Genomic DNA, 115,343 nt, shown 5'->3' with positions numbered 1-115,343 from the left:
CCAGCAGCAGAAGTGCTTGGCGGAGCTGCTCGTCCAGCGGATATTCGGCCAGCTCTGAGAGCATCTCCTGGTTCTCCAGCTTGGATATCTTGAGGATGTTACCGGACAGATTGGACAGCTGCCGTGAGCTCTCGATAATCATTCCGGTGTATTCGTCGTGCTCCGCCTTGCTCAGATTCTCCTCCTGCAGCAGCATGGCGTACCCTTCAATCGCCGCAATAGGCGTCTTGAACTCGTGAGACACATTCACCACGAAGTCATTGCGCAGGGTCTCGATGCTGCGCAGCTCCTGAACCATAAGGTTGAAGTGATGCGCCACTTCACTGATCTCATCCACACGGTGCGACTCATTCAAGTAGATGTCGAAGTTGCCCCTGGCAATCTCTTTGGCGGCGCGGCTGAAGTCTGTGATCGGGGCCAGGATTTTTTTGCCGACCATAATACTGATCGTAGTCCCGATGACCACGCTGAACAGCATCACCATGAGCACGGGCGGGAACATATTACGGTGCCCAATGGTATTATTCCCTACCCGGAAATACAGGTACGCCAGCACAGACAGAATCAATACAAAGAACAGAATAATCACGAACACCATCGAGACGAAATACCACCATAGCCCTCGGTTTCTCCCCCGGATCATCCCCGTTTCACCACCTTATAGCCCAGCCCTCTGACCGTGACAATTTCAAAATCCGGGTTGTCCCGGAAGCGCTCCCGCAGCCGGTTAATGTGGACCACCACCGTATGCTCATCCGATTCGGAGTCCATCCCCCAGATTTCATCCATGAGCTGCTGCTTGGTGAAGATTTTATTCGGGTAAGAGACCATTTTATAGAGGAGATAGAATTCCTTCTGCGGCAGCACGATGCTCTCAGGCCCCTGAATCACGGTTAGTGTATCATAGTCCAGCACCGTTTCTGCCCATTCGATTTTGCGTTCACTGATGATTTTGGCCCTGCGCAGCAGCGCCCCGACACGCAGAATCATCTCATTCACATTGACCGGCTTGACCATATAATCATCGATGCCAACGAGAAAGCCCTGCTGCTTATCGGCAAAAGTCTCCCGCGCCGTCACCATCAGGACCGGAAGCTGGCTGTTGTTGTCCCGGATCATCCGTGTCAGCTCAAAGCCGTCCATCACGGGCATCATAATATCGCAGATCATCAGATCGATATATTCCTTATCCAGCATCTCCAGCGCATCCTCGCCATTCATGGCCGGAACCGCGCGGTAGCCGTGCCTGGTCAGTACAGTGCAGAAGAGCTGCCGCAGCTTGGCGTCGTCCTCGACTACAAGAATAGTAAACATAGATTCTCCTCCTGGAACGGTTCCATGTAATAGAACGTATAGCTTGTATAGATGTTTTGCGGATTCTTCCAGTATACCTCATGAAGATCAACTTAATCTCAACCGGGAGTTTAGGTTTAGTTTATATTGGACGATTATACTGGGGAACAGCAGGACACGAAGCACATAGCACATACAGAGAATAAGAGTACAGGAATGGAAAGGGAGACTGGACAATGCTGCAATTAAAAAACATCACCAAGAGCTATAAGACCGGCGAATTCACTCAAGTCGCACTGGATAAAGTAAATCTCAATTTCAGAGAAAGTGAGTTCGTTGCGATTCTGGGCCAGAGCGGCTCAGGCAAGACCACGCTGCTCAACATCGTCGGCGGACTGGATCAGTATGACAGCGGAGAGCTGATCATTAACGGCCAATCGACGGAGCGCTTCAAGGACAGCGAGTGGGATGCGTACCGGAATAACAGTGTCGGCTTTATTTTTCAGAGCTATAATCTGATCTCACACTTAAGCATCACGGACAACGTGGAGATGGGGATGACGCTCAGCGGGGTATCTTCAGCCGAGAAGCACCGTAAGGCGCTGGAGGTACTGGAGAAGGTTGGCCTTAAGGATCATGTGCACAAAAAGCCGAACCAGCTCTCCGGCGGACAGATGCAGCGTGTAGCCATCGCCCGGGCGCTCGCGAACAATCCCGATATTATCCTGGCCGATGAGCCTACCGGGGCCTTGGATTCGGAGACGAGTGAGCAGATCATGGAGCTGATCAAGTCGATTGCCGAGGATAAGCTCGTCATTATGGTTACCCATAACCCGGAGCTGGCAGAGAATTATGCAGACCGCATCATCCGCTTCTCAGACGGTCATGCGATCTCGGACAGCAATCCGCTGGCAGCGCAGAAGACCTCAAGTGCGTACAAGCTGAAGCAGACAAGCATGAGCTTTTTCACTGCCCTGAAATTATCCGGCAAAAATATTTCCACCAAGAAATGGCGCACGGGGTTAACCGCTTTTGCCTCCAGTATCGGAATTATCGGTATTGCTCTGATTCTGTCCCTGTCTAATGGCTTCGACAAACAGATCAGCTCCTATGAGACCGGGGCCTTATCCAACTTCCCGGTCTCCATCAACCAGACAGCGATCAACTTGCAGAATGCGGGCCCTCCCGGCAAAGAAGCCACGGAGCTTACCTCATACCCGACAGAGAAAAAGCTCTACCCGTATGACCCTACTGTCAACTCCGCTATGCATGTGAATGTGCTGACCAAGGAGTATATGCAGTATCTGGACGGGATTGATCCTAAGCTGCTGGACGGCGTGGCGTACACCCGCAGTGTGAAGATGAACATGCTGGTCAAGGATGGGGATAAGGCAGTGGCCCTGGATACCAGCAAAATCACCGTGGCTCCGTATCCCAGCAAACAGGATAGTGCTTCGGGAAGCTACCTGGAGCAGTACTATGACCTGCTGGAAGGAACCTTCCCTGCAGAGAAGACAGATCTGGTGCTTATCGTGGATCAATACAACCGTATGACCAAGGCGGAAGTGGATGCGCTCGGGCTGGACTATGAAGCCAAGAGCATCAATCTTAGCGATCTGGTCGGCAAGCCGGTGAAGCTGATCATGAACAACGATTATTATAAAAAGAACGGCGAACAGTTCGTGGTCAATGCTCCAGGCGGGAATATGAATGATCTTTACGACAGCCCTAAGGCGGTTACGCTTAAAATCGCTGGTGTGCTGCGCGCACAGGAAGGGTCGAGAATCTCAACGCTGTCGCCCGGTCTGGTCTACTCCGACGAGCTGGCGGCCTCCTTCATTGCTGATGCGAAGGAATCCGAGATTGTCCTGGCCCAAGAGAAGGCAGATATCAATGTGTTAACGGGACAGGGGCTGTCGGATGGCCTTACAGGCTCGGGTTCAACCGGCCCGATGGGCGGGTCTGCTATGATGAACGCGGGACAGGCTGCTGCTGCCGGTATGGCTTCTCCCACGAAGGAGAATGCGCTTGCCGCTCTGGGAGCTACCGATATCCCGACAGCAGTCTCACTGTATCCGATTGATTTCAGTGCGAAGGAATCCGTAAATGCTTATCTGGACAAATGGAATGAAGGCAAAGCGGCGGAGGATCAGGTGCAATATACTGACCTTGCAGCGATTGTGACGAATATTTCCGGCGGAATTATGGACGGGATTACGATGGTGCTGATTGCTTTTGCGGCGATTTCTCTGGTGGTATCCCTGATCATGATTGCGATCATTACTTATATTTCCGTGATGGAACGTACGAAGGAGATCGGCGTATTGCGTGCACTGGGTGCCCGTAAGAAGGATATCACGCGGGTGTTCAATGCCGAGACCTTTATTATCGGGGCTTGCTCGGGGATTCTGGGCATCGGCATCACTTATCTGCTGACCATCCCGGTCAATGCGGTCCTCTACAACCTGACGGAGCTGAAAAATGTGGCCCAGCTGAATCCGCTCCACGCGCTCATTCTGGGTATCATCAGCGTGCTGCTGACCATGCTCGGCGGTGCTATCCCGGCCAAGATGGCGGCGAAGAAGGACCCGGTGGCTGCTCTGCGCAGTGAATAACGGGCCATAGTCCAAATCAGCCGGACTGGAATAATTAATTGACTAAGAACCAAGGGAATCCGTTCCTTTGGTTCTTTCTGCATTTTATTATTGCAAGATATATTGCCATAGATCACAGACAAATAGGAAGATAGTGGGATAAAATAACAGGAAATAGAGATTTAATCATGTACCCAGGAGGGATCAAATGAAGACCAGAGGCAAGTTGCAGGTCATTGCGGGTTTTCTTATGCTGGCGTTAATTATTACCTTGCACGATATGATAGAGAATCAGAATGTGAGAATCGTATTATCGATCACTGTAGCGGTAGCCGCTGCTTATTTTCTGTCCAAAATCAGTCTTCCGCAGCAGGTATCCGGCAGAACGATGACGGTAGGGTTAGTGTCACTGCTGGGATTCACTTGCGTGTACCATGTTCTACTATCCCTAGCGCTGAAGCAGAGTATATTCGCCAACGAATTTTGGATTTTCTTATGCGTCATTTACCTGCTAATTTGGATGCGTGCCCGGCTAAGTCCCTCAAAATAACAGCCGCCGCTTGCATTGGAAGTAGCCGGAGCAGCAGTCTGGGATTAATCCGCAGAAGGCAGCTGGGCGCGCAGCGTTTTCTTTTTGTTAATCTCCTTGGACAGCTCTAACTGCTGCTGGGAGATTTTTTTGAGTTCAGCCTGCAGCTTGGTGATGCGGCTCATTTTACTGCTGAGGGAGCTTGGGGATGAGCTTAGCTTACAGTCTTTTTCCAGCTGGTTGATCTTGAGCTTGGTCTTGCGGGTCTTCTTCTGCAGCTCTGTAATACCGGTCTCCATCTCTGTGATTTCGTGATTGAGACGGTTAAGCATTGATTTCGTGAAGCTGATAGCCATTCGGACACCTCTTACTTTTCTTAAAATATAATAAGCAGTCAGGATATCATTGTACTATAAGCGCCAGGTATATGCGAGATGTGGAAGAAGACCCATGGAGTGCGCTCCGCGGGTCTTCTTCTATATGCAGCCTATGAAATCGCACAGCTGCAGGCGCTCTCCTTAGATTTCTTCGGCAATAATAGCTGGCTGCTTCGGGGCCGGTTCCTTAGCCTGGCCCACCTGTTTAATGAAGAAGGAGAGTAAGAGCCCGATAATTCCGATGCCCACAATAACCAGATAGGAATCGTTGATGCCCTGGATGGAAGCCTCCATCACCATATGCTGCTGAGTATCTCCGGCAGCTCCGCCGCTGGCCATAATATCCTGGAAGTGAGAGGCGGTACGGCTGGTCATCACGGTGACCAGCAGAGAAGTGCCTACTGCGCCGGCGACTTGCCTTACGGTATTGGAGATCGCTGTACCATGTGAATTCAGCCTGGAGGGCAGTTGATTCAGCCCGAGGGTCTGAATAGGCATCAGCAGCAGGGCCATGCCGATCCGGCGGCCGGTGGACATCAGCATCAGATAACCGTAGCTTGTCGAGTCTGTAAGATTCACGAAGCTGAGTGTAGTCAGAATCGTGACCGTCAGGCCGATAATGGCGAGCCATTTCGCTCCGAAGCGGTCGAACAGCTTACCGGTGACTGGCATCAGTGCGCCCATAATGACTGCGCCGGGCAACAGCAGCAGGCCGGATTCCATAGCAGTGAAGCCGCGGGCATTCTGCAGATAGAGCGGCAACAGCATCATATCCGCATACATCACAATCGTAACCGCCACACTGATAACGGTGGTCAAGGAGAACATATTATATTGGAAGGCCCGCAGATCCAGCAGCGGGCTCTCCGAAGTGAGCTGCTTCCATATGAATAATCCGAGCGACACGGCGCCGGCGGCCAGCGACAATAACACCTCTGCGCTGGACCAGCCAGCACTGGCTGCCCGGCTGAAGCCGTAGAGCAGGGTACCGAATCCAATGGTCGACAGGATCACGCTGGTGATGTCGATTTTGGGAAAAGAACGCTCAGCCACATTTTTCAGATAAATAAAACCGCATACGATGACTATAACCGTGAGCGGAAGCATGCCGTAAAACATCATCTCCCAAGAATAACGTTCCATAATATATCCGGCCAGAGTAGGGCCGATGGCTGGGGCAAAGATAATGGCCAGCCCGACCATCCCCATGGCGGCACCTCTTTTCTCACGCGGGAAGAGAGTCAAAATAACCTGGGTTAGCAGCGGCATAATAATGCCGGCACCGGCAGCCTGAATCATCCGTCCGGTAAGCAGCACCGGGAAGCTTCCGGCGAGTGCCGATACAAGGGTACCCGCAAAGAAAATAAACATCGAGGCCTGGAACAGCTCCCGTGTAGTGAAGCGCTACATCAGATAGGCTGTAATGGGAATCAGCACACCGTTGACCAGCATATAGCCGGTAGTGAGCCATTGGGCCGTGGCCGCTGTAATATTGAAGTCATGCATAAGCTCTGGTGTAGCAACGCTCATGATGGTCTGATTCAGCGTAGCCAGAAAGGCACCGAGAATCATTACAAAAAGAATAGGTCCCTTGGAAATGGACGGAACTCCTTGGCTTGCTGTCTTGTTACTCACTATTCTCCATCCTTTCAAACCGCCAACTCATGGACTAAATTTACAATATGTCGTATAGTTTACAATGTATAAAGTAGATTATAAATGAAAATTTCATGTAATCAAGCAACGATTTTCGGGAAAATGTAAATTAGTTTACACTTAGAAGATATGTGTAGTGTATGTGGTGGAAAAACGACACTTTAGACTGAAATTGTAGCCTGCTCTTGGACAGCAGCAGATCGGAGAGAACAGCAATGACTAATTCCGCCGAGCGGACAGATCCGCGTGTCCTTCGTACACGCCAATTCCTCAAAGAGGCTCTGATTGAGCTGATGGAAGAGATGAGCATTGAGAAAATCACCGTCAACCGCCTTGCACAGCGGGCCCAAATTAACCGTGTAACCTTCTATCTGCATTACCGGGATATCCCGGATATGCTGGAGAAAATGGCGGATGATATGGCAGAGGAGGTTCTGGAGGTGGTGAGAGAGGATACGGACTTTACGGAAGCTGCACAAGAAGAGAAGTGGCCCATGCTGGAGCACCTGCTTGTGCATATTGCTGAGAACGCCAAATTCTACAAAATCGTACTTACGTCACGGAAGAGCACGATATTTACTGACCGGCTTTTTAAACTGATGGCAGACATTATTTCTGCACGGGTGGAGAGCAGGGTTACCGCGCATGATGCTTCGGAAGTAACGGTACAGAAGGATATCGCTGTGTGGTACGGCTCGGCGGCCCTCATTGGTACCATCATCGCCTGGCTTCGGGAGGACATGCCGTATACACCGCAGTATCTGGCGAAGCAGATTACTTCACTGCGGGCGAATTAATTGCCCGAAGCATTCCTTTTTGATGGATTCATAGGTCCAAGAGCAGCCAATCCCTCCCGCATATAAATAGTAGTGACTACTATTTATTTTGAAGCTATTTTTGATGGAATGGGGTGGTACGAGATGAGGAGACAGGCAGGACCGGCACGGAAGCGGGTGCTTCGCGCCAAGCGGCAGGCTGTACCCGGAGTGAAGCGCAGAATCAAGGCACAGACGGTTGAATTTGCGGTATTTGGTGACAGTCATGTGGGATACGGTAACAGCTTGAGCATCTTTAAGAGTCTTTTGCCCAAGGCGGTGGGCAGCGGGAACAAACGGTTTATCATCTTCGGGGGAGATAATACCCAGGCGGGAGCGGATCACGGAAATAACGCGAACGTCTACTATAAGGACTTCAAGGATACAGTGACTGCCACCCTGGGAAGCATCCCTTACAAGGCCTCTATAGGGAATTGGGAAGCCAGTACCCGGTCCTTGTTCACGCAGTATTTAGGGGCGGTGGCCGGACAGATGAATTTTCCTGGAACGCAGGGCAAGGTGAGATATATGTGGCTGGATTGCGCTCTGGGCCAGTTCACGCCGGCAAGCCTTAATCTGCTGCGGAATCTGGATGACAGGTACTTCTATATCATCGATTTCCACTGGCCGCTCCGGGTGCAGGGCATTACGGTGGATTCCAGCCATGTGCTCAGCGCAGCCGAGACCTCCAAGTTCTTCACAGCTATTCCTGCAAAAGCAAGAGAGAAGGTGCTGGCGATCTTCACCCATCATGGTCACAAATTCTACCGGAAGCTGAGCAACATCTATCCCGGGTACACCAAAACCAAATTCTTCGTCACTGGCTGCTCCGGGGACTACAAATGCAAGCCCGGCGGGAACATGGGCTACTATAACGCTACATTAACCAGCAGCGGGTCAGGTTATAAAGTTGAGGCTTTTATCGCGCACTGAGGGGCTAAATGAATGAAACATAGCGGAAGGAGAGTGTCGTGGAGACATTCTCTTTACTTTTGGCCAGCGTCCTAGGCGGAGAACTTGACAGCCCTTTCACAGGTTAGTATGGTTGTCTGGTCAGCAGATAAAGGAGGCAGAACAGAATGTCAGGATTACTTGGGAATCACTTCATGACACAGATTGGGATTCTAGTTCATGATATCGAGAAGGTGAGTCAGGCGTATGCAGACTTTTTCGGACTGGACAAGCCTCAGATCAGCATCACGGACACAGCCGATATTGCCCGGACGGAGTATAACGGCAGAGGGACAGGGGCGCGGGCGAAGCTTGCATTTTTTGACATGGGGTCCTTGCAGCTAGAATTGATTGAACCGGATCATGAGCCGAGCACCTGGCGGGATTACCTGAATGAGCACGGGGAAGGGGTTCACCATATTGCGTTCGTGGTAGAAGGTATGAAGGAGAAGATTATGCTGCTTGAAGGCAAGGGATTTCCGCTTCAGCAGAAGGGTGAATATACAGGCGGACGGTATGCTTATATGGATACGTTCAAGGAATTGAAGGTAGTGCTGGAATTGCTGGAGAATGACAAATAGACTTCAGACGGGAGAAATTATAGAATGAATATTCTAATTACAGGGGCGGGACGCGGACTGGGTCTTGAACTGGCAGCTGCTGCGCTGGAACGTGGACATGCTGTTATTGCGGGAGTGAGGGATCTGACGCGCGGGCAGGCAGCATTAGCTGATCTGGCGGCAGTACACGGGGACAAGCTGACTCTTGTGACGCTTGATGTGACGGACGAGGCCGGAATAGCAGCGCTTGCTGCCAGCCTGAGCGAGCAGGCCCGGACACTCGGCGTCATCATCAATAATGCCGCAGTGCTGAATGCCACGGACACCGCACTTGAAGCACTGGATATAGAAGAGATGCAGCATGCCATGGAGATCAATCTGTATGGGCCGATGCGGGTGGTCAAGCACCTCCTGCCGCTGCTGACCGGGCCGGATGCTTCGATCATCAATATCTCATCAGAGGCAGGCAGTATCACCAATGCTTACCCGGGCAGCTATCCGTATACGATCTCCAAGACCGCACTCAATATGTTCACACAGAAGCTGCATGTCACGCTGAAGGACCGCGGCATCCATGTGCTCAGCGTCCATCCCGGCTGGATGCCTACCGATATGGGCGGAGCTAAGGCACCGCTTCACCCGCGCACCAGTGCCGAAGGTATTCTGGACCTGATCGGGCAGAGAGCCGAGCCGTCCGGACATTTCAGATTCGTGGATTACACGGGCAAGGATATGGAGATATAAATATACAGCATTAGGTTTAGAAGTGTAAGGATGAACCTTAGGGGTGTTAAAGTCTGAGCAGGAACATCGAGCTACTATTAGGCTGATACTGTACCCGTTACCGAATTCTGCTCTTACATTCAAGTAACTGATTGTACTTCCTGCAATAGAAAACGCATATCCGACCGCAAAATTAGATTCTATTGTACTTTATACAGTGGAATGTTGTGTTTTGGATGAAAAATAGCCTTTTTCAACATTCAATTGTACCGAATACAATAGATTCTATTTTGAAGCCTTTTTTACAGCATTCTATTGTACAAAATGCAGTTGCTATCATTCCAGCGCCTCATTAAGGTCCGATAATGATCATATTCACAATATTAAATCTAATGCTCTATTACTTTGCACAGCACCTCACATGTTAATTAAGAGGCGAGCGGAGTTGTATTGTCTCATCCGGAGAGCGGCGGGGCCAGAGCAGCAGTCCCAGTGAGCAGACTACCAGAACTACGCAGAGGAGGTAGGAATGGCGGTATCCTAACCACTGGGCTGCGGCTCCTCCCGCCAGGCTTCCGGCCAGTCTGCCGATAGTTGTAGCGTTAGTGTACAGCGTGGAGGCATAGCCGGGAAGGTCAGGCAGCAAATCCTGAATATAGCTGATGCCAATCGCAGAGATTACAGCCACAAAAAAAGCCAGCAGCACCTGTCCGGCGATGAGCTGCCACAGCTCACCTACTCCGATCACCAGCGCATAATAGATTCCTCCCATTACCATTCCCCAGCCAAGCAGCACCTTACTATTGTATTTGGCTGACAGCAGCCCCAGCAACAGCATGAACGGAATTTCCATTAATGCGCAGATACTGGCTACCGAAGCTACATTCTGTGTAGTGCCTCCCAGCGTATTGACAATGAACAGGGAGATATTCAGATTATTGGCCCAGTGTCCGGTATAGAGCAGGGTCAGGATAAGAAAAGGAACCAGTACCCTGACGCTGCGTTGCCGTCCGGCATGCGCTTGGACACGACGCTGTTGAGGCTGCTTAGCAGCTGAAGGCCGTACGAAGCTGAACACCAGCAGGGCATTTATCAGAAAGATCAGTGTCGTCGTTGAGAAAATCCCCTGAAATCCGAAGCGGCTGAGGAGCGCGGCTCCTACCAGCGGACCGCTGATGAAGCCAAGGGAGAACATCGAGCGCAGGGCCGAGTTCGCCAAGGCATGATCAGGAGAGCTGCTGGCGCTCACAGCTTCTCTGGCACTGGCGAATAATTGCGGCATCGCCGGTGCGCCTAATGCGGTAAATATAGTCATATAGGCCAGCAGCGGGTAGTAGTCATGGATGAATATGTATCCGGCAAAAGCAACCGCGTTGAACATCATACAGATCACCATCAGCCTGCGGCGGTTCAGTCCGGCGTCGGAGCGTTTGGCAATGAACATGCTTAAGGCTACCCCGCTAAGGAGGGTCACCGCTGTAAATATTCCGAAGGTTCCGGCACTGACGCCGAGTTCTTCTGTGAAGTAGACCGCCAGGAATGGAGCGCTGATCGAGATGGCCATTCCCTGGAACAGCATGCAGAGCAGGAATATAGGATAGGTTGGAATGAGGAGCAGAGCATAGGTTCTTTTGAGCATAGAGTGTGTGGACTTCCTTTCAGCATCGCTTGTAGTCTTATCTTTGGTTTAATTATAGTATAACGTCAATAGCATATGTTGTGTCTGATTAGCATCTATACCATACGAATCCCTAATAATGAACTGATTTTTGGGCCAATTGTTCAGGTGTTATTGTCAGGGAAGATCCTCTAAGATGGAGGAGCATAAGACAGCCGGGCTATGCGGAAGCAAGAGGACGCTGGGCTTGGCTGGAGATGAAACCGTTATCATGAAGGAAAAAGGAGAGATTACATATGGACGCTGCTGCATATCCTTTTAGACAAATTGAATTGCCATTAGATGAACGTGTTCAGGACCTGCTCTCCCGGCTGACGCTTGCGGAGAAAGTCAGTCTGATGCCGCAGTATCAGGCAGCCATTGAACGGCTCGGTGTAGGCGGTTACAAGCATGGGACGGAGGGTGCGCACGGGATTTCCTGGCTGGGCAAAGCCACCTCGTTCCCGCAGCCAAGCGGGCTCGCCTGTACCTGGAACCCGGCGCTGCTGCAAGAAATCGGTTCGGCAATCGGGGATGAGGCCAGAGCCTTTTACCGCAAGAATCCCACTATTAACGGCTTGACTCTGTGGGCACCGACAGTAGATATGGAACGGGACCCGCGCTGGGGGAGAACAGAGGAGGCGTACGGGGAAGACCCTGAGCTGACAGGCCGGCTGAGTACAGCGCTTGTCCGGGGAATTCAGGGGGATCATCCGGTGTATCTGAAAGCGGTAGCGACCCTGAAGCATTTCCTCGGCAACAATAATGAGATTGACCGGGGCGTGGCTTCGTCCAGCATTGACCCGCGCAATATGCGCGAATATTATCTGGAAGCCTTCAAGCCTGCCTTCAAGGAAGGCGGCGCACAATCCATGATGACCGCCTACAATTCCGTGAACGGCGTGCCGGTTATCCTGCATCCGGCGGTAATGGAGATTGTGAAGGGCGAATGGGGGATGGACGGCTTCATTGTCAGCGATGCCGGGGACCTGTTCGGCATTGTAAAGGACCATAAGTATTATGATTCCTTCGCCCAGTCCATGGCGGAATCCATTAAGAATGGCATTGACAGTGTGACCGAGGAGACGGAGGAGACCATTAAGGTCATTCACGAGGCGCTCCGTGAAGGGCTGCTGACCGAGGCGGATCTGGACCGCGCGCTGGCGAACACCTTCCGCATCCGCTTCCGGCTCGGTGAGTTCGATCCGGAGGAAGGAAATCCGTATACGAAGATAGACGACTCGGCGATTCTCAGCAAAGCGTATGGCGAGCTGTCGCTCGAAGCCGCGAAGGAATCCATCGTGCTGCTGAAGAATGATAACGCAGCCCTTCCGCTGAATGCAGCCGCGCTCTCCAAGGTGGCTGTGATCGGCCCGCTGGGGGACGAAGCGTTCAGAGACTGGTATTCCGGTACGCTGCCGTATGCGGTGACCCCTTTGCAGGGAATTACCAAGAAGCTGACAGGTAAGCAGGTCACCTTCGAGAGCGGGGATGACCGGATCATTCTGACCTCCGCTGCCAGCGGGCAAGCCGTGGGGTTTACGGGGGAAGACGGACGGCTCGCAGTGCTGCATGATCTGCCGGAACGCGGGGAGCTGTTCCGCCATACGGCATGGGGCTGGACTGCTCATACCCTTGAATCTGCCAGCCGGAAACAATATGTTACCCTGACAGATGCCGGCACACTGACTGCTTCCGCAGATGAAATCTATGGCTGGTATGTGAAGGAATCGTTGAACCTGGTTGAGGAAGGCGAAGGCGTTGTCAGCTTGCGTACCTGGAATGATCAGCCGGTTGCAATCAGTGCCGGAGACGGCACCCTCCGCGTCTCGGAAGAGGAGCCCTCTTCCGAAGCACGGATCTTCCATAAGCAACTGGTAGTGAATGGTGTAGAAGCAGCCGTTGAAGCGGCCCGGGCCGCTGAGGTTGCCGTCGTATTCGTCGGTAACCATCCGCTCTTGAACGGCAAGGAGGAGATTGACCGGCCGGATATTGTACTGCCAGCAGAGCAGGAGAATCTGGTCAAGGCCGTCTATGCCGCCAACCCCAATACCGTAGTGGTGATCGTCGGCAGCTACCCGATTTCCTCTGCCTGGATCGACGAGCATATTCCGGCCGTGCTGTACACCTCGCATGGCGGACAGGAGCTGGGCCATGCCGTCGCAGATGTCCTCTTCGGCGATTACAGCCCGTCCGGCAAGCTGAATATGACCTGGTACCGCAGCGTCAGCCAACTGCCTGAATTCATGGACTACGATATTATCAAAGGCAAAAGAACCTACATGTACTTCGACGGTGAGCCGCTCTACCCGTTCGGTCACGGTCTGAGCTACGCGCAGGTGAATTATAATAAGCTGTCGCTGTCAGCGGAGGAAGTACAGCAGGACGGTACAATCAGTCTGACCATAGAGCTTGAGAACAGCGGGAGCGTTGACGGTGACGAGGTAGTCCAGCTGTATGTCCAGTGCTTGTCCAACCGGATCAAGCGGCCGCTTAAGCAGCTGAAGAGGTTCGGCAAAATCCGGATGGCTGCCGGACACAAGCAGACGGTCACCTTCACCTTACCCGCCGCTGAGCTCTCCTTCTGGGACGTCAGCCGCGAACAGTACTGTGTGGAGGATGGAGAATACCGGCTAATGGCAGGCCGTTCCTCAGGAGATATCCGGCTGTCCGCCACCATCAGGGTGCATGGCGAGACCGTTCCGCCGCGTGATTTGTATGCGCCAGTTAAGGCTGAGAATTATGATGATTACGATAGCGTCTTCCTCGATGAATGTAAGGCTGGCGGCGCTGCGGTGCATCCGGTGAAGGAGGGGGCGTGGATCGCGTTCCATAATGTCCGGTTTGCGGAGGGGGCAGCAGGTGTCGAGATGCTGGTATCCTCCGCCTTGGGAGGCGTGGTTGAAGTCCGGACCGGCAGCCCGTCCGGCAAGCTGGCGGCTACACTTGCTGTTCCGTCCGGCGGCGTTCAGCAGTGGCACAGTCTGTCCGCTATAGCGGATATAGACGCCGGAATCACAGATGTGTATTTTGTCTTGCAGGGTGAGGTTCTGCTCAGCCGCGTTCGGTTTACAGTGTAGGTGTTCGTGCGTAGCGGGGCTCTTGTATAGATGTAAAAAAAGCTTCTGGATGGCCCTTAGGGCGGTCCTGAGGCTTTTTTTGTATAGAATGGCTGTGAATCAGTCCCTGAAAACACCATTACTTGTATACAGAATAATCAGGGAGTGACCTTCTATGCCAAGCAAGATTGCAGTGCATAAACCGGCAGAGCCGCAGAGCGTGAACCAGAGCAGACCGGCGCAAGTCCCGCTCGCAGACAAGGCGGCATTGAAGCCGCCGCTGCGAACACCGCTTGAGCTCAACCAGCTGGCCCACCGCCTTCGAACGGCCCCGGAGACTGTAAGCTCCAGAGAGTTCAATCTGCTCAGCGGTGTAATTGGCCTGCGGAGTGCGCTTATGCTGCTGGACCAAGGCAAGCGGACCAAGCCTGAGAAGGCTGAACAGACTCGTGCGAAAGATGACAAACCCGTTGTGCAAAAATCAGGCTCCCCAAAAACGGCTGAGATAAAGTCCCCGCCAATCTTAGAAAAACCGGAAGTGCCTCATGGCATCCATGCCTCCAGGAAAACCTCACAGCCGGAATTCATGCGGGTAGGGGAGCCGGAGGTCAAGCCTGCCGCAGTCAAAGTACAGGCAAAGAAGTCTGTAAAAGCGGAGGCGGTTATACATGCCCGGTCAGAAGGCGGATTGGGGCCTCCGGTGAAAGTGAGCTCCAGTGCGAAGCCGGAGCGCCAACCGGAAGCTAAGACGGAAGGGAATACCTCTTCGAGAATAGATGCAGCAGGTCGTAGGCCGGCAGACAAGCCAGCTGCGCCGGGGCAAAAGTCTGCAGACCATTCAGCTGCGCCAGGGCAGAAGTCTCCAGCAGCAGGTTCACGGACCTCTGCTTCGCCTCTGCAAGCCAGAAAGGCAACAGCCAAAGCCCCGGTGGTTCTTATTAAAGGCAGCAACCCGGGCAGCGTAATCCAGCAGCTAAGCAGCATTGCTCCGGCTGAAATCAGTCAGGCGTACAACCAGGCGGCAGGTGTCTCTGGTGAAGCGCTGGGGCAGCAAAGACAGCAGGCTGAGAAGGCACTTCCAGCTATTCCAACTCCAACCGGCATCGCGCCAGGCCAAGCTGCTGAAGCTTCAAAGCGCACAACGGCAGCTCCGCTGCCAGCCGCCACACTGCCTGCTCTTCAGAGCGGGAAGCAAGGCGGGGATACGTCAGCTGGAATGAACAGCTTTCCTCAAGTCAACGAGGAGACAGATCCGGATCAAATGATGGAGGAAGCAAGCAGGTATGCGGCGAATCCGCCGGAGATGAGCCTCACCGGTGAGGCCGATCCTTCCCAGGTAGAGAGCTTTCAGGCAGAGGCCAAGCAGCATGTGCAGACTGTACAGGCGTCCGAGCTGGAGCAGACCCGGCAGGATTTTGGAGAAAACCGGATTCAGCCTAAGCCGGATAAGAGCATTCTACGTTCGGCGCATACGATCCGCGCGGTGGCGCCGCCAGCTTTTCAGCTGAAATCCACGGGTTCAATTCCGCCCGATGTAGCTGGCTACCTCAACCCGCAGCTGGCGGATCAACTTCAGGTCTATATGGAGAATAGTCAAGCGAAGTACCAGAAAGGAAAGACGCCGTTTGATGCGGGAGTCACAGCTGCTGAGGGCGATACCAAGGCAGAGATAGAACGGCTGAAGGCTGAAACGTCGGGGAAGCAGCAAACTGAGCAGGCTGCGGCTAAAGCGGAGGTCTTAGGGTACCGGACGCAGTGGCAAGAAGAGATTAAGGCTACCAGCGGGGAATTTGACCGCGAAGCGGGGGCAGCTGCAGCAGAGAAGAATCGGGAAATCAAGGGCATCAAGGATGAAAAGGAAGGCGAGGTCAAGCGCAAGTTGTCTGATGCCGAAGCTGAATCCCGGAAGGAATACAAGAATACGAAGACCCAGGCAGAGGAGAAGCAGAAGGAAGGGGAGGCTGAAGGAGAACAAAAGAAAAAGGCCAAAAATCCCTGGGAGTGGCTCAAGCAAAAAGGCAAGCAGCTTGGCGAGGCTATCCAGAAGGGAATGAACTTCCTCTTCACCCAGCTGCGTAAGGCCGTCAAAGCTATTTTCGATAAAGCCAAGCAAGCGGTTGTAGGGCTGATTGAAGCTGGCCGGAAGCTGATAGTCAGTGCAATCAAAGGCTTCGGGAACGTGCTGAAGGGAATTGCGAATACGATTTTTGCCCGCTTCCCGGGCATTGCCAAGAAGATTAACGGCTGGATCGACCGTGCGGTGAACAAGGCAGTTCAAGCTGTGAATACGGCTGCTGCTCTCCTGAAAAAGGGGGTCAGCGCCGCACTGGATTTCATGGGGAAGACAGTGGATAAGCTGTTCGCTGGTGTCCAGTCACTGTATAACGGGATATTATCGGGAATCGGGAAATTCTTGAGCGGTGAATTCAAAATTAATTTCGGCAAGGCTTTGGAGGTTGCGCAGATTGCTGCGGAGGTTGCAGCTGCTTTTGCAACGGGCGGGGGAAGTGTACTGGTGCAAATCGCCACTTGGCTGACCTCGACCCTCCCTAAGCTGCTGCGTCAGGCGAACACGGTTATGACTGTGGTCAATACCCTGCGGAATTTCAAGGTGCAGAATCTGAAGCAGCTTCTGAATCCGGCGGGCTTGGGCGGCTTTCTGGTCAAGGGGCTGTTCGGTGAGCTGAAGCCACTACAGACGGGCCAGGCAGATGACAAGGAGAAGGACAAGGATGGGGGCAAGGCTCCGAAAGGCGGAAGCCAGGAAAAAGGACTGATGAAGGTACTGCAGCTTCTTCAGGGCGTGTTCATAATTCTTCAAAAGACAGTCGGCAAGGTGTCAGGCGCGATTAACAAGGCTCTGCCGGTGATCAACATCTCGGGCAAGTCGTGGTTCAACCCGTTCAGCATGGTGTATGCCGGTATGGTTCAGGGTCTGGAGGTATTGAAGAACCCTGCCCAGGCGCTGAGTGAGGGAGCAGGCAAGCTGAAGGAAGCGGCTGGAGGCCTGTTCAAGGGAATTCGTGAGAAGGTAACCGAAGCCGCCAGCGGCATTAAAGCAAAGGTTCAACTGCTCGGAAAACCTACTCAGCTTATGTCCGTCTTGGCTAACAAAAGCGTCGATATGGTACTTAATTTCATCATCACTAATCCGCCGTCAGCACTGATTAAGGCTGTATTCAAAGGGATTGAAGCTGTGGCGGGCCAATCACTGGTTGACCTGATCCGCCAGCATATTCCGTTCGCAGACAAGCTGATTAACAAAATTGCCGCGTCCAGCCCGGTCCAGAGCCTGCTTCAGCCGCTTCAGGGACCTGTGGACAAGGTAGGCGGATTGATCGACGAAGCCACAGAAGGAGCAACGGGACTGGTGGATGAAGCCCAGGCGCAGACCAATCAGGTCTTCGGCAACGGCACGAAGCTGCTGTCCAATCTGTCCGGGATCACCGGCGTTGCGGGCAAAGACAGTCCAGGCAAAAAAGAAGAGCCCAAAGCCGGTGGAAAAGCGGGTGCTGCAAAAAAAGAAACCAGCGGTGACTTCCTCGGCACTGTCAAGGGAGGCGTGCATACCCGCTTGTTAGCTTTCGGCAAGCAGCTTTTGAAATCAGGAGTGAATCTCGTAGTCGCAGGTGCCGGGAAGCTCAAGAACGCCATTGCCGGCCTGCTGGTTAACTTCAAAATCGGCAAAGAAAGCCACCAGCTCTGGGTTGAGAAGCGCGGCAGCGGGCATGTGGTGATGATGGCTAGTGAGAATAAACGAACCGTACCCAAAATTATAGAGGGATTTAAGATACGAATAGGGAATTTAGACAAGATTAAAGTTGGGAATAAAGATTTTAATATTCACGAGCGAATTAAGCAATTAAAAGAACGTAATACCAAGATAGAAGCCACACCACGGGACAAGTTAGCGAATTCAGATCTTGAAACTCTCGCGCCTGTGATCAGTGAGGTTGAACAGTATCTGGAGAAAAAAGAGGGTGGGGCTGAGGGGACGGATGAAGGTAACTTATCCAAATCAGATTTAGGAAAGAAAATAGGAGAAGGGGGGAACAAAGAAGTCTTTGAATACGGTGATGATAAAGTTGTCGCAATTTTAAAAGATAAGAAACCAATAACTTCAATTGATGACGAGTTAAAAATGCTTGATCTATTAGACGAACAAGGGTTACCAAGTGTACCTAGAAAAAAAATAATTGTTGATGGAAGGCCAGGAATTGTTATGGACAAATATGCTAAAGGTTCAAAAGATATTGTTGCATTAAGCGATAAAAAAGTACAGGTTGTTAATGGCATGGATACAAGACTTCTCAATGAGAATAGTATTAAGGACTTGGAAAATATTAAAAAAACAATGGTAGATAAAAAAATAAAAATTGATGATCTGCAATTTTTAATTAAAGAAGATGGGCACATTGTAATTGCAGATCCACTAAAGGTGCATTTAAAAACGAAACCTTCTAATAATAACCTGAAAATGATTAATTTACTTATTGAAGTAGCTAAAAATAAAAAATAATTGAGGTGTAGTTTATGAAACATGATTTTTTTGAATCATCTATTCCCTCTGCCAAAAGAAACTTGCTGGATCTTTTAATTGGAAAAAGAGTTGAAAATTTAATTCGATATAGCTGGTGGAGCAAAGAAGATTCAGCAACCGAATGTGAGATAGATAAAAAGGATGTATTTTCACTTACAACAGGACCTTTTTGTATCGAGTTTGAACCAAATATATTAATAGGATTTAATAGTGATGTTACAGTTAGCAGTATAATATTATGGGCTGAAACCATAGATGGTAAAGAAACTGAAGACTTAATGAAGAATGACAAAGAACTGTTTCCAATTGAAGCATGTGACCAAGAATATTCGGAGAATTACTTTAAAAATATTGTTGGTCAAAGTCTAATTAAATATGAAATAATTAAAATTGAAACAATGAATTCCTTGCAATGGGATCATCCTAGAGAAGTTGGACTTGTTTTATTCTTTTCCGACAATAGCCATATTGTTTTATCTCATCAATTAACAAATGAAGTATCTGATGATTTTACAGTAATCTGCTGGGATCAAGTTAATAAAGATATATACCCTTTATTATATAAAACGAGTGAATTTTGGGGTTGAAAACATTTAATCAATAACATATCTAACCCATCTAATACCCGGGCGTAAACACCACAGCAATCGAAAGAACGGTCCTTTCGCACAGTATCTACCCAAGTGCACTTCAGTCTTACCTCAAAACAAAGGCTATCCCAACCGCCGCTTTCACGGCTTTTTGGGACAGCCTTCTTTATTACACTTATCTTAATACGAACTCAAAGACGAAGCCCCGCCAGAAGGCCCTTGCGCCTTGCGGAACGCGGAAGGGGACATGCCGCTCTGCTTATTGAAGATGCGGTTGAACTGGGAGAAGCTGTTGAAGCCGCATTGTCCGGCGATGTCGGAAATCTTGTGCCGGGTATGGAGCAGGAGCTGCTGGGCTTTGCGGACGCGGGTCATCTGGATGTATTCGGTCAAGGTGAAGCCGGTGACGGTTCTGAACTGGTGCGATAAATAATAAGGGCTGATATAGAATTCCTTGGAGATGGAGTCCAGGGATAACTCGCTGCCGTAATGGCTGTGAATGTGGGCGGTAATCGAATAGATTTTTTGCATCATGGCATTGCCGATCTCTTCCAGCACGTACGCATTCTTGTCATACTGCTGGGACAGGCTGCACAGAAACTGCTGGAACAGACTGTGAATCAGCACAGGGTTCAGGGGTGAAGTGCTGCGGGAACAGTTGAAAATGGCATTGAGCGGCTCGAACACGGCACTGCGCGGTCCTCCGGTGAACCGGAAGATCGGAACCTCCTCGGAGAACGGCTGCAGCATTGCATTGTAAGCGGTCTCAAATCCGGGCATATTCCTGGGCAGGTTGAAGTTGATAATCAGCCGTTTGTGCGGCGGGCCCGCGGGATACTGGGTCATATGCAGCCGGTACGGGGCGAGCAGAACAATGTCATATTGCTGCAGGGCATGTACATTGCCTTCAATAATATGAGTAGCGCTGGAATCCAGCAGAATATGAATCTCATAAAAGTCATGATCGTGCTGAAACTCCATATTGATGTCGTGAGAGCGCTGATCGTAGTCAAAATAGTAAAAGAGCGGATCAGCCGGAGTATTGATACGTATACTATAACCTTGTTCGTATAACAGGTCGCTGTCGAGCATAGCCTCACTCCTCACCTTTGCCGTTTACTAAAGAAGCCTGAGCCGTTTCCACCTGTATATTATAGGCCGAAAAAAGCAAAATATGCAATGAATAGAGCGGAATACAGCAAGAGTAGGGTAGTTTTTGGAGTGGAAGGTTTGCTATAGTGACCATATGAAAGCGGATACAGGGAGTGATAGGGATGTTATTCACAGAAGAAAAGCTGATCAAACGCCAGGCTGAAGTGGAAAAGTATAGATATCTTAAGGTCCAGGAGCTTACAGAGTTCGCGTTCGCTGAGGATGAGGAAGGGGCTAACGGGGTATACCCGCAGTCGGTGTCCTTTGATGGCATCATCAGGCTTCAGGAGCATTGGCGTGGGCGGGACCGTTACATCTGGCTGCGCACGGAGGTTGTACTGCCGCCAAGTCAGGCAGGCTTCAAAATTGCCGGCAGATTTGATTTTGGCAAAACAGGGGATTTCAATAACTCCGGCTTCGAATCGCTGCTGTTCGTGAACGGCTCGCCTTATCAGGGCGTAGATAACAACCATAGAGAGGTAATCTTCGGTGATGAATGGGGCGGGCAGACGGTAGAGCTGGCCTTCCGGCTGTGGTCGGGACTTGAGGGCGGCGGAGTGCCCAGAATTCAGGAGCACCGGCTCAACGAAGCATTCATCGGCTATTTGGACGAGGGCATAGATGATCTGTTCTACATGTCAAAGGCGGCGCTCGACACCTTCCGTTACCTGGGCAGAGACCAGCCGGAGAAGCAGTGGCTGTTAAGAGCACTGAATGAGGCCTTCCGTCTGATCGACTGGTCAGAGCCGGGTTCGCCAGAGCATACGGCTTCACTCTATCAGGCAGGTGCAAGTCTGAATCAGGCGATAGAGGCAATGCCGCAGACTTTTGACGTAACGCTAACAGCTGTCGGCCATACCCATATTGATGTTGCCTGGCTATGGCGCTTGAAGCATACCCGTGAAAAGACAGCCCGATCCTTCTCCACCGTACTGCGGCTGATGGAGGAGTTCCCGGAGTACCAGTTCCTGCAGACGCAGCCTCAGTTGTACGCTTATCTGGAGCAGGATTATCCGGAGCTGTTCGGTCGGATCAAAGAGAAGGTGAAGGAAGGCCGCTGGGAAGCGGAAGGGGCGATGTGGCTGGAGTCGGATTGTAATATCCCGTCCGGCGAGTCGCTGGTCCGCCAGATTATGCTGGGCAAGCGCTATCTCCGTGAACAATTCGGCGTAGAGAGCAAGTACCTGTGGCTGCCGGATGTCTTCGGATACAGCTGGGCATTGCCGCAGATTCTGCGCAAATCGGGTATCGACACGTTCATGACGACCAAAATCAGCTGGAATCAGTTCAACCGGATGCCGCATGACACCTTCTGGTGGCGGGGGATGGACGGCTCAGAGGTGCTGACGCATTTCATCACGACCTCCGAGAAGGATGGAGCTGAATACACCTATAACGGACGGATGACGGCAGGGCTGCTGCGCGGGATCTGGAATTCCTATCAGGATAAGGAGATCAACGATCACCTGATGTTTGCATACGGCTGGGGTGACGGGGGCGGCGGGCCGACGCGGGAGATGCTGGAGCTCCGCCGGCGCTTTGACAAGCTTCCCGGCATTCCGAAGATTGAGATGGGCAGTGCCGGGGAGTATTTCACCGGACTGCATGAACGGATCGGGAAGACGGAGGCGTTCGTACACACCTGGAACGGCGAGCTGTATTTCGAATGCCACCGGGGCACGTACACCTCACAAGCCCGCAACAAGAAATATAACCGCCGGCTGGAGCTGCTGCTGCGCGATGCCGAGTGGCTGCATACGCTGATGGGTGTAAGACAGGGGAATCTTGAAACCGCTTATCCTGCGGCTGAACTGACCGGGATCTGGGAGATTCTGCTGCGCAACCAGTTCCATGACATCATTCCCGGCTCGTCGATCGCTGAGGTCTACGAGGACAGCGTTGCTGAATATGCAGAAGGCGAAGCGCGCTCACTTGCTCTCATTAACGGTGTGGCTGATGCTAATAGCGGCAATAAGCCGGAGCAGCAAGCATTCACTCTGCTGAACAGCACGAACTGGAACCGTCCTCGTTATGCGCTGCTTCCTATAGATGCCGCGGATTCCGTACAGGTTCATAATGCTGACGGGAACCGGCTGTGGCAGCAGCGGACGGCAGACGGGGAAGTGTTGGTCTATGTTCCGTCTGTGCCTGCACTGGGCACGGCGGTGCTGAAGGTAGTACGCGGACAAGCAGCCGAGGGCTCTCAGGAGGCGCAGATTCAGCCGCTTGCAGCCGTATCCGGCAACACGCTGAGCACACCGCTTGTGGAAGTGGTGTGGAATGAGCAGGGGCATTTCACTTCGATGGTCGACCGCAAGAGCGGCCGTGAGCTGCTGGCGCCAGGGCAGCGCGGGAATGTACTGCAGGTGTTCGAAGATAAGCCGCTGGATTTTGAAGCGTGGGATATCGATATTTTCTACCAGGAAAAGATGAACGAGATCACTCAGCTGACCGGATGTGAGCTGACCGAGAACGGCCCGCTGCGGGCGGTGCTGCGCATGACCTGGACCTATCACCGTACAACGGTAACCCAGGACATCATCTTCTACCGTGATACTGTAAGGATTGATTTCCGCACGGAGCTGGACTGGCATGGGCATAACCAACTGCTGAAGGTGGCCTTCCCGGTGGATATTCATGCGCTGGAGGCTACTTATGATATTCAGTTCGGTAACGTGAAGCGTCCTACTCACTGGAATACGAGCTGGGATTACGCCCGCTTCGAAACGGTGGGCCATCAGTGGGCGGATGTCAGCGAGAAGGGCTATGGGATAGCGCTGCTTAACGACTGCAAATACGGCTATGACATCAAGGACAGCGTGCTCCGGCTGACGCTGCTGAAGTCGGCGGTGCATCCCGATCCGCAGCAGGATCAGGGGCATCATGAATTTACGTATGCCCTGTATCCGCATACCGGTGATTTCGTTGAAGGCGGGGTGGTCCAGGAGGCGTGGGAGCTGAATCATCCGCTGCGCAGTGTGGCAGGTGAGCTGGAAGGGAACCCGTTGCTCTATGTCGACGGCGCACATGTGACAGTGGATGCTATCAAACGTTCGGAGGACGGCAGTGATGTGGTGCTGCGGCTGCATGAATATGCAGGCTCCCGGACGAAGGTCACTATAGACAGCGCTTACGAGATTGCCTCCTGGCAGGAATGCAACCTGATGGAGGAGCCGCTGGGAGACTGGCAGGAAGCAGAGGAGCTGAGCTTCCAAGTGAAGCCGTATGAGATTAGAACGTTCAGAATCAAGCTGCGCGGAACGCATGTAGATGAAGGGGGTTATGGACAGTGGAAGTAACAGAGAAGCAGACGGTGCCGGTAAGCTGTGTGAGCAAGGAAGAGGTTATGCAGAAGCTGGACCTGGTTACGAATAAGCTGCTGAAGCTGGGCCGGCCGGATAATGAAGCGGAATTGCAGAACCTGGGGGAGGATGCGGAGCGCCGGGGGTATTTTGCCAGGGACTTCGGGATGGAAGAGTGGGATTGGCCGCAGGGAGTGGGGCTGTATGGCCTGCAAAAGCTTGACCGGCATTTCGGGGATGGCCGTTATGCGGAATACACCAAGCCGTGGATGGCCCGGCAGATGGAGAAGGGACTGCCCAGCCGGAATATTAATACGACTGCGCCACTGCTCTCGCTGATGGAGCTGGAGGAGGCCGGAGAGCTGAGTCTCGAATGGATAGAATGGCTGATGCACGGCCTGCCCCGGACGCTGGAGCAAGGCTATCAGCATGTGACTACGGGGACTCAGAAGCATGAGATCTCGCTCCATGAGAATGAGATCTGGATTGATACGCTGTTCATGGCGATTCTGTTCACGGCCAAAATGGGTGTGAAGTACGACAACCCGGAGTGGCGCGAGACCTCGCTGCATCAGCTGCTGCTGCATATTAAATATCTGTATGACAAAAAAACCGGCTTCTTCTTCCACGGCTGGCATTTTGAAGAGCGCCACAACTTCAGCGAAGCCTTCTGGTGCCGCGGCAACGGCTGGTTCGCCCTCGGCCTGCCGGAATATCTGGAGCTGATGCGGCCCTATCTGGCAGACGGAGTCTTCAGCTATCTCCAGCAGACGCTACAGGCCCAGGCCGAAGCCTTGCTCGCATGTCAGAGCGGGGACGGACTATGGCATACCCTGCTGGATGACTCTGGGAGCTATACCGAAACCTCCGGTTCGGCTGCGATAGCCGCCGGTATTCTAAACAGTGTGCGCCGTGGGCTGCTCCCGGAGGCTTACAGCGAACCGGCTCTGCGGGCAATCCGCGCCATCCTGGACAGAATTGACAGCGAAGGCACAGTGCTTGGGGTGTCCGGCGGTACTCCCATCGGCGCAGCCAAGGAGGACTACAAAGGGATTATCATTGCCCCTATGGCCTACGGCCAGGCGATGGCTCTGGTCGCGCTGGGCGAAGCGCTGCATTACTGCTGAGTCCGGAGTCTGGGCAGGGGCGAAGCGGGCTGAGTGAAAAGAATTGAACTAGCGGCAGTCATGGACGGAGAATCGTCGCAGACTACCGCTTGTTTATTGTTGGGGGAACGCGCAGGGGATGGGGACCAAATGTAATTGAAAAACCGATCACACTAAGTATCCAACCCATGGTCCTCATCGATGCACCAGCCGAATTCGCCGGCAATGGCCATCACCAACCCGGTTATCGCACGCTCCAATGGCTCATCTATCTTAGTTGCCGGCAGAATGACCTCGACCAGATTCACCGCTTCAATCCCCTCCAGCGTATAGTAAGCGTAGCTGCCATTCGAATTTGCGGAGAGTCCCTTCAGCCCAACATGCGCGCCATAGAGCGCTTTGGAGAATCGCAGCGGCCCGGTCTGCTCAAACCCCAGGGTCTCTACGACAAACTGCTCCAGCACTTCTGTTTTTACGCTTTTGGAGTAATCCATAGAATGAATGCTGATATAGTCATACACTTCACTCACCTCACGTCTGCATGAACTCAATCTTGCTTCTGTACAGATTCAGAATCCGCACCTGATCCTCGCTAAGCTCCCCGAAGTTCCAATACATATGCATCAGGTTGTACTCAAACAGCTCTTTCAGTCTTATAAACAGCGGCAGTTTTCTAGACATCTCAGCAGAGAGGGGATGCTCTTCCTTATATCCGTCTGTGATTGCCTTGGTTATCGTACGCTTATAATCCATAAGGTTCTGTCCACCCGGGAATGAGTACTCCAGTGCAGAATAGATCGGCACAGCTAAATCATAGGCATAATAATGCCGCTCACAATCCTGAAAATCAATCATTGTCAGCGCAGAGTCACTGTCCACCAGGGTATTGTTCAGCCACAGGTCGCCGTGGATTAAGCCGTAGTTCGCCTCATCTTTGGGCAGCATGCGGATCTGCTTGAGCACATCCTTCGCAATATCCCGTATGGCCCGCTCTTCGGCAGGAATATGCTTTAGAAAATCATATTCATCGTTATCATACCAATGCGGAATCGGCCGGGCAGCTTCAGACTGCTGATATTCTTTGCTCACCTGATGCATTCTGCCTATTTGCTGTCCGAGGGTTCTGAGTATGGTTTTGTCCCATTTAGCCCGGGGCAGGTGGATTCCGGCTGCCGCCCGGAACAAGACCACGGACTTCTCCTCTTCACTCAGCAGCAGGGTGCTGACAAGCGAACCCAGTTCAGTAGGTACAACCTCAGGCACCCGTACGCCCCGGTTGAACAGAAAGGTAGTCCAGTTCACTTCAGCTAATTGTTCTTCATAGGTCTTATAGTTCGTAATTCGGGCGAAGAATGTCCCCTTCTCCGAGTGGCAACGGTACATTTCATTGGTGACGGTCTCCATATGGGAGAGTTGAACAGGATAGGTGTTATTGAGAAATTGCAATAGTTGTGCTTGCATAGGTTTGTTAACCTCCTTTTGACTTACAGATCTTGAGACAGGCGGATCATATCCACCACCTGCATCCCGTTCTCATAGATTTCTTCACTATAATGTCTGATGAAAAAGTCCTTGTCGATTCCGGTGATCCGGAAGCCGCATTTCTGATACAGGGCAAGCTGGCCGATACTGGAATTGCCTGTACCGATCTCCAGCGTTTTGAAGCTGAGCCGCCTGGCCTGCTGAATGGCGTGATTCACCATTTGCTTCCCGATCCCCTGGCCCTGGAATGCCTCATCCACTGCAATATTGACCAGCTCGGCGGTCTCCGGCCGGGTAGGCAGCAGGACATAGACACCGACCACACGGTGATCCGCCTCGGCAACGAAGCATTGCCCCCTCGCCACATAATCCTCAACCAGCTTCGATGCAGGGTCGGCCAATAAAAGCAATTCGGTAGGTGCCTGTTCATCCGTATGTAATGCTCTGATCTCCATTTCAGCTTCGCTCCTTGTTCATTAGTAGTTGCAGAGCTAGAGCCTCACGAATGTGATGTAATCCACAGGGGCAGGCTCTGCGCCTTCCATCCGGAGGGCCCGGTTGATCTGCCCCCGGTGATATTGCCCATGTAAAAGCACCTGCAGCAGGATGTCCCGGATAGAGGTCTGGAACGAATGTCCATTCTGGCTGCTGTAGCTGATCATCTGATCCAGAACAGATTCTTCCAGCTTGCCGATATAGCTGCGGTATTCCTTAGCGTTAGCTTCGAACATTCGCCGGATCTCCGGCAGGTCTTCCGCTTCCTTCCATAACCAATACTCTGCGTTGCTCTTGCCCTGCAATCGCGACAGCCAGACTTGCTCTGCAACCGCCACATGCCGCACCAGCTTGAGAAGCTCCGTGTCCTTCGTGTGACTCGCTTCAAGTGCGTCCAAGATCCGCCCGTCTGCCCAGTACAGATGGTCCATCATGCGCATGATAGTCTTCATTTGATTTCCTCCTTTTGAGTTTACTTCATTGCTTGCGAACCAAGACAGCGCCTGTAGTTCCATCGAGCTCTCTTCTCCACCTGGATTATAGCCGCTAAGTCTGATCTTCATACAGAATGCCCTCCCAGGTCAATGGATGTCTGGGCATCAATTCATGTTAGGCTTCTGCAGGATCACCCTCTGAATTGATGGAAATGACGGTTTCGCTGAGCTGTGATGCTGCATTCGGAGGCAGATCGCTCTTATCAAACACCGCCTTCATGAATGCGGTTGCAGCTTCTGCGGTAGCGGCATGAACGGGAACTGCATGCTGATCATTGTAATGAAGCGGAATGTCGGAAAAAGACATGTGCTGAGCCCCTTTTACCCGATAGAAATAGGCGTTGTTCAGAGAGTTGAAGGCATAGCGCTGCCCGTCGATATAATCGGATGCAATGGTCTCATTCATAGAGGCTGCCATCTCCCGGTATGCCGAAGCTTCTTGCCGCAGCAGCAGAACGGGAACAGAGGACTGTCCGTCTTCCCGGCGTATGAGGTGAAAACTGGGATCGAGCAGGACAGCAGCCTTGATCCGGCGATCCTGCTTGGCGGCCTCAAGGGAGGCGGCACCTCCGAGCGAATGTCCCATGACAGCAACCTTATCCAGATCGAACAGCCCGGCTAGCTCAGTATCGGAGCGGTTAAGCACCTTAAGGTGATCCATAACTGCGATTATATATTGAACCCGGTTGTGGAGCAGACGGGACCAGCTGGTGTAGTCACTGCTTGCCAGCTCCGCCATTTCCGGTGCCTGCCTGACATAGCTGCCGTCTGGAAATACGGTGAAGACGGACTCCTGCGGAGCGCTCAGCGTAACTACCACGTGATTTTTGGAGACTAGTTTGGATATCACTCCAAGATACATATCGCGTTCTACACCGAATCCAGGCGAGAAAAGAATGACGGGGTACCCCCCTGATTGTACGGCTAATGCCCCGCCTGTTGTTACACTGGCAATATTCAGGTTGTCCAGATCAACACCCATCTCTGTCAAAAGCTTAGCTGCCTCTGCCTGGCAAGGTGCGTACAGGTCTATACCCTTCAGCGGATCTCCCCCGATTGCCGGATGAAAAATACTAATAACGAGTCTGGGGCTTCCTTCCAGAACCCTTATGAATCTTCCAATCATTATAGCTCACCTTTCTTAATGGATATATATTCCTACTAGATAGACGCCTGCTTGTCTGTTTGGTTGCGGTGATGTTCTCTTAATAGACTCAGTACCGAATCGATCACAGCTTGCGGCTGATAGAGTTGAATGGAATGCCAGCTATCCGTGGCGATGATCTGCTGCGTCTTTCCGGTTAGCTGGAGGAGCTTCTTCTGTGATTGTTGCCAATCTTCATTTTGTCTTCCGGCGGATAATACGATGACTGGTAATTCCGAATCTAAAGGCTCTGACTCTATTAACTGGAGGGCACTTTCTATGGTGCAGAGAGATTCCAGATAAGCCGCTTTATACGCATTATTCCGATATCCCAGAGCAGTCACTTTTTGTTGGACAGGTGGAGGTAACCGTTTTGCACCAATATGTTGTTTTAATAGACGGGGCAACCCTATGGGGGACCAAAGATAACCCATTCGCAGTCGTCTCAGGTGCCGCAGCCGCTCTTCATATCTGATTTGATCAAAAGTGGATTCGATGAATCTTTGCTCATGTGTGGAGTCCACAAGAATAATCCCGGAGACCTCTTCAGGATACTTAGAAGCATACAGCCGCATGATCATTCCGCCATAGGAGTGCCCTACAAGGATGTATGGGGGTTCTAATTCAAGCTGCGTTAGTAATTCCCGCAAATCACGGACATAGCCTTCGCAAGTCGGCTCACTGATAGGTGTAGTGCTCCAACCGAACCCGGCCCGGTCATAGGAGAGGACCTTGGTATGTTTGGCTAATACGGGCTGAACCAGCGACCAATCCAGAGCACAACCGCCCATTCCTGATTCCAATAGAATCGTCGGAAGATTACTCGTGTTGCTGCCGGCAACAATCGCATGGAGACGGTGTGTTCCCACAGAGATTATTTCTCCTGGAGCCTTATATTTATACAGAAGGTATCTGGAAAGAGCCGCTTGAATCCATGTGAATGGAAGTCCGATCAGAGAGATAATTACACGAAGAAGGCTTTCGGTATAATTAATTTTGCTCATGAGACACCTCATTTCCTGTTCTAACTTGCATATTATAGGATTCATTTGATTGTTAAAGAGAAATCTCACAGTATCCATTTCCTATTTTATTTCGGCCTACGCTTATCTGATCTTTTGGAGAAAAGATTTGCTTGAAGCTTTCCCGGGCATGAAGTATACTATTCTCGGGAAGGTTAAGCGCTTACCCTCTGAGGAGGATAAGCGAACATGGTTAAACCGATTGTAGTTGGCATTATCGGTGCGGGGAGAATCGGCCGCCTCCACGCTGACAATCTGCGTGCGATGCCGTCGTTCAAGCTGAAGTCCATAGCTGAAGCTATGATGAGTGAGGAATTGCTGGCCTGGGCAGAGAGCAGGGGGCTTGGCTCTGTTTTTGCTGCGGGTGAAGATATACTGAATGATCCTGAGATTGAAGCGGTGTTCATCTGCACGCCGACCGATTCGCATGCGTCCTGGATTGAGCGGGCTGCGCTTGCGGGTAAACATATTTTCTGTGAGAAGCCCATCAGTCTCTCCTCGGAAGAAACCCAGCGGGCCTTGCAGGCGGCAGAGGACGCTGGTGTGCTGCTGCAAGTGGGCTTCAACCGCCGGATGGACCCCAGCTTCCGCAAGCTGAAGCGGCTGGTTCAATCTGGGGAACTGGGAAATCCGCATATTGTGAAGATCACCTCGCGTGACCCGCAGCCTCCCGGTGAGGCCTATGTACGGTCTTCGGGCGGAATGTTCATGGATATGACGATTCATGATTTCGATATGGCCCGTTATCTGGTAGGCAGTGAAGTGGCCGAGGTCTACACCCGGGGGGCGAATCTGATTGATCCGATGTTCGGCCGTTGCGGGGATGTGGACACCGCCGTCATTACACTGACATTCGTGAACGGGGCGATCTGTGTGATCGACAACAGCCGGAAGGCTGTATACGGCTATGATCAACGGGTCGAGGTCTTCGGGACGCTGGGTTCGGCAACGGCCGACAACTGCCGCCCGACAACAGTGGAGGTATCCACCGCGACTTCGGTTACCCGCGATCAGCCGGAGCATTTCTTCCTGGAGCGCTATAACCAGGCATTTATGGAGGAGATTGTTGCATTTGCCCGTTCGGTAAGGCTCCAGGAGCCTGTCATTTGCAGCGGCCGTGACGGCGAAGCCGCACAGCTCATTGCTGAAGCGGCCAGACAATCGTATCTGAGCGGACTTCCCGTCAAGCTGTCTGTGACTGCTGCGGAAGCAGGGTTTTCTGAACTGCAAGCCTTGTAAGCGGATACAGATATTGAAGACAGAGGAGGATGAACGAAGATGCCTGATTTACTCGTTAAGGCCGGAGCGCCGGATAAGGATGGCTGTATCGCTGCGGTCAGCCCGGAGAGCGCCGGATGGAAATATGTCGGGTTCGAGGTGTACCAATTGCAGGCCGGGGCTACCCTGGAACGTGATAGCGGTGGGAAAGAGATCTGCCTGGTGCTGCTGGCAGGCAAAGCAGATATAGTGGTGGATGGCGAGCGGTTCGCCGACATCGGCGGACGGATGTCGGTCTTTGAAGACAAGGCTCCTTATGCTGTATATGTTCCGGCGGGAGCGCATTATGAGGTTAGCGCATTGACAGAGCTGGAGCTTGGGGTCTGCCTTGCTCCGGGAAGCGGTAAATATCCGGCACGGCTGATTACCCCATCAGATGCGGCAATCGAGGACCGCGGCTATGGCAGCATGACCCGCAAAGTCGTTAATATCCTGCCGGAGCACAGCGTAGCCGAGAGCCTGCTGGTGGTCGAGGTGCGCACGGGCGGCGGCAATTGGTCCAGCTATCCGCCGCACAAGCATGACCAGGATAACCTGCCGGCGGAATCCTACCTAGAGGAGACGTACTATCACAGGGTCAATCCCGCCAAGGGCTTCGTGGTGCAGCGGGTCTACAATGATGACCGAAGTCTCGACGAGACTATTGCTGTCCCGGATAGGAGCATCGTGCTGGTGCCGGAGGGGTATCACCCTGTCTCTGCACCGCCGGGATATGACTCCTATTATCTTAACGTAATGGCCGGACCCGTCCGTACGTGGGTGTTCCACAATGATCCCGACCATGAGTGGCTGTTCAAGCCGAGTGCAGGCGGGCCTGCCAAGGAAGAGTGAACGGGTGACGTAGGCAGTTTCATAGAGTAATCTTAAGGCTTCCGCTGGGCGGAGGCCTTTTCTGCCATTACAACCCCAATGAAACGTTGCGACGTTGTCGATATAGTGATTCGGAGTTGGCTTTTGTGCGAAATGCTGTATGTTTTGCAACAATGAGGAATAGATAGCTGGAAGTTTGGCAGAGATGTTGCAGGGAATGCAACAATATCTCCAGAAGGTTGCCAGAAGGAGGCTGAATCCTGCTAAAAGTACAACAAATCTGCGTTTGGAGACTATGCGGAGAGAGGATGTTGCATTATGTGCAGGATTTGCGGAAAGTAACAGGACTTGCGCGAACTGGCGGAGCTGACCTGTGTTAACCGGTAAACCAATCTGTGGCGGCACACCTGTTGAAATAGACAGCGCTGGAGGACTTCCTTATAATCTAGTTATTAGAAGGCATGAACGCAAAGGCGGGCTTAAACCATGAAACCTACAATCTATGATGTGGCACGGGAAGCAGGCGTCTCTATCGCTACGGTGTCGAAGGTATTGAATAAGAGCGGCCGGATCAGCGACAAGACGCGGGAAAAAGTAGCACGGGTCATGGAGGAGCTGAACTACCAGCCCAGTCTGGTAGCTTCTGCTCTGACCAGCCGCCGGACGGGGACCATCGGGCTGATGATTCCCGATATTGCCAATCCTTTTTTTGCGGAGACAGCCCGCGGCATCGAAGATGTTGCCCAGGAGCAGGGCAGCGACTTAATCGTATGCAGTACTGACCGCAGCGACGAGAAGGCGGCCCGGTACATCTCGCTGCTGCTGCGTAAACGGGTGGATGGCCTGATCATTGCCTCTCATACGGGGAATCCTGAGCTGATTCGCGGAATGGTGGCTGATCATGTGCCGCTCGTGCTGTTCTCAGCCGATATCCGTATGCTGGAGGGCAACAGTGTCACCGTCGATGATTACAAAGGCGGCTATCAGGCCACGGAATATTTGCTGTCCCTCGGTCACCGCAGACTGGGAGTGATCTCTGACAATCTGCCGGGGAGCAGGCTGCGGGTGGAGGGGTTCCTGGATGCGTTGAAGGCGGCAGGGATTTCTTTTGACAATCCGGCGAATCTGATCCACACCTCGGCTACACTGGAGAACGGACGCACGGCAGCGGCAGAAATGCTGAACCAGGCACAAGAGATACGCCCGACCGCCATTTTTGCCTGCAATGACCTGCTGGCGATCGGGGTGCTCAAGGAGGCGCGCAGTGCCGGCCTGTCGATTCCCCGCGACCTGTCCGTAGTGGGCTTCGACAATACGATGCTGGCCGAAATCTGCCATCCCTCGCTGACCAGTATCGCCCAGCCTCTGCGCGAGATGACCGAGCAGGCGATGCTTCTGCTGAATGAAGCGATCAGCAACCCCGCCAGCCCCAAGCGCAAAATCATGCTGATGCCCGAGCTGGTCATCCGCCATTCGACCGGTCCGGTTCCGCACTAACCACACACTATCTACTCAAGACCTGTTCCGGCTGCGGCTGGGAGCAGGTCCTTTTTGTGTGCTGTAGTAGTGTGGAAGAGCGCAGGTGTGTGGGGGACGTGGACCGGATGTATGCGGAAAACGGAATACAATGGGCTAGTGAGCCTATGAGTGGGCGGAGGTATGCGGAAAACCGAATACATTGGGCCGGACGAATGCGCGTGGGCAAGATGTATGCGGAAAACGGAATACAATGTGCCGGACGAGTGCACGTGGGTGAGGATATATGCGAAAAACCGAATACAATGTGCCAGCCGACTCTCCCCGTTAGGCATCAGCGAGTGCTAGGCGGAGAACAAGTGGATTTACTACAACTACTGAGGAACGATTGCCCGCCAGTGGGACAGCAGTTGGAAAAATGGCACTTAAATAATCCCGATATCCACATCGGCGGCAAAATCAATCAGAGTAGGTGCTGTTTTTCCACTTGCTTGCTCCTAATCGCCAAAAATGGAGAAATTAAGCTGCATTTTTCCACCTATTTTTCCGTGGGGGCTCTTCCTCTTCAACTTCTTCCACCTGATTTTTGATACCGCTTTCAAATTGAGGATTGCCAAAAGCGCGCTTCTAAACTATACTAAAGTAGAAAACTAGGTTAAGCGCTTACCCTCCCCCCAAGAGATGAAATGAAACATTCTGTTCTTACGATTATGCGATTTATAACTTCATTATGCGATGTACAGCTCCACTGTACGATTCACAGCTTCACTGTCCAATTGACGACGATTTACAGCCATTCGTATTGCCGAATGAACTATCTTTTCCCTAGCTTGATTAAGGAGGCATCACTATGAAGGGTTTACAGTTCGACCCTGACCGGCGGCTGGATGTAGTTGCTGTTGGCCGGTTGTGTATAGATTTGAACGCCAATGAGACCGGGCGGCCGATGGAAGAGACGATGACCTTCACCAAATATGTCGGCGGCTCTCCGGCCAATATTATCATCGGTGCAGCGCGGCTCGGTATGCGTACCGGCTTCATCGGCAAGCTGGCCGACGACCAGATGGGCAGGTTCATCCGCAGCTATCTGCAAAAGGATGGCATCGACGACAGCCAGGTCTGCGTGGACCGGACGGGTGCGGTGACGGGGCTGGCTTTTACAGAAATTAAGAGCCCGCAGGAATGCAGCATTCTGATGTACCGCGACCATGTGGCCGATCTGCTGCTGAACACGGAGGAGATCTCAGAAGAGTACATCGCCAGCTCCAAGGCGCTGCTCATCTCCGGCACGGCGCTGGCGCAGAGTCCTTCCCGCGAAGCGGTGTTCCTGGCGCTGGAATTCGCCCGCAAGCATAACGTGACCGTGTTCTTTGATCTCGATTACCGCCCTTATACCTGGACATCAGCCGCTGAAACGGCGGTCTACTATAACCTTGCTGCCGAGAAAAGCCACTGCATCATCGGCACGCGCGAAGAATTCGACATGATGGAGAATCTGTACAATCTGGCAGGCGCGGATGATCAGGCGACGGCAGCCCGCTGGTTCTCGCATCAGGCAGAGCTGGTGGTCATCAAGCACGGCGGCAGCGGCTCGATCGGCTATACAGCGGATGGGCAGAGCCACCGGAGCGGGATTTTCCCGGCTAAGGTCCTCAAGACGTTCGGTGCAGGCGATTCCTATGCGTCAGCCTTCATCCACGCTCTGATGAGCGGGCACAGTGTCAGCGAAGCGATGCGGCGCGGCAGTGCTTCGGCCTCCATTGTCATCTCCCGCCACAGCTGCTCCGATGCGATGCCAACCCTGGAGGAGCTGGAGGAATTCCTGCGGACCAACGAGGAGGTTACAGCAGGAGCGCAATAAGCAAGGGTAGTCAGCAGACTTTATATAGAACCGAAGGAGTGGACATAAATGACAGAGCAAACGGCACAAGTACTCAAAAATTATATCGGCGGGCAATGGGTAACAGCCGATACGGAGCAGACGGAGCCGGTAGTGAATCCGGCCACAGGTGAGCTGCTGGGCAGAACGCCTCTATCCGGCAGAGCCGATGTGGACCGGGCGGTGGCGGCGGCTAAGGCAGCTTTTGCAGGCTGGTCCGCAACACCGGTGCCGCGCAGAGCACGGATTCTGTTCAAATATCAGCAGCTGCTGGTCGAGAATTGGGAGAAGCTGGCGAAGATCATCACCATGGAGAACGGCAAAAGCTTCAAAGAAGCCTACGGCGAGGTCCAGCGCGGCATTGAATGCGTAGAATTCGCGGCGGGTGCTCCGACACTGATGATGGGCCGGCAGCTGCCGGATATTGCTACTGGTATCGAGTCGGGGATGTACCGTTACCCAATCGGGGTGGTCGGCGGGATTACCCCGTTCAATTTCCCGATGATGGTGCCTTGCTGGATGTTCCCGCTGGCGATTGCCTGCGGCAATACCTTTGTGCTGAAGCCCTCGGAGCGGACACCGCTGCTGGCAGCCCGCCTTGCGGAACTGCTGGAGGAAGCCGGACTGCCGGAGGGTGTGCTGAATGTGGTGAACGGCGCGCATGAGGTGGTGAACGGGCTGCTGGAGCACCCGGATGTGAAGGCGATTTCTTTTGTCGGATCACAGCCGGTGGCGGAATATGTATACAAAAAAGGAACGGACCATCTCAAGCGCGTGCAAGCGCTGGCCGGAGCGAAGAACCACTCGATCGTGCTGGCGGACGCGAACCTGGAAGCCTCAGCCTCCCAGATAGTGAATGCGGCCTTCGGCTCTGCCGGGGAACGCTGCATGGCCTGCTCGGTAGTAACGGTACAGGAGGAAGTCGCTGATGAGCTGATCTCGATCCTGCTGCGGGAGTGCAATAGCATGACCATCGGGAATGGACTGGAGGAGGATACGTTCCTGGGGCCGGTGATCCGTCAAGGCCATAAAGAGCGAACTGTTAGCTACATTGAACAGGGAATCGCCGAAGGCGCGAAGCTGCTCAGGGATGGCCGTGAGGATGCGGCGGTGCAGGGAGAAGGTTATTTCATCGGACCTACGCTGTTCGACGGAGTGACGGAGGAGATGAAGATCTGGCAGGAGGAGATTTTTGCGCCGGTGCTGTCAGTGATCCGGGTGAAGGGTGTGGCTGAGGCGGTGGAGATTGCGAATCGCTCGCGGTTTGCGAACGGGGCTTGCATCTTTACGAATAATGGCGGTAAAGTCCGTTACTTCCGCGAACATATCGAGTCCGGCATGCTGGGAGTCAATGTTGGAGTGCCTGCGCCGATGGCCTTCTTCCCGTTCTCGGGCTGGAAGGATTCGTTCTACGGCGATCTTCATGCGAACGGAAGCGACGGAGTAGAATTCTATACGCGCAAAAAAGTCGTCACTGCCCGCTGGCAGTAGACAAGGCGAAGGGAGGACATGAAGTGGAACGTATCCGATTAACGACAGCGCAGGCGCTGGTTAAATTTCTGAATCAGCAATACGTGGATTACGGCGGCGGGCCGGAACGCTTCGTGCACGGGGTATTCACCGTGTTCGGGCATGGCAATGTACTTGGATTGGGGCAGGCCCTGCAGGAAGCGCCGGGTGAATTGACCGTCTATCAGGGACGCAATGAGCAAGGGATGGTTCACGCGGCAACGGCATTCGCCAAGCAGAGCCGCAGACGGAAGATTATGGCGTGCACCGCTTCAGTAGGTCCTGGAGCTGCTAATATGCTGACGGCTGCTGCAACAGCAACGGCGAATCAGATTCCTGTGCTGCTGCTGCCAGGAGATACCTTCGCTACCCGCCAGCCTGACCCAGTGCTCCAGCAGATGGAGCATACGCATAATCTGTCGATCACGGTTAATGACGCCTTCAAGGCAGTCAGCAAATACTGGGACCGGGTGACCCGGCCGGAGCAGCTGATGTCGGCAATGCTCAGCGCGATGCGGGTGCTGACCGATCCGGGAGATACCGGGGCGGTTACCATTGCGCTGCCGCAGGATGTGCAAGGCGAAGCCTGGGAGTATCCGGCGGATTTCTTCCGCAAGCGGATTCACCGGGTCATCGCCCGGCTGCCGCACCCGCAGGAGATCGCGGCTGCGGCTGAGCTGATTGCCGGGAAACAGCGGCCGCTGCTGGTCTGCGGCGGGGGTGTCCGGTATGGGGATGCCGGAGCGGCGCTGCGTGCTTTTGCCGGGAAATTCGCCATTCCGTTCGGAGAGACCCAGGCCGGTAAAAGTGCCGTAGCCAGCAGCTTCGAGTACAACCTCGGCGGCATCGGTGTCACCGGCAACGGCTGCGCGAATGCGCTGGCCCCGGAGGCCGATCTGGTGATCGGCGTCGGCACCCGTTTTACGGACTTCACCACCGCCTCGAAGAGTCTGTTCAGTCATCCCGAGGTGGAATTCCTGACGCTGAACGCTTCGCCCTATCATGCGGCCAAGCTGGACGCGCTGGCGGTGGTCTGCGATGCTGCCGAAGGCTTGAACGCCTTAGCCGCAGCGCTGGAGGAGCGGGGATACCGTTCTGCGTACACGGATGAGATCACCCAGGCGAAGAAGTCATGGGCTGCGGAGAGAGAACGTTTAGCTGGCGTGGAGTATCCGGGGAATGCCGGGAATAGCGTGCCAGCGGGCAGCGCGTCTGTGGAGAGTGTTGTTGACGATAACGCCGCTGCTGGTGTGCCGGGAGCGGAGCGCTCTACAACGTCGTTCACCCCCGAAGTAGCCGGACATCTCGATGAGAAGCTCCCGGAATATGCAGAGGTGCTGGACACTTCGCTGACCCAGACGCAGGTGCTGGGGATCATTAATGAAGCTATTCCGCAGGATGCGATTGTCATTGGAGCGGCGGGCAGTCTGCCGGGAGATATGCAGCGGATGTGGAACTCGGAGGTGCCGGATACCTATCATATGGAATACGGCTTCTCATGTATGGGCTATGAGATTGCCGGGGCACTGGGCATCAAGCTGGCTGAGCCGGGGCGTGAGGTCTATGCGCTGGTCGGGGACGGCAGCTACCAGATGCTGCATTCCGAGCTGGTAACCAGCTTACAGGAGAACCGGAAGATTAACGTCCTTCTGCTGGATAATGCAGGCTTCGGCTGCATTAATAACCTGCAGATGGAGCAGGGAATGGAGAGCATGGCTACAGAATTCCGCTACCGCGAACCGGACGGCCAGCTCAGCGGCGACCTGATGCGAATTGACTATGCGGCGAGTGCGGCTGGTTATGGAGTGCAGACCTTCCGCGCGTCAACAGTTGGGGAGCTTCGCACGGCCCTTGCTGCGGCCCGCCAGTCGGAGCGTTCCACGCTGATCGATATCAAAGTGCTGCCGAAGACGATGACCCACGGGTATGACGCCTGGTGGAATGTCGGGGTTGCGGAGGTGTCCGGTAAGGAAGCCGTACAGGAGGCTTATGACCGGAAACGCAGCGGACTTGAGAAAGCCCGGAGCTACTAAGCGGGCGCTGCATGTGCGTGAAGCAGGCAGACGGCGCACAGTGCATCAAGGATTCTGCCATACTTGGGAGTGTGGAAGGGGTAGAACATGAGCATGTTCAGAGACAATGCCGTCCGGCTGGCGATCGCTCCGATTGCCTGGACGAATGATGATATGCCTGAGCTGGGAGGCGGCAATACGTTCGAGCAATGCATCAGCGAGATGGCGCTTGCCGGATATGAGGGCAGCGAGGTGGGCAATAAGTATCCGCGCTCCCCGGAGGTGCTGCACCGGGCGCTTGCGTTGCGCAGCCTGAGTATCGCCAGTGCCTGGTTCAGCGCCTTTCTGACGGTGCGGCCGTATGAAGAGACGGCTGAAGCGTTCAGAGCGCACCGGGATTTCCTGCATGAGATGGGCGCCAAGGTCATAGTCGTATCCGAGCAGGGCCGGAGCATTCAGGGGCAGATGGATACGCCGCTGTTCGCTGATAAGCCGGTATTTACCGATAGCGAATGGACTACGCTCGCAGAGGGGCTGGGCGGACTTGGGCGGCTGGCGGCGGAGAAAGATATGTCGCTGGTCTATCACCATCACATGGGCACCGGGGTGCAGACCGCAGCAGAGATTGCCCGGCTGATGGAGCTTACAGATCCTAATGAAGTGTCGCTGCTATACGATACGGGGCATCTGGCCTTCTCCGGCGAGAATCCGCTGGAGGTGCTGCGTGAGCATCTGCCGCGGATTAAGCATGTGCATCTGAAGGACATCCGGCCGGAGATGGTCCAGCGGGTGAAGGCGGAGAACCTTAGCTTCCTGCAGGCGGTAAAAGCGGGAGCCTTCACCGTACCGGGTGATGGCTGTATCGCGTTCGGAGAGATTTTTGCCGAACTGGCTGCCTCGCCCTATACGGGATGGTTCGTTGTCGAAGCGGAGCAGGACCCCGCGCTGGCCGATCCGCTGGAATATGCGATCAAGGCGCGGCGGTATATCCGGGAACATAGCGGTTTGTAGGACATCCGGGTGGCAGCCTGTATGTCTGAAGGGCAGGAATATGCGGGGGTGCACAGCTGCGGCTGTGCGCGCTCCTTTTTTTCATGAAATCCATCGATCAGGTGGAAGCTACGGGTGGAGCTAGTTGGAATTACTCCACTTGCTGCCGGAAGAATGAATCCTGGTACAACAGCAGTTGGAAAAACAGCACTTAATTTAATCACATTTCATTCAAAGTGCCATTAGCGATACGATTAAATGCTGTTTTTCCACTTGCTTGGGTATTAACGTAAGCAATTGAATAAATAAGATACATTTATCCACCTGTTGTGCCGGAGTCGGTTGCAGGCGGGGCCGAGTGGGTTGAAGGCAGTGCCGGAGTCGGTTGCAGGGGTATGGCGGGGAAAAAGGCCCGGGGGGAGTTGACTTTATCTGGTTAGCTGGAGGAGAAGCGTATGTGCTATAATGGCAGGAATTCGAACGGCGGTCAGTTGAAGAAGCTGCCGGAGTTGAAATAGATCTTATGTCGGAGAGCCGCCGCAGAGCAGCCTTGGACGAAGCATATATGAAGCGGCCGGATACGGCCGGGTATCCTGATGGTTGTGGAGGAGGTTGTCGAATGTTCCGTTCCTGGTATCGCCGGTTGCTGCTGTCTTATTTCCCTATATTTTTGCTGACGGTGACGATTCTGATCTTTGCCTCTTTTGTGTTTATTAATGATATCTCCCGGACGGAAACGAAGAAGGCAGACCGCATCTCCGCCAGCTATCTCAGGGATAGTGTAGACCGGACGATCAAGGAAGCTGAGCTGTCGGTGCTCGATGCGGTAGAGCGGAGCGATGCTTACAAGCTATACTTCAATAATCAGGGAGTGACGGACACATCGACTATCTATGCTGTGGCCCTGAGTCTGCGCAATCTGATTAAGGAATCCTCGTATATCCAGTCGGTGTATTTGTATGACCGTGTGCGTGGAAGCGTTCTAACCGATACGGGGCTGAAGGAGCTGGAGGGATTCGCCGACGAGGACTGGATCAGGGCCATGACTTCGAATCCTACAGTTCCGGAAGGCTGGCAGCCGGTCAGGGATTACCATTCGGATCTGTCCCAGCGTACAGAAATTCGTGTGCTGACAACCAATAAAGCAATGCCGCTCCCCTTCGGCTCCGGGGGGATACTGGTCATTAATATCAAAATGAGTGCACTGGAGCAGCTCATCGACAGCATGGTTAACCAGCAGCTCTCGTTCATGACGATTCTGGACGCTAATGGCAACACCGTGTACCAGGCCCATTCCGATACGCAAGGTGCGGCTGACGGTAAGCTGCTGAACACACTTAAGCTGGAGAGAAACGGCTGGACGTTTGAGAGCGGAATCAAGGCGGGGAATCTGTTCAGCTGGGTCTCTGTGATCTCTTATCTCTGGGTAGCGATTGCGGTGGGAACTGTGGTCTGTGCAGTATTGTATCTGATCTATGTAACCCGGCGCAATTATAAGCCGATCCAGGTGATTATGAACCGGATTGAGGGCCATCAGATCCGCATGATGGATCAGTCTACCGACAGGCCGGACGAGATGATGCTGATTGACGGCGTGCTGGAGGATCTGATCAACCACATGACTGATTATGATACCAAAACCAGGGAGAACCTGCTGCTTCAGCGCAGCAAGCTGTTCACTGATCTGCTGCACAGCGAGCGGCTGGAGCAGGTGACCCAGCGGCTGGAGGAGCTGTCTCCGCTTACCGGTGCGAATGCTTCCTCGCGCTTCATCGTTGTGCTTGGGGAGATTAACCGCTATGAGCAAGTATTCGAGGACCGGTATACCCGGGGGGATCAGAATACGCTGAAATTTGCTCTGATGAATGTATTCCAGGAATTGGCGCGGAATGCGGAGCTGCAGGGATGGGCAGAATGGGTGGGTACCGAACGTGCAGCGATCCTGTTCCTGGCAACCGGCGGCGATCATGAGATGGAGTCCAAACTCCGGGTCTTCGCGGAGGATTGCCGCTCCTGGGTCGAGCAGAATCTGCGGATCTCGCTCAGCTTCGGCATCGGCTCAGCCGCCGCCGGGCCGGGGATGATCCGCGAGTCTTATGCGGCAGCCGAATATGTGATGCAGCACAAGCTGCTGATTCATGAGGATATCGTCTTGGCAGGCAGCGGTGAAGTGCGCCAGCCGCTGCTTGAGACGTATAAATATCTGCAGATGATTGCTGAATTCGTGAAGTATTTCCGCATGTCGAGCGGCCAGTGGCGGGAGCAGCTGGAACGGATCTTCGAGTCGTTCGAACAGGATTTCCTGAAGGACGAGGATATCCGTTCCCTGATCCAAGCTATGCTGCAGATGCTGAGCCGCGAAGTGGCGGTGATGTCTGAGCAGCTGCAGGATGAGCTGTCGGCGGAGAATGCAGAAGTTCGGCTGAAGCAGCTGGAGGAGGCCGAGGCGCTGCATGAAGTGAAGACCATTCTCTTCGAGTATGTCACCGATTTATTCCGTACCTATGTCTCTGCAAGCGAAACGAAGAGCTACCGGGCCATGGTCAATGAGATGAAGGATTATATCGAAGAGAACTTCACTAATCCCGATCTTTCGCTGAAGCATCTGAGTGACCGGTTCCAGGTCTCCGGCAAATACGCCAGCTATCTGTTCAAGACTGAATTCAAAATGAAGTTCGTGGATTTCCTCACCGAGCTGCGGATGAAGGAAGCCGAGCAGCTGCTGACCGATACGGATTGTTCCCTGCAGGATATCGCGCTTCAAGTAGGATATGCGAATGCCATTTCATTCGGCAGAGTCTTCAAGCGCATTGCCGGTATCACGCCGGGCGATTACCGTTCCTCCAGACGCCGCGAAGCAGCCTCCAGAATGGAGCCGCAGGACTAGAGCAAGCTGTAATAATGAAGGAATTCCATTAGCCGGTGCAGTAGGGGAATCATCTGCCGCATTCGTGTAAGGTCCAGGCCGCATTTCTCTTACGCCAACCTTTGAACAAGGGGGCGAATAGCGATGCGGCCTGTATTTTTGCCCATATGAAAGCGGTTTATTGTACGAAAATGGTTGGTCTGATAAACCGGATGTCCGAATTCAGGCGCTTTGCCGCATCCGAAACAGGTTTATTGTCAGACCTTCGAAAGTTATGGAATACTGTGGTCATCCCGGAACAACAAGCAGCCTTGAACGCTGAGGGTAATACAGGCTTGAACGGGACAATGCTAAGAGTACGGGCACAGTGAAGCTCGGGGGTATCATGAAGTCACCATTATAGCCTGCTAAGGCGAGGGAGATGGAACAATGACAGTGAACGTAAACCAAACAGTTCTGAAGAAGGCAATCGGCATCGGCTTGACCGCAGTAATGGGAGCTACTCTGCTTGCAGGCTGTTCCTCAGACGGTAAATCGAATTCGGCAGCCGGAGGTACAGACGCACCCGGGAAGAGCGCAGAACGCGTAACCTTGAAGGTAGAGATCTTCGACCGCGGTAAAACGCCGAAGCAATACACCATTACCAATAACTTCATGTCTCAGATGATTCAGAAAAATTTCGGTGATCCGAATAATATCAATGTAGAATTTGTTCCGGTGCAGCGTTCAGAGGAAGTGACCAAGCTGAACGTACTGATGGCCAGCAATACGGATGTGCCGGATATTGTCTTCACTTATGATTCCAGTGTCTTCTACCGTTACGCCCAGCAAGGCGGGCTGACCGATGTGGGTTCCCTGCTTGAGGAGCACGGCCAGACGCTGAAGAAATTCATTGGTGACGAGACGATGGCCTTCGGCCAGCTCGACGGTAAGCAATTCGCGATTCCGGGTAAACGGGCGATTACAGGACGCTACACTTCATACATCCGCCAGGACTGGCTGGATAAGCTGGGGCTGCCGGTACCGAAGAACACCGATGAGCTGTACACAACTTTGAAAGCGTTTAAAGACAAGGACCCGGGCGGTCTTGGCAGCAAAACGATTCCGATGGGCATGTCCCTCGGCTCCGCTCAGCTGGAGACGCTGATCTACTCCTTCATCAAGCCGATCAGCGGCGACCTAACTTACAGCCAGCGCTACGAGCTGCCGCTGCATGAGGGCTTCAAGGATGCGGCACAGTTCCTCAACAAGCTCTACAATGAAGGTCTGGTCAGCAAGGACTTCAGTCTGGATGAAGACAAAGCCCAGGTGTCCAAGGACATTCAGAACGGCAACGTAGGCTTCTTCTCCGAGGATGTGGACAGTCTGTTCTATGCCGACGGTACGCTGGAAAATCTCTATAAGAATGTACCGGGCAGCAAGCTGCAGCCGGTAGATGTCCTCACCAATGCCAAGGTGGACAATAAGTATATCAAATCCCGCTATGCCTCGAACGGTATGTACATCATGATTCCTAAGAGCAGCAAGCGTGCAGTGGAAGCTGTGAAATACCTTGACTGGATGGCAACCGGCAACAATCTGATTGACATCTACAACGGCGTTGAAGGCGAGAACTACGATATGGTGGATGGTATTCCGGTAGTTAAGGCTGATGTTTCTCAGGAATTCCAAGACCGTCTGTTCACTTCCGGGGACACCGCGATTATCTCTAACGGTAAGAATCTCGGCGATCAGGCCACCAATGAGAAAGCCTGGATTATGGGCTTCCCTGCGAACAACCAGGAGGCGCTGAAGCAATCTATTGATATTGCCAACACAGATACTGTGGGTCCTATCGTCTTCGGCAAGCCGATTGAATCAGAATCGAAATACGGCACTACGCTCAGCGACAAGCTCAACGTGATTATCGTGAAGACCGCGATGGCGAAGCCGGATCAATTCGATACGATTTTTGAACAGGAAATGAAGGATTACATGTCTCTGGGCGGAGACAAGCTGAAAGCGGAGTTGGAGCAGGCGCTTACAGAGATTCCAGCCAAATAAACTAAAAAAAGTGAAAACCGGGGGAGCTGGCATGCTGCTCTGCCCGGTTTTTTCTCCATAGGAGGAGAGGACCTTGAGCAAAGCGTCTTACATCAAAAGGTACTGGCAACTATACGCGCTGCTTTCACTGCCCATTATGTATTTCCTGATTTTCCGCTACGGCCCGATGTACGGGGTGCAGATTGCCTTTAAGGATTTCAACCTGTTCCAAGGCATCAACGGCAGTGAGTGGATCGGCTTCGATGCATTCCGCGAAGTGTTTGGCATGAAGGAGTTTTACAGCAGTCTGCGCAATACGTTTATGCTGAATTTTCTCGATTTGGTAGTGTCTTTCCCGGCCCCGATTATTCTGGCTATTATGCTGTATGAAGTGAAGTCGGTATGGTTCAAAAAAATATCACAGACCCTTCTCTACATTCCCCATTTCATTTCCTGGGTGATTATCGGGGGGATCGTCTATCAATTGTTCGGCAACCAATCCGGTATGGTGAACGGCCTGCTGGAGAGTATGGGGCTGAACCCTATTCCATTTTTGACCGAAAAAAATCCATGGCTGATTACTTACCTGTTCACTGGTGTCTGGCAAAGTGCCGGCTGGGGAACCATCCTGTATCTGGCGGCGCTTACCGGTGTCAACCGCGAGCTGTTCGAGGCTGCTGAAGTGGATGGTGCTACCCGGATGAAGAAGATCATCTACATTACACTGCCCAGTATCAAACCAACGATCATTACTCTGCTCATTCTCAACCTGGGGAAAATGGTCAGCATCGGCTTCGATCGTCCCTACATCATCGGGAATACGGCAGTGCGCGAATACTCCGATGTGCTTAGTACCTTCGTCTACCGGATTGGTCTGGAGTCGGGCCAGTATACACTGGCGACTGTAGTCGGATTGTTCCAGGCGGTGGTTGGACTGGTATTCATCCTTGGTTCCAATTATATATCGAAAAAAGTGACCGGCGACGGCATTCTATGATTATACAGAAAGGAGGCGGAGTACGATGAGTGAACGTACCTCTAACCGGATATTCGATATCGTTAACGTTACCTTTATTGCACTGTTCGTGCTGTTCTGCCTGGCTCCGTTTGTACACGTTATTGCGGTATCCCTCAGCTCCACGCGGGCTATTACTTCCGGGGAAGTTACGATTTTCCCGATTGAGCTGAACTGGAAGGCGTATGTGCAGGTCTTCACCGACAATGCGATGATCCGCTCGCTGATCTTCACCATTATCCTGACGGTTGCGACTACGGTATTATGTATGCTATTCACCGTTGCAGCCGCTTACCCGCTGACCAAAAGCAAGCTGAAGGGACGCACGATGTTCATGTACCTGATCATCATCACCATGTTCTTCAGCGGCGGTATTATTCCTGAGTACCTGCTGATCCGTGATCTGCATATGATCGACTCTGTCTGGTCGCTGATTCTGCCCGGTCTGGTCAGCCCGTTCAACCTGATTATCCTGATCTCCTTCTTCCGCAGCATTCCACCGAGCTTGGAAGAGTCAGCAGAGATTGACGGCAGCTCGCATTTTCGCACCCTGCTCAAGATCATCCTGCCGTTATCTATGCCGGTTATGGCTACACTCGCGCTCTTCTATGCGGTGGGACGCTGGAACGGATTCCAGGATTCCCTGATGTATATCAATAATCCCGATTTGTATCCGCTTCAGCTGAAGCTCTTCCAGATGGTTCAGAACAATATGATCACTGAGCTGACGAACCTGGAGGGGGCGGCCCGTACCAAGCTGCCGCCGGAGAGCCTCAAGGCCGCTACTGTCGTCTTTGCCACGGTACCGATTCTGGTCGTCTATCCTTGGCTGCAGAAATATTTCGTCAGTGGTGTTATGCTAGGAGCTGTGAAGGGCTAACTAACAACACTGCGATACTGTGAGAGGAGAGACAGAGAAGATGGATAAGGGAGAGTTTTCATTCTCAACCTGCTGGAACATGAGACGTCATACTACAGGTGATGGACTGCTTAATGAGATCCGGGAGCTGGGATTCCGCAGGGTAGAACTGAATTATAATGTGACGGAGGAAATGCTGGTTACCATTGAGCCGATGATTGAACGCGGGGAGATCGGTATATCGAGCGTTCATAATACGTTCCCCCATGTCGCGGACCCTGACTATGGAACGGATTCGGTCCTGCTGGGCTTCGAGGATAAGGAGAAACGGAAGCGGGCGATAGACCTGCTGGTCCGCTCTGCAGAGTACGCTCAGCGTTACGGCGGCGAAGCTGTGGTAGTGCATCCGGGAGAGGTGCCGTTCCCGTATGATATCTCTGGGGAGCTGGAGCAGATCTACGAGGGACAGGGCAGGGATTCGGCGGCTTACCGCAGCAAGTGGGCGGAGCTGATGGAGCGGCGTGAAGCGTACAGTGCCGGCTATGTACAGACCATTATCGAGAGTCTGGATGAGGTGTGTAACCGCGCGGTTTCCAAGGGGCTGGATATCCGCTTCGGCATCGAGACACGCTCCAAGCCGCAGCAGATTCCGACGCTGGCGGAAGCGAAGACGATTATCAACGCATTAAAAGGAGCACCCGTCGGCATCTGGTATGACACAGGCCACGCTATTCTGATGGACCGTCTGGGTCTGTATGACAGTATAGGGGAAATGGAAGGGCTGATGGATGATATCGTCGGTGTCCATATTCATGAGACGATCGGCCTTGCCGACCACTGGTGCCCTTATGTGAACAGCGGAGATCCGGATTTCTACGATGCCTATCTGCCGATGATTGAGCGGGCGCAGGTCAAGGTGTATGAGCTGAAGGCTGCCTGCCGGCCGGAAGAGATTCATGAGAGTCACCGTCTGCTTACAGCCAAGCTGGCACGCAGGGGATAGGCCGATTGGCGGGAGCTTCGAGAGTTCCGAGATATCCGCAAGGAGGAAGCGCAATGTATAAGCAACTGGTGGATAGTAATGACAAAGCAGTAGAACAGGGAATTCCCCGGCAGGTGCTGGATGAGAGCGACCTGTATTATGGAGGAACCCTTGATCCCCATACAGGGATTGCCTGGGTGAATCACACGACCGGCACCCCGACGGACATGTGTTATTGGGGTGCGGCGCTGGTGAACCCGGATTCCCGGTATTACCGGGATGAGGAGCTGCTGGAGCGGCTGAAGCTGGCCACGGAGTTCGTGCTGCGCTTCCAGCATCAGGACGGCTCTATCTCCCCGGGCTGGACGAATTATCATTCGCCGCCGGATACGGCCTTCGTTGTGGTCGGCTACGCGCAGTTATATCAACTGCTGGCGAAGCACGAGTGGCCGCCGCTTCAGCCGGTGCTGGACAACATGCTCCTGTTCCTTAATCAGTCCCTCCCCGTTATGCTTACGGGCGGAGTCCATACTCCGAATCACCGCTGGGTGATGTGCGCGGCGCTAGGATTTCTCTATGAGCTGTTCGGCGAAGAAGAGGCCCGGCAGCGGGCGGATGAATGGCTGGCGGAAGGAATGGATATTACACCGGACGGGGAATGGACCGAGCGGAGCAACGGCATCTACAGTGCCGTAAGTGATATTATGCTGATTCATGCCGCCCGGCTGCTGGATAAGCCGGAGCTGCTGGACCCGGTGCGCCGGAATCTGCATATGATGGTCTACCTTGTGCATCCGTCCGGCGAAGTCGTGACCGATTATTCCGGGCGGCAGGATCTGGGGGTGCTCCATGATCTGTCTCCTTATTATCTGCCCTATGCGATTCTTGCCCGTTCGGATAAGGATGCCGTGCTGGCGGGTATGGCGGAGTGGGCCGGACGCTCCTTATCCAATCCGGGCGTCTGCTCGGTGAACGCTCTGGTACGGATGCTGCTGGAGCCGGAGCTGCAGCGGCCGCCGGAGGTTACAGCAGAGCTGCCCGTGCAGTATGAACAAATCCTTAACGGTGATTTCCTGAGGGATGGCTATCTGCAAAGAATGGAGTCGGCGGGTCACCAGGGGAAGATCTACCACAGCCGGCTGCATACCGACTTCGGGGCGCCTGTGGCACGGCTTAGAGACGGGACGACCAGCGTGACGCTGATCACGGAGACGCCATCGTTCTTCGCGTTGCGCCACGGCGCTGTAAGGCTGCTGGCCGTTCAGCTGAATACCAGCTTCAATCCCGGATTCGTGCCGATGCAGGAGATGACCCGGCTGCCGGAGGGCTATTCACTGAAGGGCGTGCAGAAGAAGGGCTACTACGGTCCGGTTGAGGGGGCACTGCTCCCGCCGGAAGCGGGAACGGCGGTCAGCCCGTGGTATCTTTTGCCGCATCAGAGCCGTCCGCTGACCCATGAACAGACGTTGTCTGTAGAGACAGAGGTACACCGTACAGAGACGGGCTGGACGATCCGGCTGCACTGCGCGGAGCCTGCCCAGGTCCTGGCTCAGTTGTCCTTCAAATTCGGCTGGGAAGGCAACTTCACTTCAGGTGAGCTGCAGACGCTGGACGAGGACAACTTCCTATGGAGCGGCGGTCTGCTCCGGTACACCTATGGCGGAGACTGGATCGACCTGACGGGCGGCGAAATGGCACATCTCGGCAGAACAGCCCCGGAACCCGGTTCGCTCAAGAACTACAAAACCGTGCAGGTTAACCTCGTGACCCCGTTCGATAAGACCTTCACGCTTACTCTCTCTCCTGCACAGTAGAGAAGGCGGAGGTCGGAGCGTGTGGGCGATGGCATGTTCGCTTGGGCAGACACCAACATCTTCGGAGGCTGGTGTCTTTGCTGTGTGGAGGGTTAGCGGAAATGGGCACAAGCAGCGCAGTACCCCCGGGTTCGAGAGGAAACAAGTGGAAAAGTGTAGCTTAATTTAGCTATTTATGGTGGGTGTAGGGAAGTAAGTGGAAAAACGTAATTTAATTATGTTAGTTTCGGCATCTTTGGGTGGTATGTGTTAGTTTAAGTGTAATTTTTCCAACTGTTGTTGTAGAGGGGGATATTCTTATATGAGCAAGTGGAGAAAATCCAACTGTAGTAGCGAGCATATCGTAGCGAGTACATAATCTAAACGTAGCAAGCGTTCACCGTAATGATACTCAGCAGAGGAGCCTCCCAGTCTGCTGCTTCCTGGCAGTCCGGGAGGCTCCTCGATTTGTAAATGTTAGTCGCCACCGCCGCCGCCAGAATCTCCACCGCCGGAATCGCCGCCTCCATGGCTGCTGTGACCTCCGCTGTCCCAGCCCCCGTGGCTGCCGTCATGATGACCGCTATCCCAGTGACTGCCTCCATGGTTATGAGAATGATCTTGTGAATGATTCCCGTGGTGATGACCCTGATAATGGCTGGCCCCGCTATGCCCATCCGTGTTCCGCTGTTCATCGTGGCGGCTGTCACCAGCGTAGCTGCCGGCATCGGCTCCGGTACCTGTGATGAAATAATGATCTCCCGAGTGAGAGCGGGTTCTATTGCCGTAATTTTTGTACCGCGCATTACGATTACTGCGATTAATAAACATCACCGCAACGAAGATAACTGCTCCTGCGAATAGTAAGCTTCCCATCATGCAGAACCTCTCCTTTAACCAAATGTTGGATTGCCCTCATAAAAGAATCATACCATACTCCTGGAACCTACCTGGAATGCTGCTTGAATTGTCTCGGGGTGAGGCCGGTATACTTCTTGAATACTTTGGTAAAATAGCTCTGGTCGTTAAAATGCAGACGGGTGGCGATATCCGATAGCGTGATCCCGGGCAGCTGGATCAGCCGCTTGGCTTCTTCGACCCGCTGCTGCTGGATGTAGTCGCTGATGGCGGTGCCGGTTTCTTTTTTGAACAGCTGGGACAGGTAGCTGGCGCTCATTCCGGCGTATTCAGCCAGCCTGCCGAGCGGAAGCTCCTCATACAGGTGATTGTATATATAATTCCGGCACCGGTCGGAGATGCGGGAATGTCTTGCGCTGCGGCTGCCCTCTACCTGATCAGCGAAGTCGCATAGAGCGGCCAGCATGGCGCTGTCCACCGCCGGAATATCGCGAAGCTCCTCAATGTGCTGGATATGGAAGTCACTCAGGGTATAGGCAGCCTCCCAGAACAACCCGCCTTCAATCGCCGCTCGGGTGGCCAGCGTGATGGAGGAGACAGCCAGATTTTTTTTGCTGCGCAGCTGGCTTTTGCGGGACAGCCTTCCGTAGCTCTCTTCGGCAAAAGAAGCATGGGTCCGCAGCAGCCCCGCCTTGTCCCCGTTCGTAATATGGCGGAACATTTCGCGTTCCTGCATCGGGTCATGGTGCAGCCATGTATGCTCCCGGCGGTAGGATAAGTCCAGATCCGGGCTGTCGTCAGCCGGATGCAGCGGTTCTGCCAGCGTACCCGCCGCCAGCAGCAGCTCTGTCACGGACAACGCCTGCCCGGTGGCAAGCGTGTAGAGCAGGAGCGCGGCATGATACCAGCGCGTCAGGCTGATCACAGGCAAGCTGCCGTAGTACTCTAGCCAGCTTGCCTGCTGCCCGGGCGGAATGTTGTGATCGCGCAGCAGGCTGGCTGCGTTATCACCGGTAACAGGTGCGTTCAGCGCCGGACCGATGACGATAGCACCGCCATTGCCCTGAAGCTGGAGAATAATGAAACTCTCCAGGAAGCCGGTTGTGTGCAGATACGGTAAAGCGTCTGCAGCAGCAGTTCTGCCCGTCACTGCGCTAAGCATCCCGCCTTCAGTTGCTGTTCCGCTACTAACCGTGCTATACATCTCGTCCGTCTTCACGTTGAGCGTCCTGCCCGCCGCCGCCACTCCGTATCCCCGGACAAGCTCCATAACCTCGACCGGCAGGCCGCCCGTCCCCTGAACGGAGGGCCGGTCCACTAAAGCCGATGCCATAGTAAGACGGAGCGCAGCCGCTTCATCAATCCACATGACCGGCACCCGGTAAGCTTCGTAGATCAGCTTACAGATGTACTCTGGATCTTCGTCATTCCCGCTTAGCTTCGCCATGGGCCACCTCCTTTATTTGTATACTTAGAATACCAAAGATCGAAAGAAAGTACCATAAATGGCCGGTACAGTCGTATAGAATGGAGTCAAGAAACCGTATTCATAGGAGGCAATACAATGGTAAAGGACATAACCGCGATTCGGAAGCTCATTTCACAAATGACACTGGAAGAGAAGGCCGGACTCTGCTCCGGGCTGGATTTCTGGAACACCAAAAGTATCGAGCGGCTGGGCATTCCATCAGTGATGGTAACAGACGGACCCCACGGGCTCCGCAAGCAGCAGGGCGACGCAGATCATCTGGGATTGAATAACAGTGTGCCGGCAACCTGTTTTCCTTCAGCGGCCGGACTGGCCTCCTCTTGGGACCGCGACCTGATTTTCCGGGTAGGCGAGGCGCTGGGAACGGAATGCCAGGTGGAGAATGTCGCCGTTCTGCTCGGACCGGGCAATAATATCAAGCGATCTCCGCTGAATGGCCGGAATTTTGAATATTTCTCAGAGGACCCGTTCCTGGCCTCAGAGATGGCTGCGAATCATGTGAAGGGGGTGCAGAGCCAGGGGGTCGGTACTTCCCTGAAGCATTATGCCGCCAATAATCAGGAGCACCGCCGCATGTCTGTAGATGCTGTTATTGACGAGCGGACGCTGCGTGAGATTTACCTTGCCAGCTTCGAAGGCACTGTGAAGCAGAGCCAGCCGTGGAGTGTCATGTGCTCGTATAATCAGGTGAACGGGGAGTATGCTTCCGAGAGCTATGAGCTGCTGACCAAGGTGCTGCGGGAGGACTGGGGCTTCGAAGGCTTCGTCGTGTCGGACTGGGGAGCGGTCAATGAGCGGGTGAAGGCGCTGGCGGCAGGGCTGGAGCTGGAAATGCCGTCAAGCGCTGGAATCGGAGACGCTAAGATCGTAGCGGCTGTGAATAGCGGCGAATTGGCTATGGAGACGCTGGATCTCGCGGTAGAGCGGATGCTGGCCTTTATCTTCAAAAGTGTAGAAAACCGCAATCCGCAAGCGGTCTTCGATGCAGATAAGCATCATCAGCTTGCACGCGAAGTGGCCCGGGAGAGCATGGTGCTGCTGAGGAACGAAGGCGGAATTCTGCCCCTGGCGAAGAGCGGACAGATTGCCGTGATCGGCGAATTCGCCAAGCAGCCGCGCTATCAGGGCGGGGGCAGCTCGCATGTGAATCCATCCCGGATGGATGATGCCTTCGTTGAATTACAGGCCGTTGCGGGGGATGCAGCCAGCTTCCTGTACGCACAGGGCTATGAGCTGGAGAGCGATGACATCAATGCTGATCTGCTGCGCGAAGCCTGCGATACAGCAGCCAAGGCGGATGCAGCTGTGCTGTTCCTCGGCCTGCCGGACCGCTACGAATCGGAGGGCTATGACCGTAGCCATCTGCTGCTGCCTGCGAGCCATAAGGCGTTGATTGAAGCGGTGGCTGAGGTGCAGAGCGAGATTATTGTAGTGCTGAGCAACGGCGCGCCGGTTGAGATGCCTTGGCTGCATAGGGCGAAGGCGGTGCTTGAAGGCTACCTTGGCGGTCAGGCTTTTGGCGGTGCGGTTGCGGATCTGCTCTTCGGCGAAGTGAGCCCAAGCGGCAAGCTGGCGGAGACCTTCCCTATGAAGCTGAGCGACAATCCGTCATTCCTGAACTTCCCCGGTGAAGGCGATACGGTGGAGTACAAGGAAGGCTTGTTTGTAGGCTATCGTTATTATGATAAAAAAGAAATAGAGCCGCTGTTCCCCTTCGGCTTCGGCCTTAGCTACACGCAGTTTGAATATAGCGGTCTGCTTCTGGATCAGACCCGGATTCAGGACACAGATACCGTTCAGGTGTCGGTCACGGTCAAGAACACCGGCAGCATAGCGGGCAAGGAAGTTGTGCAGCTCTATGTCAGCGATGTGGAGAGCAGTGTGATCCGTCCGCTGCAGGAGCTGAAGGGCTTCGCCAAGATTGAGCTGCAGCCCGGGGAAGAAGGCGTCGTAACCTTCACTTTGGATAAGCGTTCCTTTGCCTACTACAATGTGAAGCTGGCTGACTGGCATGTAGAGAGCGGGATGTTCAAGATTTCTGTTGGAGCTTCGTCACGCGATATCCGCCTGAGCACGGAGCTTGCGGTAGAATCCACCGTGAAGCTGCACGGCCGCTTCCACCGCAACACCACAGTCGGCGATCTGCTCGCCAATCCGCTGACGGAGGAGAAGGCGAAGAGCTTCAGCAGTGTGTTCGGGCTGGAGGATGTGCTTGGCGACAATCCGGAGATGCTGCTGGCCATGATGAAATATATGCCGCTGCGCGCCATGATCGGCTTCGGCCAGGGCAAGTATACCGAGGCGGATCTGGAGGCGGATCTGCAGGAGCTGAACAGGCTGGCTGGACAGGCGTAAGAGCATATTCCGCGGGAAGACATATCGTTTGTCCTCCCTATACAAAGATTAAGAGGCAGCGGGATATTCAGTCCGCTGCCTTAAGCTTAGGAAAACGGCATGCCAGATTAATATTCTCCAATGCCACCGCATTCCGCACACCGGCAGGCAGCTTAACCCTGGTGATTGCCAACCCCTATAAGGAGTCCCGGACACTGCATCTGGAATACGGTGCTGCGCTGCACTCCTTTGTGCTTGAGGCGGATTCAGAAGAAGGGCTAATCATGAGCCGTGACCTCCGGAGGCTGGAGAGTTGCTTTTGGCAGCGTGATTTGCTAACATAGGATGTAAGTTAATAATTTAGTTAATAGTTCTCTAGGGTTCCGCAGCAGGTACACACCGCTGGTCTGGTCCGAGGGAGAACACACGGATGAAGCGAATCCGTGTATACACGGAGGGACAAAAGCCCGGGAGGTATCGTCAGGTAATGACGATAGCCTTCCGGGCTTATTTTATGAAACAGGAGGACGGAGAAATGAAGAAGAACACTAAGAGCTGGATCATGATTGCAGGCGCTGCCTGCTTTGAAGTGATATGGGTCATCGGGCTGAAGCATGCCTCCGCTCCATGGGAATGGGCGGTAACGGTAGCGGCTATCCTGATCAGCTTCTACGCCCTCATCTGGGCTAGCGGCAGGCTGCCGGTAGGCACGGTCTATGCTGTATTCGTCGGACTTGGAACAGCGGGCACCGTTCTGGCGGGTGGAGTTCTGTTCGGTGAACCGCTGCGGCCGCTGAAGCTGCTGCTGATTGGCCTGCTGCTGGCGGGCGTTGTCGGCTTGAAGCTGGTTACCCCGGCTCAGGCTGAACCTGAACAGGCAAAGGGGCTGAACTGAGATGGCATGGGTGATGCTGATTGCTGCCGGAATATGTGAAATGTTCGGGGTCGCCATGATTGGCAAGCTGTACAAGAACCGCAACTGGCAGTCCTTCTGCCTTTTGATACTGGGCTTCGGGGCAAGCTTCCTGTTGTTGTCTCTGGCGATGGAGAGTCTGCCCATGGGGATTGCTTACGCGATCTGGACAGGAATTGGAGCGTCAGGAGCGGCGATCATGGGGATGATATTCTACGGTGAAGCACGGGATGTGAAGCGGATTGCCTGTATTGTAGTGATTCTGGGAGCTGTAGCGGGCCTGAAGCTAATTGGCTGAGGCTGCTGAAACTTTACAAGCTCCACACTTACCCGGATGTTTCGCAGACGCTATTATGGTAAGTATATAAGTAAGAACATTATTCTTATAAGGAGACTTATCACATATGAGCAAACCTGTATCTGAGAGTATCCGCCTGAATGACGGAGCTGTGCTGCCCAGACTGGGGCAGGGAACCTGGCAGATTGGCGACCAGCCAGCGAAGCGGGCGGAAGAGATTGCTGCGCTTCGCCAAGGCGTGGAGCTGGGCATGAATCTGATTGATACGGCTGAGATGTACGGGGACGGCCGCTCCGAAGAACTGGTTGGTGAGGCGCTGCAGGGCATCCGTGACCGCGTATTTCTGGTCTCCAAGGTGTACCCGCATAATGCGGGCGGGGCCAAGCTGATAAGCAGCTGCGAAGCCAGCCTGAAGCGGCTCGGCACAGACCAGCTGGACCTGTACCTGCTGCACTGGCGCGGCAATATTCCTTTGGAGGAGACGGTGGAGGGGATGGAGGCACTGGTGGCTTCCGGCAAAATCGCCCGCTGGGGCGTATCCAATCTGGATACGGCAGATATGCAGGAGCTGCTGCATATCTCCGGCGGCAATCACTGCGCAGTGAATCAAGTGCTCTATCATCTGGGCTCAAGAGGGATTGAGCATGAGCTGCTGCCTTGGCTGAGAGGACATAAGATTCCTGTCATGGCCTATTCTCCGCTGGCACAGGCGGGAACGCTGAGAAAAGGGCTGACCGAGAATGAAGCCGTGCAACGGATTGCCCGGAATCATGAGGTCACTCCGCTGCAGGTTCTGCTGGCCTGGACCATCCGTGACGGGGATGTCATCGCTATCCCCAAGGCCGCCACCCGAGAGCATGTGAAGGAGAATGCGGCCGCCGCTAGGCTTGTGCTTACAGACGACGAGCTGTGGCAGCTCGATGACGCTTTTCCCCAGCCGTCGTGGAAGGTTCCGCTGGACATGATTTAATCATAGCTTAACTGCTGCTGCATGGCATAGCATAGCCGTCTCCGCATGGGGGGCGGCTTTTTTTTGTTAACCGAATACAATGGGCGACCTGATATTATACGTGAATTTGTGCATCCTATGGAGAAGCTTGTAGGCCGATTGGAGCAGCGCGGATACCGGACTTAAGCCCCTTGGCAGGAGCTCTTAAATGTTGTCAACAATGTTCATGCCGAAACCGTGTTTTCAATTTGGTGACAAAGAAAGCGCTTTGATTTACGATGTGTTCAAAGGGAAAACACCTTTCAGAGTGCGGTGCGGAAGGTTCCCGTTCATTACAATAAGGGGGCATCTTAAATGGCCACAACGGCAACGAAACAAACCTCATCCGGCGGTGCAAGGGTGAAGGTTCAACAATTCGGACGTATGCTCAGCGGTATGGTAATGCCGAATATCGGCGCTTTTATCGCTTGGGGATTGATTACAGCATTATTCATTCCAACGGGCTGGTATCCTAATGAAAGCCTTGCAGCTCTTGTAGGCCCAATCATTAACTACCTGCTTCCACTCTTGATCGGCTACACCGGCGGACAGATGGTTCACGGCAAGCGCGGTGCTGTCATCGGCGCACTGGTAACCATGGGGGTTATCGTCGGCTCAACCATTCCAATGTTCCTGGGTGCGATGATTGTCGGTCCGCTGGCTGCCTGGGTGCTGAAGCAGTTCGACAAAGCAGTGGACGGCAAAATCAGAGCCGGGTTCGAAATGCTGGTCAACAACTTCTCGCTGGGGATCATCGGCGGCGCGTTGACGCTGGGAGCCTTAAAAGGCGTTGGGCCGCTGGTTCAGGGCTTGACCAACATCCTCTCAAATGGTGTAGAGTTCCTGGTTAACCACAATCTGCTGCCGCTCATCAACATCATCATTGAGCCGGCCAAGGTACTGTTCCTGAACAATGCGATCAACCACGGGGTACTGGGACCAATTGCGCTTGAAGAGTCCCAGAGAATCGGCAAATCCATCCTGTTCATGCTTGAATCGAATCCGGGTCCTGGTCTGGGCATTCTGCTGGCCTACTGGCTGGCGGGCAAAGGCTCTGCCAAATCCTCCGCACCGGGCGCCATTATCATTCACTTCCTGGGCGGGATTCATGAGATCTACTTCCCTTACATCCTGATGAATCCGCGTCTGATTCTGGCAGTCATCGGCGGCGGAATGTCCGGTACATTCACCTTCCAGATGCTGGGCGCAGGTCTTGTAGCTTCTCCTTCTCCAGGCAGTATCTTTGCTTACTTCGCAATGACGCCTAAGGGCGGATATCTTCCAATGATTGCCGGGGTTGTCGTGGCTACCATTGTATCGTTCCTGATTGCAGCTGTGCTTCTGAGATCTTCCAAGAATAATGATCAAGAAGAGATGGATTTGGAAGCGGCAGAGGCCAGAATGAGAGACATGAAGTCTGCCGGTACGGCAGCACAGACTGCTGCAACTGCAACTGTAGCCTCCAATGTCCGCACCAAAGCCAATGTGAACAAAATCGTCTTCGCTTGTGATGCAGGGATGGGCTCCAGCGCAATGGGCGCCTCGGTCCTGAGAAAGAAGCTGCAAAATGCAGGGGTGAACATCACCGTTACGAACTCTGCGGTCAGTGAAATTCCGGCGGACGCGGACATCGTGGTCACGCAGAAGACGCTTACCGACCGGGCGATTGCCAGCAATCCGCAGGCAGAGCATATCTCGATTGATAACTTCCTGAAGAGCCCGAAGTATGATGAGCTTGTAGAACGTTTGAAGTAAACGGCATAAGTGTAAGTTGAAGTAGACGTATACAATGCTAAATAAGGAGACGCTGGCCGCCAAAGCCAGCGTTGTCTCCATATAGCGAGGGTTAGCGGAAATGACGAAAATTACCGCCAGACAGCGCCAGATCCTATGGCTTCTGCTTGAAGCAAGCGGAGAGATTACCGCTGTGAAAATTGCCGAGGCTACCGGGGTAAGCGTAAGGACCGTACACCGGGAGATGGAGGATATAGAGTCCGCGCTTGAGAACTTTGATCTTAATCTGATCAAAAAATCAGGCAAAGGCATCCAGTTGAGCGGCCCGGAGGCCGGTCTTGCGGAGCTGCGCCTGTTCCTGCGGGAAGAGAAGCCGGCGGATTATTCCGGCGAAGACCGCAAGGTATTCGAGCTCTGTGTTCTGCTGGAGGCGGAGGAGCCGGTGAAGCTGTTCACACTTGCGCACTCCCTTAAGGTTACAGTTGCTTCTATCAGCTACGATCTGGATGAACTGGAGCAGTGGGTCCGTAAGTTCGGGCTGGAGCTTGTCCGGAGAAGAGGCTATGGCGTTGAAATTACCGGCAGCGAGCTCGACAAGCGCCGGGCGATTGGCCGGTTAGCCGCAGAGCATCTGGATCTGTCTGATCTGGTCGGTCATGGTTCTCTGGCTGAGAGCAATCCGGCTTTTCGTGTGCTGTTGACTACAGTCGGTCAGTCCAACCTTATGGAAGTAGAGAATACGCTGTGGGATATGGAATGGAAATGGACGGCGGAGCTGCCCGAAATTGTCTATATGGAAATGCTCCTGGCCCTTGCCGTCACTACCCGGCGGATTGAGCTTAGCCGGAGCATCGACAGCGGGGCGGAAGCAGGCTATTCCAGGGTCTCCGACCACCGGAACATTGCCGGAGCCGAGCGATTTGTGCAGCAGCTCGCAGAGGTGCTTGAGCTGAAGATTCCCCGGGTAGAGATTCTATATATTGCCGGGCTGTTCGACCGGGTTCAGGATTCCTTCTCCTCTTCCGGCTATGCTTACGGCGATATTGAATTAATGGAGATTGTTTACAAGCTTACCGAGAGCGTGGTCAAGCGGACGGGGTTGCCCTTCCAGAGCGACCGTTCCCTGCGCGAGGGCCTGCTGGAGCATATTGATCCGGCATTGAAGCGGATTCGGGAGGGTACCCGTATCCGTAACCCGCTGCTCGGCCCGATCCGCAGGGATTACGAATATCTGTTCAACATCCTCCGCGCAGCCGTGGAGGATATGCAGCTGGAGCTTACGATCCCGGATGAAGAAATCGGATTTCTGGTCATGCATTTCGGGGCTTCCGCAGAGCGGCTGAACCAGCTAAGGCGCAACGTAAGAGCCATTCTGGTCTGTGCCAGCGGCCTAAGCTCCTCCCGGCTGCTGGCTACCCGGCTGACCAAGGAAATGCCGCAGATTGAGATTCTCGGCAACATCTCCTGGTATGAAGCGGCGCGCCTGCCTGATGAAGATTACGATCTGATTATATCTACCATCGATCTGCCGATTGACAAGGAGCGTTACATCAAGATCAGCCCACTGCTCACAGCGGAGGAGATTGAGAAGCTGCTGAATTACATTCAGAACACGACGCTGCGGGAACGGGGGAAAGGGCGGAACGGTGAACCGGATCAGGCGGTCCGGGAGGAAGCCTCGCTTGAACGTCTCAGGAGCTACAAGGGTATTCTGGATGAGATCGTCAGCCTGCTGGAGCGTTTCCGGTTCCATCCCATTGATAACCAGGGGATGGATCTGTCAGCGACGATCGTGGAGATGCTGGAGACGCTGAATGGAAACGGCGTGGTCGGGGATGCCGGGATTGTGCTGGAGCGTCTGCTGGAGCGGGAGCGGATGACCAGCCAGGTAATCCCGGATACGGCGCTGGCGCTGTTCCATACCAGAAGCAGCCATATTCACCTGTCATCGCTGACCCTGTACCGTCTCGATCAGCCCGTAATTCTGGAGGGGGATACAGAGGTCCGGGTCATTCTGCTTATGCTGGCTCCGCGCAGACTCTCTAAGGAGAGCCTGGAGGTGCTAAGCGAGATCAGCGCACTGCTGCTGAACTCTGAGCTGGTTCAATTGCTGGAAGAACGTTCAGAGTCAGAGATCCGGGGGTACTTGTCCTCGGAGCTGCTTCATTTTTTCCAAAATAAATGTTGAAAGAGGGAGAAACCCTATGAGTATACTGTCAGAAAATAAAGTGATTATGCACGGTGCCGCAAACGATAAATACGAAGCCATCAAGATGGCGGGCAAGCTGCTGGTCGATGCAGGGCATGTAACGGAGGAATATGTTCCCAAGATGCTGGAACGCGAGGAAGTGGTGTCCACGTATATGGGCGGCGGATTGGCTATTCCGCATGGTACTAAGGAAGCGCGGCCTTATATTAAGTCCACTGGTTTGTCTATCATCCGCTTCCCGGACGGGGTGGATTTCGGCGGGGATGAGCCGGCGTTTGTTGTCATCGGCATTGCTGCCGCAGGCGACGGGCATATGGAGGTTCTGACGAACGTGGCGATGATATTCACCGAGGATGATGCCATTGACCGCGTCATGAACGCTCCTACGGCTGCTGATGTTATTGCAATCTTTGAAGGAGGACTGGAGTAATGAAGGCGGTCCATTTCGGCGCGGGCAATATCGGCAGGGGCTTCATCGGGCTGCTGTTGTCGCAGGCGGGCTATGAAGTGACTTTTGTGGATGTGAATGAGGCCTTTGTCACCCAGCTCAAGGAACGCGGCGAGTATCCGGTCACGCTGGCCAGCGGCGGTCAGGAAACGGTCGTCGTGAAGAATGTAACGGCTCTTAGCAGTGTAACGCATGCGGATGAAGTAGCGGCCGCCATTGCTGAAGCGGATCTGGTGACAACTGCGGTTGGTGTGTCCATTCTGAAGCATATCGCGGGTGTACTGGCTGATGGCATCAGCAGAAGAGCAGCTGTCTCCTCCGCACCGCTGCATGTAATCGCCTGCGAGAATGCGATTGGCGGCAGTGCACAGCTCAAGGAGCTGGTGTACGCGAAGCTGGATGAAGAGACCCGTGCGAAGGCTGAATCTTCGGTTGCTTTTCCGAACGCGGCAGTGGACCGGATCGTTCCGCTCCAGCAGCATGAGGATATTCTGAAGGTGGTTGTTGAGCCGTTCTATGAATGGGTGGTGGACGCCTCGCAGATGATCCCGGGCTATACGCCGGTTGAAGGGGTGCATTATGTAGAGAATCTGGAGCCGTATATTGAACGCAAGCTCTTTACTGTGAACACGGGCCACTGCTCTGCGGCGTACCTTGGCTTCCTGCAGGGCTACGAGACCATTCAGCAGGCTATGGCGGATGAGGCGTTAACGGCGAAGGTACGTGAGGTGCTGGAGGAGACCGGCGCGTTGCTGGTCCAGAAGCATGGCTTCGATGCAGCGGAGCACAGCCGGTATATCGATAAAATCCTGGAACGCTTCCGCAATCCGGCGTTGACCGATGAGGTGTCCCGAGTAGGCCGCTCGCCGCTGCGCAAGCTGTCGCCGAATGACCGTCTGGTATCCCCTGCAACGCAGGCGTATGACAGAGGGCTGAGCTACACGGCGCTGACGCGTTCCATGGCCGGTGCGCTGCTGTTCAAGGCGGGGGATGACCCCGAAGCGCTAGAGCTGCAAGCTGCAATCGCGGAGCTTGGAGCAGAAGCAGCGTTGACGAAGTATACGGGGCTTGCTGCGGATCACCCTATTCATCAGTCTGCGATGGAGCAATATGCGATTTTGAGCTAAGAACATATAAATACAGCCGCAGGGAAAGCCTATAAGCTTATCCCTGCGGCTATTTGTGTTAGAAAGATACGACTTTATATGTTTTGTGGGGAGGTTGGTTAGCTGTTCTCCAGAATCGTCTGCAGTGTCGTGCGGTCCAGTCCCTGCACCAGCTTAATCAGCAGCTCTTTGGCTGCCGCATAATCATCACTGTGGATGATCGAGGTGGCCGTGTGGATGTAACGGGAGCAGATCCCGATTACCGCTGAAGGAATGCCGATGCCGCTGAGATGCACCTGACCCGCATCCGTTCCTCCCTGGGAGACGAAATACTGGTACTTGATCTTATGAGTGTCGGCTGTATCCTGCACATATTCAACCAGCCCCCGGTGGGTAATCATCGTCGGGTCAAAAATACGCAGCAGCGCACCCTGTCCCAGATGGCCGAAGGCCTGGCGGTCGCCGGTCATATCGGCAGCGGCGCTGGCGTCCAGCCCGAAGAAAATATCCGGGGCCAGCAGATTGGCAGCCGTCCGGGCACCGCGCAGCCCAACCTCTTCCTGAACGGTAGCCCCGCAGTAGAGCGTATTCGGCAAGGCTTGTCCGTGCAGTTCCTTCATTAATTCAATAGCCAGTCCGACACCGTAGCGGTTGTCCCAGGCCTTGGCCATAATCTTCTTCGGATTGGCCAGCGGCGTGAACGGGCAGACCGGAACGACCTGCTGTCCCGGAGCTACTCCGAAGCTCTGTGCTTCCTCGCGGCTGTCTGCACCGATATCAATGTACATCTTGCTGATCTCCCCGGCCTTGCCGCGTTCATCCGCGCTTAGCAGGTGGATGGGTGTACTGCCGACCACGCCGTTCAGCGTACCCTTCGGCGTAATGATCTGCAGCCGCTGTGAGGCCACGGCCGAAGCCAGCCATCCGCCCAGCGGTGTGAAGCGGATCATCCCGTTGTCTGTAATGCCGGTCACCATGAAGCCTACCTCATCGAAATGGCCGGCCACCATAATCTTGGGACCGTTAGCTTCACCGCGCATAACGCCGAACAGGCTGCCCAGCCGGTCCTGCACGAATTCATCCGTATAAGGCGTCATAGCCTCCTTGACATAAGCGCGCAGCTCGCGCTCGAAGCCGGAGGCTGAGGGAAATTCTGTTAAGGTTTTGAACAATTCAAGGGTGTCTGTATTCATACATATATCGCTCCTTTATGACATCTACATAAGCTGAACTTAAGAATAATGGCCGGCTGATTGACGAAACCTTTGTATATTCAAGGATTTCGTCAATCAGCAAGTCAGATTCTTAAGTTCACTCTTTTAGTATGAACATTCTTACGCCGCTTGTCCATGCCGGGAGGGCAAATGAACACAAGGGCTCCCTGTGCGAATACTATACGGTAAGGGCTCTGCAGGCAGGAGCCGGAGAAAGGAAGCGAGGAGAATGTGGCTCTCGGGGAGCGTAGCCCAGGCAGGCAGCCGGAGCGGATTCCGCAAAGTGCCGGTCCGCCGGCAAAGCTTGCCCAGGCGTTACCGCCGCCGGTACGGGCGGGAGAATGAGGCGGTACTGATCCTGGTGCTGTTTTTGCTGCTGATTGTTGTGCTGTTTTATTTTTCCTGAGCAGGAGGGACATAACGGGGCCGCCTGAAGTGAATAATAAGGAAAACTTAATTCCGCATAACACGAAGGGACGGGACTGCTGCTTACCCGCTGCCCGTTCCCTTTCGTATCCAACAGTTCAGGGGGTGTCTGCATTGCCGGCAAAAACAAAAAAGTCAGGCGTCAAGCTGAACCTTGACGGTCTGACCCCGAAGGCCTATCAGGAATTGGCCAAGCCTTACGTGCCTTCTCGTCCTGTATTCAAAAATTGTATGCGCGCCTTCCTCTCCGGGGGACTCATCTGTGTGCTGGGACAAGGCATCCAGGAAGCATTCATGGCGATATTCGATATGACCTCCAGAGAGGCGGCAAGCCCGACCGTAGCCATTCTGATTCTGCTCTCCGTCATACTGACCAGCTTCGGGGTATATGACAAGCTCGCCCAATGGTGCGGTGCAGGCACAGCAGTGCCGGTCACAGGATTCGCCAACAGCATGTGCTCTGCGGCACTGGAGCACCGGGCGGAAGGGCTGGTGCTGGGCGTGGGCGGGAACATGTTCAAACTGGCCGGGTCGGTTATTGTGTTCGGCGTCGTTGCTGCTTTTATCGTGGGTGTAGTGTATGCCGTTATGGGCTGGGGAGGTGCGCATTAAACGATGAAGCAGCTCGGCAAACAGACCTGGGAATTTACGAACCGTCCGGTGATCCTCGGAACCTCTGCTGTAGTGGGACCCGAAGAGGGGGAAGGGCCGCTGGCCTCAAGCTTTGACTTCGTCTATGATTCGCTGGAGATGGGCGAGAAGACATGGGAGAAGGCAGAACGCGCCCTGTTCGAAAAAGCCGCCAAGCTTGCCCTCATGAATGCGAATCTGGAGCAGGAGAAGCTGGAGTTCTTCGTCGGCGGGGATCTGATGAATCAGATCATCAGCAGCTCCTTCGCCGCGCGCAAGCTCGGCGTGCCTTACCTCGGGGTGTTCGGTGCCTGCTCCACCTCGATGGAGAGCCTTGCCATCGCCTCGATGATCGTGGATTCCGGCGGCGGCAAATACGCGCTGGCCGGTACATCCAGCCACAACTGTACGGTTGAGAAACAGTTCCGCTACCCGACAGAGTACGGCTCGCAGAAGCCGCCCACCGCCCAGTACACCGTAACAGGCTCCGGCTGCGCAGTGGTAGGGGTGAACGACGGGACGGTTCAAGGGCCGCATGTAGTGTATGCAACACTTGGTCGCATCATGGATCTGGGGCTGAAGGATCCGTTCAACATGGGAACCGCTATGGCCCCGGCAGCCGCCGATACGATTACGGCGCATTTCCGCGATACAGGGCTGACACCCGGGCATTATGATCTGATTGTTACGGGCGATCTGGCTTCCGTCGGCTTGCCGATTGCCAAGGATCTGTTGGCTAAGGAAGGCATCCCGATGGAGGAGACGGTGTTCAATGATTGCGGGCTGATGATGTATGACCTGGACAAGCAGAAATACGTCATTGCCGGGGGCAGCGGCGCGGGCTGCTCGGCTACAGTGACTTACGGGCATATTATGAAGCGTATGAAGAAGGGTGAACTGAAGCGTGTATTGATTGTAGCGACCGGAGCGCTTCTGTCGCCGCTGTCATATCAACAAGGGGAGAGTATTCCGTGCGTAGCCCATGCGGTAGCCCTGGAGAGCGGAGGTGAGGGAGCATGATTTATTTATGGGCTTTTCTGGTCGGGGGTGCGATATGCGTGATCGGCCAGCTGATGTTCGATGTGCTGAAGCTGACTCCGGCCCATACCATGAGTACGCTGGTGGTGCTTGGTGCGGCTGCCGACGCTTTTGGTATCTACGATCCGCTGGTGAAATTCGCCGGAGCCGGGGCCAGCGTGCCCATTACCAGCTTCGGGAATTCGCTGGTCCACGGCGCGCTGACTGAGCTGGAGCGCGATGGCTGGGTCGGTGTCGTCACCGGGATCTTCGATGTGACCAGCGCCGGGATTTCCTCGGCGATTGTCTTCTCTTTCCTGGCGGCGCTGGTCGTCCGCCCGAAGGGGTAACTGACGGTAAATGGAATGTATATAGATATGTTAATTCCGGGATCGCCTATGGCGGTCCCTTTTTAATTAAAGGAGGCTTACTCCGCCTGATGACGGGTTTCTTTTGGACAACTCTGGCATGCCGCTCTACAATTTCACTTGGCCTAACATGTACTTTCGGTACTCCTATCATGTAAAATGTATATATTACTGCTTATTCTGATATAGGAGGGTTTAACATACATGCCCGTACGTCAAGAATCTACGCAAATAATGAACGCTGTCCGCACTAATCTGGAATCCTGTATTCTTGGTAAAAGCTTTGAAATAGAACTGCTGCTGACTGCCCTGTTAGCAGGCGGACATGTCCTGATTGAGGATGTTCCGGGGACTGGCAAAACCCAGCTTATCCGCGCACTCTCCCGGTCGATGTCCGGCGAATACCGGCGTATCCAGTGTAACCCGGATATTCTGCCGAGTGATATTACCGGCGTATCTGTCTATCATCCGCGCGATGAGATGTTCCACTTCCGTCCGGGCCCGGTGATGACCAATATTCTGCTGGCCGATGAGATCAACCGGGCGACCACCAAGACCCAGTCCGCACTGCTTGAGGTCATGGAGGAACGCAATGTTACGGTCGATGGAGAGACCTATCCCCTTCCGCATCCGTTCATGCTCTGCGCGACCCAGAATCCGATAGATTTCGAGGGAACCTATACCCTCCCCGAAGCTCAGCTCGACCGCTTCATGCTGCGGATCAGCCTGGGCTACCCGGATGCCGACACCGAGAAGAACCTGCTGCGTACCCATCAGCAGGGCCAGCCGGTGGACAGGCTGGCTCCGGTAACCAGCATGGAGACGATCGCCGCCATTCAGGAGGAGATCCGCGATGTATTCATCAGCGAGCCGGTGCTGAACTACCTGCTGGATGTGGTCCGCCAGACGCGGGTGCACCCGCTGGTGCTGCTGGGCGCAAGCCCCCGGGCATCGTTATCGTTCATGATGGCCTGCAAGGCCTACGCTTTTCTCCAGGAACGGGACTATGTGCTGCCTGATGATGTGAAGACCCTGACCCCGTATACACTGGGACACCGTATCCTGCTGCGGCCGGAATCACGCCTGGACAACGTCAGCATGGACTCCCTGCTGCACAAGCTGCTTCAGAGCATTAACGTGCCTGTAACCATGAGGCAATAAGATGAGGGCCTTACTTACGCGGGCTGCCGCTGCGATTGAGCTGAGGAAGTTCACGGGCGTTCTGGCGATTTGGGTCATCACACTCTTCTACGTGCTGTTTCAGGGCGGCAAAACCTCGTTCATGCTGTTCATCATGGTCTCTGTACTCATTCTGTATCTGTTCATTGGCGGCCTTGAAGGGGTCCGGCGGGCCAGAGGCACACGCAGCTTTTATTCCGAACAGGATAAGCCGGACCTGCTCTATGCCGGGGGCTTTCTCAAGGTGAAGCTGGAAGTGACCATTCCGGGATTTCTGCCCTTGCCCTACGTGATCGTAAGGGAAATTCTGAAGCGCCATAACGGAGAGTCCTGGGTGTTCGAGGAGAGCCTGATTCCGAACATGGGCGGACGGGGCGAGCTGCTGTTCCAGACACCGCTGCTGGAGCGGGGCCGTTATACTTTTGAGAATACGGATATTCTCAGCGAGGACATCTTCGGTCTGATGGAGCACAAGGGAACCTTCAAGGCAGAAGGCCAGTTCCGGGTCATGCCCCGGGCCGTCGTAGTGCCGCGCTGGCAGCTGTACGAGCGCAAGGCGCGCCTGTCGGGGCCGCAGGTATCGCTGCTGCAGTCCAGGCGCGAGACCACGCAGATCAACGGTGTCCGTGATTATGTCTACGGCGACCGGCTGACACGCATTCACTGGAATGCAACGGCGAAGACCGGTGAGTGGAAGTCTAAGGAATTCGAGCATGAATCCGTTCCCAGAACCATTCTGGTGCTGGACGGCACCTCCAGCGGCTATTACAACTCCGCACAATTCGAGCTGGCGGTCTCGGTCACGGCTTCTCTTCTCGGCTTCGGCATCCGGGAGCGGATCGGCATCGGCCTGTGCTGTCTGGATAAGCATAATAAGGTGTTCAGTCCGGCGGAAGGCAATGCCGAGCGGCAAAAGATGATTCAGTATTTAATTGACATCAATGCGGAAGGCAAGGGGCCGCTGATTAACAGGCTGGAGAGTGTCCAGCGGCTGTTCCCCAAGGGGTCGTATTTCGTACTGATCAGTCCGCAGAGCGGCAGAGTGGTGCTGGATACGCTGCGCTGGGCGGAGAACCGGGGGATGACGCCTTCCCATATTCATGTTCTTCATCCTTCCGGGAAATACCGGGCCGGTGAGTGGCAGAATATCCTGCACTCGCATGGCGTTACCGGACATAGCATCAGCACACTTCAGGAGCTTCCTGCGGTACTTGGAGGTGATTCGGTCCGATGAAGAACTGGTTCCAGTCGATACGTTCCTCATGGCATCACGGGCTGACGCTGCTATGGCTGAGCATTATCGCTATGCAGTGGGTGTCCTATACGGTGCCCTTCTGGCTGCAGGAGACCACCGTTTCTGTGGCGTTAACCCTGCTGGCCGTTACAGCTATTGAAATTATTTTTCCGTTCAAAAGAGTGTACCGCATAGTGCTGGAAGGCGCGGCAGTGGTATTTATTGTATACAACGTGATTATCAGTTGCGGCATCTACATTCCTGATCCTCTGCTGCCGGCATTTCTTGACCGGCTGCCGGGGATAGCGGTATCGATGAATCCGTACATCTGGTTTGCGCTGGGGGCTTGGGCGCTGCTGCTTGTGTCCGCCTGGTGGGTGAACGGCAAGGCGAGAATTCTGATGTTCGTCGCAGCGAATATCACGGCCTTCGCCGCGCTGGATTCGTTCACGGTAGCGGTCATGTGGCAGGAGGTAGCCTGGACGGTCTTTGCCGGTATGGGCTGGCTGGTCACGCGGCATCTGAGGAATTTCCAGCTGCACTATCCGCGAGGCTGGACCTATATGCTGAGATACCCGATGAAGGTTGCCTTGAATATAGCGATTATATTCTCACTGGTCATCCTTGTCGGTGTGAACATGCCGGGTGTGCGTCCCACCTTGACTGATCCTTATACCGCCTGGCAAAAGTGGAACGGTAACTCTGTCTCGTCCAGACCCTCCTCCGGGGGCGGGGACGCCGGAAGCGGCGGGTCAGCGGCGAACGGGACGACATCGGGCTACAGCCTGAACGATGACAATCTGGGCGGGGGCTTCAACTTCGATTATTCGCCGGTCATGCAAGTGACCTCCGATCTGCGCACCTATATGCGCGGAGAAATCCGCAGCGTGTATTCGGGCAAAGGCTGGACAGATGATGATACCTCCGGCCGGGGACAGCATAACGAGGTACAGGTGGGTGAGCCGCTAGAGCGCGCAGCCGCCTCTAAGACAGAGACCCGTACACTCAAGCAGACCGTCAAGCTGCTCGGAGGGAACAGCTATCCGGTTCTGTTCGGCGGCTATTCGATCTCGGGGGTAGACTCGGTGGATGGTCAGGAACAAAGCAGCGGCTTATCCTGGCGGAGTAACGACAGTGAGCTGCTGTGGAATCCCGGAGGTAAAACGAGAGCGTACCCGCAGACCTATGTGATAACCTCGGAGGTGCCGGTGGTTCCCCTTAAGGAACTGAGCATGCAGACCTTTGAGCAGCTCTACAGCAACAAGAATATCGATCCGCAATATCTCCAGCTCCCGGATAACTATCCTGAGCGGGTGAGCGCGCTGGCCAAGGAGATTACGGCGAGAGCGCAGACGCCATACGAGAAGACGATTCTGCTGCAGCAATATCTGCAAGCTTCCTTCCCTTACACGAATCAGCCGGATACCTCACGGGCCAGAAGCAAGGACATGGTCGAGAGCTTCCTGTTTGAGATTAAGGAAGGATACTGCGATTACTATTCCACGGCGCTTGTTACTATGGCAAGATCACTGGATATACCGGCCCGATGGGTGAAGGGATATGCTCCAGGAGAGCAGGCCGAGATTCCGGATAGCGTAATGCTTCAGCAGGGTGCTGCCGGTTATGTGAATAATAACTATACGATTACTAATGCGGACGCCCACTCCTGGGCCGAGATTTATTTCGGCGATTACGGATGGGTGCCTGTAGAGGCAACGCCTGGCTTCGATGTCCCGGTGCTCACGCAGAGTGAGCAGGATATTCCTGACCAGCCTGAAGTGCAGGAAGAGGAGCCGGAAGAGTCTCAGCCGGCGGCATCGGGCCAGACGGACAAGTCTGCCGGATTCCATCCCGGCACCTGGGCTGTGACCGGAGCAGCCGCTGTACTCCTGCTCTGGACCCTATTCCTGATCTGGCAGCGCCGGCTCAGCCTGCGCTTCCTGATTACACGCATGCGTCTGGGTGCTCAGCCGACTCCGGCGCAAAAAGTTATCGCAGAAACGGAGCGCTGGGTAAGGTATATGCGCAGGAAGGGTATGCTGAAGAAAGAGCATGAGACCCTGCGCGAATCCGTGGCACGGTGGAGCGCGGAACGTCCGCAAGCAGCGGGCAGTCTGCCTGCACTGCTGAAGATGTTCGAGCGGGCGAATTACAGCCCTGAGGTTATTGAAGACAAAGACTGGCACAGCGTGTATACTGAAGCTTTGCGGCTGCGAAAAAGCATGAAGTCCGGCAAGTAATGCCCCATGGTAATGAAATGCTGCCGGACCCTGGAATTTGAGCAGTCCTATAGTGCCGGGTTACAAGTTTCCTGTATGAAAATGAGGTGAAGGAATTGTTCGAAAGATTAGTCCCCAAGCTCCGCGTAAACACGGTGTTTGATATCGCTCTGGAAGAGCTGTACCGCCAAGGCTATCGGGGAATTATTACGGATCTGGATAATACGCTGGTCGGCGCCAAGGCGCCGCTGGCTACTCCTGAGCTGCTGCTCTGGTTCGCCAAGGTGAAGGAACTGGGCTTCAAGCTTGTGATTGTATCCAACAACAATATGGACCGGGTGTCGCGTTTTGCCACCCCGCTGAATATTGAATTTGTACATCAGGCCAAGAAGCCCAGCAATTCCCCGTTCCTGCGGGCCATGAAGCTGATGGGGCTGGGACCGGAGCAGACGATTGTAGTTGGCGACCAAATGCTTACCGATGTATACGGCGGCAACCGGCTGGGTCTGTTCACGGTACTCGTGCTGCCCATCTCCGTCAAGGATGAAGGAATAGGAACAAGAATTAACCGCAGAGTGGAGCAGATTGCCTTGACCCGTCTGCGGAAGCAAGGATTGTGGCAAGAGGAGGATAAATCTTAATGAATGCAATGAACGATGAAAAGATCCGGCCTGAGAAATGCAGCGGCTGCGGCATTAAGCTCCAGAGTGTGGACAAGGAGCTTCCCGGCTATATCCCGGAGGTCGCCTTCGAGCGGGAGCCTGTCATTTGCCAGCGCTGCTTCCGGATTAAGAATTACAATGAAGCCTCTTCCGTATCGGTGAATCAGGATGAATTCCTGAAGCTGTTAAGCGGAGTAGGGGAGAAAAATGCACTGGTGATCCACATCGTGGATCTGTTCGATTTCGAGGGCAGTCTGATTTCCGGGCTGCAGCGGTTCGTCGGCAATAATCAGGTCATCCTGGCGGTGAACAAGATCGATCTGCTGCCGAAGGTAACCAACTGGAACCGGCTGCGCAACTGGATGCAGCAGCGCTGCAAGGAAGAGGGACTGCGCACGGCGGAGATTGTCCTGGTCAGCGCGAAGCGCAATCAGGGCTTCGACCGTCTGCTGGAGGCCGTTACCGAGCTGCGCGGCCAGCGTGATGTATATGTCGTCGGGGCTACCAATGTAGGCAAGTCCACCTTGATTAACCGGCTGATCTCCGATTACAGTGACCTGGAAGAGGAGCTGACGACCTCCCGTTATCCGGGCACCACCCTCGATATGGTGAAAATCCCGCTGGATGACGGCCATTCCATCATTGATACGCCTGGGATCGTATACCCTTGGCGCTACAGTGAACTTGTCGAGCGCAAGGATCTTGGTGCAGTGATGCCCGAGAATCCGCTCAAGCCTGCGGTCTATCAGCTGAATGAAGGCCAGTCGCTGTTCTTCGGCGGATTGGGACGCTTCGACTTCATTCAGGGGGAACGCCAGTCCTTCACCTGCTTCATCAGCGGCACCCTGAAGATTCACCGTACGAAGCTGGAGCGTGCAGATTCCCTGTACCAAGACCACCGGGGCGAGCTGCTGTCTCCGCCGGGAACTGCCGACATGGACAAGCTGCCGCAGTGGCAGCGGCATGAATTCCGTATCGCTAGGAATAGTGAGACCGACCTGTTCATCTCCGGCCTGGGCTGGATCAAGGTGAACGGTACAGCCGGAGCGGTAGTAGCTATTCATGTGCCGCGCGGCGTCAAGGTGCTAACCCGTCCGTCGCTGATCTAATTATACAGGAGGAAGGCGGCATGACTGAGACAGGCAGGAACACACAGAGTCACGGGGAGCTTCTGCTGGGTGTGATGGGCGACCCGATTGCCCAGTCCAAATCCCCGCTGATGCACGGGGCGGCGCTCCAGGCACTCGGTCTCTCCGGGGCTTACGTGCCGCTGCACATCACGCCGGACAAGCTGGGCGATGCGGTGCAGGCGATAAGGACGCTTGGCTTCCGGGGAGTGAATGTAACGATTCCCCACAAGGTTGCTGTGATGGAGTATCTGGACCGGCTGGATTCAAGTGCGGTGGATGTCGGTGCAGTCAATACCATCGTCAATGACAATGGGATACTGACCGGCTTCAATACGGATGGGATCGGATATGTCCGCTCGCTTAAGACAGAGGCTGCGCCGGATCTCACCGGTACCCGTATTCTGGTGATTGGAGCCGGCGGTGCGGCCAGAGGGATTGTCTCGGCGCTGTTGAAGGAGCAGGCGGCTTCGGTCCTGATTGTGAACCGTAATGAGGAACGGGCCCGTCAGCTGGCAGATAGCTTCAGCAGCCGGGGCAGCTTATGCGGAGCAGGGATGGATGCCGTTCCCGGCGTGCTTGGCAGCATGGATATTGTAATTAATACGACATCCGTAGGGATGTACCCGCATATGGAAGACATGCCGATCGATCCATCCGGGCTGCATGAAGGGATGATCGTCAGCGATCTGATCTATAATCCGCTGCATACCCGGCTGCTTACAGAGAGTCTGAAGCGCGGCTGCACCGTGCACGGCGGGCTGGGCATGTTCGTCTACCAGGGAGCTTATGCCCTGGAGTATTGGACGGGGCTTGTGGCGCCCGCCGCAATTATGCGGCAGACTATTGCGGATTGCCTCGGCCAGGTGCCGGGCAAATGATTTTCACTGAACAGGGTAATAATATATAATTAAGGAGTTTTCACATTTATGTTAACAGGCAAACAAAAACGTTATCTGCGCTCTTTGGCTCATCATCTGGATGCTGTATTTCAGGTCGGTAAAGGCGGCGTAAACGATCATCTGATCCGTCACATTGAAGAAGCTATTGAGAAACGCGAGCTGATGAAGATCAGTGTATTAAATAACAACGCTGATGATCCCAAGGAAATTGGTGCCGCGCTTGCCGAGCAGTCCGGTTCGGAGCTTGTTCAGGTGATCGGCAAGACTATCGTTCTGTACAAGGAATCACGCGACAACAAAACGATTGAGCTCCCTTAGATAGGAGGTTGACCTCTTGAGAGTAGGCATAATGGGAGGGACCTTCGATCCTCTGCATATCGGCCATATGATGGCTGCTGAGACGGCGCGCGAGAGCTACGCTCTGCAGGAGGTCTGGTTCATGCCTTCGCATATCCCGCCTCATAAGCATGAGGCCGGGGCCACCGGTGAACAGCGGCTGGCTATGGTGGAGGGAGCGGTGAAGAATCACCCTTCCTTTGGCATTCTTGACTGGGAAATCGTGCGGGGCGGAGTATCCTATACGCTGGAGACTGTAATCAGCCTGCAGGAGGAATATCCGCAGCATGAGTTCTTTTTCATCGTGGGTGCGGATATGGTTCAGTATCTGCCCAAGTGGCAGGGGATCGAAGAGCTGGTGAAGCGGTTGACCTTCATCGGTGTTGGTCGTCCGGGCACTCCGCTGGATCTGGGACTGCTGCCGGAGTTCATTGCGGATAGAGTGCTGCTGGCGGATATGCCGCTGGTCGATCTCTCCTCCACCATGCTCAGAGCCCGGGCCGCCGAGGGAAAGTCGATCCGCTATATGGTTCCGGATGCTGTATATGAATATGTTCAAAGGAGTGGATTGTATGGAGTACAGCCGTGAAGCGCTGATTGAGGCGGTATCCGGCCAGATGCCGGACAAACGCTGGAAGCATACACTCGGGGTGATGGAGTCTGCTGTGAAGCTGGCGCAGCGTTATGGCGCTGACCCGCAGCGGGCCGAGACCGCAGCCATCCTGCATGATGTGGCCAAGTATTGGCCGGTAGAACGGATGCGGGAGATCATTGAACAGAACGGATTATCCGCCGAGCTTTTGAAATATGACAAGCAGCTATGGCATGCTGAGGTGGGTGCTTATACCGCCAAACATGATTATGGTATTCAGGATTCGGAGGTGCTGGACGCGATCCGTTACCACACCTCGGGACGGGAGAACATGGGCCTGCTGGAGCGGATCGTCTGTCTGGCTGATTATATTGAGCCGGGTCGGGACTTCCCTGGTGTGGAGGAGATCCGCAGGCTGGCAAAGGTCAGTCTGGAGCAAGGGCTGATTGCCGGGCTGGATTCCACAATTCGCGTGCTGCTGGAGAAGCGCAGGGTCGTATTTCCGCTTACGGTGCTGGCGCGCAACGATTTAGTTAGAACATTGGAGGAAAAAAAATGAGTGTACAATCAAACAAGCTGTTTGAGCTGGCGTTACACGCCGTTCAGGATAAAAAAGCAATGAATGTGGTGGCTCTTGATTTGCGCAGTGTGTCGCCGATCAGCGATTATTTCATCATCTGCCACGGTAATTCCGATACCCAGGTTCAGGCGATTGCCACTGAGGTGCGCAAGGTAGTTCATGAAGCTGGCGGAATGATCAAAGGCATTGAGGGGATGGATGCGGCGCGCTGGGTACTGATGGACCTTGGCGACGTGATTGTCCATGTCTTCCACCGCGATGAACGTGAATATTACAATATTGAGCGTCTGTGGTCGGATGCCAAGGTCGTGGAGACGGTATGAGTCTGATTGCAGGAACTACGGTTACGCTTGAAGTGATGCGGGAGGTCTCCCCTTACGGATACTTCCTGAGCGCAGGCGACCAGGATATCATGCTTCATTACACCGAGCTTGTGGGCAGCAAGCCGAAGATCGGAGATAAGGTTGAGGTGTTCCTTTTCTTCGATACCGAGGACCGTCCTGCAGCTACGATGAAGAAGCCTTATCTGACGCTTGGCGAGATGGCGCTGCTGGAGGTGGCGGATATTCATCCGCGGCTGGGCTGCTTCCTGGAAATGGGGCTTGGACGGCAGCTGCTGCTGCCGCTCAGCGAGCTTCCTGAGCTGGTGGAGCTGCGTCCGCAGATTGGCGACAAGGTCTTCGCAATTATGGAGCATGACAAGCAGGGACGTCTCCGTGCCAAACTGGCCGGAGAGCAGGAGCTTGCGCCGCTGGCCTTGCCTGCACCGGAATCCTGGCAGGGGCAGAGTGTCACCGCCCGGGTGTACAAGCCTCTGCAGATGGGGACCTTCGTGCTTATAGACGCTGGTGTTCTTGGCTTCGGCATCATCGGGATGGTCCACTCCTCTGAACGCACCCGTTTGCTGCGTCTGGGCGAAGTGATTGAAGCTCGCGTGGCGCATATCCGTGAGGATGGCCGCGTCAACCTTAGCATGGGCCACCGCAAGGAAGTGGGGCGTGATGTGGATTCGGCGGCTCTGCTTGATTTCCTGGCTTCCCGTCCGGGCGGCGGAATGCCGTATTCGGATGCTACGCCTCCCGATATTATCAAGCAGCGCTTCGGCATCAGCAAATCAGCGTTCAAGCGTGCGCTTGGCAAGCTGATGAAGGAAGGGCTGGTTGTCCAGAAGGAGAACTGGACCTATCTGGCTGCCCGCGAAGAGGAGCAGGCCGGACCGGACAGCGATTCCGACAACCAATAGTATAGAGAAAGCGGTGTACGCAGTGTCTTCCTATGGCAAATTTGCTTATGTATACGATGCGCTTATGGCGGATATGCCTTATCCGGATTGGCTGGCCTTTGCCGAGACGGCATGGGGCAAATACGGCAAGCCGCGCACGGTAGCCGAACTCGGCTGCGGTACCGGCAGCCTGACGATTCCGCTGGCGGCGGCCGGTTATCACATGACGGGGATTGATCTCTCTTCGGACATGCTGTCCGTTGCCCGGCGGAAGCTGGAGCAGCAGCCGCAGGGACGGCGCTTTTTGCGGGAGGGCAGTGTCCAGTGGGTTCAGCAGAACATGAAGGAATGGGAGCTGCCGGAGCCGGTGGACGCCGTCATCTCCTTCTGTGACTGTCTGAATTATGTGCTGGAGGAGCAGGACATCCGGTCTGTGTTCTCCAGTACATATGACGGACTGAAGCCGGGCGGGACCTTCTTGTTCGATGTGCATCATCCGAACACGCTGATCCGTTATGAGGAAGAGCAGCCTTTTGTGCTGGATGAGCCGGACATCTCCTACATCTGGACCTGTGAGCTGGACGTCCCCCGCCGGGAGATTGAGCATCACCTGTCCATCTTCGCCTGCGAGGAGGGCCGCTCAGACACGTACCGCCGCTTCGAAGAGACCCATACCCAGCGTGCCTATGACCCGGAGTGGATGAAGCAGGAGCTGCTTGCGGCCGGATTCAGCGAGGTGTCGGTGTATGCGGACTTCGAGTGGGTGGCGGCGGATGATTCCGCGCAGCGGCTGTTCTATGTGGCTGTGAAATGAGGCTGCGAAATGAAGCTGCGAAAGAAACCTTGAAGCGTAATCGTCTCTGCGGAGAACATTTGGACTTCCGGCCGCTGTTGTCTGCAGATTTCTTGATTTAATACCGCTGCTCGCGGTAGAAATCCGCAGACAAAGGCGGACGCTCCCGCTCCTACAGTTCCAAATTTCCCCTCCGTTCCTTTTTGCTTCTTCTTGTTAAATTCTTTAGAGCTTCATATATGGTTGAGGTTGTATGGGAGGTCCTTACCTGAATTGGGTAAGGGCCTTCTTTGATCTTGATATGGACCAAATGTATGTGGAAAACAGCATACAATCGGCGTGACTGGTACATAGACCAACTGTGTGCGAAAAACCGAATGCTAGCTTCTGCCCCTCATTCCCGCCGACAGCCCACTTTCAGCGAATTCAGGGGCACTTCTGCCCCTCACTCCCGCCGTTAGCCTATTTTCAGCGAATTAAGGTGCAACGAGCTGGGCACGAGGTGTATAGCGGCTCCTTCCCGCACAACACAGCAAACCAGACCCTATCCGATGGATAGGGTCTGGTCATCTTCCAAGTAGGCTTACCGGTGTTCGAACAAATCGATGGTGCCGAGTACAATATGCGCCAGACCAAATCCAAGAATGCCGGTTGCCGCGATCTTATATCTGCTTCCCAGAAAAGCTGCACTCGAAGCAGTAACTACGGTCCCCAGTACGGCTGGTATTAACCCTTCACGCATTCGAAACACTCCCTCACGGTAGTTTGAAAGACATTCGTTAGTGTGGGTTAAGGCCGGGACAATTATACTTCGAGTTTATACCAGCGGCGGCAGGGAGCGGCTGTCTGTTATAAACGATCAATCTGCCACTCCCGCTGTAGTCGCCTGGCCGGAAGGGTCTTCGACCTCATGCACATTGTAGAGCACACGCGCCAGCAGATCCTGGCTGTAATTGCCGAAATGCTTGCCGTAGATGGTCAAGCCGCGCTTGTTGACCGGCTTGTCGGTGACGGCAATACGGAAGGTCAGCTCGCTCTTGTAATCCAGCTTAATGTCATCCAAGGTGATGTCAGAGATGCGGCAGCCGTCAATGAAGCTGCCCTCCTGATTAATGCGGATCAGCTTCAGCATGCCATACTGGTTGAGATGGGGAGGCCACCAGTCCGGGTTGAAGGTGCCGCGCATGTCGCCGAAGTCCCCGGGGCTGGTCCAGAAGCCGATCTCGATGCCGTTCACATAGAAGTACAGATCCGAGGGGTAATTGTCGTTGAACCCGGGAGCCTCGGAGCCAATCTCCATGGAGAACTGGATTTCCCGGAAGGTCTGGTTGGCTTTGAGATAGTTAGGGATGCGGTACTCCAGGAAGCCTTCGGCCATCCAGATGATCTCGGAATCGATCCGTTGGGGATCGGCGAAGTAACGCGGCTCATCGAAGTCCCCAATGATGCTGTCCTTGGTGGCCAGACCGCAGGTCGGAACGGCCTGATAATTACTGTAATGGCCCACCTGAATCTCGACCTCGTACAGATTATCCACATCCTTGCTCCGCAGATCCACCATCAGCTTATCCTTATTCAGGTAGCAGACCTTCTGAATTCCGTGCTTGCCTACGGCAGTATTAATCTCAATTAAGCCGCTCTCCTCCAGCTTCTTGATATGCATTGTAATCGCCCCGTTGCTGAGATTCAGCTTCTTGGCAATTTCATTGAGATTCAGGGCCTGATTGGTCGCCAGCAGCTCCAGAATCTGGATGCGGATTTCCGAGCTGAGCGCCTTGAAGATATCAATCCCGCTCATCAGATCTTTAATATAAATCATATTTAGGGTACCTTCTTCCACTAAGGTCATGAGAATCGAAACTATTTTATAAAATTATAAACTAACCCGCCCTAAAAGGAAAGTATTCTGCCTTTATTTGTAGATAACGATTAAATTTAAGCTAAAAGTAAAAATTAAAGCCTATTTATTTTATATAAATGTGAACACTCAATGCGCTGTTAAGTCAATATTGAATGATTTTTTTCAGTAAAAGGACAATAAGCAACGTTTAGTTTGAGTTTATTTAAAAAGATTTATACTTTTATATTTACACTCCGCTTTATATATGCTATTTTATACCTGTAAGCGAATACATTCAATTGTTTCTCAATTATTTAATTAAAGTATGAAGCATATGCATCACACGGTAGCTTGAACTACCAGAGCCGGTGAGGTTCCTAGTTCTTCTATATAGATTGTATCAATCGAGTTGCTCAGCAAATCCTAGGAGGGGTTACAGTGTTAAAGAAAAAGGGCTGGTTCACACTGCTGTCGTTGGTTCTGATGGTATCGGTTGTACTTACAGGCTGCGGCGGGAAGAACAATGCATCATCCGGGGGCAATAGCGGAAGCGAAGCTACGGCGAATGCCGGCAGCAAGGATTCCAAGGAAACCAAGAATCTTACCTTCATGTTCCGTGGGGGAACCGATGAGCAGAAGGCTTATGAAGGTGTTGTGAAAAAATATGAAGCCGATCATCCGAACGTCAAGGTTAAGATCGTTGTGACTGCGGCAGATCAATATGCGACTAAGCTGAAAGCCTCTATTACCGGGAACAGCGTGCCGGACGTATTCTATTTTGAATCCGGTGACCTGAAGGCTTATGTGAACAGCGGCGTGCTGCTGGACCTGACCAGCTATGTGGAGAAGAACCCTAACATTGATTTGAATAACATCTGGAAATATGGCGTGGATCTGTACCGTTACGACGGCAGCATGGCCGGGCAAGGGAATCTCTACGGGATGCCTAAGGACGTAGGCCCTTTTGCACTCGGCTATAACAAGACCATGTTCGAAGCTGCGGGTATCCCGCTGCCGGACAAAGACAAACCTTACACCTGGGATGAATTCATCAAAGTCGCTCAGCAGCTGACGATTGACAAGGACGGAGACGGCAAGCTGGATCAATTCGGTGCGGGCTTCAACGTGCAATGGGCCTTGCCTTCCTTCGTCTGGAGCAACGGGGCGGACTGGCTGGATGCTACCAAGACCAAGGTTACCATTGATGATCCCAAGTTTATCGAAGCCCTGCAATTCTTCGCCGACATGCAGCTGAAATACGGCATTACTCCATCTACGGAGCAGGCTCAGACACTCGATACCTACCAGCGCTGGATGAAAGGTGAAATGGCCTTTTTCCCGGTAGGTCCGTGGGATATGAGCACTTACGAGAAGCTGCCCTTCGATTATGACCTGATTCCTTATCCTGCCGGCTCCACAGGCAAATCCGCAACATGGACCGGCTCACTCGGTATCGGTGCTTCCGCCAAAACCAAGCATCCCGATGAAGCCGTGGATCTGATCAACTATCTGACGGCCTCCAAGGAGGGAATGGAAGCGCTGGTGAAGGCTAAGGTGCAAATCCCGAACCTGATGGATATGGCTAAGGAATGGGCCGCTGATACTACGACCAAACCGGCGAACAAGGAAGAATTCCTCCAGGTTGTGAATGAATACGGACGGGTGCTGCCTGGCCACTACACGTACAATGCTGAATGGTATAACCTGTTCTACACGGACATCCAGCCGGTGCTTGACGGTAAGGTTACCCCGGAGGAATATGTGAAGGCGGAACAGCCGAAGATGCAAAAGCTGCTGGATAAAGCGGTCGAGCAAGAGGCGAAATCCAAGAAATAAGGGGTATAAACCGTTCTTATCTAGCATACAAAGTGATGCTCGGTCTCCTGTAACAGCGGGCCGGCATCACTTTATTCTGAGATAAACTTGTATATATTTTGGGAACCCCGCAAAGTATCTGGGGGAAAGTTATGGACTATCCGAATTTGAGGTGATTCTAATGAACGCTAAGTCCAATTTGTACCGCAAGGAGAAAATCTACGGATTTCTGTTTATCCTGCCTCCGCTGCTGGGACTGCTGATATTTACGCTCTACCCGATGATTTATTCAATCTATGGCTCATTCACGGATTGGGATGGGCTCGGCCAGATGAACTTCATCGGCCTAGGCAACTTCAAGGATCTGTGGTCGGATGAGCTGTTCCATAAGGCCTTATTCAATACCTTGTTCATGATGCTTGGCATTCCGATCGGCATTACGCTGGCGCTGCTGCTGGCACTTGGGCTGAACCGGGGGGTGCCCGGGACTACAGCATTCCGGGTCATCTATTATGTTCCGGTTATTTCTTCTCTGGCCGCAGTATCGATCATGTGGAACTGGGCCTATAACGGTGATTATGGTCTCGTCAACCAGTTCCTCGATCTCTTCGGAATCAGCGGGCCGAACTGGATGGCGAATAAATATACGGTCAAGCCGGCGCTGATCATTATGGCAGTATGGAAGGGCCTCGGTTATACGATGCTGCTCTATCTGGCGGCGCTGCAGAGTGTCTCCAGATCTTATTATGAAGCGGCGGAGCTGGACGGGGCGAATGGCTTCAAGTCCTTCTGGCATATCACCTGGCCGATGGTGCGCCCGGTAACGTTTTTCATCATCGTGACCAATATTATTGGAGGATCGCAAATTTTTACCGAGATGAACATTATGACCCCTACAGGCGGGCCTGAATATGCTTCAGCCTCCGTGGTGTTCTACATTTGGCAAAAAGCCTTCGGCAACTTCCAGATGGGCTATGCCTCTGCTATGGCAGTATTCCTCGGCGTGTTCATATTTGTTGTGACTCTTATCCAATTCCGAATGAACGAGAAGCAATCGTTCGATGTCGATTAACCGAAGAGGGAGGAGACCATAAATATGACGAGCAGAAGAAGAGTTACCCATAGCATTATTTTTGTTCTACTTTTAATCGGCGCGGTGTTCATGATCGGCCCGCTGCTCTGGATGCTGTCCACCTCGTTCAAGGATAAGCAGGATGTGTTCGCTCTGCCTCCGGTGTGGATTCCGCGGCCGTTCCATTTCGATAAATACAGTGAGATCTGGGAGGCGGGCCCGCTGCTGAGCGGGATCAAGAACAGCTTGATTATCGCCGTCACGGTAACGATCGTTGGTACGTTCACCTCCAGTCTTGCGGCGTTTTCCTTTGCTAAATTGCGGTTTCCGGGTAAAAATAAAATATTCCTGCTGATGCTCTCATCCCTGATGATTCCGTATCCGGCAGTCATGATTCCGCAGTTCTTCATGTTCTCGAAGCTGGGCTGGATTGACACACTGCTGCCGCTGATTGTGCCGGGCTTATTCGGTAATATCGTGATGATCTTCTTCCTGCGGCAGTATCTCAGCAGTGTGCCGAATGCGATTATCGAAGCGGCCAAAATCGACGGAAGCTCGTACTTCCGTCTGTACAGCTCCATCACTTTTCCGCTGATCAAGCCGGCAGTGGCGGCACAGCTGATCCTGTGGTTCATGGGCATCTGGAACGACTACCTGTCTCCGATCATCTATCTGAATTCACCGGAGAAGCAGACACTTCAGCTGGTCATCGCCAACTTCAATGCGACCTATGCAATCCAAACGGACTATCCGCTGATTATGGCGGCTTCGATTATTGCCCTGCTGCCGATGCTGATTATTTTCCTTGTTTTCCAAAAGCAAATTATTGAATCTGTTGCCATTTCCGGAGTGAAGGGCTGACACAGACAAGACCACCAAAGGAGAAACCATAATGAATACAAATAGAGAGTACACTAATCCGCTTGTCGAACAGCGTGCAGATCCCTGGGTATACAAGCATACCGACGGCTATTACTATTTCACTGCTTCTGTGCCGGAATATGACCGGATTGAAGTACGCAGAGCGTTAACGATTGAGGGGCTTCGGGAAGCACAGCCGGTAGTGGCCTGGCGCAAATATGAGAGCGGCCCGCTCAGCGCTAATATCTGGGCACCCGAAATTCATTACATGGACGGCAAATGGTATATTTACTTCGCGGCGGCCCGGACCACGGAGACGAAGGAAGGGCTGTTCGACCACAGGATGTATGCCTTGGAGAATACTTCAGCGAATCCGCTGGAAGGGGAGTGGACCGAGAAGGGGCAGGTGAGAACCGCCTGGGAATCCTTCGCGCTGGACGCTACAACGTTCGAGCATAGGGGCGTGCATTACTATGTATGGGCGCAAAAGGACCCAGAGATTGACGGGAACTCCAATCTGTATATCTCAGCCATGGAGAACGGCTGGACGCTTAAGGGTCCGCAGACGATGATCTCTTCGCCTGAGTATCCTTGGGAGGTCATCGGCTTCAAGGTAAACGAAGGGGCTGCCGTGCTGAAGCGGGGCGGCCGGATCTTCATGAGCTTCTCGGCCAGCGCCACCGATCACAACTATTGCATGGGGCTGCTTACCGCAGATGAGGACAGCGATCTGCTGGACGCTGCATCCTGGACCAAGCATCCCGAGCCGGTGTTCCAGACCAGTGAAGAGAACGGGCAATACGGCCCGGGCCATAACAGCTTCACCGTGGATGAGCACGGCGGGGATGTGCTGATTTACCATGCCCGTAACTATAAGGAGATCACCGGCGACCCGCTCTACGATCCGAACCGCCATACCCGCGCCCAGCGCCTGCACTGGAACGCGGACGGTACGCCGGATTTCGGCGTGCCGGTGAGGGATGGCGTGAAGTAGGGCGGATTTCAGCCGGGAAGAGAGTGGGATAACACGAAGAACTGCGGACATCTGTTGAAAGCCGCTCCGCAGGCGGGCTACCGGCTGCATAGAGTGAAAGGCAAAGAGTCCCGCAACCCTTGGAAGGGGAGCGGGACTTTTGGTGCTGAGCAGCGGAATCAGGATAAGGAGACGGAGGTGCGCTGTAACAGTACTCTGCTGTTTGTACAGGATTTCCGAGCTGGCGGCTTCCATTTAGCCGCATTGTTGCACTAATTGCAGGATTTATCTAAATTTGTTACTGGCTATGGCGCATTGATGCAACTTTTGCAGGAATTCGGACGATAAGGTGCTAGTTGGGCTGACATTGTTGCATTTCGTGCAGGATTTCCGGTTAGGCCGCTTCCACTGAGCAGCATTGTTGTAGTTTGTGCAGGATTTCCGAGCTGGCAGCTAGCGGCTACTGCAAGTACGCTCCTATTTGTCCCCTAGAGGAACCTGAATAGTGTGTCTATAAAACTTAATATAGTGAAAACCATCCATCTGCAGGAATTCCGGTCTCTCTGGTGTCTGGAAGGAATAAGTGCGTTCCCGCAGGATGTTGCCATTCTTCAGGTCCCAGGGCCGCGAGTCGGAGATGGAGGATACAGGCACAGTCGTTCCACCGGCCTGAACCGCTAAGCTATCCTTATCCAGACTGGTGAATTGTCTCCCGGCGATCACGATATCATAGCCGCCGGCAGTCCTGGTGACACTTCGAATCCAGAGCTTCTCCTGACCGACCGTAACGGAGTGGTCTGAGGGCGAGGCCAGCGGGATCGGCTGCCCGGCCTTCTGGTATCCGCTGAAGTTATCCAATACAAGTTCAACACTCTGCAGCTTGTCTGTCGGCAATGCATCATATTCAATCTGAAACTCTGCGACACCCGTTTTCTCATTGATACCCGACCTCATGGACAGGAAATTCGTTTCAATTCCATTGACATATAGTTTGGTTGCAGCAGAGAATCGCGGATGTTCCCCGTTATCCATCTTATAATGTCCTTTTACAATGGTTGACGTGGGGGAAGCCGTAATCGTGTCATAGTATACGGTTCCTTGATCCACCGGAACGGCTTGATGAATATCGGCGACCAGGATACTTTTCATGGCAAGGTTCGGGTCATATTTGAAGGAGACGGGAAATTGAATTCTTTCTCCGGTGGTCAGCTTTGCAATGAGATTCACAGTCAACTTCCTGGAGAAAGGGCTGACCGGCTCAAATTTGTATACTCCTTCGAACCCTGTCTTGTCCGGGTTGAAATCTCCGCTGCCTCCGGTAGGAGCAGAGTCCGTAAACAAGCCTTTAATATTGCTGAAGGAGTAATTGGAGAAGTCCGTCTCCTTAAACACCTGGCCGGGCGGATACTGTATACTGTAATGCATCAGCAGGTTATTGTCGTCTGCGATCACATCTTTGACCGTGAAGATGGTCCCGTCCTTAAGGGTTTCACTTTGGTTGACCGTTTGTCCGTAGCCCTGCTTAACCACTTCAGCAAAGTTCAGTGTACTCAGATCACTTTGACTGAACAGCTTTCCGCCGTAATAAGCCAATACCGGATACTGATAGACCCCTACCGTCAGTACCATAGCTGCGGCAGCTGTGGCGGCCCAGGTCCGTGCCCGTCCAGCCCGTGATTTCCGTCTAACCGGAGCCTGCTCCAGCGCCTTCCGCAATCTGCCTTCAAGTTCTGACGGCGTCATGGTCTGCTGATGCTCCTGTAATCTCTCCTCGATCGTTCTCATAACGGTCACCTCCAATCATAGCTTTTAGCTTCTGTATTCCCTGCGAGATTCTGGACTTGATCGTGCCGACTGGCGCTTCCGTAATATCCGCTATGGTCTGATACGGCAGATCGTGGACATAACGCAGCTCAATCGCTTCCCGCTGCCGGGGATTCAGCTGCGCGAGCAGAACGGACAGATCCATTTCGGACTCGGTATAGCGGTACGGGTTATCTGCAGTCCATGCCTCAAGGGAAGGCTCCAGCACCTCGTTCTCCTCCAGGGGAACGAACCGGTTCTGGTTGCGGAGGACTGTTTTGCAGCGGTTGACCAGAATGGTTTTGCTCCAGCTGTAGAAGGCCTCGCGCTTCTTCAGTTGCGCAAGCTTCTCATAGAGAGTGACGATCATATCCTCCATTACATCCATCGCGTCATGCTCATTCCTCATGTAGCTATAGGCAAGACGATAATAAGCGTCCTGTTCGACTAGGATTAGTTCTAACAATGCTTCTTTGTTGCCGCGCTGTGCGGCTCTGACAAGACGGCTTATATTCATGTGCTCACCCCTTTCACAGATAAGAGTGCGTAGCAGCCCGGAAAGTTCATTATGCTCCCAAAAAAAATATCCACAGCCTATTCAGAGAAATCGTTAGTCTCTGGAAGGGCTGTGGAGGGAGCGAAGAAGAGGCTGGAGCTGACGGATGCGCTCATGCTCATTCGTAGAACAGCAGGCGCTTGGCATAAGCGTTGCGGAACCCGGTAGGAGTGAGGCCGACAATTTTTTTGAACGATTTCATGAAGTTATGACAATCCTTATAGCCTAGCTGCAATGAGACTTCACTGACGTTCTGGTTGGTGTCGGTCAGCAGGAATTTCGCCAACTCCATCTTCTGCTGCAGAATATATTGCTTCAGGGAGATCCCGGAAATGACAGTGAACAGATGGGAGAGATACTTCTCGTTATAGCCGAAATAGGCGGCGATCTGGGATACCTTAATATGCTCACTGCGGCTCCATTTGATGTAGTCTACAATATCGTGGTAGAGCTGCTCCTGCTTGGTTCTTTTGAACGGATCGGCATCGGTTGGAAGGGTCTGGCTGTACAACTCGCACAGAATAACGGTAGACATATAGTTACCCAGCACCGTCTGATTATAGCTCCGCACCGAATCCTGGAGCTGCTTCATCATGACGATGATTTTCTCCACATTCCGCAGAGTTCCGAATTGGGGCAGGTGAATTACATATCCTTCTTTATCGTCAGTTAACGGAGCAGGGCCCGCAGTCTGACTGCCGTTCGCAGCATGAAAATGCAGCCAATAAAAGCTACAGTCCGAAGACTTGTACCCGTATTGTCTGGTAAGCGGAGGCAGGAGCAGGAACTCGCCTTTGGACACGGCGAACTGCTGGTTGTCACCCGCCAGGTACAGCACGCCTTCGGTCATAACGATCAGCTCATAATCCTGCAAAATCCGGCTTAAGTGAATCCACTCCGCTGAGGGGGCCACGAATTTGCCGGTCATCTCCAGATGTACAGGCTTATCTACCAGCAGTGTGAACGCAGTCATATCATCATCCCCCGGGTACGGAAATAGTCTTATCCTATTACCATATCAAATAAGGGCTATCTTGAATACAGCAGAAGCTGCATCCGAGATAACCCCGGGCGGTACAGTATTGGTATACTGCTAGAAGCTATTCTTTCACAATCTGAAGCTTATATTCCTGCACCGTAACATGATCCTCCGCCTTAACCGTGAGATTCACCTCAGTACGGCTATGCGGCAGCTTGATTTCGCGCGGAAGTGAATCCTCGATCAGAATTCCGTCTGCATAGACCAGTGCATTGTGATGATGTGGTGTAATGTTCAGCTGTACCTGGCTTGCTGTTTGCGGAACGCTCAGGCTATACGTGGTTATGCCGCCGCTGAAGGAGGTGGACAGCGTTCCTTCACTGAAGGCAAGCTGGCGCAGTCCGGCATTGTGATCATAACCGGTCATCATGCGCAGCAGGTCGAAGATGCCGTTTTCCTTCTCCGGAACCGTGAACTTGACTTCCACCTCAGTCTTGCCGCCAACCGCTTCAGCAGGAATCAGATAACTCCGCTCGTAGAAGCTGCGGGCTTCATCCGTATGCAGCACCTCGCTCGCAATCAGCTCTCCGTCTACATAAATCGCTATTTTCTTACCATTATTTCCTGAGAAATAAGTGACTGAGAGATAGTTGTCCGAACGAGGCGCCACCTTCATCCGGTAGCTGAACCAGCCGCCATTCTCCGCTTTGCGGATGTTATATCCGTCCCATGTGGCTACGGAGGTGTTCTCTCCCTCAATGCCATGCTCCAGCTCATACTGGTCATTGCCGACTGGGAGGCTGTCCAGTGTAGCGTCCTGTACACGCTGCCGGATTTTCCCCTGTAAAATGTGCTTCTGCAGCTCAGCCGAATCGGCCTCGACCAGCCGCCAGTAGATGCCGTAACGCTCACTGTGCTGCTTATAATGCGGAGTGAAGACCAGCCGCTGATCCTCATCCGTTCCCCGCAGCGCAAAGGCCAGTTCATCCTGCTCCAGCCGGACTGCGCGGTCCGCAAGCTGCGCCAGCCACTCCTGCGGGCTCTCGTTCACCGTCGTGATGAAGTCCTTCACCAGCATGTTGCGGGTTGGGACACTTACAGCAACGCCTGTAGCGGATACAGACAGATCACTCTGGCCCAGAGCAGTGCTCAGCACCACCGGTCCATACTTGAATGCGACCACCTGGCGGGCATCCGGCAGGCTGAAGTGTGCGAGCTTCATCGGCAGCTTGAGCTGCAGCGTGTCGCCGTCTTCCCATACTCTGTCCGTCAAGAGGTAGCCTCCGCTGATCTCTAAGTTCACAGGCTGCCCGTTCAATAGAAGCCCGGGTTCTCCGGCCAGCCAATCCGGCAGACGGAGCTTCAGCGTGGTGGACTGAGCTTGAGGCTGCATTACTGAGATTTTGAACTCTACAGTATCGCTATAAGGCAAGTTGGCCGACTGGATCAGCATCAGGCCGTGCGCGGCAGAGTCCAGAGTAGAGCTGAAGTACTGGTTGACCACAATGCTGGCCGCATCCTGGAAATACAGGCTGTCATTCAGCTTGGTGAAGCTCTCCATGCCGGTGCCCGTACAGCACCAGAAATGCTCGAACGGCGAGCTGTACACCTTGAAATACCCGGTCGCCATGGGCTGGAAATACATCGTCATCCCGGTATGCGGGTGCTGTGACGACACAATGGCGTTCAGATAGGTGTTCTCGTAGAAGTCGGCGTAACGGGGATCTCCCGTGATTTTGAACAGCTCGCGGGTCAGCTTGAGCATATTGTAGGTGTTGCAGGTCTCCGCTGTGAAGTTGGAGCGTTCCCGGTCCAGCATATCCGGATCGCCGAAGTGCTCCCATTCGCTGTTCCCTCCGGTGATGTAGCTGTGATGATGGACAACCATCTCCCAGAACTGCACCGCCGCTTCCAGATAAAAGACTTCGCTCGCCCCGAGCGTCCGGTAACGGTTCAGCGCACCGAGGAATTTCGGAATCGTGGTATTGGTATGCTTGCCCTTGAGAATATCCTTGCCCTCATGGACTGGAGTGAAAAGCGTCAGCTCGTCGAAGCTATGCGCTGCGCTTAAATGGCCTGCCTTTCCGGTAATTCTGTACAGGTCGTACAGGCAGTCATTCATCCCCCCGTATTCCACCGATAACACACGCTGATGAACCTCTTCAGACCAGGAGGCTGTGCGGCGGTAGACCCAGTCACCGAGCTTATCCGCCAGATCATAGGCCGTCTTACTGCCGGTGGCAGAGTAGGCCGAGGTGAGTCCGGCGATGATTTTGTGCATCGTATACCAGGGAACCCAGGCCGGCTGCTTGTTCTCCACATTATCGAAAAGGCGTTCCCCGAACGCGGACAGGTAACCGCTCTCATGCTGGCACAGGGCCAGCTCCTCCAGAAGATAGTCCAGCCTGAGCGCCAGCCCGTTATCCCGCGTACAGGCATAGGCCTGGGACAGCGCGGACAGATAGTGGCCCAGCGTGTGTCCGCGGATCTCTGTGTTCTCCCAGCCGGGATATTTGTCGGCACGCTTCGGCAGTCCCCGGTTCTCGCGGAAGCCCGCCAGCAGGCGGTCCGGATCATAGCTGGTCAGATAATCAATCTCCTTGGCAAAGGCGTTTGCGATATACGGATCGGACACACGGACCTGGTCCATGCGGTATTCCTCATACAAGGGCTTACCCTGAATCGGGGCCGCCAGCGGCTGATGGGGTGTAATTGTCATTTTGCATCCTCATTCCTATGGATTCTGTAGGGTTACTGCTGGATCAATATCCTATATTTAAGCTTATAGATAAAGGGCTTGGGGGTAAATAGTGATAGGATTGAATATGTGTGAAAAGGTTAGATTTCACAGAATGAGTCTGCGGACGGAACAAAAGAACAACAAAAAAGCCACAACCGCTGCTGGGCAACAGGTTATGGCTTGAGGTTTTTATATGGAAGGGATTAAAATAGCAACTCTCTTATGGAGTGTACTGCTGCACGATCGATACAATCTGGCCATCCTTGATCGTGATGTGATAAGGGGAACCGCTAAGATCAAATACATCCGTCTTGGCGAATTCATGTATGAACTTCTCCAGTGTGAGCGACTCGTTCCAGTTCGTATCCAAGTCTTCAAGCTTGCCGGTGTGGTCATAAATCTGCATGGTAACCTTGGCATCCGGGGCTACTGTATAAGTAGTCAGCGTGTCGCTGTCATTCACGATATAGTAACCGTCCGGGGCACCGCCGATTTCGGCTGCGGATTCCGGCTCCCGCTGGGCGAAGATAGCATCCGCGGCTGCGCCTTCATACCATTCGATCTCATCCCCGGTAAGGGTCGTCTGACCGTTATGATTCTCTAAGGAATGTATATACACCGTCAGATGCTGGGTTGCCCCGTCACTCTTGGCATCAGCGGTTTTTATCGTTGTGCTTGCCGTAGTCACGAGGGAAAGGAACAACAGGACCAGAACAGGAAGCAGGTAGACGTTTTTGTTTTTTAACATTATGAATTTCCCCCTTGGCTTAATCTTACACGGCATGAGTCTACACTCCTTATTTACCCTGCCGGCATATTCTCAAACTTGTTTATACCCTAATAAACGTTGGTTCAGCAGAAATGTTGCAACTATTTATGTATTGCTTCTTTCCAGGGCATATTAGGGCTTATTAAGGTATACACAACATGAGGCGAAAGGATGACTGGCCGTGAAGGAGATTTGGCAAATATACCAGACCGATTGGCTCAGGCTGTTCAAAATCCCCGTTGCTCTGCTGCTTATCGCGGCGCTTGTTATTCTGCCTTCCATCTATGACTGGTTGAATGTGGCGGCGGTATGGGACCCCTACAGTAATACCTCCGGTATAAACATCGCGGTTGCCAGTCTGGATCAGGGCGCAGAAGTCAAGGGTACCCGCTTCAATATCGGGGCAGAGGTGCTGGACAGTCTGCGGAGCAATAAGAAGCTCGGCTGGCGGTTCACCAATGCGCAGCAGGCGGTGGAGGGGGTGCGGCGCGGCGATTACTATGCCAGCATCGTCATTCCTCCGGAGTTCTCGGAGCGGATGACCGGTATTCTGAAGGGGAAGCTGGAGAAGCCTGAGCTTGAGTATACCGTGAATGAGAAGATCAATGCGATTGCGCCAAAAATCACGGACAAAGGCGCATCCACCGTCACCGCGCAGATTACGGAGCATTTCACCAAAACGCTAAGCAGTACAGTGCTGACCTCCCTGTACGGAATCGATAAGGAGTTCCAGTCCGAGCTGCCGGCTATCCGCCGGGTGGAGTCCGGCCTCTTCAGGCTGGAGGCGGAGCTGCCGGAGCTGGAGAAGGCCAGCCGGCTGGTGCTGAAGCTCCAGCGGGACTGGCCGGAGATCTCCACCTCGGCCGCGCGGATTGCCGGACTGACCGCAAGGCTGCCGGAGGTGGAGCAGGCGGGAAAGACGGCAGAGGCGATTGACGGGCATTGGCAGCAGATTACGGACGCCGCCGAGCAGTTGAACCAGCTGCAGGACAAGCTGCCGAAGCTTGAACGCGCCGCTCTGCTCGTGTCGGAGCTGGATTCGAACTTCGGGAAGGTGGACCTTGTGCTGGGCCGGGCCATGGACCGGCTGGAGCAGGCCCGGTCCGTCATCGCGGCGGCGGCCCAGGCTCTTCCGGCGGCGGATCGCCTGGCCGCCGCAGGCAGCAGCTTCGGGCTTAAGCTGCAGCAGTTCCTGGACAGGAACGCCGCCGCCTTCGCGGCTGTCCCGGAGGTGCTGCAGCAGCATCTCTATCTGCTGCAGCAGGCCGGGGACACGGCGGTCCAGTGGGCCGCGCCCTCTGACGCCGCGCGGCTGCCGCTTGCTTCGGCCCGGCTGTCAGCCGCTGCCGAAGGGCTTGCCCATACAGGGCGGATGCTCGCCGCCGTGAATGTCCTGGCGCCCGGCACTGCGGGCGCCGGGGATCTCCACGCCATCGCGGCGGCGCGGGAGCTCTACCGCAGCGCCGCCGATCAGGCGGCGGCGCAGGCGGCACAGCCCGGGACTGCCGGGCTGCAGCAGGTCCGTGAGGCAGCGGCGCAGGCGGCAGCTGCCCTGGACGGGATCATCCCGCGCTACAACGCGGAGATGATGCCTGCGCTGGGGCAGGCGCTGGGCAGGCTGACCGCCGATACGGGGCAGGCCGCCGGGGCGCTGCAGCAGGTTCCGCAGCGGCTGGAGGCGCTGGATACCGTGCTGGATGAAGCGGGGGCTGTCATCCGGTATGGACAAGACGGTCTGACCGCGCTTGCGCAAGAGCTGCCGGCGGTCCGCGAGCAGGTGCACGGCGCAGCGGCCAATCTCACGCAGAAGATGGCGCAGCTCCATAATCTGTTCGCGAACGTGCTTCCGCGCGTTCAGGCGGAGCTTCCCCAAGTGGGCGGGCAGATTCACGAGGTGGCCGAATACTCCAGAAAGGAGCTGCCGGCAGCGGAGGTGAAATTCCGCAGGGCAGCGGATGTGATCACGACCGGATTGCCGCAGGCTGGTCAGGGCGTGAACCGTGCTGCAGCCTGGGTGCGCAGTGATCTGCCTGCACTGATCGCCTCTGTCCGGCACGGGGCAAAGGCGCTGCGCGGAATCAAGCAGGAGGTGGACCTGAAGGAGGTAGCAGAGCTGCTGAGCGGCAATATTCAGGGCCAAAGCGATTTTTTGGCCAATCCGGTTGTGCTGCGGCAGCAGAACTTATATCCAATTCCCAACTACGGGTCAGCGATGACCCCGTTCTATGTCGTATTGTCCCTGTGGGTGGGCGGCACTCTGATGATCTCGCTGCTGCGTACCAGCGTAGATTCCGGAGGGAGGAGCTACCGCAGCTATCAGGTCTATCTGGGGCGTCTGTTGACGTTCCTTACAATAGGTATACTGCAGGCGCTGGTAGCCGTGCTGGGCAATATTTTTCTGCTGGGCTGTTATGTGGCTGACCCGGTATGGTTTGTTCTGTCTGCTGTGCTTATCAGTCTCGTCTTCGTGACGATCATCTTCACGCTGGTCTCCGTATTCGGCAGCATCGGCAAGGGGGTGGCTATCGTATTCATGGTACTGCAATTCTCCAGCTCCGGCGGCACCTTCCCCATCAGCACCACCGGGCACGTATTCCAGGCGATTAACCCGTATATGCCCTTTACTTATGCCATCAGTCTGCTCCGGGAAGGGGTTGGCGGCCTGCTGCCTGAGGTTGCGGTCCGTGATGCGCTGCTGCTGGCGCTATTCGGCGCTATTGCGCTGCTCCTGGGCCTGACGCTTCGCAAGCCCTTGCAGGGCTTCATCCGCAGAACAGCTGCGAAGGTGGAGAAGTCGAAGCTGATTTCTTGAAGGAAATGGGGATATATAACAAAAATTCCGTCTTTGTCAACCACTTTTGAACCGTTCAAACCAGATTGACCTGCCTAATTAAGGGATTTATGATATAGGAATATCTGGATTTTTACTAGAATATCTGGTTCTTGAGGGGCGGTATTGGTTTGCAACAGCACACTACAATTCAAACAGAATTGGCTGCTTTTCTTAGAAAAGAAGGCCAGACAATCAATCAGTTCGCAGGAATCTCCGGTGTCAATTCGGGTACGCTCAGCAGCATTATCAATGGTAACCGTCCTATTGCCATGCAGCAGCTGGACCGGATTACCGCCGGAATGGGGCTTCCTGAAGGAGCATTTTATGAGTTATATATAGATGAATGTGTGGTGCATTCCGCACCCGACTGGCGGCGGCTGGGACCCTTCCTGCACCGCTGTGCAGAGCTGGACAAGCTGGAGTGTATCCGGCAGGTGGTTCAAATCATCATGGACACTATTACATATGCCCCGCTCCTGTTCGATACGGCGGAGGAATTCTACGGGCAAGGCAAGCTTCAGGCAGCGGCTCTGCTGTATGAAGGGGTAGCCGACAGTGAGAAATATCAGCATTCGGAGCGGCTGGCCCTGTGCCAGTACCGGCTGTTCACGATCCGGACCGGTCAGAGCCCGGAGGCGGACTTCCGCGCGGCGACCCGGTTTGAATATTTCGTAGAGCGTCTGGAGGAAATAGACCAGTTGGAAGCGCTTCGGCAGCTCGCGGATATTTATATTGCTCTACAGCACTGGGAGAAGGCCAGACTATTGGCAGAGGAGCTGCGCCATAAGACATCTATCCAGTATGAAATCAGATTTTACAAAACCAGAAAGAAGAAGGAGCTAAGGGAAGCGCCCCAACCTCTTTGCTTCTATATACTGTATGCTTACTGGCTGCAATCCAAGGTATGCGAGGAATCGGGTGAATATGAGCGGGCACTGGAATATGTCGGCCTCTACTCTGAAATGAGCTGGATTGTCGAAGAATCGGCAGAGGTTGAGCAGATCAGAGACCAGTTCAGCAGGCTTGGTACAGTCTATGCATGTCTTTACCGTATGATGTGCGGTGAACTTGAGGTTCTTCCTGAGGTTGTGAAATATATCGGCACCCCCGCGCTCGGACTGCTGGACGGGCTGCTTAAGACAGTTCAGACAGCTAACCGGTATGGCTGGGAGGTAGATGAGCTTATCAGCCGTTTCCAGCCGCGGCTTACGCCGGAGGGAGCGGCCTTCGGGCAAGCTGAGGGAACTCCGGGCAGAGAGACGCCGGATCAATATCCGGTACTGCTCTATGAGCTGGCGGTGTACTCTCTCAAGGCAGAGAAGACAGAGCAGGGGATACGATACATCTTCTGGAGCCTTGAGGCTTCCGCCGCACTTGGCAGCATAGACTGTGTGATCCGCTGCGTAAGATTATTCGAGCAATTCCGGACGTATGCTTCAGCAGAGGATCAGGAGCGGTATAAGCAACTAATTAATAGGGTGCAGGTTGCTCATGCTCAGCAGACAGTTAAGACACAGGACCGGTTGTAGAATGCCGTAGTTCGTATGCAAGAAGCCCCTTCCTGGATGGAGGGGGCTTCCTTTGCATGGCCGAATGTATGCGAAAAACCGATTATAATGTGCCAGATGATGCTGTGCGGACCCAATGTAATCGAAAAACCGATTACAATGCGCCGGAGGGTGCTGTGCGGTCCAAATGTAATCGAAAAACCGATTACAATGCGCCGGAGGGTGCTGTGTGGTCCAAATGTAATCGAAAAATCGATTACAATGCGCTGGAGGGTGCTGTGCGGTCCAAATGTAATCGAAAAACCGATTACATTGCGCCAGATGATGCTGTGCGGACCCAATGTAATCGAAAAACCGATTACAATGCGCTGGAGGGTGCTGTGCGGTCCCAATGTAATCGAAAAATCGATTACAATGCGCTGGAGGGTGCTGTGCGGTCCCAATGTAATCGAAAAACCGATTACAATGCGCTGGAGGGTGCTGTGCGGTCCAAATGTAATCGAAAAACCGATTACATTGCGCCAGATGATGCTGTGCGGACCCAATGTAATCGAAAAACCGATTACATTGCGCCAGATGATGCTGTGCGGACCCAATGTAATCGAAAAACCGATTACAATGCGCCAGATGATGCTGTGCGGACCCAATATAATCGAAAAACCGATTACATTGCGCCGGAGGGTGCTGTGCGGACCCAATGTAATCGAAAAACCGATTACAATGCGCCGGAGGGTGCTGTGCGGACACAATGTAATCGAAAAACCGATTACAATGCGCTGGCCGCAAAGCCGTTTACACTCCACCTCGCCCACACCCGTCTCTTCCACGCCCCGGTCCAACCACGCCCCGGTCCAACCACGCCCTGGTCCAACCACGCCCCGGTCCAACCACGCCCCGGTCCAACCACGCCCTGGTCCAACCACGCCCCGGTCCAACCACGCCCCGGTCCAACCACGCCCCGGTCCAACCACGCCCCGGTCCAACCACGCCCCGGTCCAACCACGCCCCGGTCCAACCACGCCCCGGTCCAACCACGCCCCGGTCCAACCACGCCCCGGTCCAACCACGCCCCGGTCCTACCGCGCCCCGGTCCAACCACGCCCCAGTCCTACCACGCCCCATCCCTACCCGCACCCCGTCCCTATCTAGCCGGTGCGAAGCCGGCGACCTCGCTAAGAATGTCATCGATTGCCTTCAGCGTATCCGGCTGAAGCACCGCGTCCACAGCCTGCGTATTCTCAAGCACCTGCTCCGGTCTGCTGGCACCGATCAGCGCCGAGCTTACGCCGGGCTGGCGCAGCACCCAGGCCAGGGCCAGTTGTGACAGCTTCAGGCCCTGCTCTGCGGCAAGCTTATCCAGCTTGCCGACCACCTCCAGCACATCATCCCGCAGGTAGCTGCGGATGACGCCGTTCACGGAATCATCCGCGCCGCGCGTACCGGCCGGCGGGAGCTGACCGGCCTTGTATTTGCCGGTCAGAATGCCCTGGGCCAGCGGGGAGAAGACCACCTGTCCCAGGCCTTCATGGGCGGATACTTCAAGTACCTCGTTCTCGATATACCGCTCGAACATGTTATAGATCGGCTGATTGGCGGCGAGCGGCCGCAGGTTCAGTCTGCGGCTGATGCCAGCCGCCTGCGAGATCTGGGCCGCGCTCCATTCGCTGACGGCGGAGTAGAGGATTTTGCCTTGGGCGGTAAGATCATCAAGGGCGCGGAGCGTCTCCTCCACAGTAGTGTCCTGATCGAAGCGGTGGCAGAAATACACATCGATATAATCCGTGCCAAGGCGCCGCAGGCTGGCTTCGCATTGCTCCATAATATGCTTACGCGAGAGCCCGCGGTCATTGACGCCGTCGCCCATCGGGAAATATACCTTGGTGCTGAGGACATAATCGGAACGCTTATAAGGGCGGAGTGCGGCCCCGATGGCCTTCTCGCCTTCGCCCCGGTTATAGGCATTGGCCGTATCGAAAAAATTGATACCGCATTCAAAAGCGCTCGCGACGCACGCATCCGCCGCCTGCTGTTCTGCCGCTGTTCCATACGTAAGCCAGCTGCCAAGTCCGATTTCGCTGACTTTCAGCCCGGTATTGCCCAGTCTTCTATATTTCATATTCTCTCAATTCCTCCTTCAAGGTAAGGGGTTTCCTTCCAGTGCTTTAATTCGTCAATTGGTGAAGGACCACAGCACACGCACCGGTGGCTACAGAACGCTCACCCAGTCTGCTCCGGGTGAAGCGGACGTTATACTGCTCCCGGTAATAGGTTCGCTCAAGGGCGGTCCGTGTGGCCGTTTGGTAGAAATCATCTGCTGCAAGGAACAGCGGCCCGCCGAGAATAACCTCCTCGGGATGCAAAATATTGATCAGGTTCGCCAGCCCGATGCCGCAGTACACCGCCATTTCGTTGAACAACCCCACCACAACAGGGTCGCGCTCCTTAAGCGCTTCGATCAAGTGGGCGAATTCCAGTTCTCCGGCATGCCCGGCCAAGCTGCGGAGCCTGCCGCTGCTGCCCTGCCTCCATGCCTCACGGGCTTGTTCTTCCAGGGTGTGGACCGAGACATAGCTCTCCCACGCCCCGGCATTGCCTCCCCGAATCTGCGGCGGCCGCCCCGAGCCCTCGATGATCATCTGTCCGACCGCTCCCTCGGTATCAATGATGCCGTAGAGCAGCCGTCCATCGTTCATAATGGCGGAGCGCAAGCCGATTCCGGCATGGAGATAGAGGAGATGCTGCTGCATCCGGTTGCTGCTGGCCCAGTATTCGCCAAGCAGAGCCGTATTGGCTCCATTATCCAGATAGACAGGCACCCCCAGGCGCTGCTCCAGCTGCTCCTTGATATGTACCTGCGACCAACCCTCTGCAGGGAAGCGGGCCGGATTCAGGATGACTCCGGCTGTACGGTCCAGCGGACCGACTGCGCCAATGCCAAGTCCGGCGACCCGGCTGAGCTGGACGGAGGCTGCGTCAAGCATCTGCAAGGCTTGTCTGTGAAGCGACTCCATCAGCAGCCCGGGGGTAAGCCCCGCGTCCATGCTCCAGGTATATTCGCCCAGCAGCCGCAGATGAAAGTCCGTAAGCACAAGCTTGGCATGCGTACGGGAGATCTCCAGTCCCAGCAGATAAGCGTAAGACGGATTCGTCTCATAGAGGGTAGGGCGGCGTCCTCCGGTGGATTCGCCGAAGCCGACTTCAACCAGAAGCTCCCGGGACAGCAGTTCGTCCAGTATACGCGTTAAGGTGCTTATCGTCAGTCCGCTTTCTTCCAGCAGGGTCTGCTTGGAGACGGTACCGTGTGTTCTTACGGTGAGGTAGATTTCCCTGGCTTTGGGATTGGCGATGATTTCGTGAATGAGCAGCACGGACGATTCTCTCCTTATGATGTACTAGACCTGTTTTTACAATGACATAAAAATCAGGGGGCCGCAACTATCACAAGGAGAGAATACAAGAGGAGCCTAACCGGGGGAGGCATAGTGCGGATTGCCGGAGCGCGCATGCGTGTAGAAGCGGGCGCTGCTCAGGGAGACTGGGCGTGGGCTAGAGCAGTGCCTTGAAGGAATGGCGGATCACATCGCCGCGGCTGATGATGCCGACCAGCACATGGTTCCGCTGGACGGGAACCTTTTTGATCTGCTTTTTGCCGAGGATGGTAGCGATGGCTTCAATGTCTTCTTCGGCGTGCACCGTGATGACCTTCTTCTTGGCGATAGCCATTACGTTCAGACCCAGCAGCTTCTGCGCCCGTTCCTCGAACAGATCATTATCCCCGACGAACACATTAATCTGGAAAAAAGAATCCACGATCAGATCCTCATGCCTGCCGATATAGCGCATGATATCCCCGTCGCTGAGGTAGGCGACAATCTCGTTGCGGTCATTGACAACTGGCATGCCGCTGATCCGGTGGGCAATACATTTCTCAATAAAAGTCCTTACGGTGTCTTCCTGCTTAACCTTATACACCTGACGGACCATGAATTCATGGGCTTTCATAACGGTTCCCCCTGAAATTAGCTTTTGCAGAAATAAGTTGTATCATGAAAGTATATACTTGTATTATACAAGCGAAAAGAGTAAAGTCAATGAATAAAAGAGAAGAGGGGCGCCCGGCATGGACAAACATTCAATTGAGACAATAGAGCTGGAAATGGCGGTTCTGTTCCGCCGTCTCACTTCCATTACCACGTTCAAAAAAATCGGCAATCTGGATCGTGCGGCCTATCTGCTGCTGCATCATATTGAAGCTCGCGAGGGAACTGCCGGAATCAAGGCAATCTCCGATGAGTTTCAGCTGGATATTTCTACGGTCAGCCGGCAGGCTGCCTCACTGGAGAGCAAGGGGTTCATCACCCGGGTACCGGACCCTGTGGACGGGCGGGCCTATTCGCTGCAGATTACGGAGACGGGCCAAGCAAGTCTGGAGGAGAACCGGCAGGTCCGGCAGGAAATGATCGAACAACTGCTAAAGGGCTGGTCGGAGGAGGAGGGACAGCTGTTCGGGGAGCTGCTGCTGAAGTTCAATGCAACTTTTCTGGAGGAGAGCTGATGGGGCCCGGAGTAATTCTATTGTATTTTGTACATCAGATGATGCAAAAAGGGCTATATTTGCTTTGCCCCGGTTCTACCGTATTAAATGCATTCGCCTCCTTCTTGATCCTGTGCGAGTCTCTGGAAGCTCCGGGGACTATCGCAGCATAAGGGCCGTCCACAGTGTGACTTCACACTGCAGACGGCCCTTTGCATACTATTCAGACAGGCGGAGCAGGCTTCAGGCAAAGCCTGCATTCCCGCTCATCCCCACCCACAGCGGGGATTGTTCCAGACAAGCGGCGAGCTGCAGTAGCAGATCCTCGCGTCCCTTGGAGGCCATAACCTGTACGCCGATCGGCATTCCTTCGGCAGTAAGGTGCACCGGCATGCTCATGGCAGGCTGGCCGGTCAGATTGGCGAGCTGGGTGAAGGGCGTGTAGGTCAGGCTCGGCTCGAACATCTCGTAGATCATCCGCCGCTGCGCTTCCTTCGGCAGCCCGCTGACCTGCATCAGCTTCTCTGTCTCCGCCGCGGTCTGGGTCAGCTCACCAATCTTCGGAGCGGAGTCCGCATTGGCCGGGGTAATATACAGATCGAAGCGGTCCATCAGCGCGGCCATCTGCGCAGCGGCTACATCCCATTCGTGCAGGCTGTGCACGAACTCAGCCGCCGAGACCTGCTTCCCGGCTTCGGCCAGCACCCAGGTGACAATATCCACTTCCTCTGCCTTAATTGCACGGCCCATGGCGCTCTCCAGTGAGAGGAACATGGCGGATACTTCTCCGGCGTTCATCGTATAATAGTTGTCCATCAGCCGGACCCCGTTGACCGGGCTCAGCTTCTCTTCCACCTCATAGCCCTCGGACTCCAGCCACTTGACCGTCTTCCGCACGGCCTCTACCGCCTCAGCGGATACCGGTGTTCCCACCGGCGAAGCGGTGGTGAAGGCGATCCGCAGCTTCCGCTGCGTGGGCTTCAGCAGATCGTCCAGGTAGACGCCCGGATACAGCGGCGTCTGAAAAGCCGCTTCCGGCTGCACCACCTGCAGCAGATCCAGCATCGCGGCGCTGTCCCGCACAGAGCGCGTCAGCGCAAAATCAATCGACGCGCCCTGCCACTGGCGGCCGATTCCCGGGCCGACCGGCGTGCGCCCGCGCGTCGGCTTCAGCCCGAACAGGCCGGTGAACGAGGCCGGTATGCGGATGGAGCCGCCGCCGTCACTGGCTCCGGCGGCCGGGACGATCCCGGCGGCAACCGCTGCCGCCGCACCGCCGCTGGAGCCGCCGGGTGAACAGGCGGGGTTCCAGGGATTGCGGGCCGGGCCGTGGAGAAGAGGCTCGGTGATGTTTTTCAGCCCGAATTCCGGCGTATTCGTATGGCCCAGCGGAATGAAGCCGCCGCGCCGGATACGGGCCACATAGTTAGAGTCCCGCTTCGCGACATTGTCCTTCATCAAGAGAGCGCCCGAGGTCAGCGGTTCGCCGCTAACCGCCTGGGAGATATCCTTCAGCAGGAAGGGAACGCCGGCGAACGGACGGGTGGTATCTCCGGAATCAAGGGTCATCTCCGCAGCCTCCTTCAGCGCGGCCTCCCGGCGGGTGCGTACCACCGCATTCAGCAGCGGATTCACCTTATCCATCCGCGCGTAGGCAGCTTCCACAAGCTCACGCGCAGTGACCTCCCGTGCCTTCACTAGGGCGGCAAGCCCCAGGGCATCATAACCGGAATAAGCAGACAACGACATAGGTATAACCTCTTTCTGGCAGGAACAGGCAGGCTACTTAGCATTCAGGCTATAGCTGCAGTCTCGCGCATAATATATTGCGTTATAAGGAGGGCAGAGACTTTTCAAATGCGATCTTCTGTCAGGTATTGTTTGACCGGGGGAGGGGTGTAGTCTGCCATCTGGCGCAGAATGCCCTCCGGAGTTGTATCGTTCAGCATGATGGAATGATGCTTCTCCTGCATGAATTGTTCCCGGGCCATGTTACTGAACAGGGCAATCAGCGGATCATAATAATGGTTCACATTCAGCAGCCCGCAGGGCTTCTGATGCAGGCCGAGCTGGGCCCAGGTGAAGATCTCGAAATACTCCTCCATTGTGCCCGGGCCGCCCGGCATAGCAATGAATCCGTCCGCCAGCTCCGACATCTTAAGCTTCCGTTCGTGCATAGAGTCCACCATAATCAGCTCTGTCAGACGGGTGTGTTCGATTTCCCTTTGCTTCAGAAAATGCGGCAGCACCCCAATTACACGGCCTCCCGCCTGCATCACGCTATCTGCAATAGCACCCATCAAGCCTACAGTAGCTCCGCCATAGATCAGCGTAATGTCGCTTGCGGCAAGCTCCTTGCCGAGTAGAATAGCGGATTCCTTGTATACGGGCGAAGCTCCTTCACTGGAGCCGCAGAAAACAGCTATACTCTTCATAAGCTGCTGACTCTCCTTTGCCAAAGTTTGTGTAGCTATATCCAAGATACCACACGAGCCCCGGCGGTTGAAACTGCCTGCTGAACGCTTGAGAGGATATTACTATACGTGGAAGGAAAGAGTAGAGAGTATGAGCTGCTGCAACAACTATAGAAGGAGACGATCTTTATGCCGCTCAAACCATATGGAGTGTTAAAAGGCACCATCATAAAAGGCATACCTGCCCTCCCTTCAGGTAACCGCACTGCGCATTATCAGGCAGGGGTCCAGGCTGCCGGCAGAAACTACACAGCGGCAATCAACGTTCTGTCCAGGCAGAAGCCTTCGGAGCTGTTATATCTGGTGGGAGATCAGTTCAGAGCGGAGCAGCTTACCCATCTGCAGAGCCTGGAAGACGGGGTCACGATCATTGACGAATCCAACCGCGAAGACCTTGCCTTGGATTACATCCGCGGGGGATTGTTTGATCCTGCCAGGATGATCGCCCTTCCCTACCACGCAGACGGTCCGGATAATGACCTGAATGAGAAGGTCGACACTTACCTTCGGCGGGCCATCACAGATCAGACAGCGACCATCTATATATACGGCGAAATGTTCCCGGGCGGCGTTCATGACATTCATATGAATCAAGGCAACGTTGAAAAATATAAAGCAGACGACGGGATCTGGCAGGATGGCGGAATAGTGATTCATTTTGGACGGGACAACAAATGGCAGGGGCTGTTCCTCGCCTTCCAGTCACAATCCTGGTGCACCGATCCCCGAGGCCATAGGGTGCGTCCGGCCAGTGAATGCAATCATCTCACGCCGGTGGCCGCCAGAGCGTTCAGATCCGGAGGATAGCCGGCAGATGCATTGACAACCATTTTAGAAGCGGCTATACTTTCTGTAATCTTATAGTTGGTATACGTTGAACGAGCCAGTAGCAGCCTTGTCCCTGTTCCCAGAGAGCCGGGGGTCGATGGAACCCGGTACATACAAGCGGACTGCGAATTACGCCTCGGGAGTATCTTGGGTAATGCCAAGCGGAGCTAAGCGAACGATAACTCGCCTGAGAGTGGTACGGACCTGTGCGCAATATGGGGTCTGTGCAATTTGGGTGGTAACACGGTTAATACTAATCGTCCCTGTGTCTGAATAGACAAGGGGCGATTTTTTGTTGTCTGTGCAGTTTGCTGGCTGGATGCGTGGCGGACCTTCAGCTTCTGAGGCTGATGCGGCTTTGCTGCTGCTTTTTTGACGGATACCAAGCGATATAGAATAATCACTTACACAAAAGGGGCTGTACATGTTGAACATTATCGACGAGCTATTGTGGCGCGATGCCATTAACCAGCAGACAGATGCGGACGGACTGCGTGAATTGACGGAGAGTAAGGCGGTATCGCTGTATTGCGGCGTGGACCCGACGGGCAACAGTATGCATATCGGCCATCTGATTCCATTCATGATGCTACGCCGCTTCCAGCTGGCCGGCCACCGTCCGGTGATTCTGATCGGGGGAGCTACGGGAACCATCGGCGATCCGAGCGGACGCCAGAGCGAGCGCTCTTTGCAGACGCTGGAGCAGGTGCAGGAGAACGTAGATGCGTTGACCGCCCAGATGAAGAAGCTGTTCATTACCGATGGCGACAATCAGGTGCGGATGGTGAATAACTACGACTGGACCAAGGATATGAATGTCATCGAATTCCTGCGTGATATCGGCAAAAACTTCAGCATCAACACGATGCTGGCCAAGGACGTAGTAGCGAGCCGCCTGGACAGCGGGATCTCGTTCACAGAGTTCTCATACCAGATTCTGCAGTCCATTGACTACCTGCATCTGTACCAGCATGAGGATGTGCAGCTTCAGGTCGGCGGCTCGGACCAATGGGGCAATATTACCAGCGGCCTGGATCTGATCCGTAAAAAAGAGGGCAACGAAGCCAAAGCCTTCGGTCTCACGATCCCGCTCATGCTGAAGGCCGACGGCACCAAGTTCGGCAAAACCGCCGGCGGCGCCATCTGGCTCGATCCGAAGCAGACCACGCCTTACGAGTTCTACCAGTTCTGGGCGAACACCGATGACCGCGATGTGGTCAAATACCTGAAGTACTTTACCTTCCTGAGCAAAGAGGAGATCGAAGCGCTGGAGGAGAAGGTAGCGACCGAACCGCATAAACGCGAAGCGCAAAAAGCGCTGGCTGAGGAAATGACCCGCTTCGTGCACAGCGAGGAGCTGCTGGAGCAGGCCAAGCGCATCAGCGCAGCGCTGTTCAGCGGCGATATCCGCTCGCTGACTGCGGATGAGATCGAGGAAGGCTTCAAGGAAATGCCGACCTTCACAGCAGGCAAAGAGACCAAGAACATTGTAGACTGGCTGGTGGAACTCGGCATTGAGCCGTCCAAGCGCCAGGCGCGCGAGGATATTACCAAAGGCGCGATCTCGATCAACGGCGAGCGCGTGAATGAGCTGGAGACGGAGATTACAGCCGAAGACGCCATCGGCGGCAAATTCATCATCGTCCGCAAAGGCAAGAAGAACTACAGCCTGGTGAAGCTCGTCTAAGCGCAGGCTGCCGGGTGATGGATTGCGGAAGGCGAGTAAGCGGGCCTGAAGTTGAGCCAGATCCGGAGCGGTGTTAGGCTGGAGCGAGGCTGAGGGTGAACTGGCACGTGGTTGATGGTGGCCAGAGTGAGCTTAGTTGAGCTAGAATGAGATAGAGATGAGTGTGATTTAGCTAGGTGAGCTAGAGTGAGCCGTATGGCATAGGGTGAGCAAGGTGGGCCAGAGTGAGCCGTATGGCATAGGGTGAGCAAGGTGGGCCAGAGTGAGACAGATGACATAGGGTGAGCTAAGTGAGCCAGAGTGAGGCAGATGACAAAGGGCGAGCTAGGTGAGTTAGAGTGTAATAGATGAGTGTGATTTGGCTAGGTGAGCTAGAGTAAGAATGGTGTGAAGTAACTGAGTGATTGGGCTATCCCGCTGTCAGCAGTGACGGGGATAGCCTTTTTTGGTGGCCGCGGGGTGCAGGTTGGTCTCGCAGCCTGTTCCTGACCGCAGTAGGCCGGAAGCGTGGCTGCGTGGGCTGCGTGGTGAAATCAGAGGGATAAATCCCTCATATATTGCTGGAAGTGGGCTAAATGAGAAAATCAAATGTATAAATCCCTCATATATTGCTGGAAGTGGGCTAAATGAGCAAATCAAATGTATAAATCCCTCATATATTGCTGGAAGTGGGCTAAATGAGCAAATCAAGTGTATAAATCCCTCAGATATCGCTGGAGTTAGGCTGAATGAGGAAATCAAGTGTATAAATCCCTCAGAGGGGCTGCAGAGTGGTAAGAGGGAGCCATCAGGTGCACAAGTGCACCCGAATTCGGCGCACGCACCTCATCCGCCCGACCCCCCCAGTCCAGCGCATCATCTGACGGGAGAGCCAGGCTTCAAAACAAATAGAAAATAATTCCTTTACCAGCGGCCACAGTCTGGCTGTAGAACCGCTGGATCTCGGTGAAGAACTGGAGCAGGTAGGCAAAGAACGCATCCGCATCATCGTCAGACACCGTATCCGGGTCCAGCGGGTAGACCTCCTCCTCGGCCATGGTCTGGAAATCATACTGCTGGCGCAGCTGCGCTTCATCCAGCCCGGAGATGGCGTCAAGCGCTTCGGCCACTTGTCCGGCACGCAGGCAGAATGCCCCGTATGCCCCGAACTCGATGCCCTGGTCTGAATGCAGCGGAACCACATATCCAAGCGGCGCAGGCCCGTCCGATATATCACCGCACAGCAGATAGTGAATAGCCTCCCAGGCACGGTCGATATCCAGCCCCGGGTATTTGTCTATGTTCAAGCTCTCAATCGGGGTGCTCCCTGCGGCAATCTGCTGCACCAGTTCATCTTCCATTGCAAAGTAATATCCGCGTATCGCCATTATATCAGCCGTCCTTCCATAACTTAGGATAGAGTAGTTGTGTTTAATCTTCAAGCAGCGCAAGCTTGTCTTCGAGTTCAGCAATCTTAAGGCGGATAGCTTCTGCCCGGGGCTCATCCTGCGCCTTCACAGCAACTTCCAATTCATCGGCGGCTATGCCGAACTGATACTCCAGATACGTGTAGTCGGATGCGGCGGCAGGGTGGGTGGAGCGTTGGGAATAGGTCATGTGCCGAAGCCTCTTTTCTCTGATCTGTGATATATTCATGATACAGGGTTTGCAGAAAGGGCTCAACCTTGTTCCATGGAAACCCGGCACAGGCTGAGACATTGTTCACAGACAATGAACCTGGTTCTGGTTTTACCATAGTAGTATTGAAAAATATAGTTTAATTTTTCAGTAACAGTATGCGGGAGGAAGTCCCGCAAAGGAAGGTTTGGTATACATAATGATTGCTGTAACTTTTGACACCTTGGACGAGGCCAGGCACTATCTGGAGAAGCTGGATGTGAACCGTGGCCTGGTGCTGTTCGCTGCGGCTGCGGCTGTCCGGGAATTATCCCGTCATGCGCCATCGCGGGCAGTATTGTGCTCAACCAAGGGGGAATATACTCCGCAGGGCTACCGCAGCGGTGTAATTACTGGTTTCGAATTTGAAGCCGGTATAGCAGAGATTGTGGGCATTCTGCACCCTCCCGTGCTTAGCGCAAGCACGCTGGAGATTGCTTACCGCAAGGTCCGGGGCAATCCGAATGCTTTTCTGATGCTGCTCTGTGACGGCACAGGCGGGATGGAAGAGATGCTGCTCTCCTCGCTGTATTTCATGGCCCCGCAATTTAAGGTGATTGGCGGCAGTGCGGCTGACGATGAGCGCGGCGAGACTTACCTCTATATAGGAACCCGGCGGGTACGGAACCTGGGGATTTATTTCAATATGCCTGCCCGCACCGCCCTGATCAAAGAGAATATATATGTCCCGTCCGGGAAGACGCTGCTGGTGACAGAAGCCGATGTGTTCGGCAGACGGGTCTATTCCTTCAACGGGCGGCCTGCAGCCGGGGAATATGCGCGTGTCCTGGGTGTGCCGGAGAAGGAGCTGGCAGAGCATTTTCTGAGCAGCCCGCTGGGCAAAAGATACGAGGATGATTGGATCATAGCCTCCCCGAAGGCGGTTCATCCGGATGGCTCTGTCACCTTTTACAGCCAGATTATGTCTAGTACTTATGTGGAGGTGCTTAGTTCAGCCGATCCGCTGGCAGTGCTGGAGGAGACGCTGGGCGGCAGTCCGTTCAAGCCTTCGTTTGTCCTCAATATTAACTGTACGCTGCGGGACCAACTGTTTACACGTGACGGTCTTTGGGGAGCTTTTGACGGGAAAATGCTTGGGTTCTGCGGTAACACTACAGGCTTCATCAGCTATGGAGAGCAATATTATACTAAGCATGCCAATCAGACGATGATTCTGCTGCTGGTTGAATAAGGGAGAGTTGAAATCGGATGGAGTGGTTAAGTAAACTGCGCACAGCTTGGGGGAGAACCCCCTCTGTTGCAGGCGTTCAAAGTCACAGTAATACAAGCGGGTTAGCGGAGAAAGCCATGGCAGAGCGTGTGATCGGGGCTAAGGGTACGGCCGCATCAACAGAAACGGTTAAAGCAGCGGGAAAAGTCGCATTAGATGAAGCTGGCGGTAACGGTAACGAAGGGCCGTCTGCTCACACTTCAGACTCGGTGTCTTATGGGGAACATGCTTATACCTTGGCGGAGCAGATCCGCCTTGAGACTGGAGCTATCCTCAAGGAAGAGGCCCAACTGGTGGAGGACTTCGAGGCTTTGCGGGCAGGCGGCGGGGAGATGATCGGCCAAATCGCCGGGACCCAGCAGCTCCTGGAGCATTTGAAAGCCAACAACGGACAGACTGAAGATCTGATTAATGAAATGTACGGCAGCTTATCCTACTCCTCCAATAAAATCGAGTTTGCCAAGGAAGCCAATATCCAGATCTCTGCGGAAATGCAGAAGGCCTCGGAGGTATTTACGGAGTTCGTTACTTTGAATGAGGATCTGCGGGAGCATTTCCACAGCATTGAGCAGCTGGCCAGGATTATCACGGATATTGCCGAGCAGACGAATCTGCTCTCGCTGAATGCGGCGATTGAGGCGGCGCGGGCCGGTGAGCATGGACGCGGCTTCGCCGTTGTCTCCACGGAGATCCGCAAGCTTGCTGACAGCACCCGCAGCCATGTGAAGGAGATCATGGGTTCACTATCAGGAATGACCCGCGTCATGGAGCAGATTCACAGCAAGTCCGGGGATGGAACGCTCGCGATGAACGAGACCACGGCGAAGATCGGTGAGTCCACGTTATACATGAATGAGATTGTAGAAGCAGAGGAGCAGGTCTTCGAGCATCTGGAGAAAATCCAGGAGTCCCAGGAGAGCAGCATGGAGGATGTGGAGCAGATCAACAGCGACCTGCTGCGTATTCTGGACAAATCGGGCCAGGACACAGGCCAGTTCCGTAAGCTGGTTCTTACCGTTCAGAAGAAGGCCGACCATTACCAGCAGCTGCTGAATCATCTGCATCAGATCGGGCTGCTCCAGCAGGCGGAAGAAGCAGAGGAGACTAACGTATAATCAGATGTGGTAAAAGGAAACACCCGGCGGCGGGAGAGGCTGCCGGGTGTTTTTGTGTTGTGCCCAGCGTGGACCCAGGTAAGCGCTCCTCCTCTTGCTGGTGAAACACCGCTAAGAGGGAGGGGTCCAGCCAGCCTAAGAGTCACGCGCCGTAGGACTAGGCAACTCGCGAATGATGCGGGAGGGAAAGAGTTGGATAAACTCCACCTGCTGAGCGAGAACCGCCCTCTGCCAAAACAGTAATTGGATAAACAGCACTTAAATGAAACCATTTCCCCGAAGCTGGCTAAAACAGCCATGATTAGTTGTTGTTTATCCACTTGCTTCCGGAAATCCCTTGGAAATCAGCATAGCAAGCTGCATTTTTCCACTTGTTGCGGTGAGGCGGGGCTCTCCGCCATCGGCAGGAGGATGTTCCACTACTGCAGGGCGATCAGCTTGTATTCATAAGCGCCAAGTGATAGCGGACCGGCAGGCACGGCAGTGCCGGTCAACACATCCTGCCCGCTGCGCGGCAAGGTGACGCTGCCGCCAAGACCGTCCATGTTGACGAGCGTCCACAGCACACCGGAAGCGCCGCATCTCGGGCAGAGAATGCTGCCCGGTGTGACATCACTGCGCCGGGTGACTCCGGCGCGGGCGGCATAATGCTCAATCAGCGCGCATAGCTGCTTGTCGCCTTCGCTGCCTGAGGGCAGCGAGCCGAGCATCACGATGGCTCCCCGGCCATAGGGCTGCTCGGTCAGGTAGGCCAGGCCCGGTGTCCGTCCCTCCGCAATGACGCCGATTACGGAGGCTCCGTCCGGCAGTGGCTCGAACACCGTGCTCCACAGCGACAGCGGTGCGGAGCAGCCGAAGGCCTCCCCGATGCTGCCCGTTCCCTCCATCGGGTAGACGAACTTAGAGCAGACGCCGGCCAGGCGCTCCAGCTCACCCAAAGCAGCATCCGTATGCAGCGTATGCTCGGCGGTGCGGCCTCCGCTGAGCGGGCCGCAGATCCAGATGCCGCCGCCCGCAGTGAAGTCAAGCGCCCGCGCCATGTATTCCGGCGACAGATAATGTATGAAGGGCGTGAACAGCAGCTTATAGCCGCTGAGATCGCCGCCTTCTGGCAGCAGGTCACGGTGAATCCCCAGATCGAGAATCCGTCGGTAGAAGTCTCCCAGCAGGGAACGGTAGTTCAGCTGCCGGTGCGGCTCCGTGGCCAGGAACGCCTTGGCCCGGTCCGAATAAGTAATCGCCACCTCGGCCTGCACCGGCCGGGTATTCAGCATGTGCGGCTCAATCTGCAGCCTGGCGGCAGAAGCCGCGCGCACATTGTCATACCCGAGCGCAGGCTGGCCCCACGCGCTGATGATCGAGCTGTGCGGCTGCTCGCTGCCTGTGCGCTGCTGCCGCCACAGCCAATAGCAGAAGGCGCCTGCTCCCAGCGCGTAGGCGGCCACAGCTTCGGCGGTAAGATAGCCGTCCGGGTGCGGCTCGCCGTAGCTTGTCAGCGAAGCGGCATAGGCCGGGCCGGTCTCCATCAGCCAGAAATCCCGCCCGGGCTTGAACCCGCGCCACAAATCACAGTTCAGCAGATAAGCGTGCCTGTTGGCCTGAGAGGCGTAGGTGTCGAATGAAGCGAAATCAAGCTCCCGGAACAGCTGCTCATTGTCCAGATGAAAAGGAACATTGCTGTTGTGCGTGATCGGAGCCGCCGAATAGCGGCGGATGATCGCCGCCTGTTCCCCAGCGAACTCCGCAACCTTCTCCATTTGGAACAAGCGGTACTGGGTGACGAGCGATGAATTATGCAGGAAAGGCGTAGCCACCGGCTGCGGTACCTGGTCAAACCGCTGGTACGTCTGGCTCCACACGCCGGTTCCCCATGCATCATTCAGCTCTCCGATACTGCCGTAGCGGTGCTCCAGCCACTCCTGCCACAGGGAGCGGCAGGACCCGCACATGCATTCCGCCACATGCGCCTTCAGCTCATTGTCGAGCTGCCAGGCGGCAAGGCCAGGGAGCTGCCCCAGCACCCTAGCCAGTTCTTCCGTAATTACCGCAGCCCGCTGCCGGAAATAAGGATTATTCGTGCAGACATGCTGTCTGGACCCGTGGCTCATCACCGCTCCGTCTGCCCGGATGTGCAGGCGCTCCGGGTGCCTGTGAGTCAGCCAGATTGGCGGGGTTGCGGTCGGCGTACACATGACTGTATCGATGCCGTGATCATGAAGCTGACGGATATGCTCAGCGAACGGCTGGACATCGATGGAACCCTCCACCGGCTCCAGCAGTGACCAGATGAATTCGCCCATCCGTACCAGATTAATGCCGGTCTCCTGCATGAGCCGAAGATCCTGCTGCCGCTCAGCCTCCCCCCACAGCTCCGGGTACCATGCGGCTCCGTAATATAGTTTTTGCTTCATTCTTTTAACCTCCTGGAAAAAGCCCCATACGGGCTCTGTATGATCTTATCTTTCTATTCCCCATCCCTAAGCTATATAGTTTGAACTTGAAAACATAAATTTTGGGAGGAGTGGCGGAGGGGAATTTTGGAGCTGTAGGAGCGGTAGCGTCCGCCTGAAAGCTTTCCGCAGGAAAGCTCGCTATCTACAGCATCAGCTGTCTGCGGATTTCTACCGCGAACAGCGGTCTAATCAAAGAAATCTGCAGAAGGGCAGCGGCCGGAAGCCCAAAACTTCTCTGGAGTCACGATTCTCCCAAAAATGAAATTATCATTTCAATCTATATAGTGTCCGCCCCCCACAATCAATAGTAAACTTTTGCCGGTTTTGGACTTTATTGCGGAAGCGGCGCAGAAAACGTACAAATCGCTGTCCAAAAAGTCCGATTGCCGGAAAAACACCCGCCAACCATAATAGAAAGCGCAGCCACGGCAATGCAGTGAAGTGCAGGGCATTGCGAAGGTTGCTTATCCATACGGAGGTGAATGTAAATGAAGCAAGGAGCGGCAATGGGGGCAGCAGAGCTCAGCGCGGGCACAAGCTTCCGCCGCAGCAGGCGCGAGCAGCGCTTCAGACGTCTGAAGCGGGACAAATGGCTCTACATACTGCTCAGCCCCGGACTCCTGTATTTCCTGGTGTTCAAATATGTGCCGATGTGGGGAGTGCTGCTCGCCTTTAAGGATTACCAGCCATTTCTGGGCTTCTGGCAGAGCAGCTGGGTGGGCCTTGAGCATTTCCGCACGTTTTTTCAGAACCCTGATTTCTTCATGCTGCTGCGCAATACGCTGGTGCTGTCGCTGTATAACCTGGTGTTCTTTTTCCCGGCACCGATTATCCTGGCCCTGCTGCTGAATGAGATCCGGCTGTCCTTCTACAAAAGGACGATTCAGACGCTGATCTACGTGCCCCACTTCATCTCTATGGTCATCGTCGCCAGTATCTCCTACGTGTTCCTTACGACACAGGGCGGTGCGGTCAATGAATTCCTCTTCACGGTTACCGGGCGCAAAATTGATTTCCTCGCCAATCCTGACTGGTTCCGCCCGATGATTATTCTGCAGACCATCTGGAAGGAATGCGGCTGGGGGACGATTATTTTCCTCGCTGCGCTGGCCGGTGTCGATGTGGAGCAATATGAAGCTGCCGTGGTGGACGGAGCCAGCCGCTGGCGCCAGACCTGGCATATTACGCTGCCTGCGATCCGCAGTACGATTGTCATTCTGCTAATTCTGCGGATGGGCACGATTCTGGATAACGGGTTCGAGCAGATCTATCTGATGATGAATGCGCTGAACCGCGAGGTGGCCGAGGTCTTCGATACCTATGTGTATGCGCTGGGGATTACCCAGGGGGCATTCAGCTACAGCACCGCCGTCGGCTTGTTCAAATCAGTCATCGGGGTCGTGCTGGTGCTCGGCACCAACTGGCTCGCCAAGAAGTCAGGCGAATCGGGATTATATTGAAAAGGAGGCCAAGAGTGTGGCTAAACGTTACCGCAGCGCCGGAGAGATTACCTTTGACGTCTTTAATTACCTGGTGCTGGGCATCATCGGGATCGCGGCCATTCTGCCGTTCCTGTTTGTCGTCGCCGGTTCCTTCGCCACCGAGGCGGAAATTACGAAGCGCGCTGTGTTTCTCGTTCCGACGACGATTTCGCTGGATGCTTACCGGTTTATTTTCTCCACAGATACCATTGTCCGCAGCATCGGGGTGTCGCTGTACGTGACGGTGATCGGGACAGCAGTCAATCTGTTCTTCACGGTTACCATGGCTTATCCGATGGCAAAGCGTTACCTGATGGGCCGCAATCTGATCCTCAATCTAGTCATCTTCACGATGCTGTTCGGGGGCGGGATGATTCCCACCTATCTGGTAATCCGCGAGCTGCATCTGCTCGATACGCTGAATGCCTTGATCTTTCCGGGGGCGATCAGCGCCTTCAACCTGATTATTGTGAAGAACTTTTTCCAGGAGCTTCCCGCCGAGATGGAGGAGGCTGCCCGTATCGACGGCTGCACGGAGCTCGGGCTGCTGTGGCGGATTGTACTGCCGCTGTCGAAGCCGGTGCTGGCGACGTTTACGCTCTTTTATGCGGTTGGACACTGGAATAACTTCTTCTCGGCGCTGCTCTACATCAATGATCCGTCCAAGTGGCCGCTGCAGGTGATGCTGCGCCAGATCGTCATGCTGTCCCAGTCGGCAGCGGGGGATCTCAGCTCCATGGACCCGAATTTCGTGCAGCCGCCCGAGCAGTCGATCAAAATGGCGGTCATCGTAGTCGGCACCCTGCCGATTATGTGCGTCTATCCGTTTCTGCAGAAGCATTTTGCCAAAGGGGTGATGCTGGGTTCAGTCAAAGGGTAAGCGGTTAGTCAACATATAAAGGGAGGCCAAGTGATGAAGAAGATGAAGCGGAGTGAAGGTTCACGGTCTGCGAGAAAAGGGTTGTTCATGCTGTTGGCTATGATTATGCTTCTAAGTGTATTGTCCGGCTGCGGCGGGAATGGGGAGAATGCAGGAGCAGGAGAGAAGGAGCCTGCCGCAGACAGCGGGAAGACGGACGGTACAGCCAAGGGGGAGAAGCCGCTTGAGCTGACGCTGATGCTGCCGATTTTCAAGACCAATTATCCGAAGGACGGCAGTCCGGTCGCCGCCAAGCTGGAGGAGCTGACAAACACCAAAATCCATTTCGAATGGGTGCCGAATGCGTCGTATGCCGACAAATTCAACATTACGCTGGCTTCCGGCAAGCTGCCTGATATTATGTATGTAGGTGACGTGAAAGCGTCCAGCTTCGTCAATGCGGCCAGATCCGGCGCGTTCTGGGAGGTGGGTCCGTATCTCAAGGATTATCCGAATCTCAGCGGGGCGAAGGAGGTCATTCTGAATAACTCGGCCATCGACGGCAAGAATTACGGGATCTACAGAGGGCGGGCGCTGGGACGTAACGGCGTGGTGTTCCGCAAGGACTGGATGGAGAAGCTGGGGCTTGACAATCCGAAGACTGTGGATGATTTCTATAATATGCTGCGAGCGTTCAAGGAGCAGGACCCGGACGGCAACGGCCAGGCGGATACGTACGGCATGGTGCTGGTCAAGTGGACCGGCCAGTGGGCCAGCGGCTTCGATACGATGAAGCTGTGGTTCGGTTCCCCGAACAAGTGGGGCGTGCAGGAGGGGAAGCTTGTGCCTGAGCATGAATACCCCGGGTATTTGGAAGCGCTTAAATTCATGAAAAAGCTCTACGACGAGCAGCTGATCAACGCCGACTTCGCGGTGATGGACAGCTCCAAATGGAATGATCCGGTCGTCAACAACAAGGCCGGTGTCATTGTCGATGTGGTCGATAACGCAGCCCGGCTGGATGACAAGATTCATGCTGCTCTCGAAAAAGAAGGCAAAGATGAGCCGGAACGCCATTATATGGATGTCATCGGCGGTGTGAGCGGAGCGGACGGTGCGCTGCATACTCTTCCGACCTCCGGCTTCTCCGGCATGCTGGCGATTCCGAAGTCTTCGGTCAAGACCGAGGAGGAGCTGAAGCAGGTGCTGGCCTTCCTGGACCGGCTGAATGACGAGGATCTGCAGACGATGCTGAACTATGGAATGGAAGGCGTGCATTACAAGCTGGTGGATGGATATATCGAACGCTCCAGCGATACGGTTCTGCTGGAATCGGAAGTGGAGGGCCTGAACCAGATGCTGCCGTTCATCCCGGAGGACAAGGCGAAGCAGGTGAAGCAGACGCCGCTGCGGCTGAAGCAGACCGAGGTACAGAAGACCAACGAAGCGACGATTGTGACCAATCCGGCCGAAGCGCTGATCTCGGCAGTCTACACGCAAAAAGGCTCGCAGCTGGATAACGTAATCAACGATGCGCGTATCAAATTCATTGTCGGCCAGATGGATGAGGCCGGTTTGAAGTCTGCTTTTGAGGTATGGCGGAAGACTGGCGGAGATGAGCTTGTGAAGGAAATGAATGAATTGTACGCCTCAGCGGGCAAGTAAAGTCCGGTCCTGCTCCAGTCTCCGGCCGGTCTGTCCCCGCTGCGGCTGCAAGGCTGCAACTCTAAACTAAGGATTCGGCTGGTGAATGCAATGGAGAATGAAGCGGCAGGAGCACGGAACAGGTATACCGGAGGCCGGGCGGGACGCAAGGGCCGTTATTACCGCAATAATCTCATTATTGTACTGATCGTCTCGTCCATTCCCGGGCTGATCATCGGGCTGCTGGTCTATTTTATGGCCGGGGGGAATCTGGAGAAGGAACTGCTGAGGATGCATAACCGGCAGATTGAGCAGAGGGCGGACAACATTAACGATCAATTGTCCAACCTGGAGCTGATGCTGGCCCACTGGGCGTTCGATCCGAAGTTCGACTATGGACTGAGCAACATGGATTTCACCCGGAATCATGAGCGGGCCTGGGATATTACCAAGACACTGGTCGTCATGCAGGGCTCGAATTCCATGGTGCGGCAGGTTGAGCTGTATCTGGCCGGTAGACAGCCGGTGCGCTTCGGCACAGAGTACGGGACGCTGGCTGCGGAGGAGGAAGTACTGTACGGGAAGCTGCTGAAGCAGGAGCGGAGCACGTACTGGACGGAATGGGCTTTTGATCCGGAGAATCAGGAGCAGAAGGAGCTGACGCTCGTGCACTACATCCCCGGCGGCAGTCTGCAGCCCTTCGGGGCGCTGCTGCTGCGGATGGATACAGAGAAGGTATCGGCGATGCTGCGGACCATGACCCCATATAACACGGGGGAGGTGTTCATGGAGCAGAAATCCGGCGGACTTTTCATTTCGGGGAGCGGGATGGAGAAGTCCACTCCGCTGGTTACGGCGCTGCGGGCTGCTATTACAGCCAGAGGCAACCATGATAGCGGGTCCTTTCTGTATGACTGGAACGGGGTTACGTATGCGGTGACCTATGGTGATTTCCCGCGGATTGCCAGTGAATGGCGGTATGTGTCGGCTTCGCCGATCTCCAGCGTCACCTCTCCGGTGGTCTGGCTGTCCCGGATGATTATTCTGGTAAGCCTGTGTGCCTTGCTGCTGGCGGCGGTTCTGTCCTGGATTGCTTCCCGCCGAATCTATTCGCCGGTCCGCCGCCTGCTCCAGACCCTGCTCCCTGAGCATGCGGCCGCAGGCGGCCGGGTGGATGAGCTGACGCTGATCGAGCGGCACTGGCAGAACCTGCACGGACAGCAGCATGCCCTCGAATACACGCTCTCAGAGCAGCTTCCGCATGTGCAGCAGAGCTTCCTTCACCAGCTGTTCCAGGGGTATCTGTATGCTTATTCCGAACAGGACTTGCAGAGCCGGATGAAGCAGTACAAATGGGAAGTGGAGGACTGTACGTTCGTGGTGCTGTATATCCAGCTGACCGGCATCTCCAGCCTGGAGGCCAAGTTCCGCAGCGGTGACGAGAGTCTGGTGTCGTTCGCGGCTGTTAATATCATCGGGGAGCTTGCTAAGGAGCATTTCGGCCGGGCAGAGACGGTCAATCTGCATGACCTTACCTCCGGGATGCTGCTGATGGAACCGGGGAGCGGCCCGGACCCGGCCCGCGTGGGGGCCTTCGGTGAAGAGCTGGCGGCTACCCTGAGCCGGATGCTTAAGCTTCAGGCTACAGTAGCCTACAGTGCAAGGATCGGGAGCATCTCCGCGATTCCGCGGTCCTTCGAGGCGGCGAAGCAGGCGGCAAGC

The 115,343-nt window shown here is 54.4% G+C and carries 93 protein-coding genes, 1 pseudogene and 1 riboswitch (2 of these 95 cut by a window edge); of the genes and pseudogenes, 63 read left to right on the top strand and 31 right to left on the bottom strand.

Features of this window, described 5'->3' with window-relative positions:
- Together NSU18_RS11805 and NSU18_RS11800 are read right to left on the bottom strand one after the other, a co-directional pair.
- Positions 1-643: the 5' portion of a HAMP domain-containing sensor histidine kinase gene (locus NSU18_RS11805; RefSeq protein ID WP_341149089.1), read on the bottom strand. 401 nt of this gene lie to the left of the window's left edge; 643 of the gene's 1,044 nt are visible here — the first part of the coding sequence; it begins with the start codon at positions 641-643; its stop codon lies beyond the left edge, outside the window.
- On the bottom strand, positions 640-1,314 hold the full coding sequence (locus NSU18_RS11800) for a response regulator transcription factor (protein ID WP_341149088.1): 675 nt from the start codon (positions 1,312-1,314) through the stop codon (positions 640-642). Before NSU18_RS11800 ends, NSU18_RS11805 begins: the two co-directional genes overlap by 4 nt.
- Positions 1,315-1,529: 215 nt before the next feature.
- On the opposite strand from NSU18_RS11800, the gene NSU18_RS11795 reads away from it, so the two are divergent.
- Positions 1,530-3,908: an ABC transporter ATP-binding protein/permease gene (locus NSU18_RS11795; protein ID WP_341149087.1), complete on the top strand. Its 2,379-nt coding sequence runs from the start codon at positions 1,530-1,532 to the stop codon at positions 3,906-3,908.
- A gap of 187 nt (positions 3,909-4,095) precedes the next feature.
- The gene (locus tag NSU18_RS11790; RefSeq protein ID WP_341149086.1) at positions 4,096-4,437 is read left to right on the top strand and encodes a hypothetical protein; all 342 of its coding nucleotides are present in this window, start codon (positions 4,096-4,098) and stop codon (positions 4,435-4,437) included.
- Between the two features lie 44 nt (positions 4,438-4,481).
- Here NSU18_RS11790 and NSU18_RS11785 read toward each other — a convergent pair whose 3' ends face one another.
- Positions 4,482-4,772, bottom strand: coding sequence for a hypothetical protein (locus NSU18_RS11785; protein WP_341019580.1), 291 nt, complete (start codon positions 4,770-4,772; stop codon positions 4,482-4,484).
- A 162-nt stretch (positions 4,773-4,934) separates the two neighbouring features.
- Positions 4,935-6,365, bottom strand: a pseudogene (locus tag NSU18_RS11780) (DHA2 family efflux MFS transporter permease subunit).
- 299 nt (positions 6,366-6,664) lie between these two features.
- Between NSU18_RS11780 and NSU18_RS11775 the strand changes: the two are divergent.
- The 4 genes from NSU18_RS11775 (at position 6,665) to NSU18_RS11760 (ending at position 9,519) form a co-directional block, all read left to right on the top strand.
- Positions 6,665-7,246 carry a TetR/AcrR family transcriptional regulator gene (locus NSU18_RS11775; protein ID WP_341149085.1) on the top strand — a complete coding sequence of 194 codons (582 nt, stop codon included), beginning with the start codon at positions 6,665-6,667 and terminating at the stop codon, positions 7,244-7,246.
- Positions 7,247-7,318: 72 nt separating this feature from the next.
- Positions 7,319-8,197, top strand: coding sequence for a metallophosphoesterase family protein (locus tag NSU18_RS11770; RefSeq protein ID WP_341149084.1), 879 nt, complete (start codon positions 7,319-7,321; stop codon positions 8,195-8,197).
- 146 nt (positions 8,198-8,343) lie between these two features.
- Positions 8,344-8,796 (top strand): VOC family protein, encoded by a 453-nt coding sequence (locus NSU18_RS11765; protein ID WP_341149083.1) that lies wholly within the window; start codon positions 8,344-8,346, stop codon positions 8,794-8,796.
- A gap of 24 nt (positions 8,797-8,820) precedes the next feature.
- Positions 8,821-9,519: an SDR family NAD(P)-dependent oxidoreductase gene (locus tag NSU18_RS11760; protein ID WP_341019588.1), complete on the top strand. Its 699-nt coding sequence runs from the start codon at positions 8,821-8,823 to the stop codon at positions 9,517-9,519.
- Between the two features lie 403 nt (positions 9,520-9,922).
- Here NSU18_RS11760 and NSU18_RS11755 read toward each other — a convergent pair whose 3' ends face one another.
- Positions 9,923-11,137 (bottom strand): sugar efflux transporter, encoded by a 1,215-nt coding sequence (locus NSU18_RS11755; protein WP_341149082.1) that lies wholly within the window; start codon positions 11,135-11,137, stop codon positions 9,923-9,925.
- A 275-nt stretch (positions 11,138-11,412) separates the two neighbouring features.
- Here NSU18_RS11755 and NSU18_RS11750 point away from each other — a divergent pair, with 275 nt between their 5' ends.
- The 3 genes from NSU18_RS11750 to NSU18_RS11740 all read left to right on the top strand — a co-directional run bounded on the left by NSU18_RS11750 (position 11,413) and on the right by NSU18_RS11740 (position 19,341).
- A complete protein-coding gene (locus NSU18_RS11750; RefSeq protein ID WP_341149081.1) occupies positions 11,413-14,235 on the top strand; it encodes a glycoside hydrolase family 3 C-terminal domain-containing protein in 2,823 nt (940 codons plus the stop codon).
- A gap of 154 nt (positions 14,236-14,389) precedes the next feature.
- Positions 14,390-18,733 carry a hypothetical protein gene (locus NSU18_RS11745; protein ID WP_341149080.1) on the top strand — a complete coding sequence of 1,448 codons (4,344 nt, stop codon included), beginning with the start codon at positions 14,390-14,392 and terminating at the stop codon, positions 18,731-18,733.
- A gap of 14 nt (positions 18,734-18,747) precedes the next feature.
- Positions 18,748-19,341: a hypothetical protein gene (locus NSU18_RS11740; protein ID WP_341019600.1), complete on the top strand. Its 594-nt coding sequence runs from the start codon at positions 18,748-18,750 to the stop codon at positions 19,339-19,341.
- 183 nt (positions 19,342-19,524) lie between these two features.
- Here NSU18_RS11740 and NSU18_RS11735 read toward each other — a convergent pair whose 3' ends face one another.
- Positions 19,525-20,436, bottom strand: a complete 912-nt coding sequence (locus NSU18_RS11735) for a helix-turn-helix transcriptional regulator (protein ID WP_341019602.1) — start codon at positions 20,434-20,436, stop codon at positions 19,525-19,527.
- A gap of 182 nt (positions 20,437-20,618) precedes the next feature.
- On the opposite strand from NSU18_RS11735, the gene NSU18_RS11730 reads away from it, so the two are divergent.
- Positions 20,619-23,795 (top strand): alpha-mannosidase, encoded by a 3,177-nt coding sequence (locus NSU18_RS11730; RefSeq protein ID WP_341149079.1) that lies wholly within the window; start codon positions 20,619-20,621, stop codon positions 23,793-23,795.
- On the top strand, positions 23,786-24,925 hold the full coding sequence (locus NSU18_RS11725) for a glycoside hydrolase family 88/105 protein (RefSeq protein WP_341019604.1): 1,140 nt from the start codon (positions 23,786-23,788) through the stop codon (positions 24,923-24,925). Before NSU18_RS11730 ends, NSU18_RS11725 begins: the two co-directional genes overlap by 10 nt.
- Before the next feature lie 152 nt (positions 24,926-25,077).
- Here the strand turns inward: NSU18_RS11725 and NSU18_RS11720 are convergent, their stop codons facing one another.
- From NSU18_RS11720 to NSU18_RS11695, 6 genes are all read right to left on the bottom strand, one after another.
- Positions 25,078-25,398 carry a hypothetical protein gene (locus NSU18_RS11720; protein ID WP_341149078.1) on the bottom strand — a complete coding sequence of 107 codons (321 nt, stop codon included), beginning with the start codon at positions 25,396-25,398 and terminating at the stop codon, positions 25,078-25,080.
- 37 nt (positions 25,399-25,435) lie between these two features.
- Positions 25,436-26,365, bottom strand: a complete 930-nt coding sequence (locus NSU18_RS11715; protein WP_341019606.1) for a phosphotransferase enzyme family protein — start codon at positions 26,363-26,365, stop codon at positions 25,436-25,438.
- Between the two features lie 23 nt (positions 26,366-26,388).
- Entirely contained in the window at positions 26,389-26,841 is a 453-nt protein-coding gene (locus NSU18_RS11710; protein ID WP_341019607.1) for a GNAT family N-acetyltransferase, read from the bottom strand.
- Positions 26,842-26,877: 36 nt separating this feature from the next.
- Entirely contained in the window at positions 26,878-27,333 is a 456-nt protein-coding gene (locus NSU18_RS11705) for a DinB family protein (RefSeq protein WP_341019608.1), read from the bottom strand.
- Positions 27,334-27,490: 157 nt separating this feature from the next.
- A complete protein-coding gene (locus NSU18_RS11700) occupies positions 27,491-28,501 on the bottom strand; it encodes an alpha/beta hydrolase family protein (RefSeq protein WP_341019609.1) in 1,011 nt (336 codons plus the stop codon).
- Between the two features lie 35 nt (positions 28,502-28,536).
- The gene (locus NSU18_RS11695) at positions 28,537-29,523 is read right to left on the bottom strand and encodes an alpha/beta hydrolase (protein ID WP_341019611.1); all 987 of its coding nucleotides are present in this window, start codon (positions 29,521-29,523) and stop codon (positions 28,537-28,539) included.
- Positions 29,524-29,730: 207 nt separating this feature from the next.
- Between NSU18_RS11695 and iolG the strand changes: the two genes are divergently transcribed.
- From iolG to NSU18_RS11630, 13 genes are all read left to right on the top strand, one after another.
- Positions 29,731-30,780 carry an inositol 2-dehydrogenase gene (gene iolG, locus NSU18_RS11690; protein ID WP_341019612.1) on the top strand — a complete coding sequence of 350 codons (1,050 nt, stop codon included), beginning with the start codon at positions 29,731-29,733 and terminating at the stop codon, positions 30,778-30,780.
- 39 nt (positions 30,781-30,819) lie between these two features.
- Positions 30,820-31,650 carry a 5-deoxy-glucuronate isomerase gene (gene iolB, locus NSU18_RS11685; RefSeq protein ID WP_341149077.1) on the top strand — a complete coding sequence of 277 codons (831 nt, stop codon included), beginning with the start codon at positions 30,820-30,822 and terminating at the stop codon, positions 31,648-31,650.
- A 465-nt stretch (positions 31,651-32,115) separates the two neighbouring features.
- Complete coding sequence (locus tag NSU18_RS11680) at positions 32,116-33,126, top strand: LacI family DNA-binding transcriptional regulator (protein ID WP_341019615.1); 1,011 nt, start codon at positions 32,116-32,118, stop codon at positions 33,124-33,126.
- 829 nt (positions 33,127-33,955) lie between these two features.
- The gene (iolC, locus tag NSU18_RS11675) at positions 33,956-34,966 is read left to right on the top strand and encodes a 5-dehydro-2-deoxygluconokinase (RefSeq protein ID WP_341019620.1); all 1,011 of its coding nucleotides are present in this window, start codon (positions 33,956-33,958) and stop codon (positions 34,964-34,966) included.
- A gap of 48 nt (positions 34,967-35,014) precedes the next feature.
- Entirely contained in the window at positions 35,015-36,475 is a 1,461-nt protein-coding gene (locus NSU18_RS11670; protein WP_341019622.1) for a CoA-acylating methylmalonate-semialdehyde dehydrogenase, read from the top strand.
- Between the two features lie 23 nt (positions 36,476-36,498).
- Complete coding sequence (iolD, locus tag NSU18_RS11665; RefSeq protein WP_341149076.1) at positions 36,499-38,526, top strand: 3D-(3,5/4)-trihydroxycyclohexane-1,2-dione acylhydrolase (decyclizing); 2,028 nt, start codon at positions 36,499-36,501, stop codon at positions 38,524-38,526.
- Positions 38,527-38,619: 93 nt separating this feature from the next.
- The gene (iolE, locus tag NSU18_RS11660) at positions 38,620-39,516 is read left to right on the top strand and encodes a myo-inosose-2 dehydratase (RefSeq protein ID WP_341023151.1); all 897 of its coding nucleotides are present in this window, start codon (positions 38,620-38,622) and stop codon (positions 39,514-39,516) included.
- Positions 39,517-40,114: 598 nt separating this feature from the next.
- Entirely contained in the window at positions 40,115-42,382 is a 2,268-nt protein-coding gene (locus NSU18_RS11655; protein WP_341019625.1) for a helix-turn-helix domain-containing protein, read from the top strand.
- Between the two features lie 408 nt (positions 42,383-42,790).
- Positions 42,791-44,404 (top strand): extracellular solute-binding protein, encoded by a 1,614-nt coding sequence (locus tag NSU18_RS11650; RefSeq protein ID WP_341149075.1) that lies wholly within the window; start codon positions 42,791-42,793, stop codon positions 44,402-44,404.
- Positions 44,405-44,540: 136 nt separating this feature from the next.
- Positions 44,541-45,380: an ABC transporter permease gene (locus NSU18_RS11645; RefSeq protein WP_341023153.1), complete on the top strand. Its 840-nt coding sequence runs from the start codon at positions 44,541-44,543 to the stop codon at positions 45,378-45,380.
- A gap of 25 nt (positions 45,381-45,405) precedes the next feature.
- Positions 45,406-46,278 carry a carbohydrate ABC transporter permease gene (locus NSU18_RS11640; RefSeq protein WP_341019629.1) on the top strand — a complete coding sequence of 291 codons (873 nt, stop codon included), beginning with the start codon at positions 45,406-45,408 and terminating at the stop codon, positions 46,276-46,278.
- Positions 46,279-46,357: 79 nt separating this feature from the next.
- Positions 46,358-47,260, top strand: a complete 903-nt coding sequence (locus NSU18_RS11635) for a sugar phosphate isomerase/epimerase family protein (protein ID WP_341149074.1) — start codon at positions 46,358-46,360, stop codon at positions 47,258-47,260.
- A gap of 53 nt (positions 47,261-47,313) precedes the next feature.
- Positions 47,314-49,053 carry a hypothetical protein gene (locus tag NSU18_RS11630; protein ID WP_341019633.1) on the top strand — a complete coding sequence of 580 codons (1,740 nt, stop codon included), beginning with the start codon at positions 47,314-47,316 and terminating at the stop codon, positions 49,051-49,053.
- A 359-nt stretch (positions 49,054-49,412) separates the two neighbouring features.
- Here the strand turns inward: NSU18_RS11630 and NSU18_RS11625 are convergent, their stop codons facing one another.
- Both NSU18_RS11625 and NSU18_RS11620 read right to left on the bottom strand, forming a co-directional pair.
- A complete protein-coding gene (locus tag NSU18_RS11625; RefSeq protein ID WP_341149073.1) occupies positions 49,413-49,838 on the bottom strand; it encodes a hypothetical protein in 426 nt (141 codons plus the stop codon).
- A gap of 140 nt (positions 49,839-49,978) precedes the next feature.
- Positions 49,979-51,337, bottom strand: a complete 1,359-nt coding sequence (locus tag NSU18_RS11620; protein WP_341019635.1) for a helix-turn-helix domain-containing protein — start codon at positions 51,335-51,337, stop codon at positions 49,979-49,981.
- A 117-nt stretch (positions 51,338-51,454) separates the two neighbouring features.
- Here NSU18_RS11620 and NSU18_RS11615 point away from each other — a divergent pair, with 117 nt between their 5' ends.
- The 8 genes from NSU18_RS11615 (at position 51,455) to NSU18_RS11580 (ending at position 61,430) form a co-directional block, all read left to right on the top strand.
- Positions 51,455-53,734 carry a glycoside hydrolase family 3 C-terminal domain-containing protein gene (locus tag NSU18_RS11615; protein ID WP_341149072.1) on the top strand — a complete coding sequence of 760 codons (2,280 nt, stop codon included), beginning with the start codon at positions 51,455-51,457 and terminating at the stop codon, positions 53,732-53,734.
- Positions 53,735-54,077: 343 nt separating this feature from the next.
- Positions 54,078-54,189: riboswitch (guanidine-I (ykkC/yxkD leader) on the top strand.
- Positions 54,190-54,248: 59 nt separating this feature from the next.
- A complete protein-coding gene (locus tag NSU18_RS11610) occupies positions 54,249-54,608 on the top strand; it encodes a DMT family transporter (protein ID WP_341019638.1) in 360 nt (119 codons plus the stop codon).
- 1 nt (position 54,609) lies between these two features.
- Positions 54,610-54,924, top strand: coding sequence for a DMT family transporter (locus NSU18_RS11605; protein ID WP_341019640.1), 315 nt, complete (start codon positions 54,610-54,612; stop codon positions 54,922-54,924).
- 106 nt (positions 54,925-55,030) lie between these two features.
- Complete coding sequence (locus NSU18_RS11600) at positions 55,031-55,894, top strand: aldo/keto reductase (RefSeq protein ID WP_341019643.1); 864 nt, start codon at positions 55,031-55,033, stop codon at positions 55,892-55,894.
- A 333-nt stretch (positions 55,895-56,227) separates the two neighbouring features.
- On the top strand, positions 56,228-57,667 hold the full coding sequence (locus tag NSU18_RS11595; RefSeq protein ID WP_341019644.1) for a PTS mannitol transporter subunit IICB: 1,440 nt from the start codon (positions 56,228-56,230) through the stop codon (positions 57,665-57,667).
- 100 nt (positions 57,668-57,767) lie between these two features.
- The gene (locus tag NSU18_RS11590) at positions 57,768-59,834 is read left to right on the top strand and encodes a BglG family transcription antiterminator (RefSeq protein WP_341019646.1); all 2,067 of its coding nucleotides are present in this window, start codon (positions 57,768-57,770) and stop codon (positions 59,832-59,834) included.
- 16 nt (positions 59,835-59,850) lie between these two features.
- Positions 59,851-60,285 (top strand): PTS sugar transporter subunit IIA, encoded by a 435-nt coding sequence (locus NSU18_RS11585; protein ID WP_341019648.1) that lies wholly within the window; start codon positions 59,851-59,853, stop codon positions 60,283-60,285.
- Positions 60,285-61,430 (top strand): mannitol-1-phosphate 5-dehydrogenase, encoded by a 1,146-nt coding sequence (locus NSU18_RS11580; protein WP_341149071.1) that lies wholly within the window; start codon positions 60,285-60,287, stop codon positions 61,428-61,430. Before NSU18_RS11585 ends, NSU18_RS11580 begins: the two co-directional genes overlap by 1 nt.
- Positions 61,431-61,528: 98 nt before the next feature.
- On the opposite strand, the gene NSU18_RS11575 is transcribed toward NSU18_RS11580, so the two are convergent.
- Positions 61,529-62,602, bottom strand: coding sequence for a M42 family metallopeptidase (locus NSU18_RS11575; RefSeq protein WP_341019652.1), 1,074 nt, complete (start codon positions 62,600-62,602; stop codon positions 61,529-61,531).
- Positions 62,603-62,852: 250 nt separating this feature from the next.
- On the opposite strand from NSU18_RS11575, the gene NSU18_RS11570 reads away from it, so the two are divergent.
- The 16 genes from NSU18_RS11570 (at position 62,853) to NSU18_RS11495 (ending at position 75,931) form a co-directional block, all read left to right on the top strand.
- Positions 62,853-63,029: a hypothetical protein gene (locus tag NSU18_RS11570; RefSeq protein WP_341149070.1), complete on the top strand. Its 177-nt coding sequence runs from the start codon at positions 62,853-62,855 to the stop codon at positions 63,027-63,029.
- A gap of 134 nt (positions 63,030-63,163) precedes the next feature.
- Positions 63,164-63,661, top strand: a complete 498-nt coding sequence (gene spoVAC, locus NSU18_RS11565; RefSeq protein WP_341019656.1) for a stage V sporulation protein AC — start codon at positions 63,164-63,166, stop codon at positions 63,659-63,661.
- Positions 63,662-63,664: 3 nt separating this feature from the next.
- Positions 63,665-64,699, top strand: coding sequence for a stage V sporulation protein AD (spoVAD, locus tag NSU18_RS11560; protein ID WP_341019658.1), 1,035 nt, complete (start codon positions 63,665-63,667; stop codon positions 64,697-64,699).
- The gene (gene spoVAE, locus NSU18_RS11555) at positions 64,696-65,046 is read left to right on the top strand and encodes a stage V sporulation protein AE (RefSeq protein WP_036697920.1); all 351 of its coding nucleotides are present in this window, start codon (positions 64,696-64,698) and stop codon (positions 65,044-65,046) included. Before spoVAD ends, spoVAE begins: the two co-directional genes overlap by 4 nt.
- A 222-nt stretch (positions 65,047-65,268) precedes the next feature.
- The gene (locus tag NSU18_RS11550; protein ID WP_341149069.1) at positions 65,269-66,225 is read left to right on the top strand and encodes an AAA family ATPase; all 957 of its coding nucleotides are present in this window, start codon (positions 65,269-65,271) and stop codon (positions 66,223-66,225) included.
- Between the two features lies 1 nt (position 66,226).
- The gene (locus tag NSU18_RS11545; protein ID WP_341019660.1) at positions 66,227-67,477 is read left to right on the top strand and encodes a DUF58 domain-containing protein; all 1,251 of its coding nucleotides are present in this window, start codon (positions 66,227-66,229) and stop codon (positions 67,475-67,477) included.
- On the top strand, positions 67,474-69,717 hold the full coding sequence (locus tag NSU18_RS11540; RefSeq protein ID WP_341149068.1) for a DUF4129 domain-containing transglutaminase family protein: 2,244 nt from the start codon (positions 67,474-67,476) through the stop codon (positions 69,715-69,717). Before NSU18_RS11545 ends, NSU18_RS11540 begins: the two co-directional genes overlap by 4 nt.
- A gap of 95 nt (positions 69,718-69,812) precedes the next feature.
- Positions 69,813-70,337 carry a YqeG family HAD IIIA-type phosphatase gene (locus NSU18_RS11535; RefSeq protein ID WP_341149067.1) on the top strand — a complete coding sequence of 175 codons (525 nt, stop codon included), beginning with the start codon at positions 69,813-69,815 and terminating at the stop codon, positions 70,335-70,337.
- A gap of 8 nt (positions 70,338-70,345) precedes the next feature.
- Positions 70,346-71,467 carry a ribosome biogenesis GTPase YqeH gene (gene yqeH / locus NSU18_RS11530; RefSeq protein WP_445321855.1) on the top strand — a complete coding sequence of 374 codons (1,122 nt, stop codon included), beginning with the start codon at positions 70,346-70,348 and terminating at the stop codon, positions 71,465-71,467.
- A 20-nt stretch (positions 71,468-71,487) separates the two neighbouring features.
- Positions 71,488-72,366 carry a shikimate dehydrogenase gene (gene aroE / locus NSU18_RS11525; protein ID WP_341019665.1) on the top strand — a complete coding sequence of 293 codons (879 nt, stop codon included), beginning with the start codon at positions 71,488-71,490 and terminating at the stop codon, positions 72,364-72,366.
- Positions 72,367-72,414: 48 nt separating this feature from the next.
- A complete protein-coding gene (yhbY, locus tag NSU18_RS11520) occupies positions 72,415-72,705 on the top strand; it encodes a ribosome assembly RNA-binding protein YhbY (RefSeq protein ID WP_341019666.1) in 291 nt (96 codons plus the stop codon).
- Between the two features lie 16 nt (positions 72,706-72,721).
- On the top strand, positions 72,722-73,312 hold the full coding sequence (locus NSU18_RS11515; RefSeq protein ID WP_341149065.1) for a nicotinate-nucleotide adenylyltransferase: 591 nt from the start codon (positions 72,722-72,724) through the stop codon (positions 73,310-73,312).
- On the top strand, positions 73,296-73,874 hold the full coding sequence (gene yqeK, locus NSU18_RS11510) for a bis(5'-nucleosyl)-tetraphosphatase (symmetrical) YqeK (RefSeq protein WP_341019669.1): 579 nt from the start codon (positions 73,296-73,298) through the stop codon (positions 73,872-73,874). Before NSU18_RS11515 ends, yqeK begins: the two co-directional genes overlap by 17 nt.
- On the top strand, positions 73,871-74,218 hold the full coding sequence (rsfS, locus tag NSU18_RS11505) for a ribosome silencing factor (RefSeq protein ID WP_036725699.1): 348 nt from the start codon (positions 73,871-73,873) through the stop codon (positions 74,216-74,218). The genes yqeK and rsfS overlap by 4 nt, the downstream gene beginning before the upstream one ends.
- Entirely contained in the window at positions 74,215-75,138 is a 924-nt protein-coding gene (locus NSU18_RS11500; protein WP_341019671.1) for a CvfB family protein, read from the top strand. Before rsfS ends, NSU18_RS11500 begins: the two co-directional genes overlap by 4 nt.
- Positions 75,139-75,160: 22 nt before the next feature.
- On the top strand, positions 75,161-75,931 hold the full coding sequence (locus NSU18_RS11495) for a class I SAM-dependent DNA methyltransferase (RefSeq protein WP_341023154.1): 771 nt from the start codon (positions 75,161-75,163) through the stop codon (positions 75,929-75,931).
- Positions 75,932-76,493: 562 nt separating this feature from the next.
- Here NSU18_RS11495 and NSU18_RS11490 read toward each other — a convergent pair.
- Both NSU18_RS11490 and NSU18_RS11485 read right to left on the bottom strand, forming a co-directional pair.
- Positions 76,494-76,652: a hypothetical protein gene (locus NSU18_RS11490; protein WP_036697952.1), complete on the bottom strand. Its 159-nt coding sequence runs from the start codon at positions 76,650-76,652 to the stop codon at positions 76,494-76,496.
- Between the two features lie 117 nt (positions 76,653-76,769).
- Positions 76,770-77,729 (bottom strand): ArsR/SmtB family transcription factor, encoded by a 960-nt coding sequence (locus NSU18_RS11485; protein ID WP_341019673.1) that lies wholly within the window; start codon positions 77,727-77,729, stop codon positions 76,770-76,772.
- 459 nt (positions 77,730-78,188) lie between these two features.
- On the opposite strand from NSU18_RS11485, the gene NSU18_RS11480 reads away from it, so the two are divergent.
- The 4 genes from NSU18_RS11480 to NSU18_RS11465 all read left to right on the top strand — a co-directional run bounded on the left by NSU18_RS11480 (position 78,189) and on the right by NSU18_RS11465 (position 82,492).
- A complete protein-coding gene (locus tag NSU18_RS11480) occupies positions 78,189-79,586 on the top strand; it encodes an ABC transporter substrate-binding protein (protein ID WP_341149064.1) in 1,398 nt (465 codons plus the stop codon).
- A 160-nt stretch (positions 79,587-79,746) separates the two neighbouring features.
- The gene (locus NSU18_RS11475; RefSeq protein ID WP_341019676.1) at positions 79,747-80,637 is read left to right on the top strand and encodes a carbohydrate ABC transporter permease; all 891 of its coding nucleotides are present in this window, start codon (positions 79,747-79,749) and stop codon (positions 80,635-80,637) included.
- Positions 80,638-80,661: 24 nt separating this feature from the next.
- Entirely contained in the window at positions 80,662-81,498 is an 837-nt protein-coding gene (locus NSU18_RS11470; RefSeq protein WP_076155496.1) for a carbohydrate ABC transporter permease, read from the top strand.
- A 31-nt stretch (positions 81,499-81,529) separates the two neighbouring features.
- The gene (locus tag NSU18_RS11465; RefSeq protein WP_341019678.1) at positions 81,530-82,492 is read left to right on the top strand and encodes a glycoside hydrolase family 43 protein; all 963 of its coding nucleotides are present in this window, start codon (positions 81,530-81,532) and stop codon (positions 82,490-82,492) included.
- 456 nt (positions 82,493-82,948) lie between these two features.
- Here NSU18_RS11465 and NSU18_RS11460 read toward each other — a convergent pair whose 3' ends face one another.
- The 5 genes from NSU18_RS11460 to NSU18_RS11440 all read right to left on the bottom strand — a co-directional run bounded on the left by NSU18_RS11460 (position 82,949) and on the right by NSU18_RS11440 (position 89,297).
- The gene (locus NSU18_RS11460; RefSeq protein WP_341149063.1) at positions 82,949-84,256 is read right to left on the bottom strand and encodes a DUF4179 domain-containing protein; all 1,308 of its coding nucleotides are present in this window, start codon (positions 84,254-84,256) and stop codon (positions 82,949-82,951) included.
- Complete coding sequence (locus tag NSU18_RS11455; RefSeq protein ID WP_341149062.1) at positions 84,195-84,791, bottom strand: sigma-70 family RNA polymerase sigma factor; 597 nt, start codon at positions 84,789-84,791, stop codon at positions 84,195-84,197. The genes NSU18_RS11460 and NSU18_RS11455 overlap by 62 nt, the downstream gene beginning before the upstream one ends.
- A gap of 157 nt (positions 84,792-84,948) precedes the next feature.
- Positions 84,949-85,803 (bottom strand): AraC family transcriptional regulator, encoded by an 855-nt coding sequence (locus NSU18_RS11450; RefSeq protein WP_341019682.1) that lies wholly within the window; start codon positions 85,801-85,803, stop codon positions 84,949-84,951.
- Positions 85,804-85,930: 127 nt separating this feature from the next.
- Positions 85,931-88,528 (bottom strand): beta-L-arabinofuranosidase domain-containing protein, encoded by a 2,598-nt coding sequence (locus NSU18_RS11445; RefSeq protein WP_341149061.1) that lies wholly within the window; start codon positions 88,526-88,528, stop codon positions 85,931-85,933.
- A 241-nt stretch (positions 88,529-88,769) separates the two neighbouring features.
- A complete protein-coding gene (locus tag NSU18_RS11440; protein WP_341149060.1) occupies positions 88,770-89,297 on the bottom strand; it encodes a hypothetical protein in 528 nt (175 codons plus the stop codon).
- A 202-nt stretch (positions 89,298-89,499) separates the two neighbouring features.
- On the opposite strand from NSU18_RS11440, the gene NSU18_RS11435 reads away from it, so the two are divergent.
- Positions 89,500-92,130, top strand: a complete 2,631-nt coding sequence (locus NSU18_RS11435) for a YhgE/Pip domain-containing protein (RefSeq protein ID WP_341149059.1) — start codon at positions 89,500-89,502, stop codon at positions 92,128-92,130.
- 149 nt (positions 92,131-92,279) lie between these two features.
- On the top strand, positions 92,280-93,680 hold the full coding sequence (locus NSU18_RS11430; protein ID WP_341149058.1) for a transcriptional regulator: 1,401 nt from the start codon (positions 92,280-92,282) through the stop codon (positions 93,678-93,680).
- On the opposite strand, the gene NSU18_RS11425 is transcribed toward NSU18_RS11430, so the two are convergent.
- From NSU18_RS11425 to NSU18_RS11410, 4 genes are all read right to left on the bottom strand, one after another.
- Positions 93,647-94,726 (bottom strand): hypothetical protein, encoded by a 1,080-nt coding sequence (locus tag NSU18_RS11425; protein ID WP_341149057.1) that lies wholly within the window; start codon positions 94,724-94,726, stop codon positions 93,647-93,649. The genes NSU18_RS11430 and NSU18_RS11425 overlap by 34 nt on opposite strands.
- A gap of 74 nt (positions 94,727-94,800) precedes the next feature.
- Positions 94,801-95,775, bottom strand: a complete 975-nt coding sequence (locus NSU18_RS11420) for an aldo/keto reductase family protein (protein ID WP_341149056.1) — start codon at positions 95,773-95,775, stop codon at positions 94,801-94,803.
- 46 nt (positions 95,776-95,821) lie between these two features.
- Complete coding sequence (locus NSU18_RS11415; RefSeq protein ID WP_341149055.1) at positions 95,822-97,027, bottom strand: ROK family protein; 1,206 nt, start codon at positions 97,025-97,027, stop codon at positions 95,822-95,824.
- A 178-nt stretch (positions 97,028-97,205) separates the two neighbouring features.
- Positions 97,206-97,661 carry a CBS domain-containing protein gene (locus NSU18_RS11410; RefSeq protein ID WP_341019693.1) on the bottom strand — a complete coding sequence of 152 codons (456 nt, stop codon included), beginning with the start codon at positions 97,659-97,661 and terminating at the stop codon, positions 97,206-97,208.
- A gap of 118 nt (positions 97,662-97,779) precedes the next feature.
- On the opposite strand from NSU18_RS11410, the gene NSU18_RS11405 reads away from it, so the two are divergent.
- Complete coding sequence (locus NSU18_RS11405; RefSeq protein ID WP_341019694.1) at positions 97,780-98,214, top strand: MarR family winged helix-turn-helix transcriptional regulator; 435 nt, start codon at positions 97,780-97,782, stop codon at positions 98,212-98,214.
- Between the two features lie 222 nt (positions 98,215-98,436).
- Here the strand turns inward: NSU18_RS11405 and NSU18_RS11400 are convergent, their stop codons facing one another.
- Both NSU18_RS11400 and NSU18_RS11395 read right to left on the bottom strand, forming a co-directional pair.
- On the bottom strand, positions 98,437-99,942 hold the full coding sequence (locus tag NSU18_RS11400; protein WP_341149054.1) for an amidase: 1,506 nt from the start codon (positions 99,940-99,942) through the stop codon (positions 98,437-98,439).
- A 104-nt stretch (positions 99,943-100,046) separates the two neighbouring features.
- The gene (locus NSU18_RS11395) at positions 100,047-100,628 is read right to left on the bottom strand and encodes an LOG family protein (protein WP_341019696.1); all 582 of its coding nucleotides are present in this window, start codon (positions 100,626-100,628) and stop codon (positions 100,047-100,049) included.
- Positions 100,629-100,796: 168 nt separating this feature from the next.
- On the opposite strand from NSU18_RS11395, the gene NSU18_RS11390 reads away from it, so the two are divergent.
- Together NSU18_RS11390 and tyrS are read left to right on the top strand one after the other, a co-directional pair.
- A complete protein-coding gene (locus NSU18_RS11390; protein ID WP_341149053.1) occupies positions 100,797-101,474 on the top strand; it encodes a YukJ family protein in 678 nt (225 codons plus the stop codon).
- 448 nt (positions 101,475-101,922) lie between these two features.
- A complete protein-coding gene (gene tyrS, locus NSU18_RS11385; protein WP_341151029.1) occupies positions 101,923-103,182 on the top strand; it encodes a tyrosine--tRNA ligase in 1,260 nt (419 codons plus the stop codon).
- Between the two features lie 878 nt (positions 103,183-104,060).
- Here the strand turns inward: tyrS and NSU18_RS11380 are convergent.
- Positions 104,061-104,549, bottom strand: a complete 489-nt coding sequence (locus NSU18_RS11380; protein ID WP_341019700.1) for a YfbM family protein — start codon at positions 104,547-104,549, stop codon at positions 104,061-104,063.
- A 43-nt stretch (positions 104,550-104,592) separates the two neighbouring features.
- Positions 104,593-104,778 carry a hypothetical protein gene (locus NSU18_RS11375; RefSeq protein ID WP_341149052.1) on the bottom strand — a complete coding sequence of 62 codons (186 nt, stop codon included), beginning with the start codon at positions 104,776-104,778 and terminating at the stop codon, positions 104,593-104,595.
- A gap of 220 nt (positions 104,779-104,998) precedes the next feature.
- Between NSU18_RS11375 and NSU18_RS11370 the strand changes: the two genes are divergently transcribed.
- Complete coding sequence (locus tag NSU18_RS11370; protein ID WP_341019704.1) at positions 104,999-106,030, top strand: FIST signal transduction protein; 1,032 nt, start codon at positions 104,999-105,001, stop codon at positions 106,028-106,030.
- 17 nt (positions 106,031-106,047) lie between these two features.
- Positions 106,048-107,184: a methyl-accepting chemotaxis protein gene (locus tag NSU18_RS11365; RefSeq protein WP_341149051.1), complete on the top strand. Its 1,137-nt coding sequence runs from the start codon at positions 106,048-106,050 to the stop codon at positions 107,182-107,184.
- Between the two features lie 419 nt (positions 107,185-107,603).
- On the opposite strand, the gene NSU18_RS11360 is transcribed toward NSU18_RS11365, so the two are convergent.
- Positions 107,604-109,595, bottom strand: coding sequence for a beta-galactosidase (locus NSU18_RS11360; protein ID WP_341149050.1), 1,992 nt, complete (start codon positions 109,593-109,595; stop codon positions 107,604-107,606).
- 530 nt (positions 109,596-110,125) lie between these two features.
- Here NSU18_RS11360 and NSU18_RS11355 point away from each other — a divergent pair.
- The 4 genes from NSU18_RS11355 to NSU18_RS11340 form a co-directional block, all read left to right on the top strand.
- On the top strand, positions 110,126-111,097 hold the full coding sequence (locus NSU18_RS11355; RefSeq protein WP_445321798.1) for an ABC transporter permease: 972 nt from the start codon (positions 110,126-110,128) through the stop codon (positions 111,095-111,097).
- A gap of 16 nt (positions 111,098-111,113) precedes the next feature.
- Positions 111,114-111,998 (top strand): carbohydrate ABC transporter permease, encoded by an 885-nt coding sequence (locus NSU18_RS11350; protein ID WP_341019708.1) that lies wholly within the window; start codon positions 111,114-111,116, stop codon positions 111,996-111,998.
- Between the two features lie 42 nt (positions 111,999-112,040).
- Positions 112,041-113,642, top strand: coding sequence for an extracellular solute-binding protein (locus NSU18_RS11345; protein WP_341151028.1), 1,602 nt, complete (start codon positions 112,041-112,043; stop codon positions 113,640-113,642).
- A 90-nt stretch (positions 113,643-113,732) separates the two neighbouring features.
- Positions 113,733-115,343, top strand: partial view of a helix-turn-helix transcriptional regulator gene (locus tag NSU18_RS11340; RefSeq protein ID WP_341151027.1) — the 5' portion only. Its footprint extends 756 nt past the window's final position; only the first 1,611 of its 2,367 coding nucleotides appear in the window; its start codon is at positions 113,733-113,735; its stop codon lies off the right edge, out of view.

The sequence above is a fragment of the Paenibacillus sp. FSL H8-0048 genome (genome assembly GCF_038002825.1).
Taxonomy (GTDB): Bacteria; Bacillota; Bacilli; order Paenibacillales; family Paenibacillaceae; genus Paenibacillus_AQ.
Note: the sequence above shows the minus strand (reverse complement) of the source record. Positions and strands in the feature narration are given on the sequence as shown.

What these genes read in the sequence shown, in the direction of transcription:
- iolB (WP_341149077.1), top strand. Translation starts at nt 30,820, where the DNA reads ATGCCTGATTTACTCGTTAAGGCCGGAGCGCCGGATAAGGATGGCTGT.
- yqeK (WP_341019669.1), top strand. Translation starts at nt 73,296, where the DNA reads ATGGAGTACAGCCGTGAAGCGCTGATTGAGGCGGTATCCGGCCAGATG.
- NSU18_RS11345 (WP_341151028.1), top strand. Translation starts at nt 112,041, where the DNA reads ATGAAGCGGAGTGAAGGTTCACGGTCTGCGAGAAAAGGGTTGTTCATG.
- NSU18_RS11420 (WP_341149056.1), bottom strand. Translation starts at nt 95,775, where the DNA reads ATGAAATATAGAAGACTGGGCAATACCGGGCTGAAAGTCAGCGAAATC.
- NSU18_RS11390 (WP_341149053.1), top strand. Translation starts at nt 100,797, where the DNA reads ATGCCGCTCAAACCATATGGAGTGTTAAAAGGCACCATCATAAAAGGC.
- NSU18_RS11680 (WP_341019615.1), top strand. Translation starts at nt 32,116, where the DNA reads ATGAAACCTACAATCTATGATGTGGCACGGGAAGCAGGCGTCTCTATC.
- NSU18_RS11580 (WP_341149071.1), top strand. Translation starts at nt 60,285, where the DNA reads ATGAAGGCGGTCCATTTCGGCGCGGGCAATATCGGCAGGGGCTTCATC.
- NSU18_RS11610 (WP_341019638.1), top strand. Translation starts at nt 54,249, where the DNA reads ATGAAGAAGAACACTAAGAGCTGGATCATGATTGCAGGCGCTGCCTGC.
- NSU18_RS11405 (WP_341019694.1), top strand. Translation starts at nt 97,780, where the DNA reads ATGGACAAACATTCAATTGAGACAATAGAGCTGGAAATGGCGGTTCTG.
- NSU18_RS11550 (WP_341149069.1), top strand. Translation starts at nt 65,269, where the DNA reads ATGCCCGTACGTCAAGAATCTACGCAAATAATGAACGCTGTCCGCACT.
- NSU18_RS11760 (WP_341019588.1), top strand. Translation starts at nt 8,821, where the DNA reads ATGAATATTCTAATTACAGGGGCGGGACGCGGACTGGGTCTTGAACTG.
- spoVAD (WP_341019658.1), top strand. Translation starts at nt 63,665, where the DNA reads ATGAAGCAGCTCGGCAAACAGACCTGGGAATTTACGAACCGTCCGGTG.
- NSU18_RS11715 (WP_341019606.1), bottom strand. Translation starts at nt 26,365, where the DNA reads ATGCAAGCACAACTATTGCAATTTCTCAATAACACCTATCCTGTTCAA.
- NSU18_RS11735 (WP_341019602.1), bottom strand. Translation starts at nt 20,436, where the DNA reads ATGCTCGACAGCGACCTGTTATACGAACAAGGTTATAGTATACGTATC.
- NSU18_RS11475 (WP_341019676.1), top strand. Translation starts at nt 79,747, where the DNA reads ATGAACGCTAAGTCCAATTTGTACCGCAAGGAGAAAATCTACGGATTT.
- NSU18_RS11460 (WP_341149063.1), bottom strand. Translation starts at nt 84,256, where the DNA reads ATGAGAACGATCGAGGAGAGATTACAGGAGCATCAGCAGACCATGACG.
- NSU18_RS11485 (WP_341019673.1), bottom strand. Translation starts at nt 77,729, where the DNA reads ATGATTTATATTAAAGATCTGATGAGCGGGATTGATATCTTCAAGGCG.
- NSU18_RS11605 (WP_341019640.1), top strand. Translation starts at nt 54,610, where the DNA reads ATGGCATGGGTGATGCTGATTGCTGCCGGAATATGTGAAATGTTCGGG.
- NSU18_RS11490 (WP_036697952.1), bottom strand. Translation starts at nt 76,652, where the DNA reads ATGCGTGAAGGGTTAATACCAGCCGTACTGGGGACCGTAGTTACTGCT.
- NSU18_RS11650 (WP_341149075.1), top strand. Translation starts at nt 42,791, where the DNA reads ATGACAGTGAACGTAAACCAAACAGTTCTGAAGAAGGCAATCGGCATC.
- NSU18_RS11570 (WP_341149070.1), top strand. Translation starts at nt 62,853, where the DNA reads ATGTGGCTCTCGGGGAGCGTAGCCCAGGCAGGCAGCCGGAGCGGATTC.
- NSU18_RS11740 (WP_341019600.1), top strand. Translation starts at nt 18,748, where the DNA reads ATGAAACATGATTTTTTTGAATCATCTATTCCCTCTGCCAAAAGAAAC.
- rsfS (WP_036725699.1), top strand. Translation starts at nt 73,871, where the DNA reads ATGAGTGTACAATCAAACAAGCTGTTTGAGCTGGCGTTACACGCCGTT.
- NSU18_RS11400 (WP_341149054.1), bottom strand. Translation starts at nt 99,942, where the DNA reads ATGTCGTTGTCTGCTTATTCCGGTTATGATGCCCTGGGGCTTGCCGCC.
- yqeH (WP_445321855.1), top strand. Translation starts at nt 70,346, where the DNA reads ATGAACGATGAAAAGATCCGGCCTGAGAAATGCAGCGGCTGCGGCATT.
- NSU18_RS11500 (WP_341019671.1), top strand. Translation starts at nt 74,215, where the DNA reads ATGAGTCTGATTGCAGGAACTACGGTTACGCTTGAAGTGATGCGGGAG.
- NSU18_RS11470 (WP_076155496.1), top strand. Translation starts at nt 80,662, where the DNA reads ATGACGAGCAGAAGAAGAGTTACCCATAGCATTATTTTTGTTCTACTT.
- NSU18_RS11620 (WP_341019635.1), bottom strand. Translation starts at nt 51,337, where the DNA reads ATGGCGAAGCTAAGCGGGAATGACGAAGATCCAGAGTACATCTGTAAG.
- NSU18_RS11630 (WP_341019633.1), top strand. Translation starts at nt 47,314, where the DNA reads ATGTATAAGCAACTGGTGGATAGTAATGACAAAGCAGTAGAACAGGGA.
- NSU18_RS11720 (WP_341149078.1), bottom strand. Translation starts at nt 25,398, where the DNA reads ATGGATTACTCCAAAAGCGTAAAAACAGAAGTGCTGGAGCAGTTTGTC.
- NSU18_RS11695 (WP_341019611.1), bottom strand. Translation starts at nt 29,523, where the DNA reads ATGAGCAAAATTAATTATACCGAAAGCCTTCTTCGTGTAATTATCTCT.
- NSU18_RS11645 (WP_341023153.1), top strand. Translation starts at nt 44,541, where the DNA reads ATGTATTTCCTGATTTTCCGCTACGGCCCGATGTACGGGGTGCAGATT.
- NSU18_RS11800 (WP_341149088.1), bottom strand. Translation starts at nt 1,314, where the DNA reads ATGTTTACTATTCTTGTAGTCGAGGACGACGCCAAGCTGCGGCAGCTC.
- NSU18_RS11465 (WP_341019678.1), top strand. Translation starts at nt 81,530, where the DNA reads ATGAATACAAATAGAGAGTACACTAATCCGCTTGTCGAACAGCGTGCA.
- NSU18_RS11600 (WP_341019643.1), top strand. Translation starts at nt 55,031, where the DNA reads ATGAGCAAACCTGTATCTGAGAGTATCCGCCTGAATGACGGAGCTGTG.
- NSU18_RS11455 (WP_341149062.1), bottom strand. Translation starts at nt 84,791, where the DNA reads ATGAATATAAGCCGTCTTGTCAGAGCCGCACAGCGCGGCAACAAAGAA.
- NSU18_RS11710 (WP_341019607.1), bottom strand. Translation starts at nt 26,841, where the DNA reads ATGGAGATCAGAGCATTACATACGGATGAACAGGCACCTACCGAATTG.
- NSU18_RS11700 (WP_341019609.1), bottom strand. Translation starts at nt 28,501, where the DNA reads ATGATTGGAAGATTCATAAGGGTTCTGGAAGGAAGCCCCAGACTCGTT.
- aroE (WP_341019665.1), top strand. Translation starts at nt 71,488, where the DNA reads ATGACTGAGACAGGCAGGAACACACAGAGTCACGGGGAGCTTCTGCTG.
- NSU18_RS11755 (WP_341149082.1), bottom strand. Translation starts at nt 11,137, where the DNA reads ATGCTCAAAAGAACCTATGCTCTGCTCCTCATTCCAACCTATCCTATA.
- spoVAE (WP_036697920.1), top strand. Translation starts at nt 64,696, where the DNA reads ATGATTTATTTATGGGCTTTTCTGGTCGGGGGTGCGATATGCGTGATC.
- NSU18_RS11615 (WP_341149072.1), top strand. Translation starts at nt 51,455, where the DNA reads ATGGTAAAGGACATAACCGCGATTCGGAAGCTCATTTCACAAATGACA.
- NSU18_RS11410 (WP_341019693.1), bottom strand. Translation starts at nt 97,661, where the DNA reads ATGAAAGCCCATGAATTCATGGTCCGTCAGGTGTATAAGGTTAAGCAG.
- NSU18_RS11450 (WP_341019682.1), bottom strand. Translation starts at nt 85,803, where the DNA reads ATGACTGCGTTCACACTGCTGGTAGATAAGCCTGTACATCTGGAGATG.
- NSU18_RS11705 (WP_341019608.1), bottom strand. Translation starts at nt 27,333, where the DNA reads ATGAAGACTATCATGCGCATGATGGACCATCTGTACTGGGCAGACGGG.
- NSU18_RS11395 (WP_341019696.1), bottom strand. Translation starts at nt 100,628, where the DNA reads ATGAAGAGTATAGCTGTTTTCTGCGGCTCCAGTGAAGGAGCTTCGCCC.
- NSU18_RS11635 (WP_341149074.1), top strand. Translation starts at nt 46,358, where the DNA reads ATGAGACGTCATACTACAGGTGATGGACTGCTTAATGAGATCCGGGAG.
- NSU18_RS11575 (WP_341019652.1), bottom strand. Translation starts at nt 62,602, where the DNA reads ATGAATACAGACACCCTTGAATTGTTCAAAACCTTAACAGAATTTCCC.
- NSU18_RS11670 (WP_341019622.1), top strand. Translation starts at nt 35,015, where the DNA reads ATGACAGAGCAAACGGCACAAGTACTCAAAAATTATATCGGCGGGCAA.
- NSU18_RS11445 (WP_341149061.1), bottom strand. Translation starts at nt 88,528, where the DNA reads ATGACAATTACACCCCATCAGCCGCTGGCGGCCCCGATTCAGGGTAAG.
- NSU18_RS11595 (WP_341019644.1), top strand. Translation starts at nt 56,228, where the DNA reads ATGGCCACAACGGCAACGAAACAAACCTCATCCGGCGGTGCAAGGGTG.
- NSU18_RS11765 (WP_341149083.1), top strand. Translation starts at nt 8,344, where the DNA reads ATGTCAGGATTACTTGGGAATCACTTCATGACACAGATTGGGATTCTA.
- yhbY (WP_341019666.1), top strand. Translation starts at nt 72,415, where the DNA reads ATGTTAACAGGCAAACAAAAACGTTATCTGCGCTCTTTGGCTCATCAT.
- NSU18_RS11640 (WP_341019629.1), top strand. Translation starts at nt 45,406, where the DNA reads ATGAGTGAACGTACCTCTAACCGGATATTCGATATCGTTAACGTTACC.
- NSU18_RS11775 (WP_341149085.1), top strand. Translation starts at nt 6,665, where the DNA reads ATGACTAATTCCGCCGAGCGGACAGATCCGCGTGTCCTTCGTACACGC.
- NSU18_RS11785 (WP_341019580.1), bottom strand. Translation starts at nt 4,772, where the DNA reads ATGGCTATCAGCTTCACGAAATCAATGCTTAACCGTCTCAATCACGAA.
- NSU18_RS11750 (WP_341149081.1), top strand. Translation starts at nt 11,413, where the DNA reads ATGGACGCTGCTGCATATCCTTTTAGACAAATTGAATTGCCATTAGAT.
- NSU18_RS11790 (WP_341149086.1), top strand. Translation starts at nt 4,096, where the DNA reads ATGAAGACCAGAGGCAAGTTGCAGGTCATTGCGGGTTTTCTTATGCTG.
- NSU18_RS11440 (WP_341149060.1), bottom strand. Translation starts at nt 89,297, where the DNA reads ATGTTAAAAAACAAAAACGTCTACCTGCTTCCTGTTCTGGTCCTGTTG.
- NSU18_RS11370 (WP_341019704.1), top strand. Translation starts at nt 104,999, where the DNA reads ATGATTGCTGTAACTTTTGACACCTTGGACGAGGCCAGGCACTATCTG.
- NSU18_RS11655 (WP_341019625.1), top strand. Translation starts at nt 40,115, where the DNA reads ATGTTCCGTTCCTGGTATCGCCGGTTGCTGCTGTCTTATTTCCCTATA.
- NSU18_RS11625 (WP_341149073.1), bottom strand. Translation starts at nt 49,838, where the DNA reads ATGCGCGGTACAAAAATTACGGCAATAGAACCCGCTCTCACTCGGGAG.
- NSU18_RS11590 (WP_341019646.1), top strand. Translation starts at nt 57,768, where the DNA reads ATGACGAAAATTACCGCCAGACAGCGCCAGATCCTATGGCTTCTGCTT.
- NSU18_RS11355 (WP_445321798.1), top strand. Translation starts at nt 110,126, where the DNA reads ATGAAGCAAGGAGCGGCAATGGGGGCAGCAGAGCTCAGCGCGGGCACA.
- NSU18_RS11545 (WP_341019660.1), top strand. Translation starts at nt 66,227, where the DNA reads ATGAGGGCCTTACTTACGCGGGCTGCCGCTGCGATTGAGCTGAGGAAG.
- iolE (WP_341023151.1), top strand. Translation starts at nt 38,620, where the DNA reads ATGTTCAGAGACAATGCCGTCCGGCTGGCGATCGCTCCGATTGCCTGG.
- NSU18_RS11795 (WP_341149087.1), top strand. Translation starts at nt 1,530, where the DNA reads ATGCTGCAATTAAAAAACATCACCAAGAGCTATAAGACCGGCGAATTC.
- NSU18_RS11730 (WP_341149079.1), top strand. Translation starts at nt 20,619, where the DNA reads ATGTTATTCACAGAAGAAAAGCTGATCAAACGCCAGGCTGAAGTGGAA.
- iolC (WP_341019620.1), top strand. Translation starts at nt 33,956, where the DNA reads ATGAAGGGTTTACAGTTCGACCCTGACCGGCGGCTGGATGTAGTTGCT.
- NSU18_RS11375 (WP_341149052.1), bottom strand. Translation starts at nt 104,778, where the DNA reads ATGACCTATTCCCAACGCTCCACCCACCCTGCCGCCGCATCCGACTAC.
- NSU18_RS11540 (WP_341149068.1), top strand. Translation starts at nt 67,474, where the DNA reads ATGAAGAACTGGTTCCAGTCGATACGTTCCTCATGGCATCACGGGCTG.
- NSU18_RS11745 (WP_341149080.1), top strand. Translation starts at nt 14,390, where the DNA reads ATGCCAAGCAAGATTGCAGTGCATAAACCGGCAGAGCCGCAGAGCGTG.
- NSU18_RS11365 (WP_341149051.1), top strand. Translation starts at nt 106,048, where the DNA reads ATGGAGTGGTTAAGTAAACTGCGCACAGCTTGGGGGAGAACCCCCTCT.
- NSU18_RS11360 (WP_341149050.1), bottom strand. Translation starts at nt 109,595, where the DNA reads ATGAAGCAAAAACTATATTACGGAGCCGCATGGTACCCGGAGCTGTGG.
- NSU18_RS11585 (WP_341019648.1), top strand. Translation starts at nt 59,851, where the DNA reads ATGAGTATACTGTCAGAAAATAAAGTGATTATGCACGGTGCCGCAAAC.
- iolG (WP_341019612.1), top strand. Translation starts at nt 29,731, where the DNA reads ATGGTTAAACCGATTGTAGTTGGCATTATCGGTGCGGGGAGAATCGGC.
- NSU18_RS11380 (WP_341019700.1), bottom strand. Translation starts at nt 104,549, where the DNA reads ATGGCGATACGCGGATATTACTTTGCAATGGAAGATGAACTGGTGCAG.